This window comes from Glycomyces sp. NPDC021274 (assembly GCF_040641195.1).
Taxonomy (GTDB): domain Bacteria; phylum Actinomycetota; class Actinomycetes; order Mycobacteriales; family Micromonosporaceae; genus Glycomyces.
This window is the reverse complement of record NZ_JBFADC010000002.1, coordinates 763,986-853,065: the sequence shown is the minus strand read 5'-3', so window position 1 is coordinate 853,065 and position 89,080 is coordinate 763,986. Positions and strand designations below refer to the sequence as shown.

Annotated in this window: 69 protein-coding genes and 3 pseudogenes (1 of these 72 running past the window's edge); 41 read left to right on the top strand and 31 right to left on the bottom strand. The window is 68.4% G+C overall.

Going from position 1 to position 89,080, the window contains the following annotated elements; translation table 11 throughout:
* The first annotated feature begins 134 nt into the window (after positions 1-134).
* Positions 135-1,814: a hypothetical protein gene (locus tag AB0I03_RS07640; protein ID WP_360408061.1), complete on the top strand. Its 1,680-nt coding sequence runs from the start codon at positions 135-137 to the stop codon at positions 1,812-1,814.
* Positions 1,815-1,894: 80 nt separating this feature from the next.
* Positions 1,895-3,190 carry an RICIN domain-containing protein gene (locus AB0I03_RS07635; protein WP_360408058.1) on the top strand — a complete coding sequence of 432 codons (1,296 nt, stop codon included), beginning with the start codon at positions 1,895-1,897 and terminating at the stop codon, positions 3,188-3,190.
* A 146-nt stretch (positions 3,191-3,336) separates the two neighbouring features.
* Here the strand turns inward: AB0I03_RS07635 and AB0I03_RS07630 are convergent, their stop codons facing one another.
* Both AB0I03_RS07630 and AB0I03_RS07625 read right to left on the bottom strand, forming a co-directional pair.
* Positions 3,337-5,034: a cellulase family glycosylhydrolase gene (locus tag AB0I03_RS07630; RefSeq protein ID WP_360408055.1), complete on the bottom strand. Its 1,698-nt coding sequence runs from the start codon at positions 5,032-5,034 to the stop codon at positions 3,337-3,339.
* Positions 5,035-5,371: 337 nt separating this feature from the next.
* Positions 5,372-6,814 carry an MFS transporter gene (locus tag AB0I03_RS07625; protein WP_360408052.1) on the bottom strand — a complete coding sequence of 481 codons (1,443 nt, stop codon included), beginning with the start codon at positions 6,812-6,814 and terminating at the stop codon, positions 5,372-5,374.
* A 312-nt stretch (positions 6,815-7,126) separates the two neighbouring features.
* On the opposite strand from AB0I03_RS07625, the gene AB0I03_RS07620 reads away from it, so the two are divergent.
* Both AB0I03_RS07620 and AB0I03_RS07615 read left to right on the top strand, forming a co-directional pair.
* On the top strand, positions 7,127-8,596 hold the full coding sequence (locus tag AB0I03_RS07620; protein ID WP_360408049.1) for a glycoside-pentoside-hexuronide (GPH):cation symporter: 1,470 nt from the start codon (positions 7,127-7,129) through the stop codon (positions 8,594-8,596).
* Between the two features lie 86 nt (positions 8,597-8,682).
* Entirely contained in the window at positions 8,683-11,067 is a 2,385-nt protein-coding gene (locus tag AB0I03_RS07615) for a glycoside hydrolase family 2 TIM barrel-domain containing protein (RefSeq protein ID WP_360408046.1), read from the top strand.
* A 15-nt stretch (positions 11,068-11,082) separates the two neighbouring features.
* Here the strand turns inward: AB0I03_RS07615 and AB0I03_RS07610 are convergent, their stop codons facing one another.
* The 3 genes from AB0I03_RS07610 to AB0I03_RS07600 form a co-directional block, all read right to left on the bottom strand.
* Complete coding sequence (locus AB0I03_RS07610) at positions 11,083-12,069, bottom strand: LacI family DNA-binding transcriptional regulator (RefSeq protein WP_360408043.1); 987 nt, start codon at positions 12,067-12,069, stop codon at positions 11,083-11,085.
* A 138-nt stretch (positions 12,070-12,207) separates the two neighbouring features.
* Positions 12,208-13,209, bottom strand: coding sequence for an SMP-30/gluconolactonase/LRE family protein (locus AB0I03_RS07605; RefSeq protein WP_360408040.1), 1,002 nt, complete (start codon positions 13,207-13,209; stop codon positions 12,208-12,210).
* Positions 13,206-15,041, bottom strand: a complete 1,836-nt coding sequence (locus tag AB0I03_RS07600) for an NAD(P)/FAD-dependent oxidoreductase (protein ID WP_360408036.1) — start codon at positions 15,039-15,041, stop codon at positions 13,206-13,208. The genes AB0I03_RS07605 and AB0I03_RS07600 overlap by 4 nt, the downstream gene beginning before the upstream one ends.
* 144 nt (positions 15,042-15,185) lie before the next feature.
* Between AB0I03_RS07600 and AB0I03_RS07595 the strand changes: the two genes are divergently transcribed.
* Both AB0I03_RS07595 and AB0I03_RS07590 read left to right on the top strand, forming a co-directional pair.
* Positions 15,186-15,647, top strand: coding sequence for a MarR family transcriptional regulator (locus AB0I03_RS07595; protein ID WP_360408033.1), 462 nt, complete (start codon positions 15,186-15,188; stop codon positions 15,645-15,647).
* Between the two features lie 243 nt (positions 15,648-15,890).
* Positions 15,891-16,646, top strand: a complete 756-nt coding sequence (locus AB0I03_RS07590) for an SDR family NAD(P)-dependent oxidoreductase (RefSeq protein ID WP_360408030.1) — start codon at positions 15,891-15,893, stop codon at positions 16,644-16,646.
* Here AB0I03_RS07590 and AB0I03_RS07585 read toward each other — a convergent pair.
* Positions 16,554-18,314, bottom strand: a complete 1,761-nt coding sequence (locus tag AB0I03_RS07585; RefSeq protein WP_360408027.1) for an MDR family MFS transporter — start codon at positions 18,312-18,314, stop codon at positions 16,554-16,556. The two genes, AB0I03_RS07590 and AB0I03_RS07585, sit on opposite strands and share 93 nt — an antisense overlap.
* Positions 18,311-18,892, bottom strand: coding sequence for a TetR/AcrR family transcriptional regulator (locus tag AB0I03_RS07580; RefSeq protein ID WP_360408024.1), 582 nt, complete (start codon positions 18,890-18,892; stop codon positions 18,311-18,313). The genes AB0I03_RS07585 and AB0I03_RS07580 overlap by 4 nt, the downstream gene beginning before the upstream one ends.
* A gap of 205 nt (positions 18,893-19,097) precedes the next feature.
* Between AB0I03_RS07580 and AB0I03_RS07575 the strand changes: the two genes are divergently transcribed.
* Complete coding sequence (locus AB0I03_RS07575; protein WP_360408021.1) at positions 19,098-19,940, top strand: SDR family oxidoreductase; 843 nt, start codon at positions 19,098-19,100, stop codon at positions 19,938-19,940.
* A 524-nt stretch (positions 19,941-20,464) separates the two neighbouring features.
* Here the strand turns inward: AB0I03_RS07575 and AB0I03_RS07570 are convergent.
* The 5 genes and pseudogenes from AB0I03_RS07570 to AB0I03_RS07550 all read right to left on the bottom strand — a co-directional run.
* The gene (locus AB0I03_RS07570) at positions 20,465-21,070 is read right to left on the bottom strand and encodes a DivIVA domain-containing protein (RefSeq protein ID WP_360408018.1); all 606 of its coding nucleotides are present in this window, start codon (positions 21,068-21,070) and stop codon (positions 20,465-20,467) included.
* 16 nt (positions 21,071-21,086) lie between these two features.
* On the bottom strand, positions 21,087-22,193 hold the full coding sequence (locus AB0I03_RS07565) for a globin domain-containing protein (RefSeq protein WP_360408015.1): 1,107 nt from the start codon (positions 22,191-22,193) through the stop codon (positions 21,087-21,089).
* Positions 22,194-22,197: 4 nt separating this feature from the next.
* Positions 22,198-22,578: a group 1 truncated hemoglobin gene (locus tag AB0I03_RS07560; protein WP_360408012.1), complete on the bottom strand. Its 381-nt coding sequence runs from the start codon at positions 22,576-22,578 to the stop codon at positions 22,198-22,200.
* Between the two features lie 620 nt (positions 22,579-23,198).
* On the bottom strand, positions 23,199-24,116 hold the full coding sequence (locus tag AB0I03_RS07555; protein WP_360408009.1) for an alpha/beta hydrolase: 918 nt from the start codon (positions 24,114-24,116) through the stop codon (positions 23,199-23,201).
* Positions 24,117-24,166: 50 nt separating this feature from the next.
* A pseudogene (locus AB0I03_RS07550) lies at positions 24,167-24,307 on the bottom strand (short-chain dehydrogenase); the annotation flags it as partial.
* 67 nt (positions 24,308-24,374) lie between these two features.
* Here AB0I03_RS07550 and AB0I03_RS07545 point away from each other — a divergent pair.
* The gene (locus tag AB0I03_RS07545; RefSeq protein WP_360408006.1) at positions 24,375-25,019 is read left to right on the top strand and encodes a TetR/AcrR family transcriptional regulator; all 645 of its coding nucleotides are present in this window, start codon (positions 24,375-24,377) and stop codon (positions 25,017-25,019) included.
* 308 nt (positions 25,020-25,327) lie between these two features.
* Here the strand turns inward: AB0I03_RS07545 and AB0I03_RS07540 are convergent, their stop codons facing one another.
* Positions 25,328-26,830 (bottom strand): cellulase family glycosylhydrolase, encoded by a 1,503-nt coding sequence (locus AB0I03_RS07540; protein ID WP_360408003.1) that lies wholly within the window; start codon positions 26,828-26,830, stop codon positions 25,328-25,330.
* 191 nt (positions 26,831-27,021) lie between these two features.
* On the opposite strand from AB0I03_RS07540, the gene AB0I03_RS07535 reads away from it, so the two are divergent.
* Complete coding sequence (locus AB0I03_RS07535) at positions 27,022-28,263, top strand: ROK family transcriptional regulator (RefSeq protein WP_360408000.1); 1,242 nt, start codon at positions 27,022-27,024, stop codon at positions 28,261-28,263.
* Positions 28,264-28,356: 93 nt separating this feature from the next.
* On the opposite strand, the gene AB0I03_RS07530 is transcribed toward AB0I03_RS07535, so the two are convergent.
* The 3 genes from AB0I03_RS07530 to AB0I03_RS07520 form a co-directional block, all read right to left on the bottom strand.
* Complete coding sequence (locus AB0I03_RS07530; RefSeq protein ID WP_360407997.1) at positions 28,357-28,482, bottom strand: hypothetical protein; 126 nt, start codon at positions 28,480-28,482, stop codon at positions 28,357-28,359.
* Positions 28,482-28,613, bottom strand: coding sequence for a hypothetical protein (locus AB0I03_RS07525; protein ID WP_360407994.1), 132 nt, complete (start codon positions 28,611-28,613; stop codon positions 28,482-28,484). The genes AB0I03_RS07530 and AB0I03_RS07525 overlap by 1 nt, the downstream gene beginning before the upstream one ends.
* 108 nt (positions 28,614-28,721) lie before the next feature.
* Entirely contained in the window at positions 28,722-29,708 is a 987-nt protein-coding gene (locus tag AB0I03_RS07520; RefSeq protein WP_360407991.1) for a hypothetical protein, read from the bottom strand.
* A 95-nt stretch (positions 29,709-29,803) separates the two neighbouring features.
* Between AB0I03_RS07520 and AB0I03_RS07515 the strand changes: the two genes are divergently transcribed.
* Positions 29,804-30,598, top strand: a complete 795-nt coding sequence (locus AB0I03_RS07515; RefSeq protein ID WP_360407988.1) for a hypothetical protein — start codon at positions 29,804-29,806, stop codon at positions 30,596-30,598.
* A 55-nt stretch (positions 30,599-30,653) separates the two neighbouring features.
* Here the strand turns inward: AB0I03_RS07515 and AB0I03_RS07510 are convergent, their stop codons facing one another.
* Positions 30,654-31,856: a helix-turn-helix domain-containing protein gene (locus AB0I03_RS07510; protein ID WP_360407985.1), complete on the bottom strand. Its 1,203-nt coding sequence runs from the start codon at positions 31,854-31,856 to the stop codon at positions 30,654-30,656.
* Positions 31,857-32,352: 496 nt separating this feature from the next.
* Between AB0I03_RS07510 and AB0I03_RS07505 the strand changes: the two genes are divergently transcribed.
* The 3 genes from AB0I03_RS07505 to AB0I03_RS07495 all read left to right on the top strand — a co-directional run bounded on the left by AB0I03_RS07505 (position 32,353) and on the right by AB0I03_RS07495 (position 37,556).
* Positions 32,353-33,720: a protein kinase gene (locus tag AB0I03_RS07505; protein ID WP_360407982.1), complete on the top strand. Its 1,368-nt coding sequence runs from the start codon at positions 32,353-32,355 to the stop codon at positions 33,718-33,720.
* Between the two features lie 486 nt (positions 33,721-34,206).
* The gene (locus AB0I03_RS07500; RefSeq protein ID WP_360407979.1) at positions 34,207-34,818 is read left to right on the top strand and encodes a response regulator transcription factor; all 612 of its coding nucleotides are present in this window, start codon (positions 34,207-34,209) and stop codon (positions 34,816-34,818) included.
* A 317-nt stretch (positions 34,819-35,135) separates the two neighbouring features.
* Positions 35,136-37,556 carry a tetratricopeptide repeat protein gene (locus tag AB0I03_RS07495; RefSeq protein ID WP_360407976.1) on the top strand — a complete coding sequence of 807 codons (2,421 nt, stop codon included), beginning with the start codon at positions 35,136-35,138 and terminating at the stop codon, positions 37,554-37,556.
* Between the two features lie 141 nt (positions 37,557-37,697).
* Here AB0I03_RS07495 and AB0I03_RS07490 read toward each other — a convergent pair whose 3' ends face one another.
* Entirely contained in the window at positions 37,698-38,216 is a 519-nt protein-coding gene (locus AB0I03_RS07490; RefSeq protein WP_360407973.1) for a MarR family transcriptional regulator, read from the bottom strand.
* 145 nt (positions 38,217-38,361) lie between these two features.
* On the opposite strand from AB0I03_RS07490, the gene AB0I03_RS07485 reads away from it, so the two are divergent.
* A complete protein-coding gene (locus tag AB0I03_RS07485; RefSeq protein ID WP_360407970.1) occupies positions 38,362-39,495 on the top strand; it encodes an amidohydrolase family protein in 1,134 nt (377 codons plus the stop codon).
* Here AB0I03_RS07485 and AB0I03_RS07480 read toward each other — a convergent pair.
* Positions 39,496-39,951, bottom strand: a pseudogene (locus AB0I03_RS07480) (ROK family protein); the annotation flags it as partial.
* A 47-nt stretch (positions 39,952-39,998) separates the two neighbouring features.
* Positions 39,999-40,124 (bottom strand): annotated as a pseudogene (locus AB0I03_RS07475) (winged helix-turn-helix transcriptional regulator); the annotation flags it as partial.
* Between the two features lie 130 nt (positions 40,125-40,254).
* On the opposite strand from AB0I03_RS07475, the gene AB0I03_RS07470 reads away from it, so the two are divergent.
* The 5 genes from AB0I03_RS07470 (at position 40,255) to AB0I03_RS07450 (ending at position 44,544) form a co-directional block, all read left to right on the top strand.
* Positions 40,255-40,521: an alpha-L-rhamnosidase C-terminal domain-containing protein gene (locus tag AB0I03_RS07470; protein ID WP_360407967.1), complete on the top strand. Its 267-nt coding sequence runs from the start codon at positions 40,255-40,257 to the stop codon at positions 40,519-40,521.
* 62 nt (positions 40,522-40,583) lie between these two features.
* Entirely contained in the window at positions 40,584-41,624 is a 1,041-nt protein-coding gene (locus AB0I03_RS07465) for a LacI family DNA-binding transcriptional regulator (protein WP_360407964.1), read from the top strand.
* A gap of 16 nt (positions 41,625-41,640) precedes the next feature.
* The gene (locus AB0I03_RS07460) at positions 41,641-42,111 is read left to right on the top strand and encodes a hypothetical protein (RefSeq protein ID WP_360407961.1); all 471 of its coding nucleotides are present in this window, start codon (positions 41,641-41,643) and stop codon (positions 42,109-42,111) included.
* 184 nt (positions 42,112-42,295) lie between these two features.
* Entirely contained in the window at positions 42,296-43,006 is a 711-nt protein-coding gene (locus AB0I03_RS07455) for a hypothetical protein (RefSeq protein ID WP_360407958.1), read from the top strand.
* 227 nt (positions 43,007-43,233) lie between these two features.
* Complete coding sequence (locus AB0I03_RS07450; protein WP_360407955.1) at positions 43,234-44,544, top strand: RICIN domain-containing protein; 1,311 nt, start codon at positions 43,234-43,236, stop codon at positions 44,542-44,544.
* Between the two features lie 151 nt (positions 44,545-44,695).
* Here the strand turns inward: AB0I03_RS07450 and AB0I03_RS07445 are convergent, their stop codons facing one another.
* Positions 44,696-45,865 (bottom strand): ricin-type beta-trefoil lectin domain protein, encoded by a 1,170-nt coding sequence (locus AB0I03_RS07445; protein ID WP_360407952.1) that lies wholly within the window; start codon positions 45,863-45,865, stop codon positions 44,696-44,698.
* Positions 45,866-46,172: 307 nt separating this feature from the next.
* Between AB0I03_RS07445 and AB0I03_RS07440 the strand changes: the two genes are divergently transcribed.
* The 9 genes from AB0I03_RS07440 to AB0I03_RS07400 all read left to right on the top strand — a co-directional run bounded on the left by AB0I03_RS07440 (position 46,173) and on the right by AB0I03_RS07400 (position 57,894).
* The gene (locus tag AB0I03_RS07440) at positions 46,173-46,331 is read left to right on the top strand and encodes a hypothetical protein (RefSeq protein ID WP_360408149.1); all 159 of its coding nucleotides are present in this window, start codon (positions 46,173-46,175) and stop codon (positions 46,329-46,331) included.
* Between the two features lie 80 nt (positions 46,332-46,411).
* Positions 46,412-46,759 (top strand): helix-turn-helix transcriptional regulator, encoded by a 348-nt coding sequence (locus AB0I03_RS07435; protein ID WP_360407949.1) that lies wholly within the window; start codon positions 46,412-46,414, stop codon positions 46,757-46,759.
* A 241-nt stretch (positions 46,760-47,000) separates the two neighbouring features.
* Entirely contained in the window at positions 47,001-48,488 is a 1,488-nt protein-coding gene (locus tag AB0I03_RS07430; RefSeq protein ID WP_360407946.1) for a tetratricopeptide repeat protein, read from the top strand.
* Complete coding sequence (locus AB0I03_RS07425; protein WP_360407943.1) at positions 48,485-51,490, top strand: hypothetical protein; 3,006 nt, start codon at positions 48,485-48,487, stop codon at positions 51,488-51,490. The genes AB0I03_RS07430 and AB0I03_RS07425 overlap by 4 nt, the downstream gene beginning before the upstream one ends.
* Positions 51,491-51,492: 2 nt before the next feature.
* Positions 51,493-53,232, top strand: coding sequence for a hypothetical protein (locus AB0I03_RS07420; RefSeq protein ID WP_360407940.1), 1,740 nt, complete (start codon positions 51,493-51,495; stop codon positions 53,230-53,232).
* Positions 53,219-53,800, top strand: a complete 582-nt coding sequence (locus AB0I03_RS07415; RefSeq protein WP_360407937.1) for an NAD(P)H-dependent oxidoreductase — start codon at positions 53,219-53,221, stop codon at positions 53,798-53,800. The genes AB0I03_RS07420 and AB0I03_RS07415 overlap by 14 nt, the downstream gene beginning before the upstream one ends.
* A 93-nt stretch (positions 53,801-53,893) precedes the next feature.
* The gene (locus AB0I03_RS07410; RefSeq protein WP_360407934.1) at positions 53,894-54,475 is read left to right on the top strand and encodes a TetR/AcrR family transcriptional regulator; all 582 of its coding nucleotides are present in this window, start codon (positions 53,894-53,896) and stop codon (positions 54,473-54,475) included.
* Positions 54,472-55,638: an FAD-dependent monooxygenase gene (locus AB0I03_RS07405; protein WP_360407931.1), complete on the top strand. Its 1,167-nt coding sequence runs from the start codon at positions 54,472-54,474 to the stop codon at positions 55,636-55,638. The genes AB0I03_RS07410 and AB0I03_RS07405 overlap by 4 nt, the downstream gene beginning before the upstream one ends.
* A 186-nt stretch (positions 55,639-55,824) precedes the next feature.
* A complete protein-coding gene (locus tag AB0I03_RS07400) occupies positions 55,825-57,894 on the top strand; it encodes an AAA family ATPase (RefSeq protein ID WP_360407928.1) in 2,070 nt (689 codons plus the stop codon).
* Here the strand turns inward: AB0I03_RS07400 and AB0I03_RS07395 are convergent.
* The 5 genes from AB0I03_RS07395 to AB0I03_RS07375 all read right to left on the bottom strand — a co-directional run bounded on the left by AB0I03_RS07395 (position 57,872) and on the right by AB0I03_RS07375 (position 62,616).
* The gene (locus AB0I03_RS07395; protein WP_360407925.1) at positions 57,872-59,392 is read right to left on the bottom strand and encodes a hypothetical protein; all 1,521 of its coding nucleotides are present in this window, start codon (positions 59,390-59,392) and stop codon (positions 57,872-57,874) included. The genes AB0I03_RS07400 and AB0I03_RS07395 overlap by 23 nt on opposite strands.
* A gap of 264 nt (positions 59,393-59,656) precedes the next feature.
* Positions 59,657-60,073 carry a hypothetical protein gene (locus AB0I03_RS07390; RefSeq protein ID WP_360407922.1) on the bottom strand — a complete coding sequence of 139 codons (417 nt, stop codon included), beginning with the start codon at positions 60,071-60,073 and terminating at the stop codon, positions 59,657-59,659.
* A gap of 65 nt (positions 60,074-60,138) precedes the next feature.
* Positions 60,139-61,035: an SDR family oxidoreductase gene (locus AB0I03_RS07385; protein WP_360407919.1), complete on the bottom strand. Its 897-nt coding sequence runs from the start codon at positions 61,033-61,035 to the stop codon at positions 60,139-60,141.
* A 61-nt stretch (positions 61,036-61,096) separates the two neighbouring features.
* Complete coding sequence (locus AB0I03_RS07380) at positions 61,097-61,576, bottom strand: MarR family winged helix-turn-helix transcriptional regulator (protein ID WP_360407916.1); 480 nt, start codon at positions 61,574-61,576, stop codon at positions 61,097-61,099.
* Between the two features lie 134 nt (positions 61,577-61,710).
* Positions 61,711-62,616, bottom strand: coding sequence for an NADP-dependent oxidoreductase (locus AB0I03_RS07375; protein ID WP_360407913.1), 906 nt, complete (start codon positions 62,614-62,616; stop codon positions 61,711-61,713).
* 291 nt (positions 62,617-62,907) lie between these two features.
* Between AB0I03_RS07375 and AB0I03_RS07370 the strand changes: the two genes are divergently transcribed.
* Positions 62,908-64,134, top strand: coding sequence for a sulfotransferase (locus AB0I03_RS07370; RefSeq protein ID WP_360407910.1), 1,227 nt, complete (start codon positions 62,908-62,910; stop codon positions 64,132-64,134).
* A 79-nt stretch (positions 64,135-64,213) separates the two neighbouring features.
* Positions 64,214-64,768: a hypothetical protein gene (locus AB0I03_RS07365; protein ID WP_360407907.1), complete on the top strand. Its 555-nt coding sequence runs from the start codon at positions 64,214-64,216 to the stop codon at positions 64,766-64,768.
* Between the two features lie 443 nt (positions 64,769-65,211).
* Here AB0I03_RS07365 and AB0I03_RS07360 read toward each other — a convergent pair whose 3' ends face one another.
* The gene (locus AB0I03_RS07360; protein WP_360407904.1) at positions 65,212-67,743 is read right to left on the bottom strand and encodes a glycoside hydrolase family 2 protein; all 2,532 of its coding nucleotides are present in this window, start codon (positions 67,741-67,743) and stop codon (positions 65,212-65,214) included.
* Positions 67,744-67,929: 186 nt separating this feature from the next.
* Here AB0I03_RS07360 and AB0I03_RS07355 point away from each other — a divergent pair, with 186 nt between their 5' ends.
* Both AB0I03_RS07355 and AB0I03_RS07350 read left to right on the top strand, forming a co-directional pair.
* The gene (locus AB0I03_RS07355; RefSeq protein ID WP_360407901.1) at positions 67,930-70,506 is read left to right on the top strand and encodes a family 78 glycoside hydrolase catalytic domain; all 2,577 of its coding nucleotides are present in this window, start codon (positions 67,930-67,932) and stop codon (positions 70,504-70,506) included.
* Between the two features lie 140 nt (positions 70,507-70,646).
* On the top strand, positions 70,647-71,549 hold the full coding sequence (locus AB0I03_RS07350; RefSeq protein WP_360407898.1) for a helix-turn-helix transcriptional regulator: 903 nt from the start codon (positions 70,647-70,649) through the stop codon (positions 71,547-71,549).
* Positions 71,550-71,635: 86 nt separating this feature from the next.
* Here AB0I03_RS07350 and AB0I03_RS07345 read toward each other — a convergent pair whose 3' ends face one another.
* Positions 71,636-72,823, bottom strand: a complete 1,188-nt coding sequence (locus AB0I03_RS07345) for an MFS transporter (RefSeq protein WP_360407895.1) — start codon at positions 72,821-72,823, stop codon at positions 71,636-71,638.
* A 376-nt stretch (positions 72,824-73,199) separates the two neighbouring features.
* Between AB0I03_RS07345 and AB0I03_RS07340 the strand changes: the two genes are divergently transcribed.
* Positions 73,200-74,213: a zinc-dependent alcohol dehydrogenase family protein gene (locus AB0I03_RS07340; RefSeq protein WP_360407892.1), complete on the top strand. Its 1,014-nt coding sequence runs from the start codon at positions 73,200-73,202 to the stop codon at positions 74,211-74,213.
* Between the two features lie 232 nt (positions 74,214-74,445).
* Positions 74,446-75,543, top strand: a complete 1,098-nt coding sequence (locus tag AB0I03_RS07335) for an alpha/beta hydrolase (protein ID WP_360407889.1) — start codon at positions 74,446-74,448, stop codon at positions 75,541-75,543.
* Between the two features lie 71 nt (positions 75,544-75,614).
* Here AB0I03_RS07335 and AB0I03_RS07330 read toward each other — a convergent pair whose 3' ends face one another.
* Positions 75,615-76,634 carry a LacI family DNA-binding transcriptional regulator gene (locus AB0I03_RS07330; protein ID WP_360407886.1) on the bottom strand — a complete coding sequence of 340 codons (1,020 nt, stop codon included), beginning with the start codon at positions 76,632-76,634 and terminating at the stop codon, positions 75,615-75,617.
* A gap of 180 nt (positions 76,635-76,814) precedes the next feature.
* Between AB0I03_RS07330 and AB0I03_RS07325 the strand changes: the two genes are divergently transcribed.
* The 5 genes from AB0I03_RS07325 to AB0I03_RS07305 all read left to right on the top strand — a co-directional run bounded on the left by AB0I03_RS07325 (position 76,815) and on the right by AB0I03_RS07305 (position 82,095).
* A complete protein-coding gene (locus AB0I03_RS07325) occupies positions 76,815-77,735 on the top strand; it encodes a sugar ABC transporter permease (protein WP_360407884.1) in 921 nt (306 codons plus the stop codon).
* On the top strand, positions 77,728-78,639 hold the full coding sequence (locus AB0I03_RS07320) for a carbohydrate ABC transporter permease (protein WP_360407881.1): 912 nt from the start codon (positions 77,728-77,730) through the stop codon (positions 78,637-78,639). The genes AB0I03_RS07325 and AB0I03_RS07320 overlap by 8 nt, the downstream gene beginning before the upstream one ends.
* Positions 78,640-78,681: 42 nt before the next feature.
* Positions 78,682-79,983: an extracellular solute-binding protein gene (locus AB0I03_RS07315; RefSeq protein WP_360407878.1), complete on the top strand. Its 1,302-nt coding sequence runs from the start codon at positions 78,682-78,684 to the stop codon at positions 79,981-79,983.
* Positions 79,984-80,056: 73 nt separating this feature from the next.
* Entirely contained in the window at positions 80,057-81,169 is a 1,113-nt protein-coding gene (locus AB0I03_RS07310; protein ID WP_360407875.1) for a Gfo/Idh/MocA family oxidoreductase, read from the top strand.
* A complete protein-coding gene (locus AB0I03_RS07305) occupies positions 81,166-82,095 on the top strand; it encodes a PmoA family protein (protein WP_360407872.1) in 930 nt (309 codons plus the stop codon). Before AB0I03_RS07310 ends, AB0I03_RS07305 begins: the two co-directional genes overlap by 4 nt.
* A gap of 30 nt (positions 82,096-82,125) precedes the next feature.
* Here the strand turns inward: AB0I03_RS07305 and AB0I03_RS07300 are convergent, their stop codons facing one another.
* On the bottom strand, positions 82,126-82,878 hold the full coding sequence (locus tag AB0I03_RS07300) for an FCD domain-containing protein (RefSeq protein ID WP_360407869.1): 753 nt from the start codon (positions 82,876-82,878) through the stop codon (positions 82,126-82,128).
* A 330-nt stretch (positions 82,879-83,208) separates the two neighbouring features.
* Between AB0I03_RS07300 and AB0I03_RS07295 the strand changes: the two genes are divergently transcribed.
* Positions 83,209-85,572: a right-handed parallel beta-helix repeat-containing protein gene (locus tag AB0I03_RS07295; protein ID WP_360407866.1), complete on the top strand. Its 2,364-nt coding sequence runs from the start codon at positions 83,209-83,211 to the stop codon at positions 85,570-85,572.
* Positions 85,573-85,647: 75 nt separating this feature from the next.
* Complete coding sequence (locus tag AB0I03_RS07290; protein WP_360407863.1) at positions 85,648-86,472, top strand: alpha/beta hydrolase; 825 nt, start codon at positions 85,648-85,650, stop codon at positions 86,470-86,472.
* 89 nt (positions 86,473-86,561) lie between these two features.
* On the opposite strand, the gene AB0I03_RS07285 is transcribed toward AB0I03_RS07290, so the two are convergent.
* A protein-coding gene (locus AB0I03_RS07285; RefSeq protein ID WP_360407860.1) for a glycoside hydrolase family 38 C-terminal domain-containing protein crosses the window boundary here: on the bottom strand, positions 86,562-89,080 show its 3' portion. 517 nt of this gene lie beyond the right edge of the window; 2,519 of the gene's 3,036 nt are visible here — the last part of the coding sequence; its start codon lies beyond the right edge, outside the window; its stop codon occupies positions 86,562-86,564.

The following is an 89,080-nucleotide window of genomic DNA, read 5'->3' as shown; positions in this document are numbered from 1 at the left end:
CACCACCCCCCCCCGCCCCCATGCCCAGCCGTCGGGGGGGGGGCGGCCGCCCCCCCCCCCCCCCCCCACTCCACCGCGAACCACCGCTCCTTCGAGCAATCCCTCACACGCAGTACCACCGAAAGGACAGCGACGTGGCTACTCCCTCACACGGGTCGATCTTCCGGCGCCGATCACTGCTCAAGGCGGCCGGCCTCGGCGCCGCCGGCGCCGCGGGTCTTCCCCTCGTCTCCGCGTGCAGTGACATCCAGAGCAGCGACGGCAGCACGCAGGTCACCGAAGGGTTCGACTTCCTGCCGCAGTACAAGGAATGGCCGCTCCCGGTCGAGCCCGACCTCGTGGGCGAACCGCCGAACCACCGGTCCGGGTTCCTCTCCTACCCCGAGCCGGCACAGGCGATCCCCGAACCGCCCGCGAACAGCGGCACCTACCGGATCACCGTTCCGACCTGGGGCACACCGCCTCCCAGCGACGACTCCTACTTCGCGGCGGTCCAAGAAGCGTGGGGCGGCACGGTCATCGAACTGGCCCACGCGGACGGCAACACCTACGCCGAGACCTCGAACCAGTGGATCCAGGCCAGCGAGTTCGGCGACGGCATCCACATGTTCAGCTGGATGCTCGGCTCCCACCCCAACTTCCGCGAGACCGTGGTCAACCGGTTCTACGACCTCACCGACATCCTGACCGGCGACATCTCCGAGCGCTGGCCCCTGCTCGCCGGCCGGGTCACCGAGGCCTGGGGCAAGTCGGTCTGGTCGAAGGACCCCGAGGACCCCGAGAGCGCCCGCCTCTACGGCATCCCCGGCAGTCTGGCCGGCGGTCCGCAGAACGGCATGTACGTCCGCACCGACCTGCTCGAGGCGGCGGACCTGGCCGTTCCCACCACAGTGGAGGAAGTGCTCGAGGTCGCCCGCGCCTGGTCGGACGACGCGGCCGGCAGGTGGGCGTTCTACGGCCTCGACTACCTCACTCCCCAGTGGTTCGGTCTGGCCTCCGGCAACGGCTGGGCCTGGATCGACGGGAAGCTCGTCCACAACTGCGAACGCCCCGAGTACACCGAGTGGCTCGAGTTCCGGCGCACGGTCTGGGACGAGAAGCTCATCCACCCCGACGCCCCCGCGGCCTCCCTGGACCCCAAGGAGCTGCACAAGGCGGGGACGACCCTGTTCCATCAGGACGGCATGTCCTACTGGGGCGACTACAGCGGCAGCGTCACCAGGGGCGAGATCGAGGGCGCCGTCGTCCCGCTCGGCCCTGTCGCCGCGGGCGGGCGGACGCCGGTGGTGTTCGGCACCGCCGACGTCGAGGGCTGGCTGTTCCTCAGCAAGAGCCTCTCCGTCGAGCAGGTCGAGGAGATCCTGGACGTCGCCAACTTCTGCGCCGCCCCGTTCGGCACCATCGAGAACCAGCTGCTCGACTACGGCATCGAGGGCGACCACTTCGAGTTCGACGCCGCCGGCGTCCCGCGCACGAACGACCACGGCAGCGCGACCATCGGCGGCTACTACGGCATCTCCGGCAAGGTCCAGACGTTCCACACCGGCGACCCGGTCCTCGTCCAGCAGCGGTTCGACTACGACGCCTCGGTCCTGGACCACCTCGAGAAGGACATCTTCGAAGGCATCCGCGTCGAAGCGCCCGCGGCCTTCATCTCCGCGTTGCAGACCCTGAAGGACCAGGAGGCCGACGTGGTCTACGGGCGTTCCGAGATCGCGGACATCCCGGCCATGGTCGACACCTTCCTGAGCAACGGCGGCGAGGACGCGCGAGCGCCGTTCACCGACGCCTACAAGATCGTCAACGGCGAATAAGGCGAAGGAGGGGGAGCGGCACGCACCGTCGATCGGGCGATGCCGCTCCCCCTCGACCATTCCTCCGAAAGGGAGTCCTCATGGCAATGCAACGACGCACGTTCCTGAACCTGGGCGCTGCCGGCGCCCTGGGCGTGGGCGTGTCACTGCTCGGCACCGCGCAGGCGCACGCCGCACCCGCACCGGCCAACCCGTTCGCCGTGGGCGTGCGCAGGTACGACTGGTACCGCGGCACCCGCCCGGTCACCACCTACGTCTACTACCCGGCCGCCGGCACCGCAGGCGGCACCCCGGTCGCGGACGCCCCGGTCGCGAACGGGGTCTTCCCCGTCTACGCCTACACCCACGGCCTGGGCGGCAACCCCGCCAACTCCACGTTCGCCCCGGGCCTGGCCTCGGCGGGCTTCATCGTCCCGTCCCCGCACTTCCAGCACAGCCTGAACGACGTCAACAGCGGCAACACCTCCCGCGACGTCTCCCAGGTGCTCACGAACACCCTCGCCCTCAACACCAGCGGACCGCTCGCCGGACACGTCCGCACCGACATCGGCGTGGGCGCCTGCGGCCACTCGATGGGCGGCATGACCACCCACGGCCTGCTCACCTCCTGGCCCGACAGCCGCATCATCTCCGCCAACCCGCAGTCGTGCCTGGACATGGGCAACCCGTCGAGCTCGGTCAACGCCAAGGTCCTCTTCGTCCACGGCGACCAGGACGGGACCACCGCGTACTCCTCGGGCCGACAGGCCTACAACGAGATCACCTGGCCGAAGGCGTTCCTCACCTTCGTCGGCGGCAGTCACAACAGCTTCTGGGACGACCTGCGCTTCAGGAACACCGTCCGGAACTGGGCGCAGTGGACGATGTACGGCGACACCGCGGCCCGGGACCGCCTGCCCGTCGACGCGGCCGGCTCCAACACCAAATGGGAGGCCGCGCTGGGCGGCAACCCCAACGGTCCGGGCTCTTACCGGCTGATCGCGCAGCATTCGGGGAAGTACGCGGACATCAACGGGGTCTCCACTGCTGCCGGGGCGCTGCTGCACCAGTGGTCGGGCACCGGACGCACCAACCAGCAGTTCCAGTTCGTCGACGCCGGCGAGGGCCACTTCAAGATCAAAGCGAGCCACTCGGGCCTGGTCCTGCAGGTCGCGAGCAACAGCAACGGCGCGGACATCACGCAGCAGGCCGACACCGGCGCGCACAGCCAGCACTGGCGCCTGACCGACCACGGGAACAACGTCGTCAGCATCATCAACCGCCAGTCCGGCCTGGCCATGGACGTGTGGGGCTACTCCAGTGCGGACGGCGCCCGCATCTCCCAGTACACCCCCAACGGCAACGCCAACCAACGCTTCACCCGCCAAGCAGTCTGACACCGCTCAAGTGATCGACCCTGTGCGGCCGGACCGCGGTCCGGCCGCACAGGCGTGTCTTCAGCGCGGCGGCGACGCCGTGAGGGATCGGCGATCACGCAGTGAAGGGGCGGCGCGAATGCGCCGCCCCTACTCGTGTTGTGCAGTTAAGCCGTACCGGTGACGATGTCGCCGTTGCGGGTCACGGTGTACTCGACGGTCTGACCGCTCCAGAAGTGGACGGTCAAGGTCACCGTGGAGCCGTCGGTGACCGCATCGAAGAACGCCTTGGTCATCTCGATGGCGCCCTCGGCGTAGCGCACCTTGAAGGCGACGTCGAACTCCTTGTAGGAGGTCCAGTTGTGCGGACCGGCGTTGGTGCCGTCCGCGTAGGTGGCCTCCACGGTGGCGACGCGGTCGCCGTTGAACTCGGTGGGGATCTCCAGCGAGGCGGTGGTGCCCTCGGCGTCCTGGAGGACGGGGTCGCTCGCGCTGATCACGTTGAGCTTCCACGGCATGCCGGCCGAGAAGCGCACCGAGAGCTGCGCGGTCGTGCCGGGCTCCCGGTCGCCGAGGATGCGCTTGAGGACCTTGGCCTTGATGGTCAGCGTCGTACCGTCGAGGACGTAGTCCTTGCCTGCCTTCAACTTGCTGTTGCCGAAGTAGAGGGCGCTGAACTCGAGGCCGTTGAGGTTCAACGTCACCGTCTGGTTCCGCACCTTGGTCTCGGCGTCGACGAAGATGAGGTCCGAGGAGGCGGTGCCCGAGCGGGTCGTCCAGGACGAGGAGATGTAGTCGAACTGTTCCTGGTCGCGCCATTCGCGCGCGAAGCGGTCGTAGTGCGTGCCGTTGTCCCACCACATCGTGGTGATGCCCGAGGTGCGGGCCAGGTAGCCGAAGTGCTCGAAGAACTTCAGGTACTCGCCGCGCTCGACCTTGACGTCGTAGCCGTCCAGCAGGCCGTACTCGCCGATGATGACCGGGATGCCCTTGGAGACGAAGGTGTCGACCTGGTCCTGGAAGTTGGCTTCGAGGAGTGCCCGGCTCTCTTCGTCGTAGGTGGTGACCCCGGCGATGTTGACGCTGAAGGGCCAGTAGCCGTAGTTGTGGGTGGTGGCGGCCAGCATCGGGTCGTCCAGCGCCTCGATCTCGGCGGCGAGGGCGTCCAGGTGGACCTGGTCGGACCTGGTGTAGATCGTCTCAAGGACTAGCAGGCGGTCGTCGTTGCCGCCGCCGGAGCCGCGCACGATCTCGTGGAACGAGCGGTTCAGCTCCGCCATGAGCTCGTGGTCTTCGTCGATGCCGGAGGTGCCCTCGAAGCCGACCTCGTTCATGGCCTCGAAGACCAGCTCTTGCGGGTAGTCCTCGAAGGTGTCGGCGATCTGGGTCCAGGTGGCGTCGAACTGGGCCATGACCTGGTCGTGCTGCTCGGGCTTGGACAGGTTCGTGATCCACTGCCACGAGTCGTGATGCGTGTTGATCATGACGTAGAGGTCCGACTCGAGCGCGTAGTCGACGATCTCCTGCACCCGCTCCATGACAGCCGGGTCGATCGTGTAGTCGGGCGCGGGACCGGTGTGGTTGCCCCAGCTGACGGGGATGCGGACCGAGTTGAAGCCTTCGGCCTTGATGTCGTCGAAGAAGGATTCGTCGACGCGCGGGTTGCCCCAGGCGGTCTCGTCGGCGCCGGGGCTGCAGCACATGGCGTCGAGCGTGTTGCCGAGGTTCCAGCCCGGCTGCATGGCCGCGACGATCGCCTCGGCGGACTGCGGCTCGGCGTCCTGAGCCTGCGATGCGGCCGGGACGGCCAGCATGGAAAGGGCGATCGGGGCTGCCAGGAGCAGCCGCATTGCCTTGCGTATCAAAGGAGTTCCCCTTTCGGCGCACCCTGGGACGGTCCGCGAGCGCGGATGGGTGCGATGGGTGGATGCCGGCTCGTCCCGGGTTGCCGCGGGACGAGATATGGAAAGACTGCTATATCCCACTGGCCGGTGTCAATGTTTGGACGCCCGTAAAAACTTAACAATTCAATTATGACCCGGATGCCGGTGAACAGGCGCTCGAGGTTCGTCGCCCGCATTGAACAGGTCGGGTCGTGCTGCGCTCCCGCCTCGGCGGAAGGCGATGCACCGGACGGGGCGTGCAGGGCCGCTACCGGTGAGGGCCGCTGTCGGTGAGGACGTCGACGAAGTTGCCTCGCACCTAGCGAACGACGACCGGCTCCGGTGCCGCAGTCCGCACCTGCCCGTCTGCTTCGATTGCCCGCGATCCCGGAATGCACGCCGCGAGGACGGCTGCCGCTGCCGACACCAGAGCGCCGACGAGCAGTGCGACCCGGAATGCCGCTTCGGATGGCAGGGCGGTGGCGCCGGAGCCGATCGTGAGACCGGCCAGCACGACGCCGATCACCGTGGAGCCGATGGTCGTGCCCAGCGAGCGCATGAGGGTGTTGAAGCTGTTGGCGGAGGCGGTCTCGGATTTCGGGACCGAACCCATGATGAGCGCCGGCATCGCGCCGAAGGCGAACGCCACGCCGCTGTTCACCACGACGGCGGTGGCGAGGATCCCCCAGGTGCTCCCCATGCCCAGCAGGGCGACGCCGTATCCGAGGGCGATGATGATCGAGCCGAGCACCAGGGTGAACTTCGGTCCCCGGGCGTCGGAGAGGTGGCCGCCGACCGGGGCGAGGATGAGCATCATCAGTCCGGCCGGCGCCATCCAGAGCCCGGCGGCGAGCACGGATTGGCCGAGCCCGTAGCCGGTGAACGCCGGGAGCTGCAGCACCTGCGGCAGGACGAGCATGCTCGAGAACATGCCGAAGCCGACGAAAATCGAAGCGATGTTGGTCAGCAGTACTCGCGGACTTGCGGTGGTGCGCAAGTCGACAAGCGGCTCCGCCTTCCTGGTCTCCCACCACCCCCACGAGAGCAGGGCTGCGACGGCGAGTGCGAGCAGGCCGAGCGTCAGCGGCGACGACCACCCCCAGCTCGAGCCCTTCGACAGCGGGAGCATCAAGCTCACCAGTCCGACGGCGAGTCCGACGGCCCCGACCCAGTCGAAGTGCTGACGCCGTGCGGCGGTTTCGGGCGAAGGGGCGGCGATCCAGAGGACGACGGCGATCAGGACGGTGATGGCGGCGCTGCCCCAGAACAGCGCTCGCCAGTCGGCGAATTCGATGACGGCAGCCGAGGCCGGCAGTCCGATCGCGCCGCCGACACCGAGTGTCGAACTCACCGTTGCGATGGCGGAGGAGAGCTTCTGCGGCGGGAGCGCATCGCGCAGCAGGGCGATGCCGAGCGGCATGATGCCGCTGCCGAGCCCCTGCAGCGCGCGGCCGGTGATCATGAGTTCGACGTTGGGCGCGAGTGCGCACACCACCGCGCCGAGCGCCAATGGAATGGTGCAGACCAGCAGCATCCGCTTCTTGCTGAACATGTCGCCCAGGCGTCCGGCGATCGGCACGAAGACGCCGGCGGCGAGCAGGGTCGCGGTGACGACCCACGCGGTGTTCTCGGCGCTCGTGCCGAAGATGTGCGGCAGCGACGGGATGAGCGGCGTGATCATCGTCTGCGTGAGCGCTGCGGAGATCCCGGCGAATGCCAGTGCGCCGACGAGCAGGCCTGAACGCTCCCGCAGAGCGGTCAAGTGCGTCGAAGGTCTGTTCAGAATTTTCAAGGCTCGTCCTTGTCCTTGTTGCAGTGCAGTCGGTTTCGACCGGTCGTCGATAGTCCGAAGGCGCGAGGAGTTCGCGGTCGATGTGTTCGCTGAGCCAGGCCGAGCGCAACGTGCCGCAGATGCTCGGTGGCCGCGCTGGCAGGCCCGCTTGACACGGGGTGGCTTCATCTATATCTTAGTCACACGTGTTACTAGATGTAGTCACACGTGTTGACCAGGGATGAAGATCTACTGCCTGTTTGTGCCCGAGTGTCCTGGTCGAATTTTGACGAAGGAGTCAATATGGCATCGCATCAAGAATCCGGGGCCCCCGTTGCGGAGGCCGGCCCGGCGGTCGGCTCTCCCGATTCGCCCGAGAACGCTCCGGCGGGGTCGCCGCCCGCCGCCGAGACTCCCGTGCGCATGGGGGAGCGGCTCGCCTACAGCGTCGGCGACGTCGGCGGCAACCTGATCTTCGCGGCCGTGTCGTCGTTCGTGCTGTTCTACTTCACTGACACCGTCGGCATCGGTGCGGCGATCGCAGGCACGATCATCCTGCTCGGGCGCGTGCTCGACGGCACGATGGACCTCGTCATCGGCACCATGATCGACAAGACGAAGACCCGCTGGGGCAAGGCCCGACCATGGGTGCTCCTGAGCACTCCGATCGTCGTGCTGGCGTTCATCGGGCTCTTCAACGTGCCCGCCGGGCTCAGCTCGACGGGCAAGGAGATCTACGCGTTCGTCTTCTACTTCCTCTGCCTGGCCATCGGCTACACCGGATCCAACCTCGCGTACCACACGCTGCTCTCCGTGATCACCTCCGACGGCAAGACCCGGGTCAGCCTGACGGTGATGCGCACCTTCGCCGCCCTCACGGCGACACTGCTCGTCAACTTCTTCACGATCCCGCTGATCGCACGCTTCGGCGGCGGCCAGGGCGGCTGGACGGCGGTCGTGACGATCTACGGGGCGGTCGCCGCCATCACCTTCATCGTCGTGTTCCTCGGCACGAAGGAGCGCGTGACCACCACCGTCGAGAGCGACCACAGCGCGGCCCGACCGGTCCGTGAACTCCTCCGCATCCTCTTGAAGAACCCGTACTTCTACCTCGGCTTCGCGCTGTTCTTCACCCAGAACCTGGCCGCCGGCATCGGAGGCGCGGGCATCTACTTCGCCCGCGACGTGCTCGGCGACGCCGGCCTCTACGGCTTCTTCAGCCTGGCCGGCATCGGCCCACTGCTCATCGGCATGTGGTTCATGCCCGCCATCACCGGGCGTTTCGGGAAGCGGCTGCCGTTCCTCGTCGGCTCGGCGCTGGCGGCGGCGGGGATGCTGATCGCACTGAGCGACCCGACCGACTTCAATGTGGTGATCGCGGGCGCCCTGATCCGGGCGATCGGCACGATCCCGGTCTCCGCCGCGCTCTTCGCGCTCATCGCCGACATCGTCGACTACGGCGAGTGGAAGTCCGGCGTGCGCATCGACGGCATGACCTACTCCGCGGCGACCGCGGGCCAGAACCTCGGCGCCGGCGTCGGCGCTGCACTGATCGGCTGGCTCCTCGCGTTCGCGCAGTACGACGGCACCGCCGCAGTGCAGCCGCAGTCGGCCGTCGACATGGAGGTCTTCCTCTACCTCGGCATCCCACTCATCGTCTGTGTACTGCAGTTCATGGTCGTGTTCTTCCTCAACCTCGACCGCTACCAGCCGCGGATGACGCAGGACCTCATCGCGAGGCGCACCGGCGCCCTCCCCGCCGCCCAAGACTGAGCTCCCGCGCGGACCGGGATCAGTCCGTTCACGACAGCACAGAAAGCACCCGCATGTCTCGACACTCTTTCAATCGTCACTGGACGGTGCGTCCCAAGACGAGCATCTTCGCGCAGCTCGGCCGCCCGGCCGCGGCAGCGGAGGAGGTCACCCTGCCCCACGACGCCCTCTTCTCCGAGGAGCGGTCGGCGGCCAACCCGGGGAAGACCGCCTATTTCCCGAGCGCCGCCTATGAGTACTCGAAGACGTTCAACGTGCCGGAGTCGTACCGGACCAAGCGGGTCGCCGTCGAATTCCAAGGGGCGCACCGGGACGCGATGGTCTACGTCAACGACGCCTTCGCCGGGCAGCGCCCGTTCGGATACTCGGCCTTCACCGTTCCGCTCGACGACCACCTCCGCTACGGCGAGGAGAACACCATCACGGTGGAAGTGCGGGCGCACGACGACTCCCGCTGGTACGCCGGGGCGGGCCTGTACCGCGAGGCGACGCTCATCGTGACCGAGCTGATCCGGATCGGCCTGGACGGGCCCCGCATCACCACTCCTGACATCGATGCCGACCGCGCGATGGTCGAGATCGCGGTCCCCGTGGACCACCGCGGCCTCAGCGCCGAGACGGTCTCGGTGCGCACGGAGCTGCTCGACCCCGCGGGCCTGGTCGTCGCCGGCACGAGCGCACCGATCACCGTGCGGGCCGGTACCACCGGGGTCGCCAGGCATCGGCTCCTCGTTCCGGAGCCGCAACTCTGGAATGTGGACACGCCGCACCTCTACAGCGCCGTCGTCCGGCTCGAGCAGGACGGGACGGTGCTCGACGAGCGCCGCAACAGTGTCGGCATCCGGCGCCTGCAACTCGACCCCGTGTACGGCCTGCGCATCAACGGCGTGTCGACGAAGCTGCGCGGCGCCTGCATCCACCACGACAACGGCCTGCTCGGGGCGGCTGCCGTCGCCCGCGCGGAGGAGCGCAAGATCGAGCTGCTGAAGGCCGCCGGGTTCAACGCGATCCGCAGCTCGCACAACCCGGCGAGCTCAGCTCTGCTGGACGCCTGCGACCGCATCGGCATGCTCGTCATGGACGAGGCCTTCGACATCTGGACCGAGAGCAAGTCGAACTTCGACTACTCGCTGGCCTTCCCCGAGTGGTGGGAACGCGACATCGAGGCCTTCGTGACCAAGAACCGCAACCACCCCAGCGTCATCTTCTACTCGATCGGCAACGAGATTCCCGAGACGGGCCATCCACTCGGCTCCGAATGGGGACGGCGCCTCGCCGAGAAGATCCGCGAACTCGACGACACCCGCTTCATCACCAACGGTGTGAACGGCTTCGTCTCCACCCTCAAGACCCTGCTGCCGATGATGCAGCAGCGCGGCGCCTCCGGCGGCGACGGCGGCGTCAACGACGCCATGGGCAACGCCGGGGACATGCTCAACCGGGTCAACACCTCGACCACCGTCACCGAGCGGACCGCCGAGTCCTTCGCGCTGCTCGACGCGGCGGGCATGAACTACGGGGACGCCCGCTACGAGATGGACTGCGAGCTGTTCCCCGACCGCGTCATCATCGGCACCGAGACCTTCCCCCCGCACATCGACGTGAACTGGGCCCTGGTCCGCAAGCACGCGAACGTGCTCGGCGACTTCACCTGGACCGGATGGGACTACCTCGGCGAGGTCGGCATCGGCCGCAACCAGTTCCTCGACGAGCCGTCCGCGTTCGAGGCGCCGTTCCCCTGGCTCACCGCCTGGTGCGGCGACCTCGACCTGACCGGCTACCGACGACCGGCCTCCTACTACCGCGAGATCGTCTTCGGACTGCGCACCGAGCCCTATATCGCGGTCGTCGACCCGGCCGCGGTGGGCCGGGAGGCACGCCCCGGCCAGTGGGCCTGGAGCGAGAGCATCGCCAGCTGGGACTGGGCGGTCGACCCCGGGACCGCCATGCGCGTCGAGGTCTACAGCGATGCCGAGGAGGTGGAACTGCTCCTCAACGACCGCTCCCTCGGCACACGCCCCGCAGGGCAAGACCACCGCTTCCGCGCCGTGTTCGACCTGCCGTACGAGTCCGGATCCATTGAGGCATATGCGATACGCGGCGGTCAGCGGGCCGAGCGCTTCGCGCTGCGCTCGAGCGTCGGCGGCGTCCGACTCGCGGTCACCGCCGACCGCGACGTCATCCGCGACGACGCAGACGATCTCGCCTACTTGGACATTGAGCTGCGCGACAGCGCGGGCACACTCGTGACCGACGCCGATCGGACCGTCACGGTGACCGTGGATGGCGCCGCGCTCGCCGCGGTCGGCAGCGCCCGACCCGACAACCTCGAGCGGTTCGATCAAGGAGCGCACTCGACCTACCGCGGACGGGCGCAGGCGATCATTCGCCCGACCGGTCCCGGCCCCGTGGCGGTCACCGTCGGCGCCGAAGGCCTGGAATCCCGCGAGCTGCGCCTCTCGGTCAAGTGACGCCCGCGGGCGGTATCAGGAACTCTCGCGCTCCACGAGCGTGAACCGGTGCACCGGCTCGGTCTCGGCGTCGACGTCGCGGCCGAGCCGGCGCTCCAACTGGATCGACAGCAGGTCGACCATCGTCGCGATACCCGTATCCACGGTCGACAGCGTCGGTGAACTCAACGCGCTCATCGGCGTGTTATCGACTCCGACCAGCGAAACCGTCTCCGGCACCTCCACGCCTTCGCGGCGCGCACCGGCGAGCAGCGCCATCCCCACATCGTCGTTGTAGCAGGCGATCCCCGCAGGACCGCCGGCCTCGAGCACCGCTCGCAATGCCGCCGCACCGCCTTCGACGGTGAGCGGCACTGAGACGGTGCGCGGCGGCTCCAGTCCGCGTTCCTCGCAGTAGCGCTGCAGCGCCTTGAACCGATGGGGCCCGTAGGCGTCGATGCGGTTGTCGGAGAGGGACGCGAACCAGAGGCGGCGCGGTCCCCGGCGCAGCAGCGCGTCGGCCTGGATCTCGCCGATGCCTCCGTCGGGCTGCCCGCCGCCGCGCCGCAGCGACGACACGACGATCACGCCGGTCTTCTCAACGTTCTCGCGATCCTCTGCACTGAGCACGCCGAAGTCGACCACGGCAAGGGGTCGCAGCGCCCGTATGGCGTCCAGTGTGGCATCGACGGTCGTGCTCGCGAAGCGGACGACCACGTTGCCGCCGAAAGTGGCGGAGTGCTCCACGACGCGGTCCACCGCGTCTTGCAGGTTGCTGCCGAACGTCGTGTTCGGGAGCAGCACGATGACCGTGTCGCTGCGTCCGCTGACGAGCGATCGCCCCGCGGACGAGGGCCGGTAACGCAGCCGCTCGGCGGCATCGAGCACACGCCGCCGAGTCTCCTCGGGAAAGCGGTCGAGCTTGCCGTTGAGGATGAAACTCACCGTAGACCGCGAGACCCCCGCCAGGCGGGCCACGTCAGCGGCGGTGGCCGGCTTCTCCAAGACAGGCTCAGACGTCATCCCACCATTCTGATCGACGCGCAGTCGCCGATCCAGGCGGGTTGGTCGTAGTGCTCAGGGTGACGCTCTTCATGCTGAGCACCGATCCGGAGGTCATCCCGGTGCATCGGCGGCGTCCCGTCGATGCACCGGCTCGAGTCAGCCGCCGTTGGACTGGCGGGTGCCCTCGGCGAGGGCCTCGAAGGTGTAGAGGTAGCCGCCGTCGGGGCCGCTGACGGTGACGACGCCTTCGGTGGTCCCGGGTTCGATGGCGACGTTGGTCGCGGTGTCGAGGTCGGGGGCGTCCTCGGGAAGCGCGATCACGGCGAGGAGATCACCGTCCGGACTGTAGACGTGGATCTCCGGTTTGCCGTGGAAGCCTTGGTAGACGTTGCCCTCGGCGTCGACCGCCGTCGAGTCGACCCGCGCCTTGCCGCCGTCGACGTACATGCCCGGGTAGGCGGCCGCCACCCCGGTCCGGGTCTCGTCGAGGGCGAAGTAGTCGATGCGGTTCGCGTTGTACTGCGCGATCCAAAGTCCCGAGTGGTCCTCATCGAAGCTGATGCCGTTGGGGGAGGGGAGATCGGCGGCTAGCACGATGGCGTCGCCTTCGGCGCTGACGCGGATGATCCTCCCGGGGGTCTCCCATCCGGGGCCGTCCATGCCGCGGGTGTCGGTGATGTAGAGGTTGCCTTCGGGATCGAAGGCGATGTCGTCGGGCAGCATCGTCGCGCCCTCGATCTCGCCGGCGAAGAGCGTCCGCGGGTCCGTGCCGTCAAGGGCGATGCTCTTGACGGCGCCGCCGACGAAGTCGGTGAGGTAGAGGCGGCCGTCGACCGGACTGATCTGCGCGGAGGTGAACGCGCTCGTCTCGTCGGTGTAGACCGGTTCGGCCGTCTGCTCCTCGACGTCGACGCGGAGCACCTTCGGCTCGCCGGAAGGCGCCATGACGTCGACCAGGAAGAGCCGCCCGTCCTCGTCGAAGACCGGGCCTTCGAGCAGCGTCCCGCCGGACAGGGCGTGGGGTTCGGTGACCTGCATCAGCTCGTCCGCGATCTGGTGTTCGGTCTCACGGTCCTTCTCGGCGTGGGCCGGGTCTGCGCCGCACCCGCCGGCAACGAGCGGGACGAGCAAGGTGCAGGTGATCAGGAGGCGCTTCACGAGGCCACCTCTGCGGCGTGGTCGAGGCGTCGTTGTGCGTCCTCGTCGGTGCGGACCAGCACCTCGCCCATGTCGCCGCCACGCCATTCGCGCAGTAGGCGGTGGAATGCGACAGGGCCGGGTGCGTACGAGGATCCAGCGGAGGTCCGGGCGCCCTCGCCGTTGTAGTAGCCAGGGGTGCAATCGGCCAGGAAGTCGCCGCCGTCGCGCGTGGTGTCCTGAATGGTGCGGGCCCATCGCTCGGTGGCGTCGGCCGTGGGCTCGATGCGTCGGGCTCCCTCGTCTTCGGCGCGGGCGATGACGGCGGCGACGTGCTCGGCCTGCTCTTGGAGGATGTGGACGAAGTTGACGGCGTTGGCGTTCTGGAGGGAGCCGAGGTGGAACAGGTTCGGGAACCCGTGGCTGTAGAAGCCGTGCAACGTGCGGGGGCCCGTGGCCCACGACTCGAGGAGGCTCTGCCCGCCGCGCCCGGTGACCGGCAGGGTGCCGGACATGACGCCGGAGATGCCGGCGTCGAAGCCGGTGGCGAAGATGACGCAGTCGACCTCGTACTCGTTGTCGCCGACGACGATCGCGTTCTCGGTCATACCGGTGATGCCGTGGGTGTCGGCGGTGTCGACGAGCGTGACGTTGGGGCGGTTGAACGCCTGGAGGTAGTGGTCGGAGAACCCGGGACGCTTGCACATGTACCGGTACCAGGGCTTGAGCGCCTCCGCGGTGGCCGGGTCGGCGACGATCGCGTCGACGCGGGCGCGGATGCGGTTCATCGTGGCGGCGTCGTCCAGCTCGTCGCGGACCGCCCGGTCCTTCTCGGTGAGGGACTCGTCGACGGCGCCGGTGATGATGCTGCGCTGCAACGCGACGGTGGCCGTCCACCCGTCGGTGACGAGCGGTTCGTCGACCGGCTCGCCTGCGAGAACGGCGAGGAAGTTCTCCATGCGTTCGCGCTGCCATCCCGGTTTGAGCGACGCCGCCCATTCGGGGTCGGTGGGGCGGTTGTCGCGTACGTCCACGGTGGATGGTGTCCGTTGAAACACGAACAGCTCGTCCGCGCTCTCGGCGAGCACGGGCACGACCTGCAGTCCTGTCGCGCCGGTACCGACGACCGCGATTTTCTTGTCGGCGAGACCGGTCAGGTTCCCGTCGGCGCTGCCTCCGGTGTAGCCGTAGTCCCAGCGGCTGGTGTGGAAGGTGTGCCCGCCGAATTTCTCGATGCCGGGGATGCCCGGGAGCTTGGGCTGGGTGAGCGTGCCGGTCGAGGTGATGACGTACCGGGCGCGGAAGCGGTCGCCGCGGTCGGTCTCGACGATCCACTCGTTCGCTTCCTCGTCCCAGGTCAGAGCAGTGGAGCGGGTCTGGAAGAGCGTGTCGCGGTAGAGGTCGTAGTGCTCGGCGATGCGCACGGCGTGGCGACGGATCTCCTCGCCTTTCGCGTACCGCTCGGTCGGGATCGTGCCGGTCTCCTCGAGCAGCGGCATGTACACGTAGGACTCGATGTCGCAGCGCACGCCCGGGTACCGGTTCCAGTACCAGGTGCCGCCGACGTCGCCGGCCTCGTCCATGAGCCGGACCGACTCGAACCCGGCCTCCCGCAGCGACGCGGCCGCGAGGAGGCCGCCGAACCCGGCGCCGATGACGAGGACGTCGACCCGGCCCGTCTTGGGGCCGCGTTCCTTGAAGGGGGTGTAGGGGTCTTTCGCGTAGTAGCCGAACTCGCCTGCGGCGCTTCGGTACTGGCGTGCGCCGTCAGGCCGGATGCGGCGATCGCGCTCGCGGGCGTACCGCTCGCGGATCGCTTCGAGATCGATCGGCGCTGATAGGGGCTCGTACATGCTGGCTCCTTTTGCCCAAGGGTGTTCGAGCTGTGGCGGTTTCGGACCCGTCGCGGCATCGGCCGCAAACGTCCTGCCAAAGAAGTTAGCCTGAAGCTAACTAAATTTGCAAGGCGGTCTGAGCGCAGCGGCTACCGTGTAGAGGTGACGAACCAGGACAGGCGTGAAGTGCTCAAGAGCATCGAATCGTTGCGGGTCGCGATCTCCGCGCGGTCCATTCCTCGCATCATCGGGCGGCTGATGGAGACGCAACTCACCCTCCAGCAGCTGAAGGTGCTCTCGTCGGTCGTGGTGAACGAAGCGGCCACGACAAGCGCGCTCGCGGAGGATTTCGAAGTTTCCCTGCCCACGATGTCCCGACTCGTCGACCGGCTGGTCAAGCAGGAACTCGTCGAGCGGGCCTCGGACGATGGCGACCAGCGCGTGCGCCGGCTACGGCCCACTCGGCTCGGCCGCGCGGTCGTCGCCGAGATCCTCGGAGCCAGGCCGGAGCTCGGGATTGACGTCATGGACGGGCTCAGCCTGGACGAACTCCGCGCGCTCGAAACGGGCATGCGGGCCGTGAGTCGTGAACTCCAAGCGCTGAGGCACGGCGCGGTCACCTAGCGGTTCGCCAATTGCCCCACTGATCGAGTCCGTCTCGGCAGGACACTTAGTAACACGTGATACTTTCGATCGCGTACCGATGAGCGGTTGCTCTTTGTCAGGCTCGCGGTAATTCGCGCACATGCCGTATTACCTGGTCTTCCATCAATCATCCTGGAAGATGGAGCCCACTTGTCAATCGATGAGAAGCCAGGTCCGCCACCGCGAGCTCACTGAAACCAACGACACGAAGAAAGGCACACCATGAGCCTCGAATCCGTCAGCCTGCGCTTTGCGGGACGGACCGTCATCGTCACAGGCGCCGGGTCCGGCATCGGGCGCGCCACGGCGCTCCGCCTTGCCGCCGAGGGCGCTGCGGTCGTGGCCGCCGATGTCAATGCGACCGGCCTCGCCGAGCTCGCCGCCGAAGCCGACCGTGTCACGCCCGTCGCCGGCGACTTGACCGACCCGAAGACCGTCGCCGAGGTGGTGGCTGCCGCCGACGGCCGCATTGACGGACTCGCGAACGTCGCGGGCATCATGGACGGGTTCCTCCCGGCCGCTGAACTGGACGACGCCACGCTGGAGCGCGTGTTCGCCATCAATGTCACCGCCCCCATGCGGCTGACCCGCGAGGTCCTGCCGCTCATGCTCGAGGCAGGATCGGGATCGATCGTTAATGTCGCCTCCGAAGCGTCGCTGCGCGGCTCAGCCGCCGGCGCGGCGTACACCGCCTCCAAACACGCCATCGCCGGTTACACCAAGAACCTCGCCGTCTTCTACGGCCCCAAAGGCATCCGATCGAACGCCGTGGCCCCCGGCCCCACCATCACCGGCATCGAAGGCTCGATGAAGTCGGCGCTCGCCGCCGAACGCATCGGACCGATCATGCAGGCGGTCCTGCCGGCCCCGGCCCCGGCCGAACACCTAGCGGCGTCCATCGCATGGCTGCTCAGCGACGACTCGGCCAACGTCAACGGCGTGATCCTCCCCAGCGACAACGGATGGTCCGCGATCTGACCGAGCCGACCGGTCGGACTCACGTACAACGGACACGCGCAACGGCGGGGCTGCGGGATTTCGACCCCGCAGCCCCACCAGCGTCCCTGCAGCAGGGGATAAGGCGATGTGCCCCGCTGCGGCGGAGACCGGCTCCTTCTCGGGCTCGTCGGCGGTGTAGTCCCCGAGCTTGCGGTTCGGCAGGAACAATGCGAGCACGGTGCCGACGAGCACGACGGGAACGAGTCCGGCGAACACCGGCAGCAGGGCGTCGGCGTAGGCGGTCGTGATCTGGTCGTGAACGGCCTCGGGCAGTCCTCTGACGATGGCGGGGGTGATCGACTCGGCTCCGGCGCCGCCGAAGTCCGTGCCGATCCCTGCGAGCGCGTCGGTGAGCCGGTTGGTGAAGATCGCGCCGACCACTGCGACGCCGAGCGTGGCGCCGATCTCCCGGAAGAAGTTGTTCGAGGAGGTCGCGGTGCCGACCTCGCTCTGGGGGAAGGCGTTCTGCACCGCGAGCACCAGGGTCTGCATGATCAGGCCGATGCCCGCGCCGATCAGCCCGATATAGACGCACAGCAGTGCGACCGGCGAGGACGGGTCCAGTGTCGACAGGAGCCCGACGCCGACCGGCATGATCGCCATGCCCGCGATCACGAAGCCCTTGTACCGCCCGAACTTGGAGACGAGCACGCCCGAGGTCGAGGCGGTGAGCATGATCCCCGCGACCATGGGGATCAGCAGTAGGCCCGACTCGGTGGCCGAGTAGCCGTAGACCATCTGGAGGTAGGTCGGCATGTAGCTGATCACGGCGAACATGCCGACGCCGATCGCGATCATCCCGATGAGCGTGGCGACGCTGAAGACCGGGTTGCGCAGCATCCTCAGGGGGATGAGCGGTTCGGCGACACGGCTTTCGACGACGCAGAACAGCACCGCGGCGGCGACCGTGGCGGCGCCGAGCCAGAGGATCTGGGGCGAGGTCCATTCGTATTCGGTGCCGCCCCAGGTGCACAGCAGGATCAGCGCGGTGACGGCGACGGCCATGAGCGCCGTCCCGAGGTAGTCGAACGCGACCTTGACGTGCTTGCGGGGCAGTTTGAGGGCAGTGGCGCTGATGATCAGCGCGGCGGCGCCGAGCGGCAGGTTGATCCAGAAGGCCCAGCGCCAGTCGGTGTGGTCGGTGATCCACCCGCCCAGCAGCGGCCCGCCGACGGCCGCGAGTCCGAACACCGCGCCCAAGGGGCCCATGAACTTCGCCCTCTGGCGTACCGGCACGAGGTCGGCGATGATCGCCTGCGACATGATCATCAGCCCGCCGCCGCCGAGGCCCTGGAGGGCGCGGTAGGCGATGAGCTGCGGCATGTCCTGCGCGAACCCGGCCAGAGCGGATCCGGCGACGAAGACCACGAGGGCGGCCAGGAACAACTGCCTGCGGCCGATGAGGTCGCCGAGCTTGCCGTACACGGGCATGCCGATGGTGGCGGCGAGGATGTAGGCCGTAGTCACCCATGCCATGTGGCTGAGTCCGTTGAGCTCGCCGACGATGGTCGGGAGGGCGGTGGCGACAATGGTCTGGTCCAAGGCGGAGAGCAGCATCGACACCATGAGGGCGGCGTAGATCCACCCGAAGTGCGACGGCAGGCGGGAGCCGGCCCCGGTGTCGTCGAGTGCGGCAGAATCGGTCATGGTCGGCTGGCTCCTAGTGCGGGAATGATGACTGAGTCGACGAAGCGGACGAGATACGCCTCGTCGGGGAACGCCCCGGTGTGGATGCGGTGCACCACGGTGGAGGCGAAGAGGAGTTCGGGGACGAATTCGCGCGCCGGTGCGTCCCGCGCGATCTCCCCTCGGTCGGCGGCGCGGTCGAGCACGGTGTCCACTGCCTGACGCATGGGCTCGGCGAGGACCTCGCGCTGTGCCTGGGCCAGGGATTCGTCGGACCGGGCGGCGTTGGCGAGCCCGGTCATCAGCTCGTGGTCCTCCGGCGCGGTGTCGACGATCGCGCTCAGCCCTGCGAGGAGGTCGCCGCGGAGGCTTCCGGTGTCGACATCCTCAAGCGGCGGGGGCCGGTGGTGTCGCACGGCTTCGAGCACCAGGCGCGGCTTGCCGTCCCAGCGGCGGTAGAGCGTCGCCGTACTGCAGCGGGACTGGGACGCAATCTGCTGCATGGTGACCCGTTCGTATCCGTACCTGCGCACCAGCAGCATGACGGCCGCGAAGATCTCGGCCTCGCGCTCGGGCCCGAGTCGTGAACGTCGATTCACAGTGCCCTCCTTATCGAAACGAAAACACTTCTTTTCGATAATAGCGGCTCTTCGCCGGTTCGCGAGCCCGACTCCAGGTCCACCCTCAGCGGCGCCGGCTTCGCCAGATATCGCCACCGGCTCGTATACGGCTATATGGCAGATATCATCCTTTTGTCCATCGGTCGAGCTCGGGCCGAAATCAGGCCTGTAAAGGGGTTCGACCATGGCGAAGACGGCGATCATCACCGGCGGCGCAGGCGGCATGGGACTCGCCACCGCGCGCCTCCTGGGCGCCGACCACCGCATCGTCCTGGCCGACCTCGACCAGGAACGCCTCGACACCGCGGCGGCCATACTGGCCGACAACGGCATTGAAGCGGGCACCTTCGTCTGCGACATCACCGACCGCGATTCCGTCGGCGGCCTCTTCCGTGACGCCGCCGGCGGCGGGACCGTGCGGGCGGTCGTCCACACCGCCGGCGTCAGCCCGCAGATGGGCGACGCGGCCAAGATGATCCGCATCAACGCCCTCGGCACCGTCAACCTCACCAAAGCCGCGCTGGGCGCAGCAGGCGAAGGCTTCGCGCTCGTCAATGTCGCCTCCATCGCCGGACACCTGATCCCGCGCGCCATCCAGCCCCGGCGGTCTTACCGGCTCGCACTCACTGATCCCGAACGCTTCACTGCGAAACTCACCACGGTCGCCCACCGAGCCCCGCAGCGCCTCCGCTCAGGCCTGGCGTACGGGATCAGCAAGCACTTCGTCATCTGGTTCTCTCAGGAAATGGCCGAGAGCTTCGGCGCCAAGGGAGCCAGAATCCTCTCGGTCTCCCCGGGCAGCTTCGACACCGCGATGGGACGGCTAGAAGAGGCGAGTGGATCCGGCCGCCTTGTCGACCATGCTGCGCTGCAACGCTACGGCCGTCCCGAGGAGGTCGCCGAGGTGCTCGCGTTCTGCGCGAGCGAGCGGCCCGGCTACCTAACCGGCACCGACATCCTCTGCGACGGCGGCGTCAATGCCGGACTCGGCCGCAAAGACCGCCTCGCCATGGCAAGCGGCAGATAGCGATTACTGCAACGAGCGGCGCTTGCGGCGCCACCGTCGGCCGGCTCACCTTCAAGGCCACGTCATCGAGACCGGCCAGGTCCTACCGGCTCATGACTACCCTCGCCGAACGAGGCGTGCGACTGGCGAGCTCCCAGCCCAGGCGGGGGTGGACCATGTCGACCCCGTAGCTTCGGGCGAGTTCGGCCTGGGTGGTGCCGGCGGTCGCGTAGGTGTGGCGTTGGTCGGGGGTGAGGCGGTTCTTTGTGGCTTGGGGTCGGGAGATTGCTCTGATGTCAAACGTTCTACATTCTTCGACCAAGCCTTACCCGGTGCTCCTGCCCAGGGGCTGAAAGCGATGGCGGTGGTGGCGGGGGCGGAGAGGATGCCGTGGAGGGTGGCATAGCCGCGCCCCGGCCTGCGGGCGCGCAGCGCCGACGCGAAGACGGCGTCGACACAGGGTGCACGCGTCCGCGGTGCCCGCCCCGATCGGAGCGGGCACCGCGGTGCTCACCGGCCCTCTGCTGCGCAGGATCGTCCCGCGTTCAGGCCTCCCGCTGGAGCTTCGCGACCTCGTGCTCGAGACCCTCGCGAGTCAGGCGCAGCTGCTCCTCGGCCACCTCCACAGCCTCCAGGAAGCTGCGGGCCCGCACCAGCTGCCTGATCCGGTCCTCGGCCTCGCGGTCGCGGCGGCCCTCGTTGCCCCGGCGGTACTCCGCGACGGCCCGGTCGGCTTCATCCTTGGCGCGCGCCTGCGTCTGGCGCATGAGCTCGGAGGCCTGGGACCGCGCCTGGGCGATGATCTGCCGCGAGTAGTGCTGCGCCTGGTTGACGTAGCTCTCGGCCTGCTGCTGCGCCTGCGAGACCAGGTTGACGGCCGTCGAGGTGGGCGTTGCGGGGATCGGTGCCTGGAGCCGGAGAGAGCTCTGCTGCGACTGCCAGGACCGCAGCGCCTCCTTCAGCTTCTCGGCGTCGATCCGCAGCGCTGCCTCGCGCTGGTCGCGGCTGGCCAGTTCGTCGGCCACGAGCTCCAGGAAGCGGTGGACCTCGTCGGGCTGGTACCCGCGCCGGGTCAGGCTCGTCATCGAGAACCTGGCGTTGTTGACCTGCCCGACGGTGACTTTCACATCGCGCGAACGATAGTTGTACATGCTGGAACGTCCTCTCTCACTCGCTCGAGGGCTCGAAGTGGATGGCCTCCGCGGGGACGCCGGCGCCGGCCAGGTGCTTCCTGCTCGACTCCACCATCCCGGCAGGCCCGCACAGGTACACGTCGGCACCCGCGCAGCGCCCGTGCGTCACGGCCAGGTCCGCCGGAGCGCCCACGCGGACTCCGGAGCCGAACATGTCCTCATCGACGCACGGCACCAGCTCGAGCCAGTCGTACCGGGCCGCGAGCGCCCGGAGCCGGTCGAGGCAGTACAGGCCAGCCGGGCTGCGCGCACCCCAGTACAGGCTGGTCGGCCTCGGCGCGGCGGCCAACTGCTCGATGAGCGCCTTCATCGGGGCGACGCCCGTCCCGCCCGCGATCATCGCGACCCGGCCCGAGCCCGGACGCAGGGTGAGCGCGGAGCCGGTCGCCGGTCCGACCCGGAGGGTGTCGCCGGGGCGGAGCAGGGAGACCAGCGCGGTCGAGACCTCGCCGCCGTCGACGGCGCGGACGTGCAGTTCGATGGTGCCGTCCGGCCGGGGCGCGTTCGCGGGCGAGTACTGGCGCCAGGCCCGGGGACGCAGGCTCGTGCACAGCGAGACCGACTGTCCCGCAAGGTAGTCGAGCCGGGTGCCAGGGTCCAGGGTGATGAGGGCGGTTTCGAGGTCGCGCCGGTCGTGGGCGACGACCTCGGCGTCCCACCAGGCCGGCGTATAGTGGGCCGCCGCATCGGCGGCGTCGGCCATGGTCGCGGCGACCAGTTCGTAGGCCGCCGCCCAGTCCGAGGCGATCGCGGGCGTCCAGTGCGGGCCGCTGAAGTGCTCGAGCGTGGCCAGCAGGGCCTCGCCGACGGCGGGGTAGTGGCCGCGGAGCGCCCCGAACTTGCGGTGGTCGCGGCCGAGCGCCTGGAGGGTGGGGACCACCGCGTCAATGGTGTCGACATTGCTGACCACGGCGCCGAGCGCGGTCACGAGCTTGTCGCGCTGCGCGGCCATGTTCATGGGGAACAGGTCGCGCGTCTCGGGGTAGGTGAGGAACAGGGTGGAGTAGAAGTACAGCGGGACCTGGTTGCCGTGGGCGGCGACCAGGCTCCAGTTCTTCTTCAACCGATCGGCGTCGATCATGCGCCTAGTCGGCCCCGATGACGTCGGGGGCGACCGATTCGAGGACCTGGCCGACGCGGTCGATGATGTCGCGCGGGACCTCGAGTTCTTCGAGGACCGCGGTGAGGTGCGCGCCTACCGCCTTGTACTGGCCGATGGAGATGTCCATGGCCCGGTGCGCCTCGGCGAGCTCGCGCCCGGCGTAGGTCTTGGGCCCGTCGAGGACCTGGGAGATCAGGGCGACCTGGTGGCGTTTGAGCACGGCCAAATCAGTGCCGGTGAAGAACTCCGCGAGTTCCTCGTCGGCGAGCAGGCGCCGGTAGAAGCGCTCCACCGCCTCGGTGACGGCGGCCGCTCCGCCGATGCGGTCGTAGTCGGACATCGGTTGCTCATCAGCTGCATTCATGGTCACTCATCCTTAACGTGATATCGGATACGCGCCAGAGCTTACCGATGTTCCTCGCCTAGATCCATAGTGTCGATACGGTTTCGACGCCTCTCTTGTTGCGATAGTAAATCGTAAGTGGACGGTCACGGATCGCGTTCACGGAGTCCGAGGGTGCAAGCATTCAGTGCATCATTGCGTTGCCGCGCAAGCACATCGAGCGGCGACCGGCAACATGAACAACAACAGCCTCGATTACCTCATAGGACTGTCGAGTCCGCCCAGTCTCATGGCCACAATGGGCTCGACATCATGGTCGGCATCGACAACCTCCTAGACAAGGACGAAGGCGACCTCGATGCGCTGGTGGAGGACCTCCTGCATCCCGCCGTCGTACGACGGCGCGATGACCGACGCCAAGCTCGCACTCCTGCAGGACCGGTTCGAGAGCTGGCACGGTGATGCCGGCTCCGCGATCCGGGAGGGCTACTCCGATCACCTCACCAGGTCCTCGGAGCCAGGCCCGAACTGGGCAGCGACGTCATCGATGGCCTCACCTTGGAGGAACTGCGGGCCCTCGAAACCGGCATGCGAGCGGTCAACCGGGAACTGCAAGCGCTCCGGACTCGCGCGCCGCGACTCTAGGTTCCGACCGGTGTGCGCCCCTCCTTCGGCGGTCCTGCGCCCAGTGCTCGTTCCAAGGCGGTCATCTGGGATTCCTTGTAGGCGATTGAAACAGCGGCGCCGGGTTCAATGAGGTCGAAGCCGTGGTAGGCGCCGGGGACGCGCTGGAGTTCGCAGGGGACGCCTGCTTGGCGCAACCGTTCGACGTAGGCGAGGTCCTCGTCGTAGAAGAGATCGCTGGTGCCCACGCCGATCCATGTCGGAGCGACGCCGGTGAGGTCGTCGTATCGGCCGGGTGCGGCGAGTTGCGGGGGTGTGGATGCGTGAGCGCCGAGGTAGGCGTTCCAGGCCCAGCGATTGTTCCGCTGGCTCCACATGCGCAGCGACGCGGGATCGATGTCGGTGCGTTGCGCGGTCCGGTCGTCGAGCATCGGATAGGACAGCACCTGCAGGACCGGCCGGATCTCGCCGCGTTCCTTGGCGAGCAGGGCGAGCGCGGCGGCCAGGCCGCCTCCGGCGCTTTCGCCGCCGATCGCGATCCGATCCGCGTCCACATCGGATTCATTCGAGAGCCATCGCAGCGCCGTATAGCAGTCCTCCAATGGCGCAGGGAACGGGTGCTGCGGTGCCAGCCGGTATTCCACCGCGGCGGTGATGACGCCGAGGCGGCCGGTGACTTCGCGGCACCAGGAGTCCGACATCGTCGCGTCGCCGATGACGTAACCGCCGCCGTGGATCCACAGCAGCGCCGGCGCCGGACGGGATTCGGGCGGCGGCCGGAAGACCCGGACCGCGACGTCGGCATTGATCCGGACGAGTGTCCCGTCGTGCGGCGCCTTCGGCTTGGCTCGGAATCGCCGGGCCAGTCCGAGTGGAACGCCACGAGGCAGGAATCGCGCCAAGCGCAGGTCAGGGTGGAAGACGTGCTTCGACATCACGACTCCCCGATCTCGCCGCGCATGCCGCGGACGGCGGCGATCTCGCCGCCGTCGACGAGCAGGTCGACCGCCGCCAACGCCGGTTCGTTGAAGTCGGCGAGTACGACCTTCCGCCCGCTCCCGCTGCGGCGCGCGATCGCACGGCCCATGTCGCCGGCGCCGATGACGACCAGGACTTCCCTGCTCATGACCGTCTCCTCTCATTAAATATACGAGACGTACCGTATTATAAATATTGACACTACACTCATCGGCGTGACTGCCAAACAACGCGGACGGCCCCGCAGCGCGCAAACCGACACGGCGATCCTCGAGGCGGCGCGGGACCTCATGGCCGCCGAGGGCTACGAGCGGATGACGATCGAGGCGATCGCGGCGACGGCCGGCGTGGGAAAGCAGACCGTCTACCGGCGCTGGCCCTCGAAAGCGGCGATCGTGGCCGAGGCGGTCATGGCCGGCCACCTCGGGATTCACGCGGAGGCGCCGCCGCGGACGGGGGACGTCGGCGCGGATCTGCGCACCTGGCTCCGCCAGTTCTTCCAGCAGCTGGGCCGGCCCGCCGCAGTCGCCGTCATTCGGGGCCTGGCCGCCGCCGCGACCGACGGCGGCACCGATGCCGAAAAACTCTACGAGCGGTTCACCGGTCCGAGTCGTGAGCAGATGCTCGACCTGCTGCGGCTGGGCGTCGAGCAGGGGCAGTTCCGCGCCGACCTCGATATCGGGGCCGCCGCCGACGCCATTTCCGGCACCCTGCTCTACCGAGCGCTGATCCCGCCCTCCGCAGGTGCCGACACCGACGCCGGTGGATTCCTCGACCTGCTGCTCCTCGGCATGAGGCCGAGAACCGACGCTGGAGGCACGAGCGCGGAACCGGACGGACACCGAGAGGTGAACGAATGAGCTCGGTCTAGGGCGCAGCCGATCGGCCGAGCTCTTTCATGCGACCCGCGGGCAGTTACCGTGGAGCGCGGTCGTCATCGACTCCGGCGAACGGCCCGTCGCGGTCATCGAGACCCCCGAGGTGCGGGGCGAATGGTGTCTCGGCTTACACGAAACCACACGGCGATGGGCCGCGACCTCGAGGTCGCGGCCCCTGAAAGTTCCCCGCACCGCAATCGGTAAGTCTCCTGTTGAGTTCCGTTGTGTCACAACGAAACTCAACAGGAGGCAATCTCAGTCCGTAAACACGGCCTCAGCATCTCGTCGGGTCACAGGTAAGGGCTCTGGGTGAGCAGGTGGCTCCGGTAGCCTTCGCCCACACCGGGCTCCGGAGTACCGGACCAGTCCTTGATGAGGACCGCGCCGCCGGTGCAGCCCCACGGGTTCCAGGTCCATGCCAGGTAGCCCATGCCATTCGCGTCGGCCCAGTCCACCAGCTCCTGCATGTAGTCGAACCCGCAGTCGTCCTGGCCGAACTCCCCGAGCACGACCGGCACCTCCTCCATCAGCGGGGCGATCTCAGCGTCCCAACAGGACTCGGTCACGCACCGGTTGAAGCTGTACGCATGCCAGGACGCGGCGATGTTGTCCAGCGGGTCCTCCGGCATGTAGGCCAGCCATTCCCGCATGTCGTTGGTCCACTCAAGCCCGCTGACCATGAGGATGTTCGTGGCACCGGTGTCGCGGACCGCGTCGACGAGGTCCTGCATACCGGCCACCTCGTACCCGATGCCGGCGCAGGTGCCGCCGTCGCGCAGGCACTGCCAGCCCAACGTCTTGTCCCAGTCGCTGGCCATATCCGGGTACGGTTCGTTGAACAGGTCGAAGACGACGGCGTCGTTGCCCTTGAAGGTTTCGGCGACGCCGGACCAGAACTGCGGGGCGTACTGCGCGTCGGGCATCGGCTTCTGGCAGGTGGCGTGCACATCGGTGCAATGCCAGTCCGGTCCTGTGGTGTAGGCCCCCCAGGTCCAGTGCAGGTCGAGGATGACGTTGAGGCCGTTGGCGACCAGGAGATCGACGTAGTCCTTGACGCCTTCCTGGTAGGCGGCGCCGCTGGGTGAGCCGTTGAGGCCCAGCCAGCACTCCTCGTTGAGCGGGAGGCGCACGGTGTGGATGTTCCAGGCCTTCATGGCGTCGACGGACGCCTGGTCGACAGGGCCCGAGTCGAACAGGCCCTTGCCCTGCACGCACGCGAACTCAGTGGAGGACCGGCTCACACCCAGCAGCCGGTACGGCTCGCCGTCCTCGGTGACGATCTGGTTGCCGGAGACGCTGAGCTGCGGTGCCGGACCGTCCGGCGGATCGGTGGTCGGGTCCTCGCTGGGGGTGGTGGTCGGGCCCCCGGTAGGTGTCGTCGAGCCGGTGCAGGGCGTGCCGTTGAGCGCGAAGGACGCCGGTTCGGAGTTGGCGTCGCTCCATGCACCGATGAACCCGACCGAGGTGGAGGCGTCGGTGTCCAGTGACCCGTTCCAGCTCATGCTGGCGGCGGAGACGCTGGCGCCGGATTGGGTCCAGGCGGCGCTCCAACCCTGGGTGACCCGCTGGCCGGCGTCGGGGAAGTCGAAGGTCAATGTCCAGTCGGACATCGGGTCGCCGAGGTTGGTGACGTCCAAGTCGGCGCGGAACCCGCCCGGCCACTCGCTCTGCACGGTATAGGCGACCGCGCAGCCCGAGGTGGCCGCCGATGCGGGAAGGGTCGCTGTTGCCAAGCCGCCCAATGCCAGTGCGCCGACGGTGCCGGCGACCAACAGTATCTGACGATGTCGCATCTAAGCTCCTTGATTCTCGTGAGGGATGGGAGCGCTTCCGATTTCACCTTAGTTAGGCGCCCGAATAAAGTCAAGCATCTACATGGATCTATGCTTAGTGATCATCGTGCAGCCGATCGTGCGAAATGGCCGAAAGAGCAAGCGGGCGGGTAAGCAAGGCGGCCTGACAAAGCACAGCGAAGGAGGCACACGTGGCGCTCAGCCCGATGTGGACCAGCAAATCGAGGACCAGGGGTCTGATCCTGGACGCCATCCGCGCAGCCCGCACGATCAGCCGGGTGGAGCTCGCGGCAGCGACAGGTCTTACCGGCGCCACGATCTCCGAGCTCGTGCGGGAGCTCATCGACGACGGATTGGTCGTCGAGGCCGGCCGAAGTGCGCCGACCGGGGGCAAGCCGCGCACACTGGTGCAGCTCGACCCCCGGGCCCGGCACAGCGTCGGAATCCAGATGGAGCGCAACACGTGCGTCATCGTCATCGTCGACTTGGCCGGCCGACCAGTGGCCCGAACTTCGTTCCAGGGTGTGGCGTCGATGCCGCCGGACCAGGCACTGCCGATGATCGCCTCGCGGGTGGACGCCCTGCTGGCCACGGCTGCCGTCGACCGCGACCGGGTGCTGGGGGTCGGGCTGGTCAGTTACGGCCCGCAGGACCGCCGCGCGGGGGTGTTGTTGAGTCCGCAGCCCTCCGAGCCATGGCTCGAATACCCGGTCGCGGACCGACTCGCGCAGAGCCTGGACCTGCCCGTGCTGCTCGACAACGACGCCGCGGCCGCAGCGATCGGCGAATACTGGATGGGCGCGGTCGACCGACGAAGCACCTACGGCTGCATCTACATGGCCAGCGGGATCGGCGGCGGGATCGTGGTCGCAGGCGAGGTATACCGAGGCAGCTCCTCCAACAGCGTAGAGCTCGGCCATATGTCGATCGACGTCAACGGCGACCAGTGCCCGTGCGGCAACATCGGCTGCCTGGAGAACTACGCCGGCCCGTCAGCCCTGGTCCGGCAGGCCGCGGCCACGCCCGCGCTGGCCGAGCGACTGGTGCCCGACCCCGACAGCGCCGACTTCCTCACGGAGTTCGCGCGGATCGCGGCTGCCGCCGACGCCGGCGATCCGGCCGCCCGTGACCTCATCGAGCGGTCGGCCCGCTACCTCGGTGCCGCCGCCGTCACCTTGACCATCCTGTTCGATGTGGACGCGATCATCCTGGCCGGTCCGAGCTTCGCGGTAGCGAGCGCTATCTACCAGACCGTGATCCAGGAGGAAGTGGACCGCCGCACCGTCAGCTGGCGGACGCACCCGGTGCGGGTGATGCCGTCGGTCAACGGCCCCGACGCAGCAGCGATCGGCGCAGCGGCCCTCGTGCTGCAAAGCGAGCTGACCCATGGCCGGCCTCGGACTGATGAGGGGAGGGGCACCCGGCAGCACTGAGCCGAAGAGGAACCGCGGCATGCATGCAACGTCGAAGAGGCCATCGTCGGGGGCCGGTCGTCACGCCCTACATCGACGGCCCGTGAAGAGTCCTCAGTGGAGAAAGTCGAGGACGTGGCTCAGGCCGCGCTCGCCGGTGCGCGGTTCGGCCGGGAGGAGGTAGGTGCGCAGTCCGCAGGCGACGGCGCCGCCGTCGCGAGCGGGGCTGTCACCGACCATCAGGGCTGCTCCCACGCGAAACGGAACAGCGCGGGGTCCGGCTTCTCGCGGCCGAGTTCGCAGGAGACGACCCAGGACCGGGCGCAGGAACTCCAGGCGCGGCAGCGGGCGGCATCGCTGTGTTCGCGCACGACATGACCCAGTCCGTGCGGCCTCAGGCCGAGAGAATCTGCGACATCCGGCACTGGTCGGAGTTCGGAGCACCACGGAGCTCACGGCCGGTGCTGCCGACACGCGGCCTAAGAGTCGCTCCGGTGTCGGTTTACCTTGTCCCGAGCCCAGGCGAACCTTTTGGCGGGCTCGCCGGCATAGTAATCCCAGGGCACCTCGGTGACCTGATCGCCGAGCTGATCGAACATCTCACCGGCCGCGTCCCACTGGTCCGTCGCCCAGAACGCCATTGCGAAACTGTTGTGGTCGTACTGCCAGCCGAGTCGGCGCCGATAGTCGGGGTGGCGCACCGAATTGTCGGCTGCGGCGTGCAAGCTGGCGAGTGTGGCAGGACTGTTCAGGTACTCGTGGCCTGCGTGGCCCACTCCTGTCCCAAGCCGGACCCACTCCTCCAGATGCGAGGTGACCACCAGAGTGGCCAGGCCGCTGGACGAGGGGGCGACGGCGGCGGTCTCCTCGGCGAACCTGTAGGCCAACTCGTGCGAGCCACCCCATTTTTTCAGGTACTGGTTGTGCAGGTGCTGGTGGGCACTGAGATGCCAGCGATGCCGAGCCACGGCCTCTTGGTATCTGCGCGTGGCTTCTTCAAGGCCCAGACTCATTCCCATGGCGCAGGGGATCAGTGCGGCCCAGGCCGTGGGGTCGTCGTGATTGCGGGCGATTGCCTCCGTCAGCAGAATGTGGGCCTTTCGGAGCCTGCGCTCGAATATCTTGAACTGGGCGGGAAGGGTGTCCTTGGCCAGTGCGATACCGCGGCCGAGCCAGGCCCATTTGACCGCGTGCGCGCCGCCGACCAGGTACGGCAGGAACGAGCGCGGCTCCGCCTCGATCCAGTCATCGATCCAGGCCTGCACTCCATTTTGCTTGACGCAGAGGTTGAGGTAGTACTGCAGGTGGTCGGGGTCCTGGATGACGCTCAGGAAATTGTGGACTGCCCGCCAGTCCCGCCTTGTCATATCAGACATCAGCCTTGCGGCCGCCGGATCGCCCAAGGTCGGGTCGTACGTCGGGATATTGGTAGGTTCCTGGTTCTTTCGACCGAAAAGCCTTGCCATACTCTTCCTCCGATTTCAGCCACCTAGAGGTGTGTACCGATCCGGGACACGATCCGAGGTATTTCTCCCGAGATGACGAGTGCTAGGTTACCTATGTGTCGCAACATGATCCGAAACTCGGGCAGGTACTCGGCGGATTCACCGATGTCAAGGTGAACGGTGTCCGAAACGACGTAGTGGTCTACCAATCCGGCCTACTGCTGCTGGCAGACCACTCTCACTCCGACCCGAAGCGACTGCGTCAAGTGCTGGACACGACGCCGATCCAGGAGCTGATCCGGCAGAACCGGTTCGTCGGATTCACCGACATCACCCACGCCCAGATCATCAAAGCAGGTGCCCCATTCAAGGTGGCGATCGATCTGGCCGGCGGGGGACAACTGGAGATAGTCGAACGCTGGACATCCACCTCGCTCGGCAAGGACGACGGCAAGCTGTTCCAGAACCTGTTGAGCAACCTGCGAAACACCGGCCCGATGCCTGAGTCGGCCGCCACCGAGGCGGCGCGAACCTGGGCCGAGGACGCAGTGGTCCTGGATGCGATGTCGAACGTCAAGGTCAACGGCATCGAGTACGACTTGGTCATCCTCGACATCGGGCTGGTGTTCATCGCCGACCCGGGCGGGTTCGAACACGGTAAGAAGCGACTGGCCACGTTGGTCCAGACCACTGCGCCATATGAGATCGTGGGTCGCAATTGGCTGGTCCGATACGAGCAGATCGTCGACGCCAGGATCACCAAATCCGTTCCGGTGACCAGTGAACTTGAACTCTACGACGGGCTTCGGGTCGCACTCGCGGAGGGCCGGTTCATCCAATCGCTCACCGACGACACTAGAGCAGTGCTACGCGCCGCACTGTGCTCCGTGGGCGCAACCATCCCGGTATAAAGGCGCGGTAACCCTCGCACTGCTCGCTGCCGCCCAGGTGTGCGGATGTTTGGTGTCAGTTCCAGGTTTGGGGCGGGAGTTGGGTCCAAGCGTGGCATGCGGCGACGAGTTCGGCGCTGTCGCCGGGGTGCGTCAGGAGTTTCCCGGTCGCTTCCTCGATGCGCCGTAGACGGTGCCGGATGGTGTTCGGGTGGCAGTGCAGGATCGCCGCGGTGGCAGGTGTGGAGCCGCCTGACTCGATCCAGGTGCGGAAGGTCGTCAAGAGCAGGTCCCGGCGGTCGGACGGCATGTCGAGGAGGCCGCCGAAGATGGTCCGCGAAGTCTCCTGCGCGGCCCCGGGCGCCGACGCGACCAGCACGTTCATCGGGCTGTCCCGGAACTGCTCGACCGCGACGGCCCCTGAGTGCCGCTCCAGCACCAGCTTCGCCAGCCCGAGTCCCCACGGCGCGCGCCGCAGCGTCGTGAATACCGGGCTGACCCCGATCGGTCCTGTCGCACGCTGCTGGAGCACTTCCAGCACCGCGGGCATGCGGTCCGGCTTCTCCAGCGACAGCACCCCGACGAGCGCCTCCCGCGTGAGCTGCCAGACCGAGCCCACGTTGACCGCGGACATGCTCGTGTCCGCTTGCGGGAGCGGGTCCTTGCCGAGCACGGTCGCCGCTGCGACGACGACGAACACGCCTTCGATCGGCAGGCGCAGCTGCCCGGCGATGTCGACCACCATGGCCGGGCCGATGTCACCGGAGAGCAGCACGTTCACCAGCGCGGTGCGCTCGCGCTCCCGAGTGAGCAGCAGGTGCTGCGCCTCCTCCCGGTAGGCGTGGATCACCGCGTCGCCCACCAGGTTGTGCAGGCTGAACCAGTTGCGGCAGAGGTTCACGATCGCGTCCGAAGGGATCGCGGGCGGCCTGCGGGCGACCGCGATGATCGCCTCCAGCGCCACGTCGTAGCCGATCCGGAACGAGGAGAGCAGGTCCGCCAGCGGCAGGCCCGACCGCGCCCGCGCGCGACCGGTCTTCGCCGGGGAGGACAGCTCGAGCCTGCAGGTGGTCAGCTGGTCGAACGCGCTGACGGTGTTTCCTCTGCAGTTCTCAACGACCACCTCGCGGGGTGCGACGGCGCCGGCGGCGTAGACCGGGATCTCGGCGAATATCCGGTCGGCCATCCGTTCGGCGAGAACGGGAAAGCCATCGCCGATCCGTCGGACGATCTCCTCTGCTGTCGTGCGTGTCGACTCGAACGGCACTTCGGTAGCCACTTCACCTTCATGGTCGGGGGTGTGTCAGGGAACAACGCGGTGCTCGAGACGCTGTGCTCGCCGCCCATCACCGAACTCCCGCTGACTCGTCAATGTATATGGCAGGGACATGCGGGCGCGGGCACGACAAGGCGGGCCGTTTCGGCCCGACGAGCCCGGGCCCGCATAGCCTGCCAGGGCCTCCGCAGTGGAGCACGTCCACGGCTCCCGGCACCGTGACCGCCGCCGTCCTCGCGAATCACTCGGCAGAGGGAGGAGCCGCAGGCGTTCGCAAGCCGGCGGCCCGCCTTGCGGCTCCCGTTCGGGTGAATCGCGCGGCGGGCGATGCAGCGAGCCATCGACGGATCCGCTTGCGTGCCTGCGCCACCGCCACCGACGGGCGTCATCGCGCGCTTCTGCGCGCGCCGGCGCGGCAGGTACCGTGCAATTGCCCTGCCGGTCGTCGGTCCCCAGACGAGCACCATTTTCCGACATCGGCATGCTTGAGGAGTCAGCTGTGAAATCTGGATCGCTCGTCGCCGGGCGCTACCGCCTCGACCGGCCCATCGCCGCAGGCGGCATGGGCGAGGTCTGGCGCGGCTTCGACCTGGTCCTCGAACGTCCGGTCGCGGTCAAGCTCCAGCGCCGCGGACTCGGCTCCTCACTCGGCGGCGGCGACCGGTTCGCGCGGGAGGCGAAGATCCTCGCGGGACTCAGCGGCCCCGGACTGCCAGAGGTCTACGACTACGGCGAGCACGCCTCCCGAAGGTGGACCGAACGATTCATCATCATGGAACTCATCGAGGGCACTCCACTGTCCACGCTCATCCAGGAGCGGGGGCCGCTGACGCCCGACGAGACCCTGCGCCACCTCACCGCCGCAGCGGACGCGCTCGCGATCGCCCACGCGCGCGGCGTCGTCCACCGCGACATCAAGCCGAGCAACCTGCTCATTGAACCCGGCGGCAACCTGCGCATCGTCGACTTCGGCATCTCCCTTGCAGACGGTGACGCCCGACTGACCTCGGCAGACGACATCATGGGCACCACCAGCTACGTATCGCCCGAGCAGATCAGCCGCAACGAGACCAGCGGCGCCGCCGACCTCTACGCGCTCGGCGCGGTCGCCTACGAATGCCTCACCGGCAGGCCGCCGTTCACCGCGGACCACCCGCGCGAGGTCCTCTACAAGCATCTGCACGAGGAACCGCCGCCCCTGCCCGACCACATCCCGTCGGACGCCGCCGCGGTCGTCGCACGATGCCTCCGCAAGGAACCGGACGAGCGCTGGCCGACGGCGAAGGATCTCGCCGCCGCCTGCGCTACCGCTCGGCTGCAGTCCACAGTCGACCTACCCGCCCCTCCCACCGGATCTCGGCGTCCGGTGCGGGCCGTGATCGTCGCCGCGGCGGTTCTCCTGCCCGCGCTGATCACGGGCGTGACGATGTGGCACCCGTGGATTCCTGCCGACGGGCGGCCCGAGGCCGATCCGGTCGTGTTCAGGTCACCGGGCGTACCGCCCGAAGCCACCGCCGCCGCCGTCAGCGGCATCGACGAGCCGACCGAGCCTGTGCCGGCGGTCGCCGCCGTGACAACGCCGCCGTCAGGTGCGGTCGTGACTTCGCCGCTCCCGACCTCGAGTCTCCAGCAGCCGCCGCAGACCTTCGACGTCCTGCCGGACGTGACGGGGATGGACGCCGCTGAGGCCCAGGCGCACTTGAACGACCGCGGCTGGCCGGACGTGCGGATCGCGCCGACGCTCTTGTTCACCGGAGCTCAGCCCGAGGGCTGCGAGATCGTGTCGCAAGATCCCGAGCCTGGCCGCACCGTCGGCTACGACCAGCCCGTGGAGATCGCCTACTGGGGCCTCCACGACTGCCCTTGAGCCGCCTGCCCGATCGCCTTTGCACGGGCCGTTCGCCTCGTAGCGCGCTATCTCTGCAGCTAAGGGCCGTTTAGCTGGGCTGCGGCAGTAGGGCGGCCGGATGGTTTCTGGAGCCAGGCGACGGTATCGGCGCGAGTTCTCGCAGGGGTTCCGAAGCCCAACTCGTCGTCCGGTTCCGCGAACTGTTCCCGGGAACAACCGGATGGTCGAATCGCTGTCTCGGATGCCAACGACGGAACGCCCGCTGACGCGTAAATCTATGTGGCGTGACGCCGCGGCGACGAACAGTCTGCGGCGGTGGCGAATCGCGCTCGTGCGCGGACTCCGTGTCGCGCCCGCATCACCATGGATGCGCTCGAAGCATTCCCAAGAGACAGGATCCGCAATGTTCCCCGCACCGCGCTCTCCGCATTGTCCGTCCGCAGCCTGCCGGCACCGCCCGTGCAATTGCATCCCTTCGGAAAAGGACGGTTCACGGTGAGGAGCATGATCGTCGGACTGGCAACGGCATCCGCGCGGAATCAGATCGACGCCTGCGCCGAGTTCATGGGCATCGCGGGATCGGTTACCACCGTCGCCGCCCTGCCCGAGCTGTTCGAGGCTCACCGGCGGGCGCCGGCCGACCTCGTCGTGGTCGACCTCGTCTTCACCGGCACCGATCCGGTCGTGTTCACCAGTGCCGTCCACGCCGAATGCGAGTACACCGAGGTGGTGCTCACCGGCGCGATCTCACCGTTCACCGCCTCTCGCGCGATGGCCTCGGGTGCGAAGGCGCTGATATGCGGTTTCAGCGCCGAGCCGGACCAGCTCACCGCCTCCGTCGCACGCTCGATCATCCTCACCTACCCGGGCGCGGTCCGCGCCGCCGCCTCGATCCCCGTGCAGGCCAGACGAACTGTGCGCGAACGGTTGACCGACCGGGAAGTCCAGGTGCTGCGGGCCATGAGCGAGGGCAAATCGAACGTGCAGATCGCCGCTGAACTGTTCTTGTCCGTGGACACCGTCAAATGCCATGCCAAGCGATTGTTCCGCAAACTCGGTGTCCACGACCGCGCCCACGCCGTCGCCGAGGCCTTCCGCTCCCGCCTCATCTGCTGATCCCGGCGCGCCCGAGCACGTGGGCTGCCGCACGAAGCCCGGGGCGCGTCGACCTGCACGTTGCGCCGTCCCGCTCGGCTGTTTCCTTCGCTTGCATGGCAACGAGAGGCGACGGGGCGAAGCGTGCGCCATTCTGCCAGCCGGAACCGGGATCAGCGAGGCGGAATACCGGCGGGATACCGGCAGGAATTCGGCGGATCTCTACCATGCGTTCCGCTGGAAAGTGGTTCTGACCACGGGAAACGCCGGTATGGGCGATCCGCGGCTTGCGGGGTTCGCGCGCCGGTTCGTCGGCCTCGGCGCCCTACGATGGCACCATGGCTGACCGAGGGTTCGACGCGCGAAGCAGTCTCCGTCCGCTCCGACTGCGGGCGATGATGACGCAGGAGGAACTCGCCTTGAAGGCGGGCGTCGGCATCCGCACCATTCGCGACATCGAGTCGGGAAAGGTACGGCCGCAACCGAAGACCTTCCGGCTGCTCCTCAAGGCACTGGGACTGCGCGACCAGGACCGGGCGCTGCTGACCTACACGTCGGGCCGCGAACTGCCGGTGGCCCGGGAGCTGCCACGCGAACTCGTCGCGTTCGCCGGCCGGGAACGGCATCTCGGCGAGCTCCTCGCCGCCGTCGACGACGGGGCCACCGTGGTCGGCGTGCACGGCATGGCCGGCGTCGGGAAGACCACCCTGGCTGTCCAGGCCGCCCATGCCCTCGCCCCGCGGTATCCGGGCGGTCAGTTGTTCGTGGACCTCCACGGCTTCACGCACGCCGACGGCCCCAAGCCGAGCCTGGAGTCGGTGCTGGCGCGGGTGCTGCGGTCCCTGCACCTGGACCAGCGGGACCTCCCCGCCGACGTCGACGAGCTCACCGCCCTGTACCGCAGCGTCCTCGCCGGCCGCCACGTGCTCCTGGTACTCGACAACGCCGCCGGCGCGGAGCAGGTGGAGGCACTGCTGCCCGGGACGGCGGACGGGCTCACCCTGGCCACGAGCAGGCACGACCTGGCGTCCGTGCCGGACGTCGTCTCGGTGCTGCTGGAGCCGCCGCCGATGCGCGAAGCGGTCGCGATGGTCAACGCCGCCACCGCGGGCCGGACCACCGATGCCGAGGCGGTCGCGATCGCGGAGCGCTGCGCCCGTCTGCCCCTGGCGATGGGCCTGGCGACGGCACGCCTGCGCAGCCGTCCACTATGGCGTGTGAAGGACCTCCTCGAGCGGCTCGCGGACGAAGACCGGCTGCTCGACGAACTCGGCACCGACCACCGCAGCGTCGCTGCGGCTCTGCGAGCCTCCTACCGCGAACTCGATGCGCCCCACCGGCGCCTGCTGCGGCGGTTGAGCCTGAGCCCCGGCGACGACGTGGACGCCTACGCCGCGGCCGCTCTCTGCGACACCGACGCCGACCGGGCCGCGGCGATGCTGGAGTCGCTCGTGAACGTCCATCTCGCCGAGACCCGGTCGTCCGGGCGCTACCGGCTGCACGACCTGGTGCGGCTCTTCGCATCGCAGCTCGCGGCATCCGAAGAGGACCGAAGCGAGCTCGACGACGCGTTCGGCCGGCTGCTCGACGTCTACATGCACTTCGCGTACCAGGCGGCGAGTCAAGCGCAGTCGCCGTACCAGCGGATCTTCGCCGACGAGCTGAAAGCGCACGACCTCGGACTCCCCGGCTTCGCCGACCCGGACGACGCCGTCTCGTGGTTCCGGGCCGAGCGCGAGAACCTGGCGGCCACCATCGTCGCGGCCGTGCGCGCCGAGCGGCTCGAATCGGCCTGGCACCTGGCGTCCGCCTTCAGCGCATTCCGCTGGTACGACGGCGACTCCGAGCATCAGCTCGCCATCAACCGGACTGCCCTGGACATCGCCCGCCGACTCGGCGACGAGCTGAAGCAGGCCCACTCGCTCGGCGACCGCGGACGCCATTTCACCGTAGCCGGCCGGAGCGCGGAGGCGATCGACTACCTCAGCTGGGCCGCCACGCTCAGCCAGAAACTGGGCGACGTCGCCGCCGCAACGTGGGCGCTCAGAAATCTCGGCGTCCTCTACCGACAGTCAGGACGGTTCACGGAAGCGCTCGACGTCTACCGCTCCGCATTCGAAGTGGCCGAGGCCGCCGCCGACACCACGGCGATCCTGCACATCCGCTCGAACATGGTCGTCCCGCTGCTGCGCCTCGGACGACACGAAGACGCCGAACGCTGCCTGGTCGAGTCCGAGCGGCTCCTGGACGCCGGCGACGACTACAACGCCAGCCGGATCGAGAACTTCCGCGGGATCTTCGCCCGCGAGAAGGGCGATCCGGCTGCGGCGCTGGCGATCCACACTGCCTGCCTCGATCGCTGCCGGCAGAAGGGGTTCCGTGAAGGGTTCACGCCGGTGCTCATCGAACTCGGGGAGGATCTGCTGAGGCTCGGGCGCGGCGCCGAAGCCGTCGCGCACCTGAACCAGGCGCTCGAACACGCCGAGGACATGTCCTATCAGTCGCTTGAGCGCTCCGCCCGAAACGGCCTCGGTCGCGCGCTCACCGCCTCGGGTCGCCCCGAGGAGGCGATCGGACACCACGAGCGCGCAGCGGCCCTCGCCGAGTCCCAACAGGACGCTTACGAACTCGCCTGCGCCCATCACGGCCTCACCGACGCCCACCGGCTCCGAGGCGACCTCTCGGCCGCCCAGGAGCATTCGCGGGCAGCGGCCGCAGGATACGCGCAGTGCGGTGTCCCCTCGGTGCTCGCCGAGTGACCCCACCGGGGCTTGTAGCGGTGGTGTCTCGTTGGTCGGGCACGCTCTTGGCAACCGTCGCCCCTCTACCAAGCTCCGAGCACACCACGGGAACAACGGCCCGCGCCCGCGCAATCCGTGGTTCCCGGACCGACTGGAGTATCAGCTGTCCGGGTCTTGTGGGTCAGCCTGGTCGCCGAGTGCGACCAGGATCGTTCGCAGGGCGTCGATCGCGGTGCGGGCCGTTTCGGCCGGCACGGCTTCGAGCAGCGCGGCCTGCGCTCGGCTGGCCGCTTTCACGGCCGCCTCGGCGTCCTTCACGCCTTGCGGCGTGAGGACCACCCAGGAGCTCCGGGCGTCGGACGGGTCGGGCTCCCGGTCGATCAGGTCCGCGGCGGCGAGGCGCCGCAGCAGGTTGCTCGTCCCTCCCGAGGACAGCAGGAGGCGCTGCGACAACTCGGAGGGGCGCAGCCGATAGGGCTCGCCGGAGGCTCGTAGCACGGCCAGGATCTCGTACTCCGCCTTGGTCAGGCCCAGGCGGGCCAGCTCGGTCTCGACCCGCTCGCCGAGCAGCGCGGAGAGCCGCGCCGCCCGCTTGCCGAGCTCCAGTTCCGAGCCCACCACGCCGGGGAGCTCTTTGCGCCACGCTTCGGCGATGGCGTCGACGGTATCCCTGCTCACGAAGTCATCCTACCCGGACTTGCACCAAGAAAGCTTTCAGTATATCTTTGTAGAAAGCTTTCTATGGAGGTAACTCATGAGCATGCTGCTCCGCAATGGTCACGTGGTCCCCGGCGACGGGAGCGCTGAGCTGCCCGACACCGATGTGCTCATCGAAGACGGCGTCATCACCGCCATCGGGAAGGACCTGCCGCACGTCGCGGACACCCGTATCGACGCGAGCGGCAAGGTGGTGATGCCCGGGCTCGTGGATGCGCACCGCCACGTCTGGCAGGCACCGCTGCGCGGCGTCGGCGCAGACATGACGCTGCCGGACTACTTCCGGCTGATCCTCGGACGCGCCTTGTCGGCCTACAGTCCCGATGACGCGCGGCTGGCAGTGCTGCTCGGAGCGGCCGAAGCGCTCGATGCGGGCATCACCTCGGTCTTCGATTGGAGCAACACGACTGTCACGCCCGAGCACACCGACGCGGTGGTGGACGGTTACGCCGCTGGCGGGTTGCGAACCGTTGTCGGCCACGCGGCCCCGTCCGGCGAGGCCGACCTGCAGCGACTGGCCGCCATGGACGGTCTGGTCACGGGCGGCCTGGCGATCATGGGACCGCAATACGGGTCCTGGGAGGACGGCGTTCGCGAGATCGCCGCGGCCCGAGAGTTCGGCCTGCCGGTGTCGATGCACGCGAGCGGCGGACCGGGCTCGCCGTTCCCGCGGATGCATGAGGAGGGGCTGCTCGGGCCGGACCTCAACCTCGTCCACATGAACGCCATGACGCCGGTCGAGGCGCGCATGCTGGCCGATGCCGGCGTCGCCGTCACGGTCACTCCAGTGGTGGAAGCGACCATGGGCCACGGCGTCTCGGCCTTCGGCACCTTCCTGGACGCCGGAGGGCACGCAGCGCTCGGCACCGATGTCGTCGTCAATGCGCCCGCAGACTTGTTCGAGCCGATGCGCGACACGCTCCGATTCGAGCGGATGCGGTCCGGCACCATGTATCCGGCGGCGCAGGTGCTGTCGAACGCGACCCTCCACGGCGCCCGGTCGATCGGCCTCGGCGGCAAGACGGGCTCGCTCGAGGCGGGCAAGAGAGCCGACGTCATCCTGGTCGACGGCCTCAGCCACCCGAGCGGCGGCGGGGTGGTCGCCTCGCTGACGCCGGCCGACGTCCACACTGTCATCGTCGACGGTCGCGTCGTCAAGCGCGACGGCCGCCTGCTCCACCTCGACCTGGCCGCACTCCGCACCGCCGGTCTCGAACTGGCCCGTCGAGCGCTCGCCTGATCAGGCCGTTTCGGGGGACTCGAGGAGGTTTCGGAGGATGACGGTTGCGGCTCCGACGGCGGCCGCCTGTGTGACGTCAGGTGCGAGTTCGACCTGGACGGTGTGGACGTGTCGCATGAAGATCGCCTCATCGAGCACGGTCTGCAGGGCGTCCCGGTAGACCGGGCCGATGCCGGTGAACGCCCGCCCGGCGAGGACGACGCGGCCGATGTCGAACAGGTTCACGAGCGTGACGGTCGCGACCGCCAGTCGCTGGGTGGAGGTGTCGATGAGCTCGGTTGCGGATCGGCCGCCTTGGAGGGCGGCGCGGCCGATCGACAGGAATGCGGTGAGCGGGTCGGCAGCGCGTTCGATGCGGTCGGCGAGGTCGGGGTCCGCGAGGGCCTGCTCCACGATGGCGGTCGGCCCGGCGACCCGGTCGAGGCAGCCGCGGTTGCCGCAGTCGCATGGAGCCCCGAGCGCGTCGACGAGGGGACGGTGCCGACCTCGTGGACCATGCCGAGTGCGATGAGCTTGCGGACGGTGTGCGTCATGGTCGCCGCAGTGAGGCCCGTGGCCTCGGCCAGTTCGACGCGGCTCACGGAGCCGCGTGCGCGAATGAGGTCCAGGACCGCGGCCAGGGTCGGCATGCGCGTGTTTGCCCCGAACGAGCGCAAGGCGGCCTCCTGCTGGGTGAATGCTGCAGCCGGTGAGCGGCTGGGGTCACTGTACTGGATCGGGGGAGTCCTCGGATTTTCGCAATTCTGCGGTGCGCCCGGGTTGCGCCAGCACGCCGACGACATCGGCTGGCGGCACGTCGTCATCGACCCGCTCGACCTCCGCGACGTCGCCTCCGCCGATCTTGCGTTCGCATCCCCCTACGGCCGGTACGAGGTGTCATGGCGCCGAGCCGAAGACGGCATCCGGCACCTGCGCTACGCCGCGCCGCCCGGTGCCGTCGTCGAGGTTCGCGGACACCCCGGGCAGCCGCTGCGGGTCGAGGAGGCGCAGCCCGAGTACGGCGGAGCCGTACTCGTCGCAGAGTAGGGTCGAGACGAAGCATCATCGGGCACCGCGGCGCGCCCGTGCAACTCACCGACAGGAGCAGCATGGCCGAGCAGGAGTACTCGCGGCCCCGTCCGCGCCGGCGCCGCGAAGGCATCACGATCCAGGACGTCGCCAACGTCGCGGGCGTGTCGATCGGCACGGTCTCCAGGGTGCTCAACGACCGCAACTGGGTCAGCCCCGCCACCCGCGAGAAGGTCGCGGAGGCGGTCCGCAAGACCGGGTTCACCGCGAACGCCCGCGCCAGGGCACTGGTCATGCAGCGCACCAACAGCGTCGCCCTCATCCTCGGTGCGGCTCCGACGGCCCTGTTCGAGGACCCGAACTACGCGCTCGTCCTGCAGGAGGCGAGCCGTGAACTGGCCGAGGCGAACTACTCCCTGGTCTTCCTCACGGCCGCCAATACGGCCGAGCGCGACCGCGTCGCGGCGTTCATCCGCGCCGGTCATGTTGACGCCGTCATGTTGGTCAGCCCCGCCGAGAGCGGACACGACGCACTGCTCGACCTGCTCGAGTCCCGGGCCCTGCCGGTCGTCGTCTGCGGCAACCCCTTCGCCGAATCCCGCCGGCTGGCCCTCGTCCACACCGACGACGCCCCCGGTTGCGAAGCACTCGGCCGCCACTTCGCCGCCCAGGGCTACCAGCGCACGGCCGTGATCGTCGCCTATCCCGAGACACTCGGCCCGCGGCAGCGCGTCGAGGCCTTCACGCGCGGTCTCGGTCGCGATCTCGTCCACATCGAACCGGCCGCTCGGTACTCGCAGGCGGACGGGTACGCCGCCATGACGGCACTGCTGGACGCCGGGCACGAGATCGACAGTGTCTTCGCCACTTCCGATCTGCTCGCCGCCGGCGCGATCGAAGCCGTCCGCGCCCGCAGCCTGGAGGTGCCCGATGACATCGCCGTCGCGGGCTTCGACGACTCCGCGATCGCCTCCCGGACCGTCCCGGCCCTGACCACGGTTCACCAGCCCGTGGCGGCGGTCGCTCAGGCCATGGTCCGCGAAGTGCTGCAGGCCATCGAGGGCACCGAGGCCACGACACGAATGCTCCCCACCGAGCTGGTCGTCCGCGAATCCGCCTGAGCAAGACGAGATCGCCATGGACGCCACGACCTCGACCCTCGTCGTCGCCGACTTCACTGGCACGGTCAACCCCCACGCGAGCCCCGACCTGTTCGGCCTCTCGAACGAGCCGAGCAAAGACCATGCCGCAGCGGTTTATCCGCTCCTGCAAGCCGCAGGATTCCGGTTCCAGCGCGGGACACTGCACGTCAACCGGCTCTTCGACGAGCCCTTTCCCGATGCGACCCTGGGGGACTGGCACGCGAACGCCGGTGGCATCCGCGAGAGCGAGAACTGGGACTGGCGCCCGCTCCACTGGCTCGACCACGCCGAACGGCACGGCATCCGCATCAGCTCAACCTGCTGCACACTCCGACCTGGCTGTCCCACAACGGATCTCCAAACGGCCTCCCGCTGGACTGGGACGCCTGGCGGCACCTCATTCGCACCGTCATCGAGCGCTTCGGGGACCGGATCGACTCCGTCGACGTGCTCAACGAGCCGATGACCCCGGTCATGATCGATCCCCTGGACCCCAGCTACAGCTCCAGGAGGCCGCAGCCGCCGATCTGTCCGTCCATACCGCACACGCCGTCCGAGAGGTTAGCCCCGACCTGGTCGTCGGTGGACCCGGCGAGGACCGGCGCGGCGGTGAATTCGGGTCCCTCGGCACGATCCTGCGCGACCCTCGCGTGAGCGCCGCCGACCTCTGGTTCGTCTCCTACCACGCCTACGACCCACATCCAGGACGCCGCCTGGAACTCGACGCGCTCGACGATCTCCTCGACGCCGCGGGGCGGCCCCGGCTCCCGGTCTACCTCAACGAGTGGAACCACAACTACTTCGGCGACACCACCGCCCCGGAGGTCAAGGGCGAGCGCGCCGTCGCCTTCGCCGCACGCACGCTCATCGACCTCGCCAACGAACCGCGGCTGGCGGGGGCGGCGTTCATGTCGGCACTCCCCGGCAACGTGCCCGCCGACCCCGACCAGAACACCCCTGGCCTCGTGATCGCCCAGGCGATCTACGACTGGCACGGCGACCACGCGGTCCTCTGGCCGCAGGCCCGCGCCTTCGCGCTGTTCAGCGTCGGCATGGGACTAGGGGAGGGGGCCTTCCGCACGTGTCCCGTCACCGTCTCCGACGGCACTGCGGCGCTCGCCTTCATCAACCACGAGAACATGGCCGGCGTCGTGATCGTCAATGACGACGCCGAGCCGCTCGCCTGCCGCGTCGAGCTCCCCACCATCACGGCCACCGCGGGCGACCTGTGCGCCACTGAGTCGGGCGCCTCCGCGTCCGGATTCCAGTGCGACCGAATCGTTCTGGCACCGACGCCTGGCGGTGCCCGAGTCGTGCTCACCATCGCCCCGTACTCCGCGACAGGGCTGCTCTGCTCTTAGCAGGCGTTCGCTCGCCGCCCCGTGCAGGTGGTGGCCGGACCGTCCGAACCATGACATCGAAGGTCTTGACTATAGTGATTTGTATCGATATTATCGACTTCGCTGAAAACGTTTTTAGTACAGCTGGTCGACTCGGACCAGGACTGCGGCCGCACTCCTTGGCGTCGGCTCGCCGTCCGACGGCACTTCGCCGTCACTTCCCTCACGTCCTCCATGAAGGAGTCTCCATGTCCTTGAACCGAAGAGCCCTATTGAGCCTGAGCGCGGCCGGAGCGGTCGGGGTCGGCGCGTCCCTCCTCGGGACGGGGTCGGCGCTCGCCGCCACCGCGCCGACCAATCCGTTCCCGATCGGTGTGCGCCAGTACAACTGGACCCGCGGCTCCCGCCAGGTCACCACCTACGTGTACTACCCCGCCGCCACCGGGACCCCCGGCGGCGCCCCGGTCACCAACGCGCCTGTCGCCAACGGCGTGTTCCCCATCTGCGAGTACACGCACGGCTCCGGTGCCAGCCCGCAGCGCGCCCAGGAGCAGATCCGCCCGCTGGCAGCAGCGGGGTTCATCGTCCCGGCACCCGTTTTCGGCTCGAGCATCGGCGAAGCGTACAACGGCAACCTGTCCAAGGACGTCTCGGAAGTCCTCACGCGCACCATCGCCCTGAACAGCGGCAGCGACCCGCTGGCCGGCCACATCAACACTGCGGCTGTCGGTGTCTCCGGCTACTCCATGGGCGGCATGACCACCCACGGGCTGCTCACCGCCTGGCCGGACTCCCGCATCAAGGCCGCGGTCCCCGTCGCCTGCGTGGACATGGGGAACCCGGGTGGCACGGTCAATGCCAACGTCCTGTTCATCCACGGAGACCAGGACACCGTCTGCCCGCTCTCCTCCGCCCGGCAGGCCTACGCCGAACTGTCCTCCCCGAAGGCGTTCCTCACCTTCGTCGGCGCGGACCACGGCGGCACCGGATGGGGAGCCACCAACGGTGTGGCCATGAGGACCTGGGTGGACTGGATGCGCTGGAGCCTGTACGGCGACACGGCCGCCCGCGACCGGCTCCCGGCCGACGCGACAGGATCCGGCGCCAGATGGGAATCCTCGCTCGGCAGCACGCCGACCGAGCCGGGCACCTACCGGCTGATCGCGCAGCACTCGGGGAAGTACGCCGACATCAACGGGATCTCCACCGCTGCCGGGGCGCTGCTGCACCAGTGGTCGGGCACCGGCCGCACCAACCAGCAGTTCCAGTTCGTCGACGCCGGCGACGGCCACTTCAAGATCAAAGCCAGCCACTCGGGCCTGGTCCTGCAGGTCGCGAGCAACAGCAACGGCGCGGACATCACCCAGCAGGCCGACACCAACGCCCACAGCCAGCACTGGCGCCTGACCGACCACGGCAACAACGTCGTCAGCATCATCAACCGCCAGTCCGGCCTGGCCATGGACGTCTACGAGCGGTCCACCGCCGACGGCGCCCGCATCTCCCAGTACACCCCCAACGGCGGCACCAACCAACGCTTCACCCGCCAAGCAGTCTGAGCCGCAACACGATTGGAACGATTCACTCCACCAGGTGCGGCGGCATCGAGCGCTTTCCCAACACCCAGCGCCGATGCTGCCGCACCCAGGTCATCGCGAAGTAACGCGAACGCCATCGCATATGCGCCGGCAGGCGAGCTGTTGTCAGTCCCTAGTTGACGGTCCAGTGCTGGTTGGTGCCGCCGTGGCAGTCCCACAGGATCGCCCTGGTCCCGTCCGCGTTCCCTGCGCCTTCAGCGTCGAGGCATTTGCCGTTGACGCGCAGTTCATTGGCGGCGGTGCGGGTCCAGTTCTGGCCGGCCCGGCTGGTGCTGCAGTCCCACAACTGCGCTTGCGTCCCGTTCGCAGAGGACGCGACATCGATGCAGCGGTTCGACGCCGCGCCCACGATCGATCCCGCTTCGGGTTCGCCCGGTCCGCCGGGGCCGCCGGGTTCGAAGCCGCAGGTGTGGTTGTAACTGGCGACGCCGGTGTTGTCGGCCAGGGCCGGGCACATGAACTGGGTGTAGCGGGTGTCGTTGTCGATCCAGATCTTCAGCCAGGGGATGACGCGGCGGGTGACCTCGGTGTTGCCCCAGGTCGGGAAGCCGTGACCGCCGCGGGTGAGCGAGACGTACGCGGCTTCGGTGGTGGCGGGCTTGGAGTTGTAGAGGGTGGTGATGGACGAGTGGGTGACCGTGCCGTCGTCGCGCGCGCCCATGAGGAGCGTGGGCACGTGGACGTTGGACATGTTCTGGGAGAACGAGGCAGGAGCGAACGGAACCGCGGCCTGCAGGCTGGGGCGGTTCATCGCGGCGTTGATCGCGCCGCCACCGCCCATGGAGTGACCCATGACCCCGAGCCGTGTCGGGTCGACCCGGTCGCGGACCGAGCTCTCCTTGGTGAGGTAGTCGAGCGCGGCGAGCAGCTGGGTGCCGCGGGCGTTGTCCCAGTCGTTGGGGCTGTTGGTGTCGATGCCGATGACCACGAACCCGAACGAGGCGAGCCAATGGCCCATCCAGGCACCTTCGGCGGCCCAGGTGGCGGTGTAGCCGGGGACTACTGCGATCGCGCCGAACGTGCCTTGGCTCGTGTCGGTCGGGTAGTAGATCTTCCCGTCCTTGAAGCCGTGCCCGCCACCGACGGTGATCTCAGCGGTGGCGAACGTGCCGCGTTGCGCCGCAACGCTCTGCACCGTCGGGTTCGGACCGCGCTCGTACGGGTTCTGCTGCGCGGACGCCGGCTGGGCGACGACCAGGCTGGTCATCATGGCGGCGAGCGCCGTCAAGATGGCCAGCGCGAACCGTTTCGGCCCTGGCCGGTTGAAAACTTGACTGCTCAACAAATCCTCCTGTAGGGACAGACACGAGGAAGCTGCTGCCGGTGGTGCGCTCGTATGAATGGATGTTTTGACATATGTCAATACGATGTCCAGCGTAGGTGGGCTCGGCGCCCCGGGGCAAGGGTCGGGCAGGAAATTTTTATCGATCGAGTGCCGCAAGTCGGCTCATAGCGCCCCAACGGATCAAGCATTCGCGAGGTGATATGAGAAAATTATCCACATATGAACACAGAATTCGGGCGCTATGAGGTGGTTGCGCTCGCATGAGAACGCAGCTATGCAGCAAATCCCTATATCGATATAGGCCATCGCCTGGCAGAACACCGGTTACAACCAGCCGCCGCACCCGAGCTTCTACATCGGCAGTCGCCCCGCGAGCGCCAGCAACCCGAGGGGTATGAGCGATCCGGAGAGTTCCTGCCGCTATTCCGCCGGTATCTCGCCTCGTGAAACCCATGTCCTGTAGGCAGACTGATCGGGGTGGCTCATCGATGCCATCCACTATGCAAGACAACTTCGGAAGCTCCGCTAGAGGAACCATTGCATATGACGGACAGCATTCCCGGTTACACCCTGACCGGTCACCTCACACCCCGCCAGCAATCGATCCTGCTCGAGATGGCAAGAGGACTCAGCTACTCGCAGATCGCCAAGTCGCTCTTCCTGTCGACGAGGACGGTGGAGCGGGAGGCGACGAGACTTGCGAAGACGCTGGGAGTCCAGGGTCCGGTGGCGGTCGGGGCACGGGCGTACGCCTTCGGCATCCTGAAAGACGAACACCTCCTGGGGCCGATCGAAATCAGTGGTCTCGCAGCCGGGGAAAAAGCGGCGGGATCCCGACAGGATCTGTCGGGATCCCGCCAACCACAGCGCAAACCATTGCCTCGCGGCTGACGGTTGACCACAATTCAAAGTCCGGTCGGTTTCGACTGGAACCAGAACATTTCGAATGCACCAAGGAGGTCTCATCATGAAGATCAAGAAGCGCGAGACTCAGAAGCCGAAGACCAACATGGCCGTCATGTACTGCTACAAGGCCCCGATGTAAAACCCTTGCGGAATCTCGGAACCCGCGGTCGCTACGACGCGGGTTCCGAGATTCCGCACCCTGAAACGTCGGAGGAAGGCAGAGCCAATGCCGTCAATCAGTGTCAAGGCATCGAGTCGGATCCCGTTCAGCGGCGCGAGGTCGTTCGTTGCGCATCCGCTGGTGGTGAACATGATCGGAGACGAATGCGCTGTTTACCTGCGCTCCGTGTCGCACAGTTCGCCGGGTGTTGAACTCTCGCTCAGCGACGCGCAGACTCCCGGAGACCAACTGCGTTTCTACACCAAGGAACGGGTGATCAGAGGACTGGTCTACATAGGCGACCAACTTGCCGGCCAGTACGAGGACGGTATCACAGTGGAGGTCGATGGTGCATTGAGCGAAGCCGACCACGACTTCTTCGCCGCGCTCGAAAGTGGTGGACTGCTGCTGGAACTCGAACCGGGTCGGCAGTCATACGCCCGGCCGCTCGAAGAGGAAGACGCCGCCTTCGAGAGAACAACCATCCTCATCGAGAAGCAGCAACTCGACGAGTCATCCATTGCTCATGAACTCGATCGCCTACTCGCATACGGCGATTCATGGTCGGCCGTACAGCTGGCGAGGACAGTGGGGGAGTCCGGATACGAGCCCGGTCCCAAGCTCGCCACTTCGATGGCATTGGCTTACGGCCTGCAAGGCGACAGCGGCGAAGCCGAGCGCCTGTTCAAGATTTGGGAAGACGAGGGCGGGATCGAGGCCGCTCGAGCCAAGTACAGCCTCGCAATGATGTACGCGAGGCATCATCCGACCGGGCGGCTCGACGACCACGCCGCTGGCCGGTACCTCCAAGAGGCACACGAGATTCTGACCGATCTCGAGCAGACCAAGGCCGTCGTGTACGAGACCGTGTTCAACCGGAACGGATACGCCCTCCTGCTCTTCCGGTGGGGTCGCTACGACGAGGCCGCCTCGCTGCTGGAACACGGCATCGCCATCCTTGGTGAAACGGAATGGGATGGGCAACTCCATCAGACGGTGCTGCTCAACAACCTCGGACGCGTATACGGGGCCTTGGGACGACCCGATGACGCGGAACGGACCCTCAGGCAGGCTGCGCTCCTCGATCCGCTCTTTGCCGAGTACTGGCAGGATCTGGCATCATTCCTGTGCGACCACGAACAGCTCGAAGAAGCCTTCGCCGCCGCCACCGAGGCCAGGAAGCTCGATCCGGCGATCACCGGCGCGCACGAGCTGTACGCGTACATCTCGGAGCGACTCGGGAGAACCGACGCGGCTGTCGACGGATACACCGCCGCGTGGACACTCGGGTCGGCACAGGCGGGTCTCGCACTCCTGCGACTCCTGAGCGACTCGGACAGGCACGTCGATGTGCTCGAGATCTGGCGCCGCGTTGCCGCCTCACTTGAGTCTATTGAGGACCGATCGGAGGCGGAACTGATCGGCCTCGAAGCAGCATCCTTCGCCGACCCGGAAATCGATATCTTCGACAACCTGCTCGCCCTCCAGGCGAAGTACCCGGAGAGTGCAATCGTGACGGAGAACCTCATGGCCGCGAGGAGCCGGATCAGTTGAGCACGAACCTGAATCTGGACCATCGAACCTTCGCGATGCTGATTTCCGGGCGCCGGGGACCGAAAGCATGGAGTGGGTTCTTCCTCGCGCAACGCCGCAGAACCATCGCCGTGCTCGTCTTCGGCGCCTGCGCGGTGACCGCCACCATCTTGATCCCGGTCGGGTTCTCGCATTTCAGCGACTCGATCAGCCAATCGGAAGGCATGCTCGCCAGCGGCCTGGGACTCATGGTCGCCGTTGTCGCCAGCTTCGTCTTCGGCTGGTTCAAGGAGCGGTCGGAACTGCGACTCGTCTTTGGAACCAGGATGCTGGCGTTCCGCTCCTTCTTCGACGATGCCATGCGAGGCCGTTCGGGCCGGAGCGTGAACCTCGTCGGCGAGTTCACGACCCACCCACCGCAAATCAGCCAGGTCAGTTACGTTCTCGACTTCGGGCTCAGCCTGGCACAGGCGGTGGGCATTGCCTGCTACGTCGCAGTCGTGTACCAGCTCGTCGGCTGGATCGCCCTGGCTGGACTCGTGCTCGTCACCGCGGTGTCGGTGCGACTCGTCCATGCGGTCGGCAAGGTCTACGAGAAATTCATCGCCCTCGAATCGAACCGGGTCGAACGGATCCGGGACATCAGCACCTCGGTGCACGCCTTGCGAAACGCCAAACTCGACCGGTTCATCTCCGGCTGGATGCAGCGTGCGCGGGAGCGGCAGGAACCGGTGCTCCGTGAACGGGCGCGGCTCCAAGTCCTCAACGGGATCGTCTCGACCACGGCAGTGCCGGTCGTAGTCGGCATCGCCGCCATCGCCACGGCCGTCGGCCTCGGCGGTTCCCTCATCTCACTTGTACCGCTCCTGGTGGCTTCCACCCTGCTATACAGCGCTCTGCAGGAAGTCATCGTGAACTACCGGGTGATCCGGCTCGCCGTACCCATGCTCCGAGCCTGGGACGAGCGCCGGATCGAAGCGGACGCGGACGACCACGTCCGGAGCGTGCTCCCCTCCGATCCCGGCGTCACCTGGATCTCGATGGTTGACCATCCGACACTCGCAGCGGTGTCGGCCGAAGCCATGCGCTCGGCTGTCGAGGCAGACCACGGATGGATTCCCGCCGACCCGCGCCTACCCGCAGCGGTAGCAGCCGACTGGTACGTCACGCTGAATGATGCCGAGCGCGATGCGTTCCACGAATGGATCGAGGCTCTCGAACTGCCCGGCGACCTCCACTTCGACGTCGACGCTTCCAGAATCGAAACCTTGTCCCGAGGCGAGCTTCACCGGCTCGCGATCGCCGCAGTACTCGCGACGACCGAAGGACCCTGCGTCCTGGACGCCGAATGCCTGGCCGCCCTCGATCCCGGCGTGCGCGCCCGCGCGACCAGGAACATCACCTCACGCGGCCGCCCGCTGGTCCTCATCGGCGGCGATCTCGCCGGCCCCTGTGCCGACCGGAGATACGCCGCATCACTTGACAACGAGGAGTTGAAGCTGGAAGCACGTCCCCTGCCGACGCTCTCCCCGCTCTCCGATGAGACGGCGGTCGATCGCCTTCCCGACATGGAATCGAGCGAATCCGAGACCGGTGCGGGCGACCCGGTCTTCCCCTCGCCGACACCGACAGTCCGCGGGTCGGTGCGGATCTGGACAACGATATTCGGAGGCGCCGGGGCTACGGTGATCGTCGTCGCGGCGCTCGCGAGCGCAGGACTCGCCGTATGCTTCCCGGTGGTGCTCAACGCGGTCGACGGAAGCGCGCCGCAGCAGCGCGCCCTCCAGATCGGACTGGTCACGGCCGGAATCCTCAGTGTCGGTCTCGTTGCGTTGGGGCTCCAGTTCCACACCCCGATCAAACGGATCACGCTGCTGCATCGCCGAATCGGCGACCGGCTGAAAGGCATCGCCGGGCCGCGGCGCACTGGTGAACTCGTCGGGAGGTACGGCGAGGATTTCTCAGCTCTGCAGATGGAAGCACCAGGCCAGCTGGTCGCCGCGTTGGCGATCTGCGCCGAGGTGGGCGTCTTCGCGATCGCCGCGGGGCTCGGCAGCCCCCTGCTGCTGCCCATCATCGTCATGGTCCTGCCCGCGGCGTGGTTCGTCTACCGCCGCGGGGAGCGCCGCCTGGTCGCGGCGACGACGGCGCAGGCGAAGCAGCGGGGGCATTTCCTGGACGACGCGACGGCGATCCTCGGCGAGCAGCTCATCGCCGGCAACGCCTCGATCCGCGCGGCCGCGGGGACCACATACGCCAGAGCAGAAGCAGGACTCGAAGAGTCGTCGATCAGCGTCGTGACGGCAATGATGCGTCGGCGCACTGAGCTCCAGTCGGTCAGCGTCCTAGTGCTCATCCTCGGGCTGAGCGCATCCGCGTTGCTGTCCGCGTTTGGCGGTGCCCTCGTCCCCGTCGTCCTTGCTTACTTCATCTACTCGATCGCCCTACAATTGCCGCGCCTGATCGAATCGGTGCAGCGCGTCAGCGTAGCCATGACCGCCGCCGAACGTGTGATGGCGCTCCTCGAATCCGCAGATGTCGACAAAGAACGCGAACCGGTGCACCACACGAGTGCGGTTGCCGAGATCGAAGCGGCATTGGCCGAGTCCGACCATTTGGTGATTCGGGTCGCCGGCCGCAGCGGTGCCGGCAAGAGCGTCGCCCTCAGGGCGCTGAATGAACGCCTCCCCAATGCGGACGTGTCGCTCATCGGGGACGACATCCCCGTCAAGTCCCTGTCCTGCAACGAGTTCCCCGCGCCGGAGCGGAGCACTGAAACTCGGACGCTCGGCGACCTCGTGAAGTCCGAGCGGCAGGCCCTCCTGGCCGAATACGCGATCGCGACTTCGGTGGGAGTGACCATGCTCGACGAGACGCTCAGCGCCATGAGCGCGAGCGATCAGGAACAGATGCTCGCAAGGCTTAGGGATATCGCAAAACAGGAGTCGCGATCGTTCGTGTACGTCTCACATACCGCGGCCGATTCCATCGGAGCCGACCGGACCATCCTGGTGGAGCGATGACAGTGCAACGGGCGCAGTGGAAACCGGTCGGCGCTGGCGACAGCCTGCCCCTTTACTCCTCCGAGTCTCTCTGGGAGACGATGGACGCCGTCCCGGTCAGCCGGCAGGGCGACCGCACCGCAGTGGTCTGCTCCAGTGGACCAGCGTGGCTGGCCGACGACGGGACCATCACGCCGGTCCGGCTTCCCGATGCGGTCGCGGACTGCGAAGAAGTGCATGTGGCGGCAGGGGCGATCATCGGGACCGACACCGGTTCGGGCCTCTACTTTGCAATGGCGGACTGGGACGGCGGACCGGTTCGGGAGTGTCGACGTACCGATCTCCCGACGCCGGAGGGCGAACCGTACTGCGTCGTGACCGGCGACCGCCTCTCTGTGGTCGACCCGGGAAAACAGCGCACCCGTGTGCACACGGTGCTCATCGGTGAGGAAGAGCTCAGCGCATGGGGTGTCCGCGAACTTCCTCCGCTCGGTGACTTCGAGATTGTCGCCGCCAGCCGCACACACGTCGCGGCACGCGTGAATCTCGGGCCGCAGGGCGATGCGGTCCGAATCTGGACGGCATCCGAGCCGGACGCTCTGGAATTCCGGTCCGCGTACGGGACCAGCGTCTGGAGCACTGAAGACGGCCGCCTGTACGTCGCCGTCCGCGGATCAGGTGGCGATTCAGTGGCGGTGATCGACGAAACCGGGCGGATGCGAACCTCACCGGCCCCCGGGAATATCGGGAGTCTCGGTGGTGACGGCCGGACGGTGCTGTGCGCGATCTTCGACGGTTTCCACGAATCGGTCCACCGGATCCATGACGGGCAGGGTGGTATCGGATTCGATCTCGTGGGCGAGGGCCCCGGGAAGAAGCACATCGGCGTCGGTTCCCCGATATGGCTGTCGCGCAGCACGGTTGACGGCATCCGAGTCGAAAGCGAGGACGATACGGCGGTCATCGATCCGGCGACATGGGCCCGGACTCCCCACACGAAGTACCTGGCGAGTCAAGGGGAAGAAGGGCCAAGGGCGTTGAGGATCACCGCGACGGACCGCCACCTCGGCACCATCGTCCATCTGCACGGAGGTCCTGAATCCTACGAGACGGACGAGCTCAGGTTCTTCGGACTGGCGCCGCACGCGGTTGCGCAAGGCTGGGACTGGCGATCGCTGAACTATCGGGGGTCGAGGGGGACCGCGCCAGACCATACGACGGCCGCCTGGAAGACCTGGCAGCGCTCCTCTATCGAGGACATCTCATGGGTGCTCGGGGAGATTCCGCGCGGACATCCGGTGATCCTGGCAGGTTGGAGCTTCGGCGCCGCACTCGCCTTGGCGGGCGCGTCCCGACTCCCCGTGGACGGCCTGATCATCGGCGGGACGATGGGACCGCTCGCGGACCATGTCCGCGCCGCATGCGCCGCCGATCCCTCCCATGAGACCTGGTTCGGAGACCGCTTCGACCTCGACGGCGACGACGGAGCCTACTTCTCGTACCCGGTCCCCGGCGATTCCGTGGATCTGCGGGTGCTGAGCTTCCATGGCGAGGATGACGAACACTGTCCTTACCACCTGTTCGCGCCGGTCCGCGAGCGATGGTCCGAGTCGATTCCTTGGACTCACCACGACCTGCGTGGCGGCGCGCACTACGCGGAATCGATCGACGACGTGGACCTCATCGTCGCAGAGACCCGACGCTTCATCTCCGGCTTCGCAGCTCCGTATACAACCGCGGAGTCTGACAATGGTGACGGTTGAGATCGTCTCCGCAGGAACGAGCACCGCGTCCGCCAGCACCGAGCTCGCAATGCGCATGTCCTCCGCGACTGATACCACTCTTCGGTTGCACGCGATCGAGGGAGAGTTTCGGCTACTCGATCTGAAAAGTCATGCCTTGCAGATGATGGAGAGCTTCCTCAACCGCAACAGGACTGCAGCTGTGGAGGATCTCGTTTCCCGCATCACCCGGGCCGACGCCCTGATCATCTCGACCCCGATTCTCAACGCAAGCTATTCACCGCTCCTGAAGCTACTGGTAGACATCATCGGACGCGACGACCTGAGAGGCAAGCCAGTCGTCCTCGCGGGAACGGGTGGATCCGACCGACACTGCCTCGCCCTCGACCTTTCTGTCCGGCCTCTTCTCACCTACATGAAATGCGCAGTGACAAGCACCTCGGTATTCAGCCGCGCACCACTCCAGCGCCTCGACGAAGAGCTGCATCAACGTATTCACCAAGCTGCCGAGGAACTGGCTGCTTCCATTGCCCAGAATCACCCTCGCCGGGTCCCCGGCGCCCAACCGGTGACAACCGCAGCCGGGTAGTTGGGACAGTTCTGCCGGCACGCTCCGGGCTGTCGGTGCGGTCATGCGCTATGATTGGTCAGTCGTCCAAGACGATCGACCAGGGAGGTGCGTATGACCGGTCGGACCAATGTCGACCGAGGTCGCGAGGTTCGGGCGCGGCTGGTCGCCGCTGCGCAGGAGCTCATCGGTGAGCTCGGCTGGAACGGGGTGAGCACCCGCATCCTGGCCGAGCGGGCCGAGGTACGTCCCGGCCTGGTCCACTACCACTTCGAATCGCTGCAGGCGCTGCTGCGTCAAGCCGCCATCGAAGCGATGGGCCCCTTGCTGACGGACGCCGCGCAGCTTCTCGGCGCAGCTGATCCCGCCGACGCCGTCGAGGCGATGCTGGCCGACATCGACCGGTACACCGGTACCGACCCCGCTTCACTGCTGTTCATCGAGGCCTACATCGCCGCCACCCGCGACCCGGTGCTGCGCGAGCAGATGTACGACCTCGTGGCGGCCTTCCGAGCCGCGATCACTGCGGCGCTCGTCAGCAAGGACCACCCTGACGCCGAGACGACCGCGGTCCTCATCATGGCGGTCATCGACGGCTTCATCCTCCACAAAGGCCTCGACCCGCAGCTGTCGGCCGCACGACTCGTGCCGCTCCTGCGCCGACTCACCGAAACCGAGAACGGAGCAGACCGATGAAAGCCGTCATCTGCGGCGCCGGCATCGCCGGCCTGGCCCTCGCCCACCGCCTCGACCACCACGGCTGGAACGTCCACCTGGTCGACCACGCTCCCGGACCGCGAGCCCAGGGGTACATGATCGACTTCTTCGGCCCCGGATACGAGGCCCTGGCCGCCATGGGCCTGGCCGCGGAGCTGCGCCGATTCGCCAGCCCTGTCAAGGAGTTCCGCTACATCGACGACTACGGCCGCACTACGGTCAGCATCGATTACGGGCTCTTCTCCAAAGCGCTGGACGGCGAGATCGCCAGCGTCATGCGGCCCGCGCTCGAGCAGATGCTCCATGAGCACCTCGGCGACACCATCGACCTGCGCTACCGCACCACCGTCGAGCGAATCGAAGCCAATCGCGCCCACCTTTCCGACGGCACCGTGATCGACGCCGACCTCATCGTCGGCGCCGACGGCGTCCACTCCCGAGTGCGCGCGCTCGCGTTCGGCCCTGAACAGGACTACCTGCGCTACCTCGGCATGCACACCGGCGCGTACCTCTTCACCGATCCCGAGCTGTACGCGCAGGTGCGCGGGCAGTTCGTGCTCACTGAAACCCTGAACCGCCAGATGGGCTTCTACGGCCTCACCGGCGACCGAGTCGCAGTCTTCGCGGTCCACCGCACCCCCGACCCGGCCCTGCCTGACGACCCGCGCGCCGCCTTCCGCACCGCCTACGCCGGGATGGGCGAACTCGCCGACCGCGCCCTCGCCCACTGCCCCGCACCCGACCAGATCTACTACGACCAGGTCGCCCAGATCCGCATGCCGCGGTGGAGCGACGGCGCCACCACGCTCGTCGGCGACGCCGCCGGCGCAGTCTCCCTGATTGCGGGGCAAGGCGCCTCGCTCGGCGTCGCCGGCGCCTACCTTCTCGCCGAATGCCTCCACCATGCCTCCTCGGTGCCCGAGGGCATCGCCGAGTACGAACGGCGCTGGCGCCCAGTCGTCGGCGAGGTGCAGGACTCGGCCCGCGACCGCGTCACGGAATGGTTCCTGCCCCGCACCCCGGCCAAGCTCCTGCTGCGCCGCTGGGGGTTTCGCGCCATGCGCCTTCCCGGACTCGACCGCCTGATGGTCGGTCCCCTGTTCCCCAAGGGCCGCAAGACGGTCGCTGAACTCCTCGCCTGAACGGCCGGTTCAGCGTCGGAGGCAGGAGCGGGTGGCAAGGACAGCCGAGTCGATCGGCGGCGCCGCGCGGGCCGCAGCCGGGAGCGTTGAGGCGGTCCCGCGCGACCGAAGCCCGCACGCTGAACCGGTCCCGTTCGGATTCTGTGGGACGATGATGCCAGCAAGCGACGCACCCCAGGAGCACCGATGCCCGAAGCACCGTTTTCCGGCCGCAACGAGTTCAACGGTGATGTCCGCGATGTCTATCAGGCCGCAAGCATCGAGGTGCACAACGGCCCGCGCGTGGTCGGCCCCCGGGAGGGGCCACTGGTCCGGCCCGAATGGACCGGCCGGGAACCCGATGTCGAGAAGATCGCCGATACGCTGCGCGAAGGCCGGCCGGTCGCGATCGTCGGTGACGAAGGGTGCGGTAAGACCGCGGTCGCCGCGATGGTGCTCGATGCGTTGCGGGAGCGATTCCCGGACGGTCAGCTGTACGTCGACCTCGAGCACGAAGAGGCCTCCCAGGCGCTGCATTCGATGCTGCTCCGGCTCGGCATCGACGCGGCGCAGATCCCGCCGAACCTCGAAGGCCGTGCATCGCTCCTTCAGTCGGTGACCCGAGACCGCCGACTCCTCCTCGTGGTCGACGGTGTCACCCGCGATCGCGAAGCGGCCCAGTTCCGCCCCGCATCCAAGGCCGCCGGATATCTCGTCGTCAGCCGCAACCCCATGCGCGACCAGGACTACGTCAACCACCGTCTCGGACCGCTCAGTCCGCAATCCGCGGCCGACCATCTGCGCCAGGCCTGCCCCAACCTGGACGAAGCAGTCGTGCCGCGCCTGGTCGAGGAGTTCGGCGGCCACCCGGCCGACTTGCGCGCCCTCGCCGGGCTCATCCGCCACCGGTCCCTGTCCGACCTCTTCGACGTCCGCGAGGCGCTCGCCGGATCGAGCCTGTTCGAGGGCGTCTACGATGGACTCACTGAGGCCGCGCGCTGGCTCTACCGACTGCTCGCCTCCCTGCCCGGCACGGAGTTCGAGCGGGCACTCACCGGGATCTTCACCGGTTCCAGGGACTGGAGCCTGGGCGGTCTGCCCGCGCCGTTCGAGGAGCTGCTCGACGCCGGTCTGGCACTTGAGGTCCGACCCGGGTGGTACCGGGTCGAGCACGGCATCGCCGGCGAGGCGCCTGCCCGAGGCGAAGCCGTTCCGATCGACCTCTTCAGCGCCGCATACGACTCCCTCGCCTGGCATGCCCGGCGCGCCCAGCTCGCCGACATCGCCGTCATGGGGCGCGACCGGCTGCGGTACGCGCCAAGGCTTCCCATCCGCGTCGACCCGCCCGCCTTCGGCGGCAGCGCCGAAGCCATGGAGTGGTTCCGGTCGCTGCACACCGCACTCCAGGACTCACTCCGGATCGCCGCCCGCCACCGCTGGTCAGACATGACCTGGGCCCTGGCCGAAGCACTGTGGGCCTACTTCGCGAACACCGCGCAAGACCGCGAGGCCGCCGCCTGCTTCAGAACGGCGCTGGCCGTGGCCGACGGACCCGTCGCCGTCGCGCACCTGTCGTCGATGCTGGGCATGTGCCTGATCAAGACCGAAGCGTTCGCCGAGGCCGGAACGGTCCTCGACCGCGGCCTCGTCGTCGCCACCGAAGCACTGAGCACCGTCGACGACCCGGCCGACCGCCTCAGCTGCACGTACCTGGTCGGCACTCTCGCCGAAGTCCTCGGCAGGCTGCGCCGCCGCGAAGGCCGCTTCGCCGAGGCCCGTGAACTCTTGTCGATGTCGCTGGCCAACGCCGAGGAGCTGGGACGGCCACGAGCCATCGGCATCCGCCTACGGGCGATCGCCGAACTCCTCCACGACGAAGGCGCGTTCGCAGAGGCCGAGCGCACCTGGCGGCTCGCGATCGACAGTGCGAAGGAAGCGGGGGACGAGCGCAACATGGCGGGGGCTGCACTCGACCTCGCCATGCTCCGCTTCGCCAGTCACGAGCGTGGAGCGCTGGCGGAAGTCGACGCCGCGGTCGCGCAGGTGACCCGCGCGGGCTTGTGGCAGCTGGCAGCCGAGACGCATGAGCGCATCGCCTGGGCGCTGGCCGAACGTGGTGCTCCCCGTTTCAACGTCGGGATCGGGGAAGTGGAGCCTGAACGGCCGCATGAGGAGCGGCTTCGGCGGGCGCTGGAGTTGTACGAGGCCCATGGCGCACTCTTGGACGCCGAACGCGTTCGGCGGACACTCGATCTCAACGGCGCGGTCGGACGCTGAGTCGTCCCGGGCCCCCCGGGCCCTCGAGCCGCCAGTCGCCCGAGTCGGGGCGACCCGCGGCGAACCACACCGAGACGGCCGCGTCCACGGTCTCAGGGGAGCAAGCAGCGTGCAGACGCCGCCCGTCGGCGCACGCCCAGATCAGCGCCGCGGGGCCGGTCCGGACGCTCGCGACCTCGGCCATGGGCTGCTCCCGCAGCAGATGTGCGGCCTCCTCCAGCGCCGCAGATGCGTCCAGCGCATCGCGGTGCCGGACGATGATGTCGGCACGGTCCCGGGCGTCCACGTCGAGGCAGCGTACGTCGGCCACCAGGTGACCGGGGCCCGCCCGGCCGTCGTCGCTCGGGAAGCGCCGCCAAGTCGCCGCGTCTTCTCGAAAGTCCACTTCGCATCGCCACGCCGACGTGAGGCGCACATGTTCGACCTGGACCGCGGGCGGGAACATCCGCGGCGCAGGTGCAGTGAGCCCGTCGAGTTCCAATGCCCGGTACAGGCCGGCGCGCACCCGATCGGCCGGGCCCGGTTCCGGTTCGGCGAGGGCTTCGGAGAAGCACTGGTCGCGGATCGGGTCGGCATCGCATAGCCGTTCGATCTGGCCGAGCAGGTCCGATTCCGGGTCGAAGCGCGGCGCCGCCCGTCCGAACCCGGCCAGCGGCGACTCGGGCGGCATCTCGGCGAATCCGAACGCCGCCACCGCAGTGGGGATGCCGAGCGCGGCCGCGTAGAAGGTCACCGATCCGTGGTCGCCGACGACGCAGTCGGCGGCCAGGACGGCGGCGCGCCATCCCTCTGCCGGGTCGACCATGATGAGGCCGTTCTCCAGCTGGCGGCGAAAGAGGCTTTCCATGCTGCCGTGGACGGCCGTGATGTTCGGGTGGGGGATGAACGCGACCGCGAACTCGTCCATCGGCAGCGCCGCGAGCAATCGCTCAGGCAGGGCGGGATGGTGTGCGAACAGCGAATGGCCGAGCCAGGTCGAGGTGACCAGGACCAGGCGTCGGCCCTGAACCCCCAATGCACGGCGGTATTCGCGGCGCATGCGCGCGCTCAGACGCAGCCGCTCGAAGCACAGGTCGCCGGTGATCTCGCTGACCGGCAAGGCTTCCACGCAGTCGACGGCCAGACGCCGCGCCGCCGCTGCACCGGGGAGCGCGATGTACGCGGGCAGCCTGCCGTCCTCGCTGCGGAGCTGGCCTCGGGCGAGTCCGGAGACTCCCTTGAAGAACGGGGTGAAGCGATTGTGGCCGGCGCCGTGGGGGATGAGGCCGAATGCGCAGCCCGGTTCGTGGAGTGTGCGGGTCGCCCCGGAGGCGATGAGCAGATCCGGAGGATCGTCCCGGAGGCTCGCCCAATCGACCAGGTCGATCTCGCGTTGGCGGGCGAATCGCTGACCGCTGGACTGGCGCTCGGTGTGGAAGAGGGAGTACCTGAGCAGCAGCCGGCGATCGGAAGCGAGGAGCGGCTCTACGTCGTAATACAGCCGGTTCAGGGCCTGCATCGTGCTGCCGGCGAGGATGACCCGTTTCCGGAAGGGCGCGGTCGGACCGTCTACGGGCCAACGGTTTCCGGTTTCCGGTTTCCGGTTTCCGGTTTCCGGTTTCCGGTTTCCGGTTTCCTCGCTGCATTGTAGTCCTATGTTGCTGGTGGGTCAATTATCGGTCACGGTGTCAAAGGAGAGTATTCGACATTGGTAGAGGCACCCTTGCGCGGCCTCTGCGCGGTCGGCGGCGCCGGCACTCGGTCCTGTGGACTCGGACGGCGGCTAGTGGTCGAGCCATCGGTGGACGGCCTCGAGCGTGTTCTGCGGGCTGTTGTTGAAGCTCAACCGGATGCCGGGCTGGAGGTCGATGAGCACGTTGACGATCCGTTCGAACAGGACGGTGTTCTCCGGGAGGAAGCGAACACCGCCGCCGATGAGCGCGACGCCGAAGGTGCCCTCTGCGAACCGCTTGCGCAGTTCGGCTTCGGCCTCGTCGGGGTCCTTGCTGATGCCGCACATCTCCCCGGCGACGCCCTGGGCTTGGATCGCTTCCCGGCTGCGCTCGAACTGCACGGTCAGCTCCTCCACCGTCATGTTCAACGGCGCGAGCTCCTCGGCGCTCATCGTCTCGGGAAGGAAACCGATGAACAGGACGCGGTCGTTGATCGGCGCCTTCACTTGCGAGTTCTTGTGGAACATGGGATTTCCTCCACGGTCGAATCGGTTGTCGTTGCGTTCCGCCCCGCGAACGTCCGGTCGCGCTGCTATTCGGCACGGAGTTCGTTGCTGAGACGGGCGAGGGCCTCTTCGGCTCTTGGTGCGGGGCCGAACAGCTGCTCCTGGCGGCGGGTGTCGGCGACGTAGCGGCCGGTGTCGAACCACCGGAACATCGCGGCCATGTCCTGGACGATCGGCATGAAGCGCCCGATGGTCGCTCCCGCTGCGCGGGCGATGCCGCCCGGGACGGCGCGTGCCTTGATCTTCCGCTCCGCCGAGCGGCCCAGCTGGTCGGCGACTTCGCGGATGCTGACTGGGCGGTCCCAGCCGATGTCGACGCGTTCGCCGTCGGTGGTCTCGGCGTCGACGGCGGCCGCGAGATAGGCGGCGAGATCAGAGGTGTGGACGAAGGTCAGCGGGACGTCGGCCTTGCCGATCCAGAAGATGCGGCCCTTCTCGAGCGGATTGCCTGCGCCGCTGGCGATCTGGTCGACGAACGCGCCAGGGCGCAGGGCGACGAAGGGGACGCCGAGCTGTTCGAGCCTGTCCTCGGCGAGTTTCTTGTGCCAGAAGTGCGGGATGTCGGGCGTCTGGTCGCTGGTGAGGATGCTGGTCAGGATGAATCTGCGGATGCTGGTGCGGTGGGCGGCCTCGGCGAGGTTGGCGTTGCCGACAGTGTCGATGTCGTTCGCGTGCTTGCCACCGCGGGTGTAGCCGGCGGCGGTCGTGATGACGGCGTCAGCGCCGGTCATCGCGGTGACGAGCGAGTCGAGGTCGAGCATGTCGCCGCGGACGATCGCCACGCCCTGGCGTTCGAGCCTGCTCGCATCGCTTTGGGGGCGAACCAGTGCACGGACGCGCTTGCCCCGTTCGAGCAGTGCGTCGACGACCTGGCCCCCGAGGGAGCCGGTCGCGCCGATGACGAGGACCGGATCGGTGCTCATGGGATCTCGCTTTCCATCGGGTCAGTCACGCGTCGGGCTGGTGGCGGACGCGGACCGGGTTTTATCCGGGTTCTTCAGTCGACCGGGTGCGGCCGCTGATCGCGTCGATGACGGCGTACGCGTCGCGGACGAACGTCTTGGCCTGCTGCGCGGACAAATGCTGTGTGGAGGTCTCCTCGAGGTCGCGCCACATCGCGGCGAGAGGTTCGCGCATGGCGCGGCCCTTCTCGGTGAGGTGGACGACCATGACTCGCCTGTCGTGCTCGGCCGGTTCGCGAATGAGCAAGCCCGCTTCCTGCATGCGGCGCAAGGATTTCGAGACGGTGGAGTGGTCGAGGCCGACCGCGTCGAGCAGCTCGGACTGGGTCTGGCCGTCCCGGTCGAGCAGGTGCATGAGCAGCAGCTCCTGGCCGGGATGCAGGTCCATCTTGCGGAGCATGGCGGCGGCGCGGCCGCGGTGGGCCCGAGCGAGCTCGAAGATCGCGTAGCTCAACGGGCCCTCGCCTGCGGTGGACGGGACACGGGATGCGGGCTCGGACATGGTTCGGTTCCTTTGGCGGTGTAGGAGGCAGGGCCGGCGGCGCCGACCGCTCCGACAGCGTAGAAGGCCGCCGACCCGGGTACCTGCAGTGGCGTGACTTGGTGGCCTCGCAGGTCCGGGCTCGGCGGGCGCCATCAGTCGACGGCGAGGACGAGCTTGCCGCGGACGTGTCCGGCGTCGCTGACGTCCTGCGCCTTGGCCGCCTCCGCGAGCGGGTAGGCGCTCACGGTCGTGACGAGTCTGCCGTTCGCGGCGTCCTGGGCGATCGCTGCCAAGCGTTCGACCGACTTCTCCGGAACGCCGCTGGAGAAGGTGATGCCGAGCTGGCGGGCGCGGAAGTCGGCGATGGTGACGATGCGTTCGGTGCCGCCGCGCAGCTCGATCGAGTCCTCCAGCGCTCCCTTTCCGGCCAGGTCGAAGACCGCGTCGATGCCCTCGGGCGCGAACGCGCGGACCCGTTCGACCAGGCCGTCGCCGTATACCGTGGGGACGGCGCCGAGCGAGGCGAGGTAGTCCTGGTTCCCGGGACCGGCGGTCGCGATGACGCGTGCACCGCGGGCCGCGGCGAGCTGGACCGCCAGGGTGCCGACCGCTCCGGCCGCGCCGTGCATCAGCACGGTCTCACCGTCGGTGACGCCGAGCAGGTCCAGGACCCGCTCGGCCGTCTCGCTCGCGACGGGCAGCGCCGCCGCCTCCTGCCAGTCGAGACCGGCGGGCTTGGCGGCGATGGTGGTGGCGAGCGCGTACTCGGCGTATGAGCCGGTGTCGGACCAGCCCAGCACCTCGTCGCCCACCTGGACGTGCTCCATGCCCTCGCCGAGAGCATCTACGACGCCGGCGAACTCGCCGCCCGGGATCGCCGGGAGCGCGGTCGGACGCAGGGCCTCCATGGCCCCGGAACGGATCTTTCCGTCGATCGCGTTCAGCCCGGCGGCCTTGACGCGGACGCGGACCTGACCGGGACCCGGAACGGGGACCTCGAGGTCGGCCTCGTGCAGGACCTCGGTGCCGCCGAAGCGGTCGAACTGGATGGCTTTCATGGCTGTTCCTCCTCGCCCGCCACGTTAGGTGGCTAGACACATAAATATAGCGGTGATTCTGTGGCTAGCCAAGTACCTTCTCTCGCTCAACCCCGTGACCTTCGCCGCAGCGACTGCGCGATGCCACTTGCCGCCGCCACTCGCCTGGCGACCCGCGGTGCCCGGAAGTGGTCTCGGGCTGGGCGCTGAGCGCGGAACCTTCGCCGGGCCGCTTCCTTTCGCCTGCCGGCTGTGCCAGTATCGGTGCGGCGACCTATTGCGCACCTTGATTCCCTCCCAAGGAGAGCCGTCATGCCACGTCCCACCCCGCTGCTGGGAGTGACCAACCGCGTCCTGAGCCTCACACAGCGCCGCCGCAGCCCCGAGGCGCTGTGGCGCCGGCTCCTCGACAGCTGCGAGCGCGACTTCGGCCTGGTCCCCGACGGGCCGGAAGCCGAAGCGCTGCAACAGCTCCTGATCGCCATGTACGACGAGCCGGGACTGTCCGCAATGGGGCGCTTCAGTGCCGAGCACTCCCAGGTCGGGCCGCGACTTCGCAACGTCGCCCAGGTCGACGCGCAGCACCGCGACGAGCCGGCGATCGCCGAGGAGCCCATCGACGACCCGATCTTCATCCTCGGACTGCCACGCACCGCCACCACGGTCACCCACCGGCTCCTCGCGGGAGCCCAGGGCTGCCGCGGACCGCTCATGGCCGAACTGGTCTCGACCAAGACCCATTACGAGGACTGGAAGAAGGAGTCGAAGGGCATAGAGAAGGTCATCAAGCTGATGTACCGCTACGAGCCCTACTTCGAGGACATCCACCCGCTCAGCGCGTTCGAGCCCGAGGAGACGTTCTTCGCCGAGGTCGCCACCCGGTTCTTCATGGGCTCGGCGCCGCTGAAGGGCTATCGCAGATGGATCGACCAGGCCGACGCGGTGCCGTGGTACGAGTACCTCAAGCGGGTGCTCCAAGTGCTCCAGTACGGGCGGCCCCGCCAGCGCTGGGTCCTGAAGCAGCCCGCCCACCTGTGGCACCTGCCGGAGATATTCAAGGTCTTCCCGGACGCGACGATCGTCTGGTGCCACCGGGATCCGGTGACCGCGTTCGGGTCGACCTGCTCGATGAACGAGGCGACCTGGCGGATGCATCTGAACCCTGAGGCAGTGGACCTGCACGAGCTCGGCGACCTCTGGCTCGACCTCCTCGTCGAGGGCATCGAGACCGCCCGGACCGCCCGGGCAGGCCTGCCGCGGGAGAGGATCGTGGACGTTCCCTACCACTGGCTCACCACGAACCCGTACAGCACGATCCCGGCGCTGTTCGCCCAACTCGGCGTCGAGTGGGATGCAGGGTCCGATCGGCGCCTCGACGAGCACTTCGGGAAGCGCGATACGACCCGGCGCCACGAATACGACTCGAGCGCCTATGGAAAGCGCCACGACGAGGTCAACGCGGCCTTCGGCGACTACGTCCAAATGGTCCACAACCTCAACTCCACGCAGCCGGCCTGGATCCGCCGCTTCGCGAGGTGAGCCCGGGCCGCGGACTCGTGGCGCGGTGGTTTCCGGCACTTAAGATCGGAGGTCAGGCACCAGTCGATCGGAGACCCTCATGAACCGACTCTCGAGGCCTGCGCGGCCCAAGCCGAACCGTTCCGGATCCGCGGTCATCCTCTCCTTCACGCTGGCGGCGATCCTTCTCGCCTGCGCGGTCTTCCTGCTCGACGCCGCCGGCCCCGCCAGGGAAGCGGCGGCGGAGACCCTGCTCGACGACAACGACGACTTCGGTGCGAACTACCTGCCGCTGCTCGACGCGATCGTGAACTTCCGGTTCGTCTACCCGGCCATCGGCTGCCTGCTCCTCGCGGCCGCGTTCGCGGCCCTCGCGGTCGCCTCCCGGATCGGCCCGCGCTGGTCGGTCATCGCCTTGGGCGTGTTCTGCATCCTCGGCAGCATCGGCCTCCTCTGCGTCGCCGTGATTCGGGCCCTCGCAGACATGCAGGTGGGGGACTACGAATACGACGAGCTCACCTCCTGGCTGAAAGCCGGTGCGCCGTCCGGGTTCGAGTCGGCCGAGGAGATCCCCATGCTCACGACCCTCTTCGGGCTGCCGCTCGTCGGCGCGCTCCTGATCTTCAGGCACTTTCGCAATCCGGAGTCCGATTGAAGGCGCTCAGCCGACGACAGGGCCGAGACGGCGGGCGAAGCAGCGGACGGCATCTTCGCCGGCGACGTGCGGGACGCCATCGGTGACGCCGTCAAGGAGGCCGCTTCACCAGGTCAAGTAAGGTGCTCGGTGCGGGCGTTCGCGCCAGGCGGGTCCCGAGGAGGATGGATTGAGAGCGTTCGGCTCCGAGGTTCGCAAACCCAGGACCGGCTCGACCGGTCGGTGTTCGTGCGCCGTGTGCACGGCGTGAAGGTGAAACTCGCTGAGCACGTGGACGATGCCGCGGCGTTCGGCGCGGCGATGGTGCTGCTCAGAAGCCTGCTCGAAGCGCCGACCCCGGCGATCTGAGGAACGACTGCGGGCGGCCGCCCTGAGGCGGCCGCCCTGTCGTCCTCTCCTTGTTCCGTCCTCAATGTCAGGGATGAGGCAGCGCGGTGCTGCTGCTACAGCAGGTCGTTGGTGCAGCGGAGCGCCGCCGCGAACGCCTCGGGGTCGGCTCCGGCGGGGGAGTCGATCCGGATCTGGGCGCGCTGGCCGGCGCGCAGGGTGATCATGCCGGTGTCGGCGCTCGCGGCCGGGTCCACAGTGTCCGCATGGCAGAAGACGTCGCGTGCGAGCGAGGTCGCGGTCAGGTGCAGCATGCAGCCGCCTTCGGCCGCTTCGGCTTCGACGTGCAGTGGACGGGTGTCCAAGTGCTGGTCGACCGGTTCGGCACCGTAGTGCAACGCGGTCGCGAACGTGCCGCCCTCGCATGCCGCGGCGATGAGTTCGGCGGTCGGGTCGTCGAAGACGGCGATCTCCTCAGGCACGGTGATCGTGGCGGCCTCTCGTGCCGCCACGCGAATCTCGACGACGGCCTTCGCGAGGATCGTGCCGTCGAAGCCCTCGCGGGTCAGCGTGAAGGCGCCGGTGTAGTCCTCGCCCGTGTCGTTGACCAGCACGAGAACCAGGTGGTCGGGTTCGGGTTCGGTGCCCTCCCACGCGTTTGCGCGGGCGGCCTCGGAAGCGCGCGGCTGGAAGGTGGCGAGCCGCGGGGCGTAGGCATCCCGGAGCGCATGCCACAGGGGCTTGCGGTGCTCGTTGAAGTCGACCGCGGCCCAGGAGACGACGGGCCAGTTGTCGTTGAGCTGCCACAGGATGGTCCCGGTGTTCAGCGGGGTGAGCGACCGGAAGTGCTCGATGCCGAAGCGGATCGCGCTGGCCTGGTTGAGCTGTGTCGTCCAATGCCAGTCCTGGATGGACTCCGGGTCGGGAAGGTGGCCCTTCCAGCCGCGTTCGAGCTTGGCGTTGCCCAGGTTCGCCTTCTGGTGCACCAGCATCTGGTGGCCGAACGGATCGAGCGGCTCGTCGTGCACGACGCCGGCGAGGGTCGACCACGCGGGCGGGCCCTGGAAGCCGAACTCGGCGACGAACCGTGCCTTCCAGCTTGCGTATTCACGGTAGTCCTTGCGGTTCCACACGTCCCAGATGTGGACCGAGCCGTACCGCTGGTCGTCGGGATCGCGGTAGTCGCCGAACGAGAAGGGGCTCGACGGGGTGTAGGGGCGGGTGCCGTCGAGCTCGGCGACCAGACGGGGGAGCAGGTCGGAGAAGTACGCGTCGCCCCAGGGGCGGCCGTCGAGCCGGCCGGCCCAGCCCCAGCCGGCCCAAGCGGCGTGAATCTCGTTGTTGCCGTTCCACAGCACCAGCGAAGGGTGCGGGCTCAGGCGCGCCACGTTCTCGCGGACCTCGGCCTCGACTTCGGAGCGCAGCGGCTCCTCCTCGGGGTAGGCGGCGCAGGCGAACGGGAAGTCCTGCCACATGAGCAGCCCTACTTCGTCGGCGAGGTCGTACAGGTCGTCCGACTCGTAGATGCCGCCGCCCCACACCCGGATCAGGTTGACGTTCGCCTCGAGCGCATCGTCGAGACGCCGTGCGTACCGGTCGCGGTCGATCTCGGTCAGGAAGGCGTGGTCGGGGATCCAGTTGACGCCGCGCACCAGGACCCTTTCGCCGTTGACCTTGAGGACGAAGCCGGACCCGTGGTCGTCGGCGCTCGTGTCGAGCTCGACGGTGCGGAACCCGACGCGGCCGGTCCATCCGGCCGTCCCGGCGGTGACGGCGACGTCGTAGAGCGGCTGGAGGCCGTAATCGATCGGCCACCAGCGCTCCACCTCGGGCACATGCACATTGACCACTGCGGTGGTCCGTCCTGAATGGATGATTTCCGCGGCCTCGTGGGTCGAGCCGTCGGTCCCGGTCACGACGACGCGGATCGGCACGTCGGCGTCTGCGCCACTGCGCTCGATGTCCACGTGCACCGTGAGTTCGCCGTCGTGCCCACCGCCGATGCGCTCGGAGGCGCCGACCAGCGGCCGGACGGCGGCGATGCGCACCTCCGACCAGGAGTCGATGCCGATCGGCTTCCAGATCCCGGCCCCGGCGACATCGATGCCCCAGTCCCACCCGAACGAGCAGGCCATTTTGCGGAGCTGGTTGTACTCGTGGTGGTTGACGTGCGGCAGTGTGCCGTCGCGCTCTGCCCGCGCGTCGGCCTCGGCGACGGGGGAGGCGAACGTGATCGTGAGGGTGTTCGCGCCCTCGCGGAGGTGTTCGCGCACGTCCCAGCGGTAGGAGCGGTGCATGTTCTCGGTGCGGGCCACCTCGGTCCCGTTGAGCTCGACGACCGCAACGGTGTCGAGCCCGAAGGCGACGAGGTCGTGCCGGTCCGATCCGTCGTCGTTCCACCTGAACGTCGTGGCGTACTGCCAGGAGGTGTCCCCGATCCACTGCTGCGCGGTCTCGTTGTCCCCGTCGAACGGGTCGGCGATGAGTCCGGCCCGCCGAAGGTCGAGATGGGCCTCACCGGGAACCGAGGCGTCGACGCCCGCGGCGAGCGCGGCCGTCACCTCGTCCGGCGCGGCCTCGGGGAGCGCGGCAGCAGTCAACTTCCAGTCCTGTTCCAGGGCACGGAAAGTCGATGGCAGGCGGGTCATGGCGGATCCTCAAGGTTGCAGGGTTCAGGTCGGCAGATCTCGAGCTGCGGGACGTGTGCCGAGTCGACGCGGTCGTTCGCCTAGCCGGTCGGCTTGCGACGCGTGCTGATATTATTAACCGGGTTTAGTAAAGGTGTCAATGTAAGGTCTTGGAAAACCTGGATCCGCCGACAGGAGACCGATCCCGTGAAGCACCCCGCTGTCGAAGCGCCGACGTTCGAGCACCATCGAGAGGCGCTGGGCATCGGCGAGGCCCGGCCCAGGATCAGCTGGGTCGTTTCGGCCGCCCCGGACGGCTGGCGCCAGCAGCAGGCCCGGATCGAGCTCGATCTCGACGGCAGGCTGCAGACGCGCGTGGTGCAGAGCGGCGAATCGGTGCTGCTCGACTGGCCGTTCGAGCCGCTGCAATCCCGGCAGCGGGCGTCGGTCCGCGTCCGCGTCTTCGGCGGCGACGGCGAAGCGAGCGACTGGAGCCCGTCGACCACTGTGGAGGCTGGGCTGCTCGACGCGTCCGACTGGCAGGCCGTCGCCATCGGGCCGGCCTGGGACGAGGACCCCGAGGTGATGCGCCGCCCCGCGCTGCTGCGCAGCGAGTTCCGTCTTGCGGCGCCCGTGGCCTCGGCCCGGCTCTACGCCACCGCGCACGGGCTGTACCAGGCCGAGATCAACGGCGAACGCGTCGGCGACGACGAGCTGAGCCCCGGATGGACGAGCTACGAGCACCGGTTGCGGTACTACACCTACGACGTCACCGGGCTGGTCCGCGAGGGCGTCAACGCCATCGGCGCCTTCCTGGCGGACGGCTGGTTCCGCGGCCGGCTCGGCTTCGGCGGCGGGCACACGAATCTCTACGGCGAGCGGACCGCCTTCGCCGCTCAACTCGAAGTGACCCATGTCGACGGCACCCGGACGGTCATCGCGACCGACCCCGACTGGCGGGCGCAGCGCAGTCCCATTCTGACCGCCGGGCTGCTCGAAGGGGAGGCCTACGACGCCCGCGACGAGGTCACGCACTGGTCGAGCCCCGGCGCCGACCTCACCGGCTGGTCCCCGGTCGCCAAGCGCGACTTCGGGTTCGACCGCCTCGTGGCACCGACCGGTCCTCCCGTGCGGTGCACGCAGGAGATCGAACCGGTCGACGTCCGCCGCACTCCAGACGGCCGCCTCATCGTCGACTTCGGCCAGAACCTGGTGGGCCGGATCAGGATCACCACGTCGGGAGAGGCGGGCACGACCGTTCAACTCCGGCACGCCGAAGTCCTCGACCAGGACGGCGAGTTGTGCACCAGGCCGCTGCGCGGCGCCGTCGCCACCGACCGCTACACCCGCAGAGGCGGACCGGCCGAAACCTGGGAGCCCCGCTTCACCGTCCACGGCTTCCGCTACGCCGAAGTGTCCGGCTGGGGCGATGCCCCGGTCGAGGGGCGCATCACCGCCCGGGTCCTGCACACCGACATGCGCCGGACAGGATGGTTCTCCTCATCCGACCCGCTGCTCGACCGCCTCCACGAGAACGTCGTCTGGAGCATGCGCGGCAACTTCGTGGACCTGCCGACCGACTGCCCGCAGCGCGACGAGCGCCTCGGCTGGACCGGCGACATCCAGGTGTTCGCACCCACTGCCGCGTTCCTCTACGACTGCGTGGGCCTCCTCGGCTCCTGGCTCCAGGACGTCGCCGCCGAGCAGCTGCCCGACGGCACCGTGCCCTGGTACGTGCCGTCCATCCCCGGCGGCGGCCAGTGGACGCCGCCCAGGCCGGGCGCCGGCTGGGGCGACGCGGCCACCGTGGTGCCCTGGACGCTGTTCCAGCAGTTCGGGGACGCCGGAGTCCTTGCCGCCCAATGGCCGAGCGCCCTCGCGTGGGGCGATCTCCAGCACCGCCTCGCCGGAGACGACCACGTCTGGGACGGCTCCTACCAGCTCGGCGACTGGCTCGACCCGACCGCCCCGCCCGACGACCCGGCGAACGGCCTGACCGACCCGCACCTGGTCGCCACCGCCTACTACGCGCGTTCGGCGGCGATCCTCGCCGCCGCCGCGGCAGCACTCCATGACGAGCAGGGGCCCGCACTCGCCGACCGTGCCGCGCAGGCGCGCAACGGCTTCCGCTCCCGCTACAGGGCCGGGCACGGACGGTTGACCTCGGACTCCCAGACCGCCTACGCGATCGCGATCATGTTCGACCTGTTCGAGCCCGACGAGGAGGCCGCCGCCGGACGGCGCCTCGCCGATCTCGTCCGTGAAGCCGACGACCACCTCACGACCGGCTTCCTCGGCACCCCGGTCCTGCTCGACGCGCTCACCCGCACCGGCCACCTGGATGTGGCGATCGCGCTCCTGCAGCAGCGCACAGTCCCGAGCTGGCTCTACCCGGTCACGATGGGCGCCACCACGATCTGGGAGCGCTGGGACAGCCTCCTGCCGAACGGCGAGGTCAACCCCGGCGACATGACCTCCTTCAACCACTACGCCCTCGGCGCGGTCGCCGACTGGATGCACCGCACTATCGGGGGCATGACCCCTGTGGACCCCGGATGGCGCACGATCCGGTTCCGACCGGGCTTCGACACCGGTCTCACCGCAGCGCAGGCCGTCCATGACACCCCGTACGGCCGCGCCTCGATCGCCTGGACCCGGACCGAGGACGCCCTCACCGCCGAGGTGCAGGTCCCGGTCGGTGCCGAAGCCTCCCTCCAGGACCCGTCCGGCGGTGTCGAGGCGCTCCCGGCCGGGACGCACCGACGGTCCTGGCCCGCAACCTGAACCGCCATACCCCTGGCCGCCGGAGGTGACGCCCCCGGGCCGGCGCAGGCCTAGCGGCCCGTCCGCGGGGGGATGCGTCCGGTCGAAGGCGGTACTGGCAGGGACCCTCTCGCAGGTGAGCGGGCGGTTACCGTGAATCCATGGACAACAGGGACGAAGTCAGGGAGTTTCTCGTGTCGCGGCGCGCCCGCGTCAAGCCCGAGGACGTCGGCCTGCCGCCCGGTTCGGCGCGCCGGGTGCCCGGGTTGCGCCGGGCCGAGGTCGCGTTCCTGGCTTCGGTGAGCGTCGAGTACTACACGAAGCTCGAGCGCGGCGCGATCAGCGGCGCCTCGCCCGAGGTCCTCGACGCCATCGCCCGCGCCCTGCGCCTCGACGACGCCGAGCGCGCGCACCTGTTCGACCTCGCCCAGGCGGCCGCGCCACAGGCCCGGCCGCCCCGCCGACGCAACCCGAAGACCTGGGCGCCGCATACCGGCCTGCAATGGGCCCTCGACGCGGTGACGGCCGGCCCGGCGTTCGTTCGCAACGGCCGCATGGACCTTCTCGCCTGGAATCCGCTGGCGCGGGCCTTCTACATGGACGTGTTCGACATGCCCGAGGCCGTGCCGAACATCGCCCGCTTCCAGTTCCTCGACCAGCGCTCTCGCGACTTCTACCCCGACTGGGACGCGTTCGCCGACGTGGCGGTCTCGATCCTGCGCACCGAGGCCGGCCGCGACCCGCGCAACAAGGACCTGCACGACCTCATCGGGGAGCTCTCGACCCGCAGCGAGGAGTTCCGCCGCCGCTGGGGCGCGCACAACGTCCGGCACCACGGCAGTGGGCTGAAGACCTTCCACCACTCGGTGGTCGGCGACGTCACCATCGCCTACGAGGGCCTTGAAATGGCCGCCGAACCGGGCCTGACGCTCACGATCTACAGCGCTGAGCCCGGTTCGCCCTCGGCCGAACGCCTGCAGCTCCTCGCCTCGTGGGCCGCCTCGCACCGCGAGGAACTGGGACTGCCCATCGCGCTCGACCGCGCCGACCGCCTTGCCGAGTGACCGGCGCGCGGACCAGCTCGTCAACCGGGGTGGCCGCGACCGTGATGCGCGGACTGCGCGGCTCGAGCTGACCGGTTGGCGAGCCGTCAGCGGCGTTCCCTGACGAGCAGGAGGCCGAGCGGCACGAAGTACAGGGCGGCGATGGCCGTCCCGACCACGACCGGTCCCGTGACGCCCAGCGCCGATTCGAGGGCGAAGCCGGCGATCCAGGATCCGACGGCCGTGCCGAAGTTGAACGCCGAAGTGCTCAGCGCGGAGGCGAGCGTGGTCGCGCGGTCGGCGTACGCGACGGCCTTGCCGATCAGGACCGGATTGGTGGCCATCCCGAACAGGCCCAGCAGTGCCACCAGGACCACGGTGGCCACCGGTTCGTGCGAGAGCAGGGCGAGCGCGCCGAGCACGAGGAACGTCATCGTCGCGGCGGTGAACAGGACCGTGAAGGGCCGGTGCGCGCCGAAGAGGCCGCCCAGGTAGGAGCCGATGATCGCGCCGATGCCGTAGCAGAGCAGCACCAGCGGGATCGCGGACGCGGCCATGCCCGTGTTGTGGGTCAGCAGCGGGGCGATGAAGCTGTAGGCGGCCAGCGAGGAGCCGCAGACGATCGCGGCGCCCGCCAGGACCAGCCAGACCCGGCCGTCGCGCAGGCTCGCCAGTTCGGCGCGGACCGAGGGCGCCGGGCCCGTCCCGGGGTCGGGGGCGACGCGCCGGTAGACGACCACCGCACCGAGGACGGCGAGCGCTGCGAGCGCCCAGAACGGGCCGCGCCAACCGGTGAGCTGGGCGGCGAACGTGCCGAGCGGGACGCCGAGCACGTTGGCGAGCATGCCGCCGCCCAGGACGATCCCGAGTGCGCGGGAGCCGGCAGCCGGGCCGGCCGCTTTGGCGGCGACGACTGCGGCGACGGCCCAGAACGCGCCGGTCGCCAGTGCCGTGATGAAGCGGGCGCCGAGGATGACGGTGAAGCTCGTGCTGGTGGCGACGAGGACGTGCCCGGCCGCGAAGACGAGCAGCGTCAGGCCGAGCGTGGTGCGGCGGGGGAGTTTGAGCGTCAGGATCGCCATCAGGGGCGTGCCGACGATCATGCCGATCGCGAACACGGTGATCATCAGCCCGGCGTCCGCGACCGAGGTCCCGAGGTCGGCGGCGATCTCGGGCAGGATGCCGGCGACCACGAACTCGGTGGTGCCCATGAGGAAGGTCCCGGCGCCCAGGAGGTAGATGACGAGCGGGAGCCTGGTCTTGACTGGTGCGGCGGGGACGGTGCTGATGGCCATGACGCGAAAGGGTCGCTTTCTCTCCACATGAGTCGGGATCCCGTGGCGCCGGATGAGCGCCGTGTCGGCGGGTCTGCTGCAAGGCAACCACGCTGCGGAAGGCCGCGGGGGCTTCGCTCGAAGGGGGTACCGGCAGGGCCTCCCAGCGGATTCGCGGTGTCATGTGCGTCCGAAGGGGACCCTGTCAGTACCTCCCGGCGGCGGCCCGAATCCCGACGTGAACAGGCTTGTCCCTGGTAGGAAGAGGCGACCGTTCGCGTCCGAAACGGCCTCAGGGGGTTCCTATCGGTACCTCCCAAGGTCCGGTTCTCCGGGGTTTGATTGGCGTGAATGAGGACGCATCGGATGCGTCATCGAGCGAGCGAAGGGGGCCGCCATGCGTGGTGTCGTCATGATCAAACCGGGCGAAGTACGGGTGGAGGACCGGCCGGAAGCGGCGGTCGTCAAGCCGACCGACGCGGTCATCCGCTTGAGCGCGACCTGCGTGTGCGGGTCGGACCTGTGGCCCTACCGCGGCGTCGAGCCGGTCGACCACCAGCCGATGGGCCACGAGTACGTCGGCGTGGTCGAGGAGGTCGGCGACGCGGTCGAGCTCGTCGAGGTCGGCCAGTTCGTGGTCGGTTCGTTCGCGACCTCGGACAACACCTGCGAGATCTGCCGGTCCGGGTACCAGTCGCACTGCGTGCACCGGGAGTTCATGGGCACCGCTCAGGCCGAGCGGACGCGCGTCCCGAACGCGGACGGCACCCTCGTCGCGACCCCGGAGCACCCCGGCGCGGACCTGATCCCCTCGCTCCTGGCGGCCTCCGATGTGCTCGGCACCGGCTGGTACGCCGCCGATGCGGCCGCGGCCGGGCCCGGGAAGACCGTTGTCGTGGTCGGTGACGGCGCGGTCGGGCTCCTCGCGGTGCTGTCGGCGAAGCAGATGGGCGCGGAGCGGATCATCGCCATGTCCCGCCACGAGTCCCGTCAGAAGCTCGCGCTCGAGTTCGGGGCCACGGACATCGTCACCGAACGCGGCGATGAGGGCATCGCGCGGATCAAGGAGCTCACCGGCGGGCTCGGCGCCCACAGCGCGGTCGAGGCCGTGGGCACCAAGGAGTCGATGATGCAGGCCGTCCACTCGACGCGGGCCGGCGGGCATGTCGGTTACGTGGGCGTCAACCACGGTGTCGAGCTGCCGGGCATGGAGCTGTTCTTCTCCGGCGTCCACCTGCACGGCGGCCCAGCTCCCGTGCGCAAGTACCTGCCCCGCCTGATCGATCTGATCTGGCGGCGCGAGATCGACCCCGGCAGGGTCTTCGACCTCGCGCTTCCGCTCGAGGACGCCGCCGAGGCGTACCGGGCCATGGACGAGCGCCGCGCCATCAAGGCGCTCCTCACCGTCTGACGCGCACACTCGTCAAGCGCCCTTGCACTCTCATTGTTCATTCCATTGTGGTCATTCGTAACAGTCTGCTGCCCAAGCTTTCTGAGGGGGCCTGACAAGGACTCCTAAGCGGTTGATGAGCGGCCTACCGTCGATGACATGGGGTCGCGACGAGTACTCAGGGACATCGACTCGTCGCCGACTTCACGCCGGTGAGACTGCGCCAATGCAGCCGGACTAGGAGAGGAAGACCATGAACGAGCAGGACCAGAAGCAGGAGACCCGCCTTCCCATCGACCGCCGCGATCTGCTGAAGGCAGCGGGCGTCAGCGCGGCCGCGGTCGGTGCGGCGACCTTCGTCGGGTCGCCCGCTCAGGGCCAGGACCTGTCGGACGGGGCCGACAACTTCTACACCAGCGACCAGGTGAACGTCCAGAAGGTCACCTTCAAGAACCAGTTCCAGATGGACGTCGCGGGGAACCTGTTCACCCCCAAGCGCGGCGGACGGCGTCGGCGGCCCGCGATCGTCGTCGGCCACCCGATGGGGGCGGTCAAAGAGCAGAGCGCGAACCTGTACGCCACGAAGATGGCCGAGCAGGGCTTCGCCACGCTCTCGGTCGACCTGTCCTTCTGGGGCGGCAGCGAAGGCGAACCGCGCCAGTCCGTACTCCCCGACGTGTACGCCGAGACCTTCAGCGCCGCAGTCGATTACCTGGGCACGCGACGGTTCGTCGACCGCGAGCGCATCGGCGCGATCGGCATCTGCGGCTCGGGGAGCTTCGTGATCAGCGCGGCGAAGCTCGATCCGCGCATCAAGGCGATCGCCACCGCCAGTATGTATGACATGGGCGCGGTGAACCGCCAGGGCCTCAACGCCTCGCAGACGCTCGAGCAGCGCAAGGAGATCCTCGAGGCCGCCGCGGAGCAGCGGTACGTCGAGTTCGAGGGCGGCGAGACGCTGTACACCGGCGGCACCGTCCACGAGCTGACCGAGGACACTCCTGAGATCCAGCGGGAGTTCTACGACTTCTACCGCACCCCGCGCGGCGAGTTCACCCCGGCAGGCAGCTCGCCGGAGCTCACCACGCACCCGACGCTGTCGAGCAACGCGAAGTTCATGAACTTCTACCCGTTCAACGACATCGACACGATCGCCCCGCGGCCGCTCCTGTTCATCTCGGGCGACCAGGCGCATTCGAGGGAGTTCAGCGAGGACGCGTACGAGCGCGCGGCCGAGCCGAAGGAACTGGTGTGGATCCCGGGCGCCGGTCACGTCGACCTGTACGACCGGGTCGACCTGATCCCGTTCGACAAGCTCACCGACTTCTTCACCGAGCATCTCGCGGCCTGACCGGCGAAGCCCGTGCGGGGAGGAGCGACATGCCTTCCGCACGGGCCCTTTCAGGGATTCATGCTGGGCCGCTAGGGGGTTCGTTCCAGCCGAGCGGTCGACTCCCTCCAGAGTAGACGGCTCACCGGTCCGGGTGACGGTGCCAGGTCTCGCCCGGTGACGGCCTTGACCAGCCGGACCATGCCGTTGCGTCCGACGCCTTCGAGGTCGAGCCCGACCGAAGTGAGTGCGGGCCTGAGGAACTGCCCGAACTCGGTGTCGTCCCAGCCGGTGACGCTGAGGTCCCGCGGGATCTCCAGTCCGTGCTCGCCCGCCCAGCGCATCACACCGAGGGCCACCATGTCGTTGCCCGCGATGACGGCCGTGGGCAGGGACTGGGGCGGCAGCGCCAGCATGGCGTCGCATCCGGACTGGGCTGTCCAGTCGCCCTCGAACACACCGGCCGACTCGACTCCGAAGCGGTCGACGGCTTCCAGGTAGGCGTCCTTTCTCGCTCGTGCCGAGGCGTACTTCAGATCTCCGGCGACGTGGTAGAAGCGCCGGTGGCCGAGATCCGCGAGGCGTGCCATCATGTCGCGCACCGGTGCGGCGTCGATCAGTTCGCCGACGCTGCGCATCTCGTCGTCGAAGTCGGCCGAGACGACGATGGCCGCGCCGTTCCCGAGCCGGCCCTGTGCGGACGGCGCGATGGGGGCCAGCGTCAGGATGCCCTCGACCTGGCCGGAGTCGGCGAGCTCCAGGAGCCGCTCGGTCCGGGCGTCAATGCCGCCTCCGAAGCTGACCAGCTCTAGGGAGTACCCGGCCTCGTGTGCGGCCTCGGTCGCCCCAGAGAGGATGCGCGTCGGGTTGCTCGCGACCAGCTCCGGCATCACGATCGCCAGCCGGCCGGTGCGCCGCGTGTTCAGGTAGCGCGCAACGAGGTTCGGGCGGTAGTCGAGCTCCCGCACGGCAGCGTCGATGCGATCGAGCGTCGCCGGTTTCAGCCCTTCCCGGGACCGCAGGTACCGGGACACGGTCTGGTGAGAGACCCCCGCGAGGCGGGCCACCTCCCTGATCGTCGGCCGCCTGGCCTGCTCGGAGCGCTCCGTCATGCGGTTTCCCTTTCCAAAGATTCCCGTGGATATCTTGACACAAGAGTGACCGGTCACTAAATTGAAGCGCGTCACTTGAATAGTGACCGGTCACTATAAGGCTCGATGCGAAGGAGCGTCAATGCCCGATCCCCTAGCCGCATCCGGCCAGGCCGCGATGCGCCACCGGAGGGCCGCCCCATGAGCGCGACCTCTGAGCTGCGCGGCCTGCGGGGGCGCGGCGCGACGGCCAAGAAGGAGAACAAGGCGGCCTTCTGGTTCCTGCTGCCGTGGTTCCTCGGGCTCCTCGCGGTGACGCTGGGCCCCATGGCGGCCTCGCTCGCCCTGAGCTTCACCGACTACAACCTGCTGCAGAACGCCGAGTTCACCGGGCTCGACAACTTCACCCGCATGTGGGGCGACCAGCGTCTCCACAGCTCCCTGGGCGTCACCTTCACCTACGTGTTCGTCTCGGTGCCGCTGCAGCTGGCCATGGCACTGGGCCTGGCGCTCCTGCTCGACCGGGGACTGCGCGGCCTGGCGCTGTACCGGTCGGCGTTCTACCTGCCTTCGCTGCTGGGCGCCAGCGTCGCGATCGCGATCCTGTGGCGGACCGTGTTCGGCACCGACGGCCTGTTCAACCAGGGTCTGGGACTGATCGGCATTGAGGGGCGCGGCTGGATCTCCGAACCCGAGACCGCCCTGGGCACGCTGATCACGTTGAACGTGTGGACGTTCGGCTCGCCGATGGTGATCTTCCTGGCCGGACTCCGTCAGATTCCGCGCATGTACTACGAAGCCGCGAACGTCGACGGTGCCTCCAAATGGCGCCAGTTCCGGTCGGTCACGCTGCCACTGCTGACACCGATCATCTTCTTCAACCTGGTCCTGCAGATCATCCACGCGTTCCAGTCGTTCACCCAGGCGTACATCGTCTCCGGAGGGACCGGCGGACCGGCCGACTCCACTTTGTTCTACACGCTGTACCTGTACCAGCGCGGCTTCGGGAACTTCGACATGGGCTACGCCTCGGCCATGGCCTGGCTGCTGCTGCTCATCATCGGCGCCTTCACCGCCGTCAACTTCTGGGCCTCCAAGTATTGGGTTTTCTACAATGACTGACACCCTCGCCCAGACCACCGACACCGCCGCGCCGGGAACTTCGGGCCCAAGGCTCCGCAGTCGACCCCGCGGAGGGAACCGCCCGGTCCGCTCGATCCTCAAGCACGCACTGCTGATCTTGTGCGCCTTGGTGATGCTCTACCCGGTGCTGTGGATGATCGTGTCATCCCTGCGGCCCGAAGACGTGATCTTCCGCGACCCCAGCCTGATCCTGCGTGACCTCGAGGCCGGCAACTACGCCGAAGGCTGGAACGCGTTCGCGAACCCGTTCAGCCACTTCCTGATCAACTCGGGGATCGTGGTCCTCGGTGCGATCATCGGCAACCTCATCGCCTGCTCGATGGCCGCCTACGCCTTCGCCAGGCTCGAATTCTCCGGCAAGCGGCTCTGGTTCGCGATCATGCTGCTGACGATCATGCTGCCGATCCACGTCATCATCGTCCCGCAGTACGTGCTGTTCTCCCAGTTCGGCTGGGTCAACACGTTCCTGCCGCTGATCGTGCCGAAGTTCCTGGCCACCGACGCGTTCTTCGTGTTCCTCATGGTCCAGTTCATCCGCGGCATCCCCATCGAGCTGGACGAGGCCGCCCGCATCGACGGGGCGGGGCACCCGCGCATCTACTTCCAGGTGATCCTGCCGCTGATGGTCCCGGCGCTGGCGACCACCGCGATCTTCACGTTCATCTGGACGTGGAACGACTTCTTCTCCCAGCTGATCTACCTCACCGACCCCGACCTGTACACCGTCCCGCTGGCCCTGCGGGCCTTTGTGGACGCCCAGGCCGGAACCAACTGGGGCGCGGCGCTCGCCATGAGCGTGCTCTCGCTCCTGCCGATCTTCCTGGCATTCCTCTTCGGACAGAAGTTCCTGCTCAGGGGGATCGCCACCACCGGCGGCAAGTGACCCTTCACCACCCTTCAACAGCATTCGCAAAGGAGCGACATCATGGAACGCAGACTCATCTTCCGCGGGCTCGGGGCCTCCGCGGTGGCCCTGCCCGGCCTGGCCGCCTGCGGCACCGGCGGCGGCGCCGACGTGGAACTGTCCGACGAGGACGTCACCCTCCGCATGACGTGGTGGGGATCGGACCTGCGGCACGGCCTCACGCAGGAGGCCATCGAGGCGTTCCAGAAGGAGCACCCGAACATCACCGTCAAGACCGAGTTCAAGGACTGGACCGGCTACTGGGACGCCTTGGCCACCACCACCGCCGCGAACGACTCGCCCGACGTGATCCAGATGGACGAGCAGTACCTCGCCTCCTACGGCGAACGCGGCACGCTCCTCGACCTCGCCGACGCCGAGGAGTACCTCGACACCTCGAAGATCGATGAGTCCCTGATGGACTCCGGCAAGGTCGGCGGCACGCAGTACGCGGTGCCGATCGGCGCGGGAGTGCTGACGCTGGTCGCCAACGCCGACCTGTTCGCCCAGTACGGCGTCGAGCTGCCCGACGACTCCGCCTGGACCTGGGAGGACTACGCGGCCCTCGCCGCCGAGCTGACCGAGAAGAGCGGCGGGGCGATCAGCGGCTCGGGCGTCACCGGCGGCTTCGACCACGGTTCGGTGCGCTATTGGGCCCGGCAGAACGGCTCCGACCTGTTCACCGAGGGCGGCGACGTCGCCCTCGACCCCGCGCTGCTGGTCGAGCAATGGGAGTTCTTCCTCGGCCTGATGGAGTCCGGCGCCGTCGAGAGTGCCGCGGCAATGGTCGAGAGCATCAACGGCGGCGTCGACTCCGGCAACATCGCCACCGGGAAAGTGGCGATGGGGAACGCCTACAACACCATGATCAGCGCCCTGCGCAACGCCTCCGGAGCCGACCTGCGCCTGCTCCGGCCCCCGCTCAAGGAGGGCGGCGACGAAGGGCTCTACTTCAAACCGTCCATGTACTGGTCGATCTCCTCCCAGAGCGAGCACCCGGCCGAGGCGGCGCTCCTGATCGACTTCCTGGTCAACAGCGAGGCCGCCGCGGACATCCTCAAGACCGAGCGCGGCATCCCCGCCAACACCGCCATCCGCGAACGGGTCAGCGCCGACCTCGAAGAGGGCGACCAGCTCGCCCTCGACTACATGAACTCGATCGAGCCCGGACCTGTCTCCCCGGTGACCCCCAACGGCGGCAGCAACGTCGACCCGATGATCCAGCGTTACGCCCAGGAGGTGTACTTCGGCGAGCGCGAGCCCGCTGAGGCGGCCGAGGCGTTCGTCGCGGAGCTGCAAGGCGAGATCGACGCCGCCAAGTGACCCCGTTCAGGCAGCCGCCGTGCGACGGCTGCCTGAACCGAACACCCACCCGAAGAGAAAGAGCAGCAACTCCATGACCCGAAACCTGGTGCTCCGGGCCGCCGTGATCGGCACCGGCGGCATCGCCGGCGCCCACGCGGCGGCCCTGGCCGACCTTCCCGACCGCGTCGAAATCGCCGCTGTGGCCGACCTCGACTCCCAGCGGGCGGCCGCGTTCGCCGAGCGGTTCGCGATACCCGCCGTCTACCCCGACGCCGAAGCCCTGTTCGCGGGCGAAGCGCTCGACCTCGTCCACATCTGCACCCCGCCGGTGAGCCATGCGCCCCTGGCGATCACCGCGATGCGCGCAGGCGTGCCGGCACTGGTCGAAAAGCCGACCGCGCTGAGCCTGGCCGAAATGGACGAACTCGCGGCCGTCCACGCCGAGACCGGCGTGCCCGTGCTGACGGTGTTCCAGCACCGGTTCGGGGCCGCGGCCGTGCGCCTGCGCGCGCTGGCCGCATCGGGCAAGCTCGGCCGCCCGCTCGTGGCGACCTGCGAGACGCTCTGGTACCGCGACGACGCGTACTTCGCCGTCCCCTGGCGCGGGCGCTGGGAGAACGAGGGCGGCGGGCCGACGATGGGCCACGGCATCCACCAGTTCGACCTGCTCCTGTCGATCCTCGGGCCCTGGGCCGAGGTCACCGCCATGGCCGGGCGGCTCTCCCGCCCCACCGACACCGAGGACGTCTCGACGGCGCTCCTGCGCTTCGAGAACGGCTGCCTCGCAACGGTGGTGAACTCGGTCGTGTCCCCGCGCGAGACCTCCCGGCTCCGCTTCGACTTCGAGCACGCCACCGTCGAGGTCGAGCACCTCTACGGCTACACCGAGGCCGACTGGCGCTTCACCCCTGCACCAGGGCACGAGCACCTCGCGGACCTGTGGCAGGCCGAGAGCGGGCCCGACCGGGTGAGCGGCCACGCCCTCCAGATCGAGGCGATCATCGACGCGCTTGCCGCGGGCGAAGCGCCCGCCGTGGGCCTCACCGAGGCCCGCCGGACCCTGGAGCTCGCGGCCGCGACCTACGCCTCGGCGTTCCGCGGCCGACCGGTGGCCGCCGGTTCCTTCGGCCCAGAAGACCCGTTCACCCGCTGCATGGACGGCGGCGCCGTCCCGTGGAACCCGATCAAGGAGCGATCAGCATGACCGGTCTCGACATCCGCCACCACCTGGGCACCTCCCTCACCGTCGGCGACGGCGGAGTGGACCTCTTCGAGTACGTCTACGGGCCCGACTCTCCGCAGTTGGAGTCGCCGAAGCCGTACCTGCACCCGATCCGCACGCGCGCCGGTCGCACGGTGAGCCTGTTCCGGCCCTGGGACCATGTGTGGCACAAGGGCATTGCCCTGTCGCTCCCGCACGTGGGGGAGGAGAACTTCTGGGGCGGACCGACCTACGTCCACGGTCAGTTCTACGTGCAGCTGGAGAACAACGGCACCCAGCAGCACCGCGAGTTCACCGAGCTCGGCACGGTCGAGGGCACCGCCCGCATCGCCCATCGGCTGGACTGGATCACCCAGTCCGGCAGCAAGTACTTCGCCGAGGAACGCTCGATCACCGCGCGGGTCCTCTCGGATGAGGCGTGGATGCTGACCTTCGAGACGACGCTCCACAATGTCTCCGGAGAGGACATCGCGTTCGGGTCGCCGACCACGAAGGGCCGCGAGAACGCCGGCTACGGCGGCCTGTTCTGGCGCGGGCCCCGTTCGTTCACCGATGGCCGCCTGGTGACGGCGGACGGCTCGGGATCCGGCAGCGAGATGCGCGGAGGCCGCCACGAGTGGATGGGCTTCGCCGGACGCCACGACCACGACGACGCCACCTCGCTGGTGCTCATGGTCGACGACGCCGCCAACCCGCAGCACCCGCCGCAGTGGTTCGCCCGCTCTGAGGAGTTCGCCGCCCTCAACCCGGCGCCGTTCTTCTCCGAGGAGCTCACCGTCCCCGACGGCGAGACGCTGCGCCTGCGCTACGGCGTCGGAATCGCCGACGCCGACGCCGACGCGGCGTCCGATCTCGCCGATGCGGTGCGAAGCGGATTGGCGGATGCCGCAACGTCTTCGGGTGCCTGATCCCGTGACTCCCGGCCGCGCCGGGGCGGATCAGTGCGGAGGGCTCCGGAACACGCGACGTCCGATCTCCGCCTGATAGCCGAGCCGGGTTCGCTCCAGATGCGCGACCGCTGCCCGGCCGGCCGCCTCGGCGTCGCCCTTGCGGATCGCATCCAGGATGGCGGCGTGCTCGTCGCGGGCGGCCAGGAGCGGTCCGCCGCTGAAGCCGTCGAAGGCGGCGACGACCACGCGGTGCTGCAGCGACTGCGCGGATGCGATGGACTCGGCGAGGAGCGGGTTGTGCGCGGCGGCCGCCACCGCGCGGTGGAAGCCTTCGTCGGCCTTCGTCGCCGCCGGGACATCACCGCTCTCGGCGGCGGCGGAGTAGTCGGCGAGCGCGGTGTCGATGGCCACCAGCTCAGCCGGTGTCGCGCGGTGCGCGGCGAACTCGGCGGCCGCCCGCTCCTGGATGCCGCGGTACTCGAACAGCATCATCACGTGGTCGATGCTGGTGGGGGCGAACGCGTTCGCCACCTGCTCACCGAGGTCGCCCGCATCGGCGACGAAGATCCCGCGGCCCCGCTGGACGGTGATTCGGCCGGTCGCCGCGAGTGTCTTGATCGCGTCTCGGGCGATGGTCCGGCTGATGCCGAGCAGCTGGGCGAACCGCGCCTCGGTGGGCAGGCGGTCGCCCGGCCCGAACCCCTGCTCGTCGATGTACTGCATGATCTGCTCGGCGGCCCTCGAGTACCCGGGTCGGTACACGGATGCCGCCTCGGCCACGGGCCCGGCGGTTTCAGTCATCAACTACCTCTCAGTGCTCCGTTACATATAAGCACGGTTCATATGCCGCGTCCAATCCCAGGATCACCGGTCGCGATGACACCGCTTCACTTGCCCTGACTCGGAACAGCGGTGTGGTCGCGGTACCGCAGGCAAACGCTTCATTGATCTATTGACATGCATCATTGTGCTGCTAGACTCTGCGATGAATCCTATTCAATCCTGCTTTATCGACGGCATTCCTCGGTGACAGTCCAAATGAACCTGCTTCATTGTCGTTCGGGAGTGATTCGCTCGAGATCGGCGGACAGCGTCGCGAGGCGTCGATTCCCGCAACCCGAGAGGGAGAGCATGAGATCCACGATCAGCACCCGAAGAACCGGCATCCTGGCGGTCATGGTGGCGATGGCGGTCGCCCTGGCCGGCTTCGTACCGGTCGACGGCGCCCGGGCGGCCGTCCAGCACTCGTTCTACGTGTCCCCCACAGGGAGCGACAGCAACGCCGGCACCTCCGCCGGCGCGCCATGGGCCACCCTGGAGAAGGCGCGCAACCACATCCGGCAGTACGACCTGAACGACGACATGACCGGTGACGTCGTCGTCTACCTGCGCGGCGGGCGGCACACCCGCACCGCACCGTTCGACCTGACCGACGCCGACTCCGGTTCCAACGGCTTCAAAGTCGTCTACCGGGCCTATCCCGGCGAGACCCCCATCATCGACGGCGGCAAGGCCGTCACCGGCTGGAAGCCGGTCAGCGGCGCCCCCTACTACGTCGCCGACGTACCCGAGTCCCGCGGCTACGCCGACTACTTCCGGCAGCTGTACGTCGGCGGCAAGCGCGCCCAGATCGCGATGAGCGAGGGCATCGCCGGCAGCGCCTTCTGGAACGACGCCGCGATCCCCAACCCCCCGGCGAACCCGGACCGCCCCGGCCGCTCCTACGACGGCATCACGTTCCCCGCAGGGAGCGTGCCGGACTACGCCAACGTCACCGACGTCCGCCTCTTCCACATCGCGATCGGCTTCAAGGCCGACTACTTCCCGCTGGTCGACATCAGCACCAGCGGTGCCGACAAGCGCGTCCAGCTCGCGCAGCCGCATTTCCAGGTCCGGCTGAACCGCGACTCGGGCGCATCGCTCGACTACGACCACACGTTCTACTTCATGAACGCGTTCGAGGAGCTGGACGCGCCCGGCGAGTGGTACCTCGACCGGGCGACCGACAAGGTGTACTACTACCCGATGCCGGGGGAGGACGTGAACGCCGCCGGCGCCTACGTCCCAGTAGCCGAGTCGCTGGTGAACATCAAGGGCCGCAGCACGACCGCGAAGGCGCGCGACATCACGTTCGACGGCGTAACCTTCGAGCACGGCAACTGGCTGCTGCCGCGCGACCGCCACATCGGCGGCACCCAGGCCGAGGCGCTGTACGCCGACGACCCGTTCAGGGACCCGAACTTCGACGGGTACGGGGGCGAGGTGCCCGGCCAGATCAGGCTCACCAACACCAACAGGATCACCTTCGCGAACAACACGGTCCGCAAGATGGGCAGCGGCGGCCTCCAACTGCTCAACGGCGCCGAGAACACCACGGTCACCGGCAACGTCTTCCACAACCTCACCGCGGCCGGCATCATCGCCGGCCGATGGATGGACGTGAAAGCCGGCAGCGCGGTGCGCACCAAGAACATCGTCATCAAGAACAACATCGTGGCGGACACGGGCGACGACTTCTTCCAGGCGACCGGCATCAGCCTGATGAACACGTACAACGCCGAAGTCACGCACAATCTCGTCTACGACACCGCCTACATGGGATTCCACCAGCGCAAATCGGACGAGTTCAATCTGGTCGACGGCGTGGACGGCGTCGGGCGGACCACGTTCAGCCACAACGAGCTCTACAACGCCACCGCGAAGCACACCTGGGGCATGTACGACGGCGGCGCCGTCTACACGTTCGGCGCGTGGCCCGGTTCCGTGTTCAGCCACAACTACGTGCACGACCACACGTCGTCCTCGAACTTCTACAGCGACAACCAGAGCTACCAGACCCGCTGGGACTACAACGTCTCGCAGAACGGCCGGTTCGACTGGTCGAACCGCTACCGCCAGCCCTTGTCGGTGTACGCCTCGCACAACTACACCGACGCGACCAACAGCACGACCAGCGGCGCCATCTTCGACCGCGACGGTGGCCCGCACGTCGTCAGGGACGGCGCGTGGCCGGCAGAGGCACGCTCCATCATGGACGAATCCGGGCCGCAGCCCGCCTTCGAGCACCTGCGGTCGAAGGTGCCCGCGACCAACCTCGCCAACGCCGCCACCCTGTCCGACCGCAGCAGCTGGTCCAACTCGCCGGCCATCATGTTCGACGAGACCACGCTGACCGGAGAGGCGGCGTCCGAACAGAACGAGGCGTGGGCGCAGTTCGACTTCGGAGGCGACTACAACACGTTCACCTTCACGATCCAGCAGGACGACTGCTGCACGTGGATGACCACGCACTGGAAGGTCCAGCGGTGGAGCGCCAGCCAGAACGCCTGGATCGACATCATGGCCTACCAGGCGATCAACACGACCGCTCCGGTCGTGTACAAGCCCCCCACGTATGTGGCCACCACCGGCATCCGGCTGTACGTGCGGAACACCAACACCGGCGGGAAGATCGGCGTACAGGAGTTCACCGCCACCGGCGTCGCCAAGGGATAGCGCCGCGCTCCCCCTGAAGCGAACGACCTCGCCGGCCCGTGGCGGGCCGGCGGGGTCGTCTCTAAGGTTGCCGTCATGCCAATGCACTTCGTCACGCACGGAACCGGAACCCCCGTCCTTGCGATCCACGGCTGGACCCCCGACCACCGCCTCATGACCGGCTTCATGGAGCCGTTCTTCGCGCGCCGCGCCGCCGCGCGCCCCGGCGGTCGCTCCTACCGCCGCCTCTACCCCGATCTTCCCGGCATGGGCCAGACCGAGATCACCGAGAAGTACCAGGGCTCGGACGACATGCTCGACGCCCTCCAGGGCTTCGTGGACCACCTGATCGGCGACGCGCCGTTCATCGTCGTCGGGGAGTCCTACGGCGGCTACCTCGCCCGCGCCGTCGCCAACTCCCGCCCCGGCCAGGTGCTCGGCCTCGGCCTGGTGTGCCCCATCGGGGAACACGCCCGCCACTCCCAACGGACCCTCCCGCCCCACACCGTGATCGCCGCCGACCCCGTGTTCATGGCCGGGCTGCCCAAGGCGGACGCCGCCTCCTACGGCGAGCTCGCGGTCGTGCAGTCCCCGGAGACGTTCCGCCGCTTCCGCGAAGAGATCGCGCCGGGCCTCGCGCTGGCCGACGACGAGGGCCTGGCACGGGTGGCGCGCCACTACGAGCTGAGCACCGCCCCCGAATCCGGCGCGCCGTTCGAGCGGCCCTCGCTGATCGTGACCGGTCGGCAGGACGACAACACCGGTTACGCCGATGTCTATGCGCTGCTTGAGCACTACCCGCGGGCGACGTTCGCCGTCCTCGACCGGGCGGGGCACAACCTGCAGCTCGAGCAGCCGGTACTGCTCGACGCCTTCCTGGACGAATGGCTGGACCGCGTCGAGGAGGCCGCGGCGAGCTGACCATGCGGTCGGTGCGTCCGGCCGCCGTGCGCACGCGGAAGAGGCCCGCCCGGAAGTCGCAACCTCCGGGCGGGCCTTTGTGCGTCCTCTTAGGACTTGACGCGGAGCGTCTTGACCTCGAAGGGGCGCAACGTGACCGGCACATGGACCGTGCCGTCGGGCATCCGCACCGCCTCGATCTCCGCGCCGGGGCGTTCGATGAGGTCGGCCGCGACGACCGAGCCGGCCGGGACGCCCGCCAGCTCGATCGACGTGGACACCCGTGAACCGGCCGACTCGTACATCCGCACCACGAGATCGCCGGAGCGGTCGTCGGCCAGCTTCACGGCGCTCACGATCACCGCCGGGTCCTGCGAACGCGCGAGGGCGCGCACGTCGGCGCCGGAGGCCGTCCGCAGCGGCGACTGCATCGCCCAGCCGGCCTCGGTCGCCGAGGCGGGGGAGGCGCCGACGAGCACGCCGAAGCGCATCCGGTGGCGCCCGCGGTCCGCCCGCGGGTCGGGGAACTTCGGGGCCCGCAGCAGCGAGAACCGCGCGTTCTGCACGACCTCGCGGCCCCCGCTCTCGCGGCCGACGTCGAAGCCGTGGCTGGACTCGTTGAGGAACGCGACGCCGAAGCCGGGCTCCTGCACGAGGAACCACCGCTGCGCGTGCGTCTCGAACCGCGCCGCCTCCCACGAGGTGTTCTCGTGGTTGGCGCGGCGGTGGTGGCCGAACTGCGTCTCGGCCACGACCTCGTCGGTGAACACCTCGACGGGGAAGGCGAGCTTGAGGAACTTCTCCTCCTCCTGCCAGTCCACGTCGCAGTCGATCACGAGGAGGCGCCCGTCGTCCGCCAGCGCGAGCCGCTGCTCGATCGAGGAGGCGCCGAAGGCGCGGCGCACCACGACGGCGTCGCCGTCGACCGACACCTCGGCCGGGCCGTCGAGGTCCTCGCGCATGGCGAAGTAGTGCTCGTCGACATCCCATGCGTCCCACATGTTCGGGAAGTCCTGGTGCAGCTGCAGCGCGTTGCCGGCCCTGCCCGGCGCGATCGCTTCGCGGCCGGTCGTGCGGTCGACGAGGCTGCGCACGAGGCCGCGGTCGTCGATCGCGACGCGCACGGACGCGCTCTCGAGCACGAACGCGTTCCCTTCCGCGCGTGCAGAGGACGGCGCGGCGGGCTCGGCGACGGCCACCGACCCGGCCGGGACGCCCCGGCGTGCGACCGGCGCGGCGTTCAGGGCGAGCTCGGCACCGACCGGGCCCGCGTCGAGGCCGTCGGCTCCGGCGGTCACGCCAAGGGCGGCAAGGGATTCGGCGATGATGCGCCGCAGCGCGGTGGCGACGCGCGCGTAGCGTTCCTCGGCCTCGCGGTGGACCCAGGCGATCGAGGTGCCGGGCAGGATGTCGTGGAACTGCAGCAGCAGCACCTCCCGCCACAGCTCGTCGAGCTCGTCGTACGGGTAGGCGCGGCCGGTGCGCACGGCGGCGGCCGCGGCCCACAGCTCGGCCTCGGCGAGCAGCCGCTCGCTCGTGCGGTTGCCCTGCTTCGTGCGGTGCTGGGTGGTGAACGTGCCGCGGTGGAGTTCGAGGTACAGCTCGCCGCGCCACACGCCGGGCTCGGGGAGCTCCGCCATGGCCTTGTCGAAGAACTCGTTCGGCGATTCGAAGACGACCCGCGGGCTGCCTTCGAGGTCGGCCATGCGCTTGGCGCGGGCGAGCATCTCGCGGGTGGTGCCGCCGCCGCCGTCGCCCCAGCCGGTCGGGGCGAGCGAGTGCCGCGCGACGGACTTCTCCTTGAACTGGCGCGCCGCGCGGGCGACCTCCTCGCCCGAGAGCTGGGCGTTGTAGGTGTCCATCGGCGGGAAGTGGGTGAAGATCCGGCTGCCGTCGTTGCCCTCCCACAGGAAGGTGTGGTGGGGGAAGCGGTTGACCTGGTTCCAGGAGATCTTCTGGGTGAGGAACCACTCGAAGCCGGCGCCGGTGAGGAGCTGCGGGAGGGCCCCGGAGTAGCCGAAGCTGTCGGGCAGCCAGGCCCCGCGGCATTCGATCCCGAACTCCTCGCGGAAGAACCGCTGGCCCTGGCTGATCTGGCGGATGAAGCTCTCACCGGACGGCAGCACCGCGTCGGGCTCGACCCACATGCCGCCGATGGGCACGAAGCGCCCGTCCGCGACGGCCTTCTTGACCCGGGCGAAGACCTCGGGCCGGTCCTGCTTCATCCAGGCGAACTGCTGGGCGCTGGACATGGCGTAGACGAAGTCCTCGTCCTCGTCGAGGAGGGTGGCCATGGAGCTGGAGGTGCGGGACACCTTGCGCACGGTCTCGCGCAGCGGCCACAGCCACGCGGAGTCGATGTGCGCGTGGCCGACCGCGCTGATGCGGTGCGCGCTGGGCTCGGCGGGGCTGGCGAGGACCTCCTGGAGCGCCTCGCGGGCGGCGGCGGCCGTCGCGGGGATGTCCTGGAGGTCGACGCGGTTGAGCGCGTTGTCCAGTGCCCGGAGGATCCTGGCGCGGCGCGCGGAGTCCTCGGGGAGTTCGGTCGCGAGCTGGTGCAGCACTTCGACGTCGTGGACGAGTTCGAAGACCTCCTCCTCGAACACGCAGACGTCGGCCCGGCGGATCC

Coding starts and splice junctions, on each gene's coding strand:
- AB0I03_RS07635 (WP_360408058.1), top strand. CDS start 1,895: ATGGCAATGCAACGACGCACGTTCCTGAACCTGGGCGCTGCCGGCGCC.
- AB0I03_RS07620 (WP_360408049.1), top strand. CDS start 7,127: ATGGCATCGCATCAAGAATCCGGGGCCCCCGTTGCGGAGGCCGGCCCG.
- AB0I03_RS07610 (WP_360408043.1), bottom strand. CDS start 12,069: ATGACGTCTGAGCCTGTCTTGGAGAAGCCGGCCACCGCCGCTGACGTG.
- AB0I03_RS07600 (WP_360408036.1), bottom strand. CDS start 15,041: ATGTACGAGCCCCTATCAGCGCCGATCGATCTCGAAGCGATCCGCGAG.
- AB0I03_RS07590 (WP_360408030.1), top strand. CDS start 15,891: ATGAGCCTCGAATCCGTCAGCCTGCGCTTTGCGGGACGGACCGTCATC.
- AB0I03_RS07585 (WP_360408027.1), bottom strand. CDS start 18,314: ATGACCGATTCTGCCGCACTCGACGACACCGGGGCCGGCTCCCGCCTG.
- AB0I03_RS07575 (WP_360408021.1), top strand. CDS start 19,098: ATGGCGAAGACGGCGATCATCACCGGCGGCGCAGGCGGCATGGGACTC.
- AB0I03_RS07570 (WP_360408018.1), bottom strand. CDS start 21,070: ATGTACAACTATCGTTCGCGCGATGTGAAAGTCACCGTCGGGCAGGTC.
- AB0I03_RS07565 (WP_360408015.1), bottom strand. CDS start 22,193: ATGATCGACGCCGATCGGTTGAAGAAGAACTGGAGCCTGGTCGCCGCC.
- AB0I03_RS07560 (WP_360408012.1), bottom strand. CDS start 22,578: ATGAATGCAGCTGATGAGCAACCGATGTCCGACTACGACCGCATCGGC.
- AB0I03_RS07555 (WP_360408009.1), bottom strand. CDS start 24,116: ATGTCGAAGCACGTCTTCCACCCTGACCTGCGCTTGGCGCGATTCCTG.
- AB0I03_RS07540 (WP_360408003.1), bottom strand. CDS start 26,830: ATGCGACATCGTCAGATACTGTTGGTCGCCGGCACCGTCGGCGCACTG.
- AB0I03_RS07530 (WP_360407997.1), bottom strand. CDS start 28,482: ATGGTCGGTGACAGCCCCGCTCGCGACGGCGGCGCCGTCGCCTGCGGA.
- AB0I03_RS07520 (WP_360407991.1), bottom strand. CDS start 29,708: ATGGCAAGGCTTTTCGGTCGAAAGAACCAGGAACCTACCAATATCCCG.
- AB0I03_RS07500 (WP_360407979.1), top strand. CDS start 34,207: ATGATCGTCGGACTGGCAACGGCATCCGCGCGGAATCAGATCGACGCC.
- AB0I03_RS07495 (WP_360407976.1), top strand. CDS start 35,136: ATGGCTGACCGAGGGTTCGACGCGCGAAGCAGTCTCCGTCCGCTCCGA.
- AB0I03_RS07465 (WP_360407964.1), top strand. CDS start 40,584: ATGGCCGAGCAGGAGTACTCGCGGCCCCGTCCGCGCCGGCGCCGCGAA.
- AB0I03_RS07460 (WP_360407961.1), top strand. CDS start 41,641: ATGGACGCCACGACCTCGACCCTCGTCGTCGCCGACTTCACTGGCACG.
- AB0I03_RS07450 (WP_360407955.1), top strand. CDS start 43,234: ATGTCCTTGAACCGAAGAGCCCTATTGAGCCTGAGCGCGGCCGGAGCG.
- AB0I03_RS07435 (WP_360407949.1), top strand. CDS start 46,412: ATGACGGACAGCATTCCCGGTTACACCCTGACCGGTCACCTCACACCC.
- AB0I03_RS07430 (WP_360407946.1), top strand. CDS start 47,001: ATGCCGTCAATCAGTGTCAAGGCATCGAGTCGGATCCCGTTCAGCGGC.
- AB0I03_RS07415 (WP_360407937.1), top strand. CDS start 53,219: ATGGTGACGGTTGAGATCGTCTCCGCAGGAACGAGCACCGCGTCCGCC.
- AB0I03_RS07410 (WP_360407934.1), top strand. CDS start 53,894: ATGACCGGTCGGACCAATGTCGACCGAGGTCGCGAGGTTCGGGCGCGG.
- AB0I03_RS07405 (WP_360407931.1), top strand. CDS start 54,472: ATGAAAGCCGTCATCTGCGGCGCCGGCATCGCCGGCCTGGCCCTCGCC.
- AB0I03_RS07400 (WP_360407928.1), top strand. CDS start 55,825: ATGCCCGAAGCACCGTTTTCCGGCCGCAACGAGTTCAACGGTGATGTC.
- AB0I03_RS07395 (WP_360407925.1), bottom strand. CDS start 59,392: ATGCAGGCCCTGAACCGGCTGTATTACGACGTAGAGCCGCTCCTCGCT.
- AB0I03_RS07390 (WP_360407922.1), bottom strand. CDS start 60,073: ATGTTCCACAAGAACTCGCAAGTGAAGGCGCCGATCAACGACCGCGTC.
- AB0I03_RS07385 (WP_360407919.1), bottom strand. CDS start 61,035: ATGAGCACCGATCCGGTCCTCGTCATCGGCGCGACCGGCTCCCTCGGG.
- AB0I03_RS07380 (WP_360407916.1), bottom strand. CDS start 61,576: ATGTCCGAGCCCGCATCCCGTGTCCCGTCCACCGCAGGCGAGGGCCCG.
- AB0I03_RS07375 (WP_360407913.1), bottom strand. CDS start 62,616: ATGAAAGCCATCCAGTTCGACCGCTTCGGCGGCACCGAGGTCCTGCAC.
- AB0I03_RS07370 (WP_360407910.1), top strand. CDS start 62,908: ATGCCACGTCCCACCCCGCTGCTGGGAGTGACCAACCGCGTCCTGAGC.
- AB0I03_RS07365 (WP_360407907.1), top strand. CDS start 64,214: ATGAACCGACTCTCGAGGCCTGCGCGGCCCAAGCCGAACCGTTCCGGA.
- AB0I03_RS07360 (WP_360407904.1), bottom strand. CDS start 67,743: ATGACCCGCCTGCCATCGACTTTCCGTGCCCTGGAACAGGACTGGAAG.
- AB0I03_RS07350 (WP_360407898.1), top strand. CDS start 70,647: ATGGACAACAGGGACGAAGTCAGGGAGTTTCTCGTGTCGCGGCGCGCC.
- AB0I03_RS07345 (WP_360407895.1), bottom strand. CDS start 72,823: ATGGCCATCAGCACCGTCCCCGCCGCACCAGTCAAGACCAGGCTCCCG.
- AB0I03_RS07340 (WP_360407892.1), top strand. CDS start 73,200: ATGCGTGGTGTCGTCATGATCAAACCGGGCGAAGTACGGGTGGAGGAC.
- AB0I03_RS07335 (WP_360407889.1), top strand. CDS start 74,446: ATGAACGAGCAGGACCAGAAGCAGGAGACCCGCCTTCCCATCGACCGC.
- AB0I03_RS07330 (WP_360407886.1), bottom strand. CDS start 76,634: ATGACGGAGCGCTCCGAGCAGGCCAGGCGGCCGACGATCAGGGAGGTG.
- AB0I03_RS07325 (WP_360407884.1), top strand. CDS start 76,815: ATGAGCGCGACCTCTGAGCTGCGCGGCCTGCGGGGGCGCGGCGCGACG.
- AB0I03_RS07320 (WP_360407881.1), top strand. CDS start 77,728: ATGACTGACACCCTCGCCCAGACCACCGACACCGCCGCGCCGGGAACT.
- AB0I03_RS07315 (WP_360407878.1), top strand. CDS start 78,682: ATGGAACGCAGACTCATCTTCCGCGGGCTCGGGGCCTCCGCGGTGGCC.
- AB0I03_RS07310 (WP_360407875.1), top strand. CDS start 80,057: ATGACCCGAAACCTGGTGCTCCGGGCCGCCGTGATCGGCACCGGCGGC.
- AB0I03_RS07305 (WP_360407872.1), top strand. CDS start 81,166: ATGACCGGTCTCGACATCCGCCACCACCTGGGCACCTCCCTCACCGTC.
- AB0I03_RS07300 (WP_360407869.1), bottom strand. CDS start 82,878: ATGACTGAAACCGCCGGGCCCGTGGCCGAGGCGGCATCCGTGTACCGA.
- AB0I03_RS07295 (WP_360407866.1), top strand. CDS start 83,209: ATGAGATCCACGATCAGCACCCGAAGAACCGGCATCCTGGCGGTCATG.
- AB0I03_RS07290 (WP_360407863.1), top strand. CDS start 85,648: ATGCCAATGCACTTCGTCACGCACGGAACCGGAACCCCCGTCCTTGCG.